Genomic DNA, 115,343 nt, shown 5'->3' with positions numbered 1-115,343 from the left:
TCCGCTGGCCCAATCCGCACCCTGGCCGCTTCCGGCATCAAAGATTTCCGTAAAATGCTGGCACATTGCGAAGCGGTTACGCCAATTCGTCGTACCGTTACCATTGAAGATGTGGGTAACTCTGCAGCATTCCTGTGCTCTGACCTCTCTGCGGGTATCTCCGGCGAAGTGGTTCACGTTGACGGCGGTTTCAACATCGCGGCAATGAACGAGCTGGAAATTAAATAAGCTGTCACTCTCTTCCCGTCAGGGAAGAGAGTTCTCCCTCCCGCCCTGCCCGTCGTTATTCCGTTCTGCTATTTGTTATCACCTAACAATATTTTTCCCCTCATCCACCTTACGCCAGGATATTGATCGCCCTTTTGAGATCAAGGAACGCCCATGGAACAGCGCCGTTTTTCCGGCAAAGGCCACTGGTATCACGAAACCCAGTCCAATCATTCGCAGTCGGATGTGCTGCCTCTGGTGCCCGAAGCCGCTAACGTCGACGACCGTTTTTTGCTTGATTTAGCGCTCCCTGACGCGATTGCGCTCGCCGCTCAGGGCTGGTTGGCCCCGGCCAGAGCCTTATGTCACCAGCTGTTCCCGCTGGATACGCCGGTCAACCGGTTGCGCACCCTTAGCGCCTATGACCGGTTGAGCACGGCGCTGACGGTCGCGCAAGCCTGTGGCGTGCAGCGCCTCTGTAACCACTACGCCGCCCTGCTCGCACCGCTTCCCGGCCCGGACTCTTCCCGCGAAAGTAACCGACGCCTCGCCCAAATCACCCAGTACGCCCGCCAGCTTGCCAGTTCTCCCGACGTTATCGACGATAAGGCCCTGCTGCAGCTCGATGAAGTGGGCCTGACGGTGCATGACATCGTGTTAATCAACCAGATAATCGGCTTTATCGGTTTTCAGGCGCGTACCGTGGCGGTGTTTCAGGCGGCGCTTGGCCATCCCGTGCGGTGGTTGCCCGGGCATCATATCCCGCCCCATACGGTGCCCGCGCGCATCCAGGTATGGGTCTCCCTGTTACCCGCTGTCGAGTTGCGTTATGCCAGTGCCGAACAACGCCGCTCGCTTGCGCGCTGGCAAGCGGAAACGGCGCTCGGACCGCTGGTTCCGGTGCTTTGCCACGAGCCTGCACTGCTCGACAGGTTGGGCGATATCCTGACCACGCTTCCTGACCAGGCCGAGCCGGATTTCCCGGCGCTCACCACGGCGGTAGCGCTGCTGCACAGCTCGCCGGATCGCTTTAGCGCCGCGCATTTAACCGCGTTGGGAGAGAGCGGGTTGCCTCATAGCGTAACGCTGAACCTGCTGATAAGCAGCGCGTTTTATGGCTGGCTAGACCGCCTTCGCATCGCGCTCGGTCAGGAGGAATAACCTTACTCATTACCCAAAGACCGCTTGCTGTAGCAGTGAGATTCGCGTAAAACTGTCAGCCGCTCAATGGCTACGAAAATAGAACATTATGTTTCAGGACAACCCGCTGCTAGCGCAGCTTAAACAGCAACTGCATTCCCAGACGCCGCGTGCAGAAGGGGTCGTAAAAGCCACGGAAAAGGGCTTTGGCTTCCTTGAAGTTGACGGTCAGAAAAGCTACTTCATTCCGCCTCCGCAGATGAAGAAAGTGATGCATGGCGACCGCATTTCAGCCGTCATTCATACTGAAAAGGAACGGGAGTCCGCCGAGCCGGAAGCACTCATCGAACCGTTCCTGACGCGTTTCGTTGGCAAGGTACACAAGAAAGACGATCGTCTTTCCATCGTGCCGGATCACCCTCTGCTCAAAGATGCCATCCCGTGCCGTGCCGAGCGTGGCGTTGAGCATGATTTTAAAGAAGGTGACTGGGCCGTGGCTGAAATGCGCCGTCATCCTCTGAAAGGCGATCGCGGTTTTTACGCGGAGCTGACCCAATTCATCACCTACGGCGACGATCATTTCGTGCCGTGGTGGGTGACGCTGGCGCGCCATAATCTTGAAAAAGAAGCACCAGACGGCGTGGCGACCGACATGCAGGATGAAGGTCTGACGCGTCGCGATCTGACGGCCCTGGATTTTGTCACCATCGACAGCGCCAGCACCGAAGATATGGACGATGCCCTGTTTGCGGAAGAAGCGGCAGACGGCAAACTGCATCTGACCGTCGCCATTGCCGACCCGACCGCGTGGATTGTCGAAGGCAGCAAGCTGGACGAAATGGCGAAAGTGCGCTCATTCACCAACTACCTGCCGGGCTTTAATATCCCTATGCTGCCGCGCGAGCTCTCAGATGACCTCTGTTCGCTGCGCCCGCATGAAGTCCGCCCGGTGCTTGCCTGCCGCATGACGATTGCTGCGGACGGTACCATTGAAGACGATATTGAATTCTTCTCCGCGACCATCGAATCGAAAGCCAAACTCGCCTACGACAACGTCTCCGACTGGCTGGACAACACCGGCAGCTGGACGCCAGACAGCGAGGCCATCGCCACGCAAATCCGCCTGCTGCACCGCGTCTGCCTGAACCGCAGCGAATGGCGTAAAACCCATGCGCTGGTGTTCAAAGACCGTCCGGATTATCGCTTTGTACTCGGCGAGAAAGGCGAAGTGCTGGATATCGTGGCAGAGCCGCGCCGTATTGCGAACCGCATCGTTGAAGAGGCGATGATTTCGGCCAACATCTGTGCCGCCCGCATCCTGCGCGATAAATTAGGCTTTGGTATTTATAACGTGCATACCGGTTTTGATCCGGCGAATACCGACGCGCTGGCGGCGCTGCTGAAGACACATGACGTGCATGTCGATCCTGAAGAAGTCCTGACCCTGCCGGGCTTCTGCAAACTGCGCCGCGAACTCGATGCCCAGCCGTCTGGCTTCCTTGACAGCCGCATTCGCCGCTTCCAGTCGTTTGCTGAAATCAGCACCGAACCGGGTCCGCACTTCGGGCTGGGCCTTGAGGCCTACGCGACCTGGACCTCCCCAATCCGTAAGTACGGCGATATGGTGAACCACCGTCTGCTGAAGGCCATCATCAAAGGGGAATCCATCGCGCGTCCTCAGGATGAAACCACGCTGCAGATGGCCGAGCGCCGCCGCCTGAACCGTATGGCAGAACGCGACGTTGGTGACTGGCTGTATGCCCGTTTCCTGAATGACAAGGCTGGCACCGATACCCGCTTCCCGGCGGAGATCATTGATATCAGCCGCGGTGGTATGCGCGTGCGTCTGGTGGATAACGGAGCCGTCGCCTTCATTCCTGCGCCGTTCCTGCATGCGGTGCGTGACGAACTGGTTTGCAGTCAGGAAAATGGCACCGTGCAGATCAAAGGGGAAACGGTTTACAAAGTTACGGATGTGATCGATGTAAACATCGCGGAAGTCCGTATGGAAACCCGCAGCGTTATCGCGCGCCCTGTCGCCTGATAAGCCGTTAAAATGTCGGCCGTTTCCTTTTCGGGAAGGCCGGCATTTTTTTCGCCCGTCGCACGTCGCAAAATCATCTTTTTTTCTGACTATTTCCCTGCCCATCCGCCAAAACTCGCAAGAATTATCTACAGTAAAAGAGCACCGACATATTCGGTTACGTGAATGTTTATACGTTTTGCACTCTTTTTGCTCAAACCCGTTTTAATATCAGAAAAGTGGAAAAAACAACCACTTCACCTCGGTTGTAACGCTGTTCAACGACGGATTAGTCGACTGCATATGAATAGTTTTTGCGCTAACGTGCAGCTGCGGGAGAAAACATGATGGACGATCTGGAGCAAAACTTGCTGTTTCGTTACATGGGCACGCACAGCCCCTGGTGGAGACTGACGGCTGACAGCAATGCGCTGCATCTGGCGGCCAGCGAAAGCGCCGATATCACGCAGGTGGTTGCGCTCAGTGATGAGCAGGCGGAACGCATCCGCGAGCTGACCGTTATTACCTCCAGCATCTCAATGACGCTCTCGCTGTACGGCGTGGACGTTCCGGTTCACCTTGTGGGCCGTAAAATCAATAAACATGAGTGGGCCGGCACGGCGTCTGCCTGGAACGACACCCCTTCGGTCGCGCGCGATCTCGCGCAGGGTCTCTCTTTTGCTGAGCAGGTTGTCTCGGAGGCCAACTCCGTCATTGTTATTCTCGATCAGCACGGCAATATTCAGCGCTTCAACCGGTTGAGCGAAGAGTACACCGGCCTGAAAGAACAAGAAGTGATTGGCCAGAACGTCTTCAAGCTGTTTATGAGCCGTAGCGAAGCGGCGGCGTCAAAGCGCAATATTTCAGGGTTCTTTCGTAACGGCAGCTCCTATGAAGTGGAGCGGTGGATTAAAACCCGCAAGGGGCAACGGCTGTTTCTCTTCAGGAACAAATTCGTTCACAGCGGTAGCGGGAAAAATGAAATTTTCCTTATCTGTTCCGGCACGGATATTACCGAGGAGCGCCGCGCCCAGGAGCGTCTGCGCGTGCTGGCGAATACCGACACCATCACCGGTTTACCGAACCGCAATGCCATTCATGAACTTATCTCCGATGCCATCAACGCGCGCAGCGATATGCAGGTTGGCATCGTGTACCTCGATCTTGATAACTTCAAAAAGGTAAACGATGCCTATGGCCACATGTTTGGCGATCAGCTGTTACAGGCCGTCGCTCTGGCGATTTTAAGCTGTCTGGATGAAGGCCAAACCCTGGCCCGACTCGGCGGTGATGAATTTATCGTTATGGCCTCTGACACCTCGCAAAGTTCGCTGGAGGCGATGGCATCGCGCATTTTAACGCGCTTACGCCAACCGTTCCGCATCGGCTTAATCGAAGTCTATACCGGCTGTTCTTTAGGGATCGCCCTCGCCCCGCAGCACGGTACCGACCGGGAAAGCGTCATTCGCAACGCCGATACCGCAATGTACACCGCTAAAGAGAGCGGCCGCGGCAAGTTCTGCGTCTTCTCGCCGGAGATGAACCAACGCGTGTTTGAATATCTGTGGCTGGATACCAACCTGCGTAAAGCGCTTGATAATGACCAGTTGCTGATCCATTACCAGCCGAAAATGACCTGGCGCGGCGAAGTCAGAAGCCTGGAAGCGCTGGTACGCTGGCAGTCTCCCGAGCGCGGGCTGATCCCCCCGATGGAGTTTATCTCTTACGCCGAAGAGTCTGGTTTGATCGTGCCGCTTGGCCGCTGGGTGATGCTGGATGTAGTCCGTCAGGTCGCGAAATGGCGCGATAAAGGCATCAACCTGCGCGTGGCGGTCAACGTCTCTGCTCGCCAGCTGGCCGACCAGACGATCTTTAGCGATTTAAAGCAGGCGCTGAGCGACCTTAACTTTGAATACTGTCCCATCGACGTTGAGTTGACCGAAAGCTGTTTGATTGAAAATGAAGAGCTGGCGCTCTCCGTCATCCAGCAGTTTAGTCAGCTCGGCGCACAGATCCATCTGGATGACTTTGGCACCGGGTACTCCTCCCTCTCGCAGCTGGCGCGCTTCCCAATCGATGCCATCAAGCTGGACCAGTCTTTTGTGCGGGATATTCATAAGCAGTCGATCTCTCAGTCGCTGGTCAGAGCGATTGTAGCCGTCGCGCAGGCGTTAAATTTGCAGGTCATCGCGGAAGGGGTGGAAAGTGCGAAAGAAGACGCCTTTCTCACGAAGAATGGCGTCAACGAGCGGCAGGGTTTTCTCTTTGCGAAGCCTATGCCCGCAGCCGCATTCGAGCGATGGCTAAAACGTTATCAGGCGCGACACATGCGTTAGCTGGCTTTACGCAGCCCTGCTGCCTGGTGGCGATTTTGCAGCATCACCAGACGCTCCATGTAGGCGATATCTTTCGGCTCAAGGCAAAATGCCGCGTCGACCCAGTCCTCTGTGATATCCATCAGCTCGCTTCGTGGAAGCTGTAAAACGCGGGTGCGGGCACGAAGCATAGCCCGTACGCCGTTCAGCTTCGGCTGGAGCGTGTCGATGAAGGTGCGAACGGAGACGTAGCTCTGGCCAGGTTCGAAGAGCAGATCGACTAACCCCTGCTGCTCATACCATTCCGCCGTGTGAGACTCGCCCTTATAAATCAGCTCCTCCGCCAGCTTCATGCCTGCGCGACGCGCCACGAGGGAGTACCCCCCCATGCCCGGGAACAGGTTGAACGCAATCTCGGGGAAGCCTAAGCGCGCATCGCGTTGGGCCAGGACGAAATGGTGCGCAAGCGCGGCTTCAAATCCACCGCCCAGGGCGCTCCCTTCTACCATCGCCAGCGATATTGCGCCCGTATCAAACCCCCGTGAGGCGGCGTGAACGCAATCCACGCAGGCGCGGGCGTAGGCACGCAACGCTTCCCGACGCCCGTTCTGCAGGCATTCCACGAAGAACTGCAGATCGCCCCCTGCGTTGTACATATCAGGCACGAGGGAACCGGTCACCCAAAAGTCGACCACAAACCCCGACTGGCGAACCAGCCAGGAGAGATTCATGATCTCTTCAATCAGTGCATGGTTAAAACAGGGGCGTGGCTGCGCCCGCAACATCATCCATACGGTGCGACGCTCCTGCTCATAATAGCCTGCCAGTTGCGTGAAACGTTCAGTATCGGTAAACAGTGTACAGGTAGCCTGGTTGATAACTGTCATAGTCTGAATCCTCATAGAATAAAGCGCCTTGCGCGCAGTTTTAGACTAATCCACGCATTCAAGCCCCTGTATGTAGGCACAGAAATTTATCACTTTCATTTATGTAATTTGGTTAGTGCATTTTTTCCCTTCTCTTTTGAGCCTATTTTCTGCATCATTGAAAATATTAACTTTTCGCTTCCGGGGTGGGATTATGGCTAACATTGATGTGCTGACCGTGGCACAACGTATTGATACTGTGCTGGATATTCTGGTTGCTGGCGATTACCACTCCGCGATCCGTAATCTTGAGATCTTAAAAGCGGAGTTATTAGCACAGAAAGGCACGGAGACCGCATCACAAAACCCTCAACCTAAAGCCCCGTGGGAAGTGTAGCCACGGCGTTTCTGATCCCGTTTCATTTTTGTATTGGATGCTATGAATTCTCGACAACAAATCATTTTGCAGATGGTCATCGATCAGGGACGCGTGAGCGTGGTCGATCTCGCGAAAACCACCGGTGTTTCCGAAGTCACAATCCGTCAGGATCTTAACCTTCTCGAAAAGCAGAGCTATCTGCGTCGTGCCCACGGCTATGCTGTCCCGCTGGACAGTGAGGACGTCGAAACCCGCATGATGAACAATTATGCCCTTAAGCGCGAGCTGGCGGAGTTTGCGGCATCCCTGGTGAACAACGGCGAAACGGTGTTCATTGAAAACGGCAGCAGTAATGCCCTGCTGGCGCGCACGCTCGCTGAGCAGAAAGACGTAACGATTATTACCGTCAGCAGCTACATCGCGCATCTGCTGAAAGAAACGCGCTGTGAAGTGATTCTGTTAGGCGGTATCTACCAGAAAAAAAGCGAGAGTATGGTAGGCCCATTGACCCGCCAGTACGTTCAGCAGGTGCATTTCACCAAGGCCTTTATTGGTATCGATGGCTGGCAGCCTGAAACAGGCTTCACCGGCAGAGACATGATGCGTTCTGACGTGGTGAACGCGGTGCTGGAAAAAGAGTGCGAAGCCATCGTGTTGTCTGACAGCTCTAAATTTGGCGCTGTCCATCCCTACACCATGGGCCCGCTGTCGCGCTTTAGCCGGGTGATCACCGACAAACGTCTTAGCGATGAACATCGCCTTCAGCTGGAACACGCTGGCTTAACGGTCGATATCGTCGACAACGCGCTGTAACGCTCCCCTTGCGTCCGGTTTCCGGGCGCACGCCTTCGCCTCTGAGATTAATCCTGGTATTTCTTTAAGAGTTTTTACCTGTATAAGCTAAAATAAAGACGTAAAATTAATGTTAGCGATATAACAGGAAGTGACTATCACCTGCGTGATCATGTTAACCCCTGCGCGACCAGCTTTCACGGAAAATGGAATTTAAGTATTCAAATTGACTATACTTAAAAAGCACTTCTTTCCGTGAATCGATAATTCAGGAGAAAGTATTATGACCTTAACCAGCAAGAAATTAGCTGCCGCTGTTCTGGCAATCACTGTAGCAATGTCCCTGAGCGCATGCTCTAACTGGTCTAAACGTGACCGTAACACCGCCATTGGCGCCGGTGCTGGTGCTCTGGGTGGTGCGGTATTAACGGATGGTAGCACGCTGGGTACTTTAGGTGGCGCTGCTGTCGGCGGTGTCATTGGTCACCAGGTAGGCAAATAATCACCATAACGGCTTCTACCCGTATAATTATATATTCTGTACATTTCAGGTCTGACTTACGCACCTAAAAAAAGAGCCACGGTTTTCGCCGTGGCTCAATTATTTTAACCCCCCGCCAGTTTGACTTTCATGCCTTTGGCTTCGAGCAATGATTTAATTAAATCGCGTTTATCGCCCTGGATTTCGATAACCCCGTCTTTCACCGCGCCACCACAACCGCATTTCTTTTTTAATTCTGCAGCGAGTTTTGCCAGTTCGGCATCATCGAGATCAATACCTGTCACCAGACATACGCCCTTTCCCTTGCGTCCGCTGGTCTGGCGCTGGATACGCACAATGCCATCCCCCTTCGGGCGCTCGGCTTTCTCGCGTGGCTCATCAATGCGACCCGTGTCAGTGGAATAGACCAGGCGGCTGTTGGAATCGCTCATTACGCCCCCTTTTTTAACGATGCGTTGATGGCTTTCAGCGTCTGCGCCGGATCCGCTGATTGCGTAACCGGGCGACCAATAACCATATAGTCTACGCCTGCGGCCTGCGCCTGTTCAGGCGTCATGATGCGGCGCTGATCCCCTGCCTCACTTCCCGCAGGACGGATACCCGGTGTAACCAGCTTAAATTCACGTCCCAGCTCGGATTTAAAGCACACGGCTTCCTGCGCCGAGCACACGACGCCATCAAGCCCACAGCGTTGCGTCAGGCGCGCAAGGCGTTCCGCGTGCTCAGCAGGTGACAACGTCACACCCAGGTCGCGCAGGTCTGATGCGTCCATACTGGTCAGTACGGTTACGGCAATCAGCAGCGGCGCGTCTTTGCCAAACGGGAGCAGCGCTTCGCGTGCAGCCGTCATCATCCGCGCCCCGCCTGATGCATGGACATTCACCATCCATACGCCCAGTTCAGCGGCAGCGGCTACGGCGTGGGCAGTTGTGTTCGGGATATCGTGGAATTTCAGGTCGAGGAAGATATCGAAGCCGCGCTGTTGCAGGTCTCGCACAATTTGCGGGCCAAACAGCGTAAACATTTCTTTGCCGACTTTCAGGCGACAGTCGTGGGGATCGATACCGTCGACAAAGGCCAGCGCGGCATCACGGTTGTTGTAATCCAGGGCAATTACAACAGGAGAATCAGTAACTACGCGGGAAGTAGAGGAACTAACAGACGTCATGACCAGCCCTTTTCGTCTATGGGCGCCCAGCGGCGCGGGACAGATAAACGGCGAGCATTCTACCTGCCAGCGGCCAAAAATGACAGGAGCGATTTTTACCCTGCCCGAACACAGACCGCACTGCTGCCTGAATGGGTGTAAAAGTCATTAGTATGTTGTAACTAAAATACAGGCTTTTTAAAAATCACTGCCCGTCAAGACCGCGAATCGGTTTGATGGTTGACCAGGCCCGGCAGGAAGGACAATGCCAGTAGAGCGTGTAGGCGGTAAACCCGCATTTTTGACAGCGATAGCGCGGTTTACTGCGCACCTGCTCGCCGACCATGTCACGCAGCACCATCAGGCTCTCTTTCGCGCGCCCTTCTTCTGCGTCATTGAGGTGGTAGTCCATCAGCTTGTGGAAGACGCGCATGGTTGGATGGCGCTGTAACTGACGCGTGATGTACACCTGCGCGGTATCGCTGCCCTCATGCTGCTCGACGATGTCGGAAAGCATCAGCTCCGCCGTCGCCCCGGTATTTTCCTCCACGCAGCGACGCAGGAAGGTCACCCATTCATCCTGCTTGCCCAGCTGCTGGTAGCATGTCTGGAGCATTTCAAGCGTTTCGCTGACGAGTTCTTTATCCTGATCGATCACTCGCAGCAGGCTCTCCACGGCTTTGGCGTAATCGCCGCTCGCCATAAACACGCGGCCCATCATGATGGAGATACGCGCGCTGTTGCGATCCGCTGCCGCGCCTTTCTTCAGCAACGCCATGGCTTTATCCATGTCGTCGTTACCCATCTGCTGGAGCGCAAGCTCGCAATAGAAATGGGCGATTTCCACGCGCTGCTTGTCTTTACCCAGCTTAACCAGACGCTCGGCGGTGTCGATGGCTTTCTGCCAGTCGCTGGTGGCCTGATAAATCTGCAGCAGCTGTTGAAGCGCGCTGATGCGAAAATCGGTTTCGTCCACCAGCTGCATAAACATGTCTTCAGCACGATCGTACAACCCTGCCGCCATGTAGTCCCGGCCTAACTGCTGAACCGCCAGCAAACGCTGGTCATAGGTCAGCGAGGCGCTTTCCATTAAGGTCTGGTGAATACGAATAGCACGGTCTACTTCCCCGCGAGAGCGGAAAAGGTTACCCAGGGTGAGATGCGCTTCTACGGTGCCGGTATCCTCTTTGAGCATGTCGAGGAACAGATCTACCGCTTTGTCCTGTTGATTGCTCAGCAGGAAGTTCACCCCCGCAACGTAGTCGCGGGAGAGTCGGTTTGCTTCATCCTGTTTTGTTTGTTGCGCACTTCTGCGGCCCATATACCAGCCATAGGCTGCGGCTACAGGCAAAAGCAGAAACAACAACTCCAGCATATTCGATTATTCCTTGACGACCGGCACACCCGCGCTTTCCGGAATGTCGGTCATGGGCGCGATTTGATGTTCAAGTCGTTTAATTTTACGTTCAGCGCGCGCCAGAGAAACACGAACTTTGAGCCAGAACAGGCCACACACCAGCCAGCCGATGAAAAAACCTGCGGCGAATAACACGGCCAGCAGGCTTGATACGCGGTACTCGCCCTGCGCCAGCAGATAGTTGAAGGTAACCTGCTGATCGTTTTGTGCACCCAATGTGACTGAAATGACAAAAATCGCCAACACCAGTAAGAAAATGAGTAAATATTTCACATGACTTCCCGTTATGTGGTTCAAGCGAATAAAGTATGTTCAACTCACCGCAATCAGCCTTATAAACTACCATTTTAGTGACGGGCGCGAAACGGAAAAAGTGACGCGCCCATCATGGATTTATGGGCAAAAGGGGTAATATCAAGCTTCAGACCCCGCTTTGCTCCCTTTCGGCGATTTCTTGCTTCTCTTGCGGCGGTGGCGTAAGCGGCCCACAGAAGCGTTGGGCAAGCCAGGTGGCCAACGTCACCAGCAACCACGAGATAAGCGTCGCCACCACCAGATCCCGCGGCCAGTGCATGCCAAGCAGTAATCGACTGCCCATCACACCGGTGGCCCAGACCAGTAAAATCGCAATGGTTACCGTCCGCCGGCGCGGCCACAGCAGCCCAACGCCAAGCAGTGCCCAACTGGCGGCAAACATGGTATGCCCGGAAGGAAACGCAAATCCCGTCTCTTTCTGCCAGTGCTTACGCAAAAATGCGGGGATATCCTTTTGTTCCACCAGCTGCTCTTTCACCAGCGCGGCGCGATCTTTACGCTTTAAAGTGTAGAACTCATCCACCGGAACATGGTGCGTTTTTTCCAGCCACACCACGAAAGGCCGCGGCTCCTGCACACGATCTTTTACCCAGGACTTTACACCCTGCCCAACCAAAATGGCCGCGCCAAGGATCGCAAACAGCATGATTGCCGGGCGCAAACGAAAGCGCAGGCACCAGAGAAACCAGCCAAAAATCAGGATGTGGGTGATGATCCCCCACGGCTGCGTAACCGTCTCCGTGACCCAGTACAGGCTTTTCAGCCAGGCGGTATTATGTCCTGGCTCCCACATCCAGCCGGAGATCCACACGGCCACGGGCATGATCAACAGAATGGCCGCACCTGCTGCCGTACGTCTGGCGATTGAAAGCATTTCGTCTCCTTTTTTCGCTAAGCGTCACAATCATAACTGAATTCCATCCGAAAGGTGGATATGTCGGATCGTGCGTTTAACGTTCGTATAGCATGGCGGCCATTAGGCGAACGCGCTGAGCTTGTGGCAAAATAACCTCATACAGAAAGCCAAACAGGCGTAAGGCACGAAACGTGTCAGCCTACTCTGGAGAATCACATGCAGCTTAAACGTGTGGCAGAAGCCAAACTGCCAACCCCATGGGGCGATTTCCTGATGGTGGGATTTGAAGAACTGGCAACCGGACAGGATCACGTCGCCCTGGTGTTTGGAGACATTTCAGGACAGACACCGGTGCTCTCTCGCGTGCATTCCGAGTGTCTGACCGGCGATGCCCTGTTCAGCCTGCGCTGCGACTGCGGCTTCCAGCTGGAAGCGGCCCTGAGCCACATTGCCGAAGAAGGCCGCGGCGTACTGCTTTATCACCGTCAGGAGGGTCGTAACATCGGCCTGCTGAATAAAATCCGCGCCTACGCGCTGCAGGATCAGGGGTACGATACCGTTGAGGCCAACCATCAGCTCGGCTTTGCCGCTGACGAGCGCGATTTCACCCTCTGCGCGGATATGTTCAAGCTGCTGGGCGTGGACGAAGTGCGTCTGCTGACCAACAACCCGAAAAAAGTCGAAATTCTGACCGAAGCCGGGATCAATATCGTCGAGCGCGTGCCGCTGATCGTCGGCCGCAACCCGAAAAATGCGCACTACCTCGATACCAAAGCGGCCAAAATGGGCCATCTGCTGAGCGAGTAATTCGCGTATGCCCGGCATTTAGCCGGGCATAACCCGTCAGTTCAACATCTTACGGATTACATAGTGCAGGATGCCGTCGTTCTGATAATAGGTCAGCTCCGTGGCGGTATCAATGCGACACCGGCAGTCAAGGATTTCCGTTTTACCGTCGCTGCGCGTTAATTTTACCGGCACGGTTTTCCCTGGCTCCAGGTTTTGCAGGCCGCTGATGTCGATTTTCTCTTCTCCGGTCAGGCCCAGCGTTTTGCGGGTCACACCCTGCGGGAACTCAAGCGGCAGGATCCCCATCCCGATCAGATTCGAACGGTGAATACGTTCAAAGGATTCGGCAATCACCACGCGAACGCCCAGCAGTCGCGGTCCCTTCGCAGCCCAGTCACGACTTGAGCCAGAACCGTACTCTTTCCCGGCAATGACCGCCAGCGGCGTACCTTCCTGCTGATATTTAACGGCAGCATCGTAAATCGACACCACTTCGGTACCCGGCAGATGGCGCGTCATGCCCCCTTCCACGCCGGGCACCATTTCGTTACGAATGCGGATGTTGGCAAATGTACCGCGCATCATCACTTCATGGTTACCACGGCGTGAACCATAGGAGTTAAAGTCGCGACGCTCGACGCCACGCCCCTGCAGATAACGTCCGGCCGGGCTGTCGGCCTTAATGCTGCCCGCCGGGGAGATATGGTCCGTGGTGACCGAATCGCCCAGCATCGCCAGAATGCGGGCGCCGTGGATGTCCTTAAGCGGATCGGGCTGAGCCTGCATCTCATCAAAGAACGGTGAAAGACGAATATAGGTAGAGTCATTCTGCCACGCGTAGGTATCCGAGCCGACGACATTGATCTCCTTCCATTCCGGCGTCCCTTCGAAGACCTCGGCGTACTCTTTCCGGAACATCTCGGTGGAAACCTTTTCCACCGCCCGGGCGATTTCACGCGACGATGGCCAGATGTCTTTGAGATAAACAGGTTCATTCTTGCGATCGTGACCAATCGGGTCGGTCACGAGGTTGATATTCATGTTTCCGGCCAGCGCATAGGCCACGACCAGCGGCGGTGACGCCAGCCAGTTCGTTTTCACCAGCGGATGAATACGCCCCTCAAAGTTTCGGTTACCGGAAAGCACGGCACCAACGGTCAGATCGCCCTGCTTAATCGCCACTTCAATAGGCTCAGGAAGCGGACCGGAGTTGCCGATACAGGTCGTACAACCGTAGCCGACCAGGTTAAATCCAAGTTCATCGAGGTACGGCGTCAGCCTTGCCTGAGCGAGATAATCGGAGACCACCTTCGAGCCGGGTGCCAGAGAGGCTTTTACCCACGGCTGAGGCTTGAGGCCCAGCTCCACCGCTTTTTTCGCCAACAGACCGGCTGCCATCAGAACGCTGGGGTTCGAGGTATTGGTACAGGAGGTGATCGCGGCGATGACCACGGCACCGTCCGGCAGTGAGTATGGGTGGCCATTCATGACGTAATCCACCGCGTGACGATCTTTTTGCGAAGCATTAACTTCCAGTTCGTTGCTGGCGGCAAAGGCTTTTGGCACGTTGTTCAGCGCGACGCGATCCTGAGGACGTTTTGGTCCGGCGAGGCTGGCCTCAACGGTGCCCATATCCAGCTCTAGCGTGCTGGTAAACACGGGTTCATCACCGGGATTGCGCCACATGCCCTGCGCTTTGGTGTAGGCCTCTACCAGTGCGACCTGTTCTTCGCTGCGTCCGCTGAGACGCATATACTCCAGCGTCACGCCATCAATTGGGAAAAAGCCGCAGGTTGCGCCATATTCGGGCGCCATGTTGGCAATGGTTGCACGATCCGCCAGCGGCAATGAATCCAGCCCGTCACCGTAGAACTCGACGAATTTACCCACCACGCCATGCTTACGCAGCATTTGGGTCACGGTCAGCACCAGGTCAGTAGCCGTAATGCCTTCAGAGAGTTTTCCGGTAAGCTTAAAGCCGACAACATCAGGGATCAGCATAGAGACCGGCTGGCCGAGCATTGCGGCTTCCGCTTCTATGCCGCCCACGCCCCAGCCCAGCACGCCCAGACCGTTAATCATGGTGGTATGGGAATCGGTTCCCACCAGCGTATCCGGGTAGGCCAGCCACTCTTTATCCTGAAGCTCGCTCCAGACGGCTTTACCGAGATATTCCAGGTTTACCTGGTGGCAAATACCGGTGCCTGGCGGCACAACGCTAAACCGGCTGAACGCCTGTTGGCCCCATTTCAGGAACACGTAGCGTTCGTGGTTGCGCTCCATCTCAAGGCGCACATTTTCGCCGAAGGCATCATCGTCACCGAAGTGGTCAACGGTCACGGAGTGGTCAATAACAAGGTCTACAGGTGACAGCGGGTTAACTTTTGCCGTATCGCCGCCGAGCCGCTTGACGGCTTCGCGCATGGCGGCCAGATCGACCACGGCAGGCACGCCGGTAAAATCCTGCATCAGCACCCTCGCCGGGCGGTAGGCGATTTCTCTGTCAGCATGAGCATGCTTAAGCCACCCCGCCAGCGCCTGTATATCCTCCTCGGTAACAGAATCACCATCCTGCCAGCGTAAGAGGTTTTCCATCAACACTTTCAACGACTTGGGTAACCGCGAAATGTCCCCAAGGGTCCTAGCTGCCAGCGGTAAGCTATAGTAATTCCAGGTTTTATTTTCTGCCTGTAACGTGTCCTTACTGGCTTCGCGTAGGGTTAACGACATAAGCTCCTCCTTAATTCCAGAGATGTCCTGACAATCATCAGGGCTGTAATTAAAGATAACACAAAGATGTCGTAACGTTTTGATAACAACCCAAATTGATAAATTTAGGAATGGTCCATCAGGTTCGGAAAATGAAAAACCCCGCCGAAGCGAGGTTTTGGATCAGTTGACGGCCAGCCAGAGGAGCTGGCACCAGAACAGAATCGACACGGAGAAAACGCCGATCCATGACCAGTATTTGAGCGTTGTCATGTTATTCATCATAGGGGCACCAGGCTTTATTAATTAAGGTTCCGAGGTTTGCCCTCAGTTCTATATTGCCGATGTGTATTTATTAAAGAGTACAAAAGCGCAGAGACTTTATTCAGTCTATTTGCATTGCTACGCAAAAAGTAAATTATTGTTTTCTGGGTTCGTCTTCTGCGAACACATCAATAAAAGCCTGCTGCTGCGGCGTCAGCCGCCAGGATGCTGGCACACTGGTAGCCGGCGCTTTACGGCCCTTGTGGCTACTGTCACGATGTTGACACATCTGTTTAACCGTTTCTGTACGTACCGTCACTGCCATATTCAACCCCAATATTTCCAGGCAAGAAGAGCAACGACCAGCCAGAACAGGGCTGAGACCAGAAAGACCGCCAGCCAGGCTTTACGCTTAAGCGCGGGATCCCTTTGCGGTTCTTCACTTCCTGCAGGCATTGCTAACCTCATACAATCGATATCGCTTATCATTTTGAGACCAAACAATTGGTACAATTAATCATCGGTTGAGATAAATCCTAAAGAAACTTTAGCTGAAAAGCCAGTGAATTTACGTATCCAGGCATGGGAAATATTCATTCTTTTGACCAGAAATAAATATTTGAAAGGAATTATTTGCGTAGCGGTAAATTACTTTCTACTTTTGTCGCAATTTCGCGACAGTAAAACCCCACAAGTAAAATGGATTAGGGCTTTATATGGTCGCTAAGTGCAGATGATGATAATTCTGATTTAGTTTTAAGAAGATTAATCGGTATCTTTCCGCCGGGGAAAGATACCGGAAGTGATTATTTGGCAGGGAGCTTAATGTCTTTAAACATCTCTTCAATATCTTCATTGGAGCGTAATGCTACGGCGGTATCTACCACGTCACGTGTGAGATGCGGGGCAAAGCGCTGAATGAAATCATACATATAGCTGCGCAGGAAGGTGCTACGACGGAAGCCAATTTTAGTCGTGCTGTGGCTGAAGATGTCATGGGCATCAAGACGAACCAGGTCCGGGTCAGAAACCGGGTCAACCGCCATGCTGGCAATCACCCCAACGCCCAGCCCTAAACGCACGTAGGTCTTAATGACGTCCGCATCCGTTGCGGTGAAGACAATGCGGGGTGTAAGTCCCGCACGGTTAAACGCCGTATCCAGCTCAGAACGGCCGGTAAAGCCGAAGGTATAGGTCACCAGGGGATACTGGGCCAATTCTTCTATAGTCACCGAGCCTTTCCCCGCAAGCGGGTGATCTGGCGTAACGACAATTGAGCGGTTCCAGTGGTAGCAAGGCAGCATCACCAGATCGTCATACAGGTGAAGCGCTTCTGTCGCAATGGCAAAGTCCGCGTTGCCCTTGGAAACGGCTTCAGCAATCTGCGTCGGGGAACCCTGGTGCATATGCAGGGAAACGCGCGGATAACGCTCGATAAACCCTTTAATGACCCCTGGCAGGGCGTAACGCGCCTGGGTGTGCGTCGTGGCTATATAGAGCGAGCCTTTATCCGGCCAGGTATGTTCTCCGGCGACCGATTTAATGGCGTCGACTTTCGAAAGCACTTCCCGGGCAATGCGAATGATCTCCTGCCCCGCAGGCGTGACCTGCGTCAGGTGTTTACCGCTGCGGGCAAAAATCTGAATACCTAATTCGTCCTCCAGCATACGGACCTGCTTACTGATGCCGGGTTGCGAAGTGTAGAGTCCTTCTGCGGTCGAGGAGACGTTGAGGTTATGATTGACGACCTCAACAATATAGCGAAGCTGCTGTAATTTCATGCCAGACCATCCGATTTAGCGCACGGGTCAATCGCTTAAGACGATTTAATAATAAGAAACGAGTTAACTATAACCACTATATCATTTATAGCCTGACTGTATAGTACGGAACAAAAAATAATAACGACGTAATAAAAAGGGCCGGAGAACCGGCCCTTAAACAGGAAAGCTACGCGTTGCGAGGGTTATTTCTTGCCTTCAACCCATTTCCCGTCAACAAAGAAGGCTGACCAGCCGGTCGCTTTGCCCTCTTTCTCCGCAGCAACGTACTGCTGCTTCGTTTTACGACTGAAACGCACAACGGTTTTGTTGCCTTCGGGATCCTGCTGAGGCGCATCGGCCAGATAACGCAGTTTCTCCGGGAGGCGATCGCGGAAGCGATACAGCTCTTCCACCAGCGGCGCACGGGTTTCGCGAGATTTCGGGAAGGTGTTGGCCGCGAGGAACACGCCAGCTGCACCGTCACGCAGCACGAAGTAAGCATCAGACTTCTCACACGGCAGTTCTGGCAGCGGGACCGGATCTTCCTTCGGCGGCGCCACTTCGCCATTGCGCAGAATTTTACGCGTGTTCTTACACTCGTCGTTGGTGCAGGCCATGTACTTGCCGAAGCGCCCCATCTTCAGGTGCATTTCAGAACCACATTTCTCGCATTCAACGATCGGGCCGTCATAGCCTTTAATACGGAACTCACCCTCTTCGATCTCGTAGCCATCGCAGGTCGGGTTATTACCACAGACGTGCAGCTTACGTTTCGGATCGATCAGGTAGCTGTCCATGGCCGTGCCGCATTTCTGGCAGCGGCGTTTCGCACGCAGGGCGTTGGTCTCTGCATCATCACCTTCCAGCACATTGAGAACTTCGTTCTCAGGCACCAGGTTGATGGTGGTTTTGCAGCGCTCTTTTGGCGACAGCGCATAGCCGGAACAGCCGAGGAAGACGCCCGTTGTGGCGGTACGGATCCCCATTTTGCGCCCACAGGTTGGGCAGTCGATGCTGGTCAATACCATCTGGTTTGGCAGCATGCCGCCCTCTTCAGGATCTTTCTCCGCTTTTTCAAGCTGGTTGGTAAAGTCACTGAAGAAGCTATCAAGCACTTTTTTCCATTCTGCCTGATGGCTGGCAACCTGATCGAGGCTGTCTTCCATCTGCGCGGTGAAATCGTAGTTCATCAACTCGCGGAAGTTAGCTTCCAGACGGTCGGTAACAATTTCACCCATTTTCTCGGCATAGAAACGACGGTTTTCAGCACGAACGTAACCACGATCCTGAATTGTCGAGATGATCGACGCATAGGTCGACGGGCGACCGATACCGCGTTTTTCAAGCTCTTTCACCAGCGAAGCTTCGCTGAAACGTGCCGGTGGCTTGGTGAAGTGCTGAGCCGGAACCAGATCCACCAGCGACAGTTCATCACCCTTATTCACCGCAGGCAACGTTTTGTCTTCGTCGCCTTTACGCAACGCAGGCATCACCTTAGTCCAGCCGTCGAAGCGCAGAATACGCCCACGAGCTTTGAGACGGAAATCACCTGCGCCGACCGTCAGGGTCGTGGAATCATACTTCGCAGGCGTCATCTGGCAGGCCACAAACTGGCGCCAGATCAGCTGATACAGTTTTTGTGCATCCGCTTCCATGTCTTTCAGCGACTCGGCTAATACAGAGACATCGGAAGGACGAATCGCTTCGTGCGCTTCCTGCGAGTTCTCTTTGCTGGTGTACTGATTGGCATTTTCCGGCAGATATTTCTTGCCGAAATTGTCGCTGATATAACCGCGAACCATGTTTACCGCGTCCTGGCTCAGGTTGGTTGAGTCAGTACGCATATAAGTGATATAGCCCGCTTCATACAAGCGCTGCGCCATCATCATGGTTTTTTTCACGCCGTAACCCAGACGCGTGCTTGCCGCCTGTTGCAGCGTGGAGGTAATAAACGGTGCGCCAGGCTTGCTGCTGGTCGGTTTGTCTTCGCGATCCAGAACCTGATAACGCGCCTTCTCCAGCAGCGCCACCGCCGCCATGGTCTGGTCACGGTTAACGGGACGGAACGGCTTGTCGTTCTGGTGGCTCACCTGCAATGGCAGCGCATCGCCGCCTGGCGTGGTGACATTGGCATCGACTTCCCAGAACTCTTCCGGTACGAACGCTTTGATTTCACGCTCACGCTCAACCACGAGACGGACCGCAACCGACTGCACTCGACCGGCAGACAGGCCGCGGGCAATTTTTTTCCACAGCAGTGGCGAGACCATATAGCCCACTACGCGGTCCATAAAGCGGCGCGCCTGCTGAGCGTTTACACGGTCGATATTCAGTTCACCCGGCTTTTCAAATGCCTGGCGAATCGCATTCTTGGTAATTTCGTTAAACACCACACGGCTGTAGCGTTTGTCGTCCCCCCCGATCACTTCCCGCAGGTGCCATGCAATGGCCTCCCCTTCGCGGTCAAGGTCGGTTGCGAGATAGATGTGGTCTGCTTTTTCAGCAAGCTGCTTCAGCTCGTTAACGACTTTTTCTTTGCCGGGCAGCACTTCATATTGTGCATCCCAGTTATGCCACGGGTTAACACCCATGCGGTTGACAAGCGCGCTACGTTCATCCTTTTTAGGCTTTTTAGCCCCTTTGGTGGAGGTAGAGTCTGCGCTCTTTTTGCTGGCTGAGCCACTGGTCGGCAAATCGCGGATATGACCAACGCTGGACTTAACCACGTAGTCATTACCCAGATACTTATTGATCGTTTTGGCTTTTGCCGGGGACTCAACGATGACGAGAGCTTTACCCATATTCACCTTTACCTAATTTAATTCTTCCAGGAATACGCCGCACGTTGATATCCCTTCCGCTGACGACGAGCCAATGATATTGCGACTGCGCCAGGGGATATCAACCCCTTAGTCTTACCGAACGTCAGAAAGGCGACATCCAGGCCATTGAGTTTTCGGGTATTTTTCTCACATCAAGGACAATTCGTGACGAATTCCCGGTTGAATGTCAAGCAATTCTGTTGCCAGAATGACGAAAGCGCACACTGTACCTGATAAAATTCGTTACGCAACTTTATTAGCATGCAATAACAGATTGCGCCAGCCGGGGCCGGTGTGCTTACCCCCTCAGATAACAGGGAAAATTTGCCCCTGACGCCCCCTCGGCGTAAACTACTGCCACTGTTTTAAGGAGTAGAATATGCAGAATACGACCCAACCTATCGACCGAGCCTCTCTGCTTATCGAAGCAAACCGGCTTATTCGCGAACATGAAGATACTCTGGCGGGCATTGAAGCGACGGGCGTGGAGCAACGGAACGGCGTGTTAGTCTTTAGCGGCGAATACTTCCTTGATGAACAGGGGTTACCTACGCCGAAGAGCACGGCGGTATTTAACATGTTTAAATACCTGGCGCACACGCTCTCAGAGCGCTATCACCTGGTCGACTAAAGTAAAACGCGAGGCAAAGGCCTCGCGTTTTTGTTTACAGCAGCGGTTTCTGTCCGCGCTGCAGCCAGCGTAACAGCAGGCGATCGGCGCTTTCCGCTGCGCTGTTGGTGAAGCGGTCAAGCAGACGCTTACGCTGGGTAAAGCGCACGCCTACCAGCTCGTGCCCCTCCATCAGGTTCAGCAGCAGGTCGTCACTGGTCCCCACGTCATCCACCAGCCCCTTCTCCTGTGCCTGAATGCCGTACCAGTGCTCGCCCGTCGCGACACTATCAATATCAAGCGTTGGACGCATGCGGTGCACAAAGTCTTTAAACAGGTGGTGCGTTTCGTTGAGATCTTCGCGGAATTTCTGACGCCCTTCTTCCGTGTTTTCACCCAACAGCGTCAGGGTACGCTTGTACTGGCCTGCGGTATGCAGCTCAATGTCGATCTCTTTGTTTTTCAGGAAGCGGTTAAAGTTAGGAATTTGCGCCACGACGCCGATGGACCCAATGATGGAGAACGGCGCAGCAACAATTTTATCCGCCACGCAGGCCATCATATAGCCCCCGCTCGCCGCAACCTTGTCGACGGCCACAGTCAGCGGGATCTGTTTTTCGCGCAGACGCTGTAGCTGGGAGGCCGCCAGACCATAGCCATGAACCACACCACCAGGGCTCTCCAGACGTACGACTACCTGATCCTGCGGTTTCGCGACGGCCAGAACGGCTGTTACCTCTTCGCGCAGGGAAGAGACTTCATGGGCATCCATACTGCCTTTAAAATCCAGCACGTAAACCCGCGGTTTGCCTGCATCCTGAGGGAGGTTCAATTTTGCTTTGGCTTTTGCCGCTTTTGCCTCCTGCTTGTGCTTTTTCTTCTGCGCCTTGTGCCACAACTTCTGTTGATGGCTATCGAGCAGGGACAACGACATGTCTTCCTGCATCTCTTTATATTGCTCACTCAGGCGGGTAATGCGTAACTCACCACGCTGACGCTTGCGCTGCGTCAGGTTGACAATCAAAACGGCTATCACCGCAATAGCAATCACCACCGTTGCGATTTTTGCCAAAAACAGCCCATATTGAGAAAGTAATTCCACGCGTTCCACCTTGATTTGACCACGATTCTTCCACGCCAGTGTACATCAGCGCGGCGCGGGCGTCTCGCCTGTGACAAGACCTCTGCGAGTCGCCTTCAGGAATTCCCGCGTTTCTCTTTAAATAGTTGCAAATTGTTAATTTCTCAGCATTCTGTCCTGTAGACTGATTGAATTCTCATGCTATTTCGGGCATAAAGCCGAAAAGTCATATAAAGAAGGCGCGTTTAACGCTCTGTGCGCCCGAGGAGTCACCGTGCACTATCAACCGCAAAAAAATCTGCTGCAGAACCGAATTATTCTTGTCACCGGTGCCAGCGACGGGATCGGCCGCGAGGCCGCACTCACCTATTCAGAATACGGCGCAAGCGTCATCCTCGTGGGCCGTAACGAGGAGAAACTTAAAGCCGTGGCGCAGGAAATTGAACGTGCTGGCGGCACGTCCACGCCCTGGTATACGCTCGATCTGCTGACCTGTACGCCGGCAACGTGTAAGGAACTTGCCCAGCGTATTTCCGCCCATTACCCGCGCCTGGACGGCGTATTGCACAACGCGGGGCTGCTGGGTGAAGTCCGTCCGATGGACGAGCAGGACCCCGACATCTGGCAGCAGGTGATGCAGGTCAACGTCAACGGCACCTTCTTCCTGACTCAGGCACTGCTTCCTTTATTACTGAATTCGGATTCCGGCTCGCTGGTCTTTACCTCCTCCAGTGTGGGCCGTGAAGGGCGGGCAAACTGGGGTGCCTATGCGGCGTCGAAATTCGCGACCGAAGGTATGATGCAGGTGCTGGCTGAGGAGTATCAAAACCGCCATCTGCGCGTAAACTGTATTAACCCTGGCGGTACGCGTACCAAAATGCGCGCCAGCGCCTTCCCGACGGAAGATCCGCACAAGCTCAAAACCCCGGCGGATATCATGCCGCTGTACCTTTGGCTGATGGGCGACGACAGCCGTCGCAAAACGGGCATGACCTTTGATGCCCAGCCGGGTCGTAAACCGGGAATTTCACAATGAGTGACGAACGTCATCAGCAGCGCCAGCAGCGTCTTAAAGACCAGGTCGATGCCCGGGTGGCAGCGGCCCAGGAAGAGCGCGGTATCATTATTGTGTTTACCGGCAACGGCAAAGGTAAAACCACCGCCGCTTTTGGCACCGTCACCCGTGCCGTCGGGCACGGGCATAAAGTGGGTGTCATTCAGTTTATCAAAGGCGAATGGCCCAACGGCGAGCGTAATTTACTGGAGCCTCACGGCGTGGAGTTTCAGGTTATGGCAACCGGCTTCACCTGGGATACCCAAAACCGGGAAACGGACACCGCTGCCTGCCTTGCCGTTTGGGAGCATGCCAAACGGATGCTGGCTGACCCGACGCTGAACATGGTGGTGCTGGATGAGATCACCTATATGGTGGCTTATGACTATCTGTCGCTGGAAAGCGTGCTGGACGCATTGAAGAATCGCCCTGCGCACCAGACGGTGATCGTCACGGGGCGTGGCTGTCATCGGGATATTCTGGACCTGGCGGATACGGTCAGCGAGTTGCGGCCGGTTAAGCACGCCTTTGATGCAGGCATCAAAGCGCAAATTGGCATTGATTACTAAGAAAAAAGCCCGGTTGCGTTAACCGGGCTTTTCGTTTTAACCGTTGTTGTTACGGCTGCCAGAGCGGCGATTGCTGCTCACCTGGCTGTGACGTTTCACCGCACGACGGATCTGGTTCGCCTTCATGCGACGGCGATCTTTCTCCACGGCCACTTTAGAGGAGGTTTCCGGGGTGAGTTCAACCAGTTCACGCAGGTAGTTGGTTTGCGCCAGGTCCAGCTCGGTATACCCGCCGCGCGGCAGGCCTTTCGGCAGCAGGATATCGCCGTAGCGTACGCGGATCAGACGGCTCACCTGCACGCCCACCGCTTCCCACAGACGACGAACCTCGCGGTTACGGCCTTCGGTCAGGGTAACGTTATACCACTGGTTGATCCCTTCGCCACCGGTAAACTTGATGGTTTTGAACGCCGCAGGACCGTCTTCAAGCTGTACGCCACGCGACAGATCGCGCAGTTTGTTCTCATCAACCTGGCCGAAAACGCGCACGGCGTATTCGCGTTCCACTTCACGGCTTGGGTGCATCAGACGGTTTGCCAGCTCACCATCGGTGGTGAACAGCAGCAGACCGCAGGTGTTCACGTCCAGACGGCCTACGGCAATCCAGCGAGCGCCACGCAGTTTAGGCAAACGGTCGAAGACCGTTGGTCGCCCTTCCGGGTCATTACGGGTACACAGCTCGCCCTCTGGCTTGTAGTAAGCCAGCACGCGACAAATTTGTTCAGCGGACTCTTTAACCGAGATAAGATGACCGTCAATACGGATCTTCAACCCCGGCACGATTTCAACGCGGTCACCCAGCGTGGCGATTTTACCGTCCACACTCACGCGGCCCGCTTCAATAATGGCTTCAATTTCACGGCGTGAGCCGTGGCCGGCGCGCGCCAGCACTTTCTGTAACTTCTCGCTCATTGAGCTTCCTCAGGTGTCGCCTTCACAGGCGTCTGGTGTACTTTCAAAAACAACGAGTTAGCACCAATAACAACTTAACTCACTGATATATAACTATTTCATGGTACACAGCATGGCAAACAATATGTCACACACGCTGTCACACACAATGATTCGTGGGCGCACATACTACACTAACTTTAGACTAAATGATTCAACAAGTTTTTTGCATCTGGCTCCAGGTACTGACCGCCAAATACAAGCGAAAGTGATCATGGGTCAGATCCACCTGCACAACCCATTCGTTCAAAATGGGGAAAAGGACATTGAGGAGTTCAAAAGGAAGATTCTGGGTTACGAAACACAGTTTTGCTTAAGCCTAATGCTTATTGCGTATGTGGTTATTGTTTGTAAAATGACCGCTGTAATTATTTCTATCATAAGCAAACGGACTTATGCAGCAATATGCTAATGGGATCATGCCTGAATTTCGAGAATCCTCCTCACAGCCACCCTACGACGAAGATTTCTTTGCGGGCTGTGACAGCAAGACACGCGAAGTGTTTGAAGATTTTAACAAGCAAGTTAGTCGCCCAGTAACTTATATTTTTCGATTCGCTGTAGTGGGATGCGTAACCCGCAACGGCGGAGTGATCCGCAATGCTTCAGGAGGCTGTACGGCTGGAGGGTACAGGATTGCACGAGTGGGAGATAAAGTTGTCAAAGTTGTCTACGCTGAGAGCAGTGAAGCCACTATTATTTCCAGTACAGGTGGAGCGCGTATTATGCAGGGCGCATCTGCGGCACTGGTTGTAAGTACGGTTGACAATGGAGACGAAATAATCTCAACACCACAATCCGACAGCAGACTGGTTTTCCATGAAGGTGACACATTCTCGAAAGGATTCTTCACGATGCCAGGGAGTAAGCGCTAATGGCAGACAATGGTTACTTTCTGTTCAGGGGTGATAAGACGGTATGCGGCGGTCGGATTATTGAAGGATGGAGTGATCACCAGTTTTTCGGTAAAGACATGGCCTGTGAAGGCCATCAAGTGACCTGTGGTAAACATCCCGGTCGTTACCGTATCTGTGGCGGTCTTGTTACCGACGTTATACATGGTAAAAGGATTGCCGGAACGCTGCACAGCTATAGCTCCTGCCCATGCAAATCGAAATTCGTTCCATCAAACTGGGAGGATAATTACGAGCTTGGTGGTGAACCAACAGTAACGCACACCGAGCTATCTCACCTCGTCGAGATGCCTATACTTCCAGGGTCTATTGAGTCAGCACCGGAACAACACGCCCAGTTATCGCAGAAGCAAAACAGCTTTGCTGACTTCTGCAAGCCAGAAGATAACCCTTTATTGAATGGCGTTTACATCTGGACTGAAACCAAAAACGCAGGTCACGCTTTCGTTTCTGTGCATGAGAATAACCATGTCTACCTTTATACATACGGGCGCTATGGTAGAACCAATCCTTGGGGGTTTACGGGTGATGGCATTCTTAACTTCCTGCAAGATGAAGACGCAAGGGTGTACTATCGTTCTGAGCTGTATGAAATGAGTGCTCGCGTCTTCCGCATAGATGATGCCGATCCAGAGCTAACAAGAGAGTTCTTCGAAGACCGATGGAACAGCAGTAAACCATCGCTCCAAACGTCAAACATGAAAGCAACCACGAGGAGAAGAGGCCGCGCCATTGATAGGTATGATGTGACTGGCAGAAACTGCACCACGCATTCAGTCGAAGGGATCAAGTTTGCAGGCTCAAGAGTATTCGAACATGGTTATACATCGACGACGACACAGCTAACTATCGATGCCGAGGAGGATTTTACCATTCCTGTATCACTGCAAAGATTTCTCATCGGGAAAGGTGGAGACATGTCCTCAATGCTTGTAGTTGAGATGACAAGCGCATTTAAAGAGCATTACCCTAATTCAGACAATTTGCAGCCATTCCAGGAAACTCCCGGTGGGAAATTTCAGCATATCGTTGCAGATGGTGCGGCTATTGGAGATTCATTGTCTCCATATTCAGGCGGCACTGTTGACGGTGTATTAGGAGGTTCTTATGGCGATGACAACTAAAACTAAAACTCTTTTCCGATGGGGCGGAATCTGCATTGTATCGCTTTGCTACTTTATTGGGTTGGCGCTAGCGACATTCTCATTTTCTGCTTTCAGCGAGAATGAAAGTATGCAATTTTCTAACCCTATACCGTTGAATGAATACCATGCTTCGATTGATTCTATCCTTCAAGCTACAGGTATAGTTTTCGATGCAGCAATTTACGGATTTGCGATTTGTGTCCCTCTGATCCTGCTCATTTTCAAGAAGGTGAGATGACTGACAAAGGCTGGAGAAATCCAGCCTCCGCTCTTTCCTTAATTTCAGGCATTAAAAACCTTATTTACAAGAAAGGTTTAACGTCACCTACGCCCTCACGAATCACTTCCGGCGCATCTTCGGTAAGATCTATCACTGTTGTCGGCTGCTGGCCGAGGTAGCCGCCATGAATGATCAGCTCTACCACCTTCTCCAGGCGATCTTTGATCTCTTCCGGATCTGACTCGGTAAATTCGCTGCCGGGCAGCATCAGCGACGTTGAGAGCATTGGCTCGCCCAGGGTTTCCAGCAGCGCCTGCGCAATCGGGTTAGAGGGTACGCGCATCCCAATGGTTTTGCGTTTTTCCTGCAACAGACGGCGCGGCACCTCTTTAGTCCCTTTCAGGATGAAGGTGTAATTGCCGGGCGTGTTGTTTTTGATCAGGCGAAACGCCACGTTGTCGACGTAGGCATAGGTCGACAGTTCAGACAGATCCCGACACATCAGGGTAAAGTTATGCCCGTCCGGGAGCTGGCGAATGCGGCAGATGCGCTCCATTGCGCCTTTGTCTTCAATTTTGCAGCCCAGCGCGTAGCCCGAATCGGTCGGGTAGACGATCACGCCGCCCTTACGAACAATCTCCACGGCCTGATTAATCAGACGCGCCTGCGGGTTATCCGGATGAATATAGAAAAACTGACTCATACTTCCCTCTCTTCAATATGCTGTGGCTGTTCCCAGAGCGTCCAGACAGGCTCTACGCCTGCAGGAAGCCAGAGCTTACGCCCCAGTTCAATCCACGCGCAGGGTTGATGAAAATCAGAGCCCTGTGAGCCAAGAAGGCCAAACTGTTGTGCATAGGTCGCGAGCTGGGATCGCTCATTGGGCGCCTGCTGGCACTGGGCAACTTCCATCGCCTCACCGCCGTTTTCGGCAAAGTGTGCCAGCAGTCTTTTCAGCCATTTAGCAGAAAGATTATACCGCCCGGGATGGGCCAGCACCGCCTTACCGCCAGAATGATGAATGACATCAATAGCTTGTTTTATTGTACACCACTGTGGCGGAACGTATCCTGTTTTCCCACGCGCCAGATATTTTTTAAAGACGTCGGCCATCGTCGTGGCCTTGCCCGCCTCAACCAGAAAACGGGCAAAATGACCGCGCGTCACCGCCCCGCCCTTCGCCAGTTTTTGCGCGCCTTCCAGCGCCCCGGGGATATGTGCCTTTTCCAGCCGCTCGCCAATCATCTCGGCACGCTGGTTGCGGCGGACTTTTTGTTCTTGCAAAAACGCGCGCATTGCCGGATGGTCTATATCGATGTTCAGGCCAACGATATGAATTTCATGGTTTTCCCAGAGGGTCGAAATTTCGACGCCGGCAATCAGGTTGAGCGCTAATCCGCTACGGGCAATTTCGGCGCGCGCCGCCGGGATCGCATCGGTGGTATCGTGATCGGTTATCGCCAGGGTGCCGACCCGCATTTCTGCGGCGCGATGGACCAACGCCTCGGGCGTCAGCAAGCCATCAGAGGCCTGTGTATGACTGTGTAAATCGTAAATTATGGCGTATGTGGTATCGCTCAAAGCACTTCCCGTTACAGGTTACAAACCTTCTAAAACCCTATGATAACGGCCTTGCGAGAAATTATGAAATCAAGGGTTGACAATACGCCATTGAACTAGTTAACTAGTACGCAAGTTCACACGAGAAAGGTATCTGAAAATGACAGCACATTTCGCTTTGCACGGTTGGTGGCGCACTTCCTGATTATCGGGCGGTGTCACGCGTCTGCGACAAGCAAACAGATACCCGGCCCGCTCCCAAGCGGGCTTTTTTTTGAACAAAATATGATGAGAACACAACCATGCAAACAGCCAAACCCAACCTCGAACTGCTGACCTGCGAGGCGGCCTATCGCCATAATCCGACCGCGCTGTTTCACCAGGTGTGCGGCGCGCGCCCGGCCACCCTGCTGCTGGAATCGGCGGATATCGACAGCAAAGACGATCTGAAAAGCCTGCTGCTGGTCGACAGCGCGCTGCGCATTACTGCATTAGGTGACGTCGTCACTATTAAGGCCTTATCAGAAAATGGCGCGTCGCTGCTGCCCCTGCTGGACGCGGCTCTGCCGTCAGGCATCGACAACGAACGCCATCCGGAAATGCGCATTCTGCGCTTCCCGCCGGTCAGCCAGCTGCTGGACGAAGATGCACGCCTTTGCTCCCTGTCTGTATTTGATGCTTTCCGCCTGCTGCAGAATCTGGTCTCGGTGCCGGAAGACGAGCGTGAAGCCATGTTCTTCGGTGGACTGTTTGCCTACGATCTGGTCGCCGGTTTCGAAACGCTGCCGGAAACCGAGCAAGGCAACCGTTGCCCGGACTACTGCTTCTATCTGGCCGAAACCTTGTTGGTGATCGACCATCAGAAAAAATACACCCGTATACAGGCCAGCCTGTTTACGCCTTCTGCCGCAGAGAGAAACCGCCTTGAGCACCGCATCGCTCAGTTGCAACAGCAGATGACACAAGAGCCACCTGCACTGCCGGTGCAGCGCGTGGAAAAAATGGCCTGTGACGTAAACCAGACCGACGATCAATACGGTGCGGTGGTTCGTCAGATGCAGAAAGCGATCCGCGCCGGGGAAATTTTTCAGGTGGTGCCGTCTCGCCGCTTCTCACTGCCCTGCCCGTCGCCGCTGGCGGCCTATGACGTGCTGAAAAAGAGCAACCCAAGTCCGTACATGTTCTTTATGCAGGATAACGATTTCACGCTGTTCGGCGCGTCGCCGGAAAGCTCCCTGAAGTACGATGCCACCAGCCGCCAGATTGAGATCTACCCGATTGCCGGCACGCGCCCGCGTGGACGCCGTGCTGATGGCACGCTCGATCGCGATCTCGACAGCCGTATCGAGCTGGAGATGCGCACCGATCACAAAGAGCTGTCCGAGCACCTGATGCTCGTAGACCTGGCGCGCAACGATCTGGCACGTATCTGCACCCCCGGCAGCCGCTACGTGGCAGACCTGACCAAAGTTGACCGCTACTCGTTTGTGATGCACCTCGTCTCCCGCGTGGTTGGCGAACTACGTAGCGACCTCGACGTGCTGCACGCCTACCGTGCCTGCATGAACATGGGCACCCTGAGCGGCGCGCCGAAAGTCCGTGCAATGCAGTTGATCGCCGAAGCCGAAGGCCGTCGACGCGGCAGCTACGGCGGCGCGGTGGGGTATTTCACCGCGCACGGTGACCTGGACACCTGCATCGTGATCCGCTCCGCGTATGTCGAGGACGGGATCGCCACCGTTCAGGCGGGCGCAGGGATTGTTCTTGATTCTGTTCCGCAGTCTGAGGCTGACGAAACGCGCAGTAAGGCCCGCGCGGTACTGCGCGCCATTGCGACCGCCCATCATGCACAGGAGATTTTCTGATGGCTGACATTCTGCTGCTCGATAATATCGACTCCTTTACCTACAACCTGGCAGATCAGCTGCGTGCAAACGGTCATAACGTTGTTATCTACCGTAACCATGTTCCGGCGCAAACGCTGATTGACCGTCTGGGTACCATGCAAAACCCGGTGCTGATGCTCTCTCCGGGGCCCGGCGCACCGAGCGAAGCGGGCTGCATGCCTGAACTGCTGACCCGGATGCGCGGCAAGCTGCCGATCGTCGGCATCTGCCTGGGTCATCAGGCGATTGTGGAAGCGTACGGCGGTTACGTCGGCCAGGCGGGTGAAATTCTGCACGGTAAAGCATCCAGCATTGAACACGACGGCCAGGCCATGTTTGCCGGGCTGCCAAATCCGCTGCCGGTGGCGCGCTATCACTCGCTGGTAGGCAGCAATATCCCGGCCGGTTTGACCATCAACGCCTCGTTTGAAGGTATGGTGATGGCCGTGCGTCACGATGCGGACCGCGTATGCGGACTGCAGTTCCACCCGGAATCGATTCTGACCTCTAACGGCGCGCGCCTGCTTGAGCAAACGCTGAACTGGGCGCTGCAGAAGCTGGAGCAGACCAACACGCTGCAGCCGATCCTTGAAAAACTGTACCAGGCGCAAACCCTGAGCCAGCAGGAGAGCCACCAGCTCTTCTCCGCGGTGGTGCGTGGCGAGCTGAAACCTGAGCAACTGGCGGCCGCGCTGGTCAGCATGAAGGTGCGCGGCGAAAGCCCGCAGGAGATTGCCGGTGCGGCAACGGCCCTGCTGGAAAACGCCGCCCCGTTCCCGCGTCCCGACTATCAGTTTGCCGATATCGTCGGTACCGGCGGTGACGGCAGCAACAGCATTAATATATCCACCGCCAGCGCCTTCGTGGCGGCTGCCTGTGGTTTGAAAGTGGCAAAACATGGCAACCGCAGCGTGTCCAGCCGGTCCGGTTCATCCGACCTGCTGGCGGCATTTGGGATTAACCTCGACATGCAGGCCGAACGCTCGCGTGAAGCGCTGGACGACCTCGGCGTTTGCTTCCTGTTCGCGCCGAAATACCACACCGGTTTCCGCCACGCGATGCCGGTTCGTCAGCAGCTTAAAACGCGCACGCTGTTTAACGTTTTAGGCCCGTTGATCAACCCGGCCCATCCGCCGCTGGCGCTGATTGGCGTTTACAGCCCTGAGCTGGTATTGCCAATTGCCGAGACGCTGCGCGTGCTGGGTTATCAGCGTGCCGCTGTCGTTCATAGCGGTGGTATGGATGAGGTTTCGTTACACGCGCCAACGCTTGTCGCTGAACTGCGCAACGGTGAAATTCTGAGCTATCAGCTCGACGCGGCTGACTTCGGTTTAACGCCGTATCATCAGGAGGCGCTGGCAGGCGGCACGCCGGAAGAAAACCGTGACATTCTCACGCGCTTATTACAAGGTAAAGGTGAAGTCGCTCATGAGGCCGCCGTTGCTGCCAACGTCGCCATGCTGATGCGTTTGCACGGTGAGGAAGATCTGAAGGCCAACGCGCAAAAAGTTCTGGACGTACTGCGCTCCGGTGCAGCTTACGATCGCGTTACCGCACTTGCGGCAAGAGGGTAAAGAATGCAGACCGTTTTAGCGAAAATCGTCGCCGATAAGGCCATCTGGGTTGAAGCACGCAAGGCGCAGCAACCGCTCGCCAGCTTTCAGAATGACGTCGTACCCAGCACGCGCCGCTTTTATGATGCCCTGCAGGGCGCGCGCACCGCGTTTATTCTGGAGTGCAAAAAGGCGTCTCCGTCCAAAGGCGTCATCCGTGACGATTTCGACCCGGCGCGCATTGCCGGAATTTACAAACACCATGCGTCCGCCATCTCGGTGCTGACGGATGAGAAATATTTTCAGGGCAGCTTTGATTTCCTGCCCATCGTCAGCGGCATTGCGCCGCAGCCGATCCTCTGCAAAGACTTTATTATCGATCCGTATCAGATCTGGCTCGCGCGTTTCTACCAGGCCGACGCCTGCCTGCTGATGCTCTCGGTACTTGATGACGAGCAGTACCGCCAGCTCTCTGCGGTGGCCCACAGTCTGAACATGGGCGTGCTGACCGAAGTGAGCAACGAAGAGGAGCTGGAGCGCGCCATCGCCCTTGAGGCAAAAGTGGTTGGCATTAACAACCGCGACCTGCGCGACCTGTCAATCGACCTTAACCGTACGCGCCAGCTTGCACCACGCCTGGGGGCGGGCGTGACGGTCATCAGCGAATCCGGCATCAACAGCTACGCCCAGGTGCGTGAACTGAGCCACTTTGCCAACGGTTTCTTGATCGGCTCCGCGATGATGGAACATGACGATCTCAACGCGGCGGTCCGCCGCGTGTTGCTGGGTGAAAACAAAGTGTGTGGATTAACGCGCGAGCAGGATGCCAAGGCCGCGTATGAAGCGGGCGCTATTTATGGCGGGCTGATTTTCGTGGACTCATCGCCCCGGGTGGTGAGTGAAGACCAGGCCCGTAACGTTATTGCGGCGGCCCCGCTCAGCTACGTGGGCGTGTTCCGCAATGCCGATATTGCCGACGTAGCAGCAAAAGCCGAGGCGTTATCCCTGAGTGCGGTACAGCTGCACGGCAATGAAGATCAGGCGTATATCGATGCGCTGCGCGCCGCGCTGGCGCCTCGGGTGCAAATCTGGAAAGCGCAAAGCGTGGGCGATACGTTACCGGCGCGTAATCTGAATCATGTCGATAAATACGTGCTCGACAACGGCCAGGGCGGCTCGGGCCAGCGCTTTGACTGGTCCTTGCTGAAAGACGAAGCGCTGGACAATGTCCTGCTCGCGGGCGGTCTCAGCCCGGATAACTGTGTAGAAGCGGCCAAAGCCGGCTGCGCCGGTCTCGATTTCAATTCAGGCGTAGAGTCCCAGCCGGGCATAAAAGATGCCAGCAAGCTGGCCTCGGTATTTAAAACTCTGCGTGCATATTAAGGAATAAACAATGACGACATTACTAAACCCGTATTTTGGTGAGTTCGGTGGTATGTACGTGCCACAGATCCTGATGCCCGCTCTGCGCCAGCTGGAAGAAGCCTTTGTCAGCGCGCAAAAAGACCCGGCGTTCCAGGCCGAGTTTACCGATCTGCTGAAAAACTACGCGGGGCGTCCTACGGCCCTGACAAAATGCCGCAACCTGACCGAAGGCAGCAAAACCACGCTGTATCTCAAGCGTGAAGATTTGCTCCACGGCGGTGCGCATAAAACCAACCAGGTCCTTGGCCAGGCGCTGCTCGCAAAACGCATGGGCAAAACCGAAATCATCGCCGAGACCGGCGCAGGCCAACACGGTGTGGCATCTGCCCTCGCCAGCGCCCTGCTCGGCCTGAAATGCCGTATTTACATGGGCGCGAAAGATGTCGAGCGTCAGTCGCCAAACGTCTTCCGTATGCGCCTGATGGGGGCTGAGGTGATCCCGGTTCACAGCGGATCCGCCACGCTGAAAGATGCCTGTAACGAAGCGCTGCGCGACTGGTCCGGCAGCTACGACACCGCGCACTATATGCTTGGCACCGCCGCAGGTCCGCACCCGTTCCCGACCATCGTGCGCGAATTCCAGCGCATGATTGGGGAAGAAACGAAAGCGCAGATCCTCGAAAAAGAGGGGCGTCTGCCGGATGCGGTTATCGCCTGCGTGGGCGGCGGCTCAAACGCCATCGGGATGTTCGCTGATTTCATCGATGAACCTCGCGTTGGTCTGGTTGGAGTAGAGCCTGCCGGTCACGGAATCGAATCGGGTGAACACGGCGCGCCGCTGAAGCATGGTCGGGTTGGGATCTACTTCGGTATGAAGTCTCCTATGATGCAGACCGATGAAGGCCAGATTGAAGAGTCTTACTCCATCTCCGCCGGACTGGATTTCCCGTCAGTAGGGCCTCAGCACGCTCACCTGAACAGCATTGGGCGCGCTGAATACGTCTCGATTACCGATGACGAAGCGCTGGAGGCGTTCAAGACCCTGTGTCGTAACGAAGGGATCATCCCGGCGCTGGAATCTTCCCACGCCCTGGCGCACGCTCTGAAAATGATCAAAGAGAACCCGGAGAAAGAGCAGCTGCTGGTGGTCAACCTTTCCGGTCGCGGTGACAAAGATATCTTCACCGTTCACGATATTCTGAAAGCACGAGGGGAAATCTGATGGAACGCTATGATAACGCATTTGCACAGCTGAAGGCCCGCCAGGAAGGCGCGTTTGTCCCCTTCGTCACTCTGGGCGACCCGGGACCTGAGCAGTCGCTTAAAATTATCGATGCCCTGATTGAAGGCGGTGCGGATGCGCTGGAGTTGGGCATCCCTTTCTCTGACCCACTGGCGGATGGCCCAACCATTCAGGATGCCACCCTGCGCGCTTTTGCCTCCGGCGTTACCCCAACTCAATGTTTCGAGATGCTGGCGGCAATCCGTCAGAAACACCCGACCATCCCGATTGGCCTGCTGATGTACGCCAACCTGGTCTTTAACCGCGGCATTGATGAGTTTTATGCCGAGTGCGCTCGCGTCGGCGTTGACTCTGTGCTGGTGGCCGATGTGCCGGTTGAAGAGTCTGCACCGTTCCGCCAGGCGGCGATGCGTCACAACGTTGCACCGATTTTCATCTGTCCGCCAAACGCAGATGACGAACTGCTGCGTCAGATTGCTTCTTACGGACGGGGGTATACCTACCTGCTCTCCCGTGCGGGTGTGACTGGCGCTGAAAACAAAGCGGCGCTGCCTCTGCATCATCTGGTGGAGAAACTGGCCGAGTATCACGCGGCTCCGCCGCTGCAGGGCTTTGGTATCTCTTCACCGGATCAGGTTGCAGCGGCAATAGATGCAAAAGCCGCGGGCGCGATTTCCGGCTCTGCGATTGTTAAAATCATCGAGAAAAATCTTGATAAGCCCGACCAGATGCTGGCTGAGCTGAAAACATTTGTTAGCGAAATGAAAGCGGCAACCCGCAAAGCCTGATCCTGCCACCGTCTGGTCACTGGACCAGACGGTTCCTCTTATTCCCTGTGAAACAGGCAATGATATTTTCGGCGTTATGAAAGCGTGGCACCTTCCAGTAGGCCATTTACCAACAGGGTAAAAACCTGAATCGCTTTTGGTAATGCATCCTGCGGATTTTCGCTTGCAGCCACCCACTGCGCGGCATTCAGTGCGGCCCCGTTTAGCAGCCAGGCAGTGGCATCGACATCTACCGGCTTGATTAAGCCGCGTTCAATCAGATCTGAAATGCGCTCCCGCGTGGCATCGAGGCAGTTATTCTGACTCGGCCATTTTGTAGGGTCCCCGAGAAAAGCCGGGCCATCAAGCAGAACGATGCGCCGGACCTCTTCATCAAGCGCCATCCTGATATAGGCGATCCCTTCAGCCAGAAGCTTTTGCTGGTCATCACCGTAATGTGCCGCGGCATCTTTGGCACTTTGCGCCATTTCAGAATCCACCTGGGTAACCACAGCGGCAAGTAACCCTTTTTTGTCCCCAAAATGGTGGTAAAGGGCCCCACGCGTCAGGCCAACGCTGGCGGTCAAATCATCCATTGATGCTGCGGCAAACCCTTTTTCGGCGAAGGCTTTTCGTGCAGCAGCAATCAACTTTATGCGGGTTTCTTCCATCGTTTCGGCGCGGCGTTTGGCAGCCATACGGACTCCTTGCAATAAACGCCGCGCAGGAAGTTTGACATACGCGGCGTATGTGTGATTAATTTTACATACGCCGCGTATATTAAGTCATTTATCTATGCCGCGCATCCGCTGTCGTCCACCCAAATAAAGGATACGTTATGAACCAACCGAAACCCGTTTTCCCTGCAAATCGCCATGCGCTCTATGAAAAGCATGGTTATTCCGCAGCGATCCGCTCTGGTGATTTATTGTTTGTGTCCGGGCAGGTGGGGAGCCGGGAAGATGGCACACCCGAGCCGGATTTTGCCGCGCAGGTAGAACGTGCCTTCGATAATCTCAAGGCCACGCTTAATGCTGCAGGCTGTACGTTCGACGATCTTATTGATGTGACAACCTTTCATACCGATCCAGAGAATCAGTTCCCAACCATTATGCAGGTGAAACAAACCCTTTTCCCGAAGCCCCCCTATCCGAACTGGACAGCGGTGGGCGTGAACTGGCTGGCAGGCTTTGATTTTGAGATAAAGGTTATTGCCCGAATCCCTGAACATCAGGAATAAAGAGATCACACACAGATATCAGGGAGCGATATCTGTGTGTGAAATCGCACGGCTATGTTTGATTTGGCGTGAAACGATAGATGGCTATGAAGGGATTAAATAGCAAAGAAGAATGTACGTAATACCGCACTGATAAGCTAAAACCACTGGTCCCTTTTTCAGGGTTTCCACAATAAACGGCGACCATCATCAGTCGCTCCACCCTTTATAAAATGCTGAAAGATGAGGCTATCACAGGGCAAGTTTGAACTTTATTATAAATTATCAAGTCATATCGATAATTATTATATTTGTTGATGATTTATTGAGCTCAGGTGTGAACTTATAGTCACGGACGTAGACAATAACTTTTTTACACAAGGATGGTTTATATGAAAAGGTTTTTTATGACGGCTGCACTAACGGGTTTATTTGTCAGTAATAATTCGTATGCAGGAGAAAGCTATCTGGTCTATAACCCACAAAATATTGCGGTATTTGAAGTGCGTTTCTTTAATGTTGGCGACGGCCCCTTTATGCCGAACTGGCCGAGCGCGGCTGAATCAACGTGGGATCTTGGCCAGCAACAAAAAGAAAAAATACTCGATGCCATGCGTTACTGGGCTGAAGTCATTACCCCCAGACCAGGGCAACTGCCCGCCATTATCAATGTGGGGACGTTTAATGACGAGAATGCCGCTGGTTCCAGCGATTCAGTTACCAATGGCATTATCAGTCTGACGCGGTTGCAGGGAGCGTTGAACGGCATTGATACCGGAGAGCTGACCTTCGGCTCCCACGCCCAGTTCATCATGGGCAAAATGGATTTTGACAATGTTCCCTATGTGCCTGCGCAATTGCCGCGCACTGGAAAGGTTGATCTGGTCAGCGTCGCTGTTCATGAGTTGGCCCATGGCCTGGGAATATCCAATATGGTTACCGATCTGCACGGAAGTGGCACATTCACGCCCGCTTTCGAAAACAGACCTTTTGGATCCTGGACCAGCCATCTGCGCGATGACCGTGGCAATCCTGCCCGACCAGGGCAAGTCATATTGTGCAATGGATGCAATAACAGATGGGATCCGCAAGGCTTTGATGTCCGGCTCGATAAAGGCTATTTCACCGGCGAGCACGTAAATGAAGTGCTTGCAGGCGCCATGCCTGGCGTGCCGGTGAAAATGTTAGCAGACGACGGTTGGGTCGATGATGATTACATGAGCCATATCGAGCTGAAGAACAGCATGATGAGCCATCAGAACTACCGTAATTACACGACCTTTATGGAAGCGGAACTGGCGTTGTTGCAGGACATGGGATATCAGATTGACCGACGTAACTTTTTCGGTTTTTCGCTGTATGGCAACGGGCAAACTCTTGTTAACCGCAATGGATATTTTCAGCGTAATCAGCAGGCGGATGGCTATCTGGCTGGGCAATATAATACCGCTAATCTGGGGGTTGGCCTGCATGTATATGGCAGTAATAACCATATCTTTCAGCAAGCGGACCTGTTGACATCAGGGGCTGGCGGCGCGGGTATCCGTATAGATGGGCAAAATAACACCCTGAGCATCGAACCCGGAATACGGGTATACGCCGATGGCGTAAATGGCCGTGGGGTGATGTTTGCCTACGGTAAAGAGCACAACCTTATTCAACGCGGCGATGTTCAGGCACTGGGCACCAGTGGCGTCGCTATTAGTTTTGATTTTGGCAATAACCTGCTGGGTAATGAAGTTGACTATCGTGGATCCTGGCTCCATATCGTGGACGGATATTACGATGCATTATTACCCGAGCTGCAGGGAGCCCTGGTGGATAATGCCGACATCAGCGGGCGGGTTGCCGGTAAAGGCGCGGCAATTTATATTTCACCAAATGCGCTGGTCGGTAATATAAATATATTATCGGGTGCCCGGCTGGAAGGCGATATTTATTCGGACTACGCCGAGCAGGACGCCTATGGCCAACAGCGGTTAACACAGCTTACCTTCGGTCGGAAGGCCAATGCGTATGGGCAGGCGACGGAAGCTGCTGATTCTGCTTTCCGCTTTGCTTATCGCGGAAACATTGAAGGTATTAATAATCTGGCACTGGACGCGCGCGGAGGGAAAACCTCGCTAAATGGCGATTTTCAGATCTACAGCATGATTATCGCGCCAGGTGCCACCCTATCCGGCAACGGCAGCTACACCCTTAATGAGGAAGGCCGCTTTGTAAACAACGGGATCCTTGCGCCGGGTAATTCACTTGGGCAAATCACTATCTCAGGTGCTTATCAACAGGGGGATACCGGGCAGCTGGTGTTGGAAGTCGACGGGCGTGGCAGGCATGATACTTTGCGAGTGGACGGCCACGCACAATTTGACGGTCAACTGACGTTTGCGCCGCAACCGGACTGGTACGCGACAAACTGGCGTCTGAATTCGCGAGATTTGCTAAAAACAGACTCTTACAGCGGCAAGTTCAGTGCGGTGAACAGCGTGCTCCGCTCTCCCACGCTAACGCTGCAGACAACGCCTCAGGGAAATAATGGCTGGCAGCTCTCCATGCTACGCGCTTCAAACGCATACAGCCGGTATGCGCAAGACGCCAATGCGCGGCAGGTAGGGCAAGCGCTGGATAAAATTGTGGCAGATGCTAAGTCGGATATACAGCCGCTGTACCGTACTCTGGATTTCTCAGCCGCTGATGGCGGGAGTATCAGCCATGCCCTGCCGCAGCTTTCTGCGGGCGCCTACAGCGCCATGTTCGCAAGTTCCCTTCAACGTGAACAACAGATAGCGCGGATCATTGGCGGGCCTCATCCTGCTGTAATGTCGAAACAACTGGCGGAAGGCGAATGGCGCAGCTTTGCCATCCCCTTTGGCGGCGGCTTCTGGCAACAGCGCCAGGGGGACAGTGTAGGGTACGACGCCAACAGTTATGGCATGGTGTTCGGTGCTGAAAAACAAAACGATCGGAATCACAACTGGATTTATGGCTTTCATGGTGCGGTCAGCGGCCAGTCGGTGACGGTGAAATCACCAGAAACCGCGACCGGGAAAACCACTGCTTTCGATCTGGGTATTCATGCCCGTTACGGCGCTGAAAGGTCCGAAGGGATGTATTTATTCGGCACAGGCCGATTGGGTATTGAAGACAGCTGGATGGATAGAAACATTCATGTAGAAACTTACGGAGCAAACCACCATGCCACCTGGACCGGACTGACAGGCTCTGTTACGGCCGGCGGGGGCTATCGATGGGCGCTGAATGATAATGTGAGCGCCGGACCGGTAACGTCATTAAATTACACCTCATTACATCGACCTGGCGTGAAGGAAAGCGGCAATGACGGCAGCCGGCTGATGCTGGATTCGGAGACCTTCGATTCTCTGAGATCAAGTATCGGGGTGAATGGTAACTGGAATGTACCGCTCGCTTCAGGGGCGTCTATCGCAGCTGATTTGCAGCTTACCTGGGATCATGAACTTCTGGATGGCAATGTAGAGCAACAAGCCTCTTTCGCCAACTATCGCAGCACATCGTTTAGTTCCAGGAATCAGGTGGCTGGCCGTGACACTCTGGGTGTAAAGGCGGGAATGCGCTATAAAATCAACACTGATGTCGAATTGGGCATCGGGGTTGAAAGCGAAATGTTTCGTTCTGGCTATAACGCGATCGCAGGTAATCTTTCAGCTACCTGGCGTTTCTGATGTCTGAGAATGAGAAAATAATACGGCTGATCGTAAATTAATTCACCGTTCCCCCGGCGTTGCCGGGGGATTCCGACAGGTTACATTCACTTTTTTATGGTATCAGAAATGGCTTGTGTCTCCGTGACCATGCTCACCTGAACCTTCAACCCGCTTAAGCTGGATCACCTCACCACGCTGCCAGGCATCAGCGCCTTTAGCAACCGGGTGCGCCACAATATCCTTACGTTCTTGTTTGATAGCCTGCGTGCTGACGTTAAAGCGCCGATCTCTGTCCGCCAGCAGTTTGGGGTCTAACTGCCCTTCCCCGGTAAAGCCCATCATCAGTGTCGGAATGCCGAGCGGCAGCGTTTTATCGCGGTCGGTGTGCCAGGTATGCCAGGTCTTCCCGTAGGTATTCACAATTTTGCTCATCAACGCTTTGTCTGCCACTGCAGGTAAACCCGGGGCAATCAGACTGCCGGATTTCACTTCATATTGATGGCTATGCCACAATTTTTTTTCTTCCGGCGGCAGCGTGTTAAACAAACGCTCACTAATGATGTACTCAACGCCCATTAAACGGGCATCTTTGGTGTTACCGTCGTAGATCACCGCCTGCATCACCTCATCATTCAACACTGTTACATAATGATGGGCTTCCATCTGGCCATTTTTATCACCGCTATAAAAATGGAAACCGTCAAGATAGGCACTCATTGCATCAACGGGCGGACGGGACTGGATAAGCTGAGCACCGGCTTCCAGCGTGCTCATGCCGGCGGAGGTTTTTACACCCGGAACAGGAGTATTTGAAGGGGTATTGTTCGCGCCGCACCCCACTAAAGTCAGGCTCGACAATAATAAAAGCGATAGTGGTTTCATTGGCCCTCCCTGTAATCGTCACTTTACTGAAAGTAGTACATTCGCGCAGACCCGCCAGGAGAATTTTTACTAAACCATCGGGCAAAGTGGCATAGCTTCCGTTTACACACCACGTCCATGCCCCTCTCTCTCCACTTCAGGAACGGCAGCGTCAGGCTTGTTATCGTACTCCATACAAAAAGTGTTCTTAAGAAAGTACTTAAAGAGACGAAGGCAATACCTGGCTGGCCGCTGGTCAAGTGCAAAAAAACAGCTAAGCTTCTCGGTAAGAAATAGAAATGGGCGCCTGTAAATGCAGGCAAAATTCGGCACTAGCCGGTAAATCTTACAATTGGAGCCTCTATTCCCGAGTGGATGGTTATAAACCTTTGCTCTGTTTCAATTACCCAGCATTATTAACATATATATAACTATTTTGTGCGGCATATAAAACCGCAAATTTACCTTATGGGCAAGCAAATCACCCTGATTTTCTTTATTATATGGTTTAATTGTCTATTTTTATTATTATTTTCAGGTTATCTCACAAGTTTCCCACACCTGTCACTGAGACTATTCCTAACACAGTTAGGTGAAGATCCTGGTTAATATAAAGCACTGTTAAGAATTTAATGCCTTGTTATAAATAACCATATGAAAATAAATGCCTTTTTCCTCACCTCAAAAAATCAATATTTTAATTTTGTGTAAATATTGCCCCAGACACAGAATCTCATTTCTACGCCCGCGTTGACACTCATTAGGAAAAAACTTAAATTCACTTCCAAGCAAAATAATTATCAAAAATTAAATTTGCCCATCCAATTCTGGTGGGCAAAAAAGAACCTCATTTGATGGAGAATAATTCAAGCAACCCAATACCCCTGTAGTTTTACAGCCCTGACAAACAAAATGATAACTTCAAGGACTATGAGGTGCGAAACCATATGGAATATAAATACTGCTCCGATAAATACATTTGGTCTGCCCATGACTCCTTCTTCTGTAAAGGACTATACGAACTGATTGCGGATATCGATGAATTAATCTACCTGTCACTGGAGAAAATAAAAAGAGATTTTGTATTCATCAATCTTAATACGGCTTCTTTAACCGAGTTTATCACGCGCGATAGCGAATGGCTGGCTGCGGTAAAGGGGAAGCAGGTCATACTGATTGCGGCCAGAAAGTCAGAAGCTCTGGCGAATTACTGGTATTACAATAGCAATATCAGAGGCATTGTATACGTTGCTTTGTGTCGTGACATTCGTAAAGAGTTGGCCTATGCAATCAATGGCAGGTTTCTTCGCAAAGATATTAAAAAAGATAAAATCACTGACCGGGAAATGAAAATAATTCGTTTAACAGCCCAGGGCATGCAACCCAAATCGATCGCAAGAATAGAAAATTGTAGCGTAAAGACAGTATATACCCATCGGCGTAACGCTGAGGCAAAACTGTATTCCAAAATATATAAGCTGGTTTAATAACCGTCGAATAACGTTTTTAAGATGATTCACCGGGACATCATGTCCTTAATTTAACTCAGGATGAAAAGCGATGAAAAAAAAGGTCTTGGCAATAGCTCTGGTAACGGCGTTTACCGGTATGGGTGTGGCTCAGGCTGCTGACGTAACAGCTCAGGCTGTAGCGACCTGGTCTGCGACTGCCAAAAAGGACACGACCAGCAAGCTTGTGGTGACCCCCCTCGGCAGCCTGGCGTTTCAGTATGCCGAAGGCGTCAAAGGTTTTAACTCACAAAAAGGGCTGTTTGACGTGGCGATTGAGGGTGACTCAACGGCTACCGCCTTTAAGCTGACCTCGCGTCTTATCACCAATACCTTAACACAGTTGGATACCTCCGGCTCCACACTGAGCGTGGGCGTGGATTACAACGGTGCGGCAGTCGAAAAAGCTGCCGATACCGTAATGATCGATACCGCAAACGGTGTACTGGGCGGCAACCTCAGCGCGCTCGCTAACGGCTACAACGCCAGCGGCCGTACCACCGCGCAGGATGGATTCACCTTCTCCATCATCAGTGGCACCACCAACGGTACTACCGCAGTGACCGATTTCAGCACCCTGCCGGAAGGGGTCTGGAGCGGCGACGTCAGCGTACAGTTTGATGCCACCTGGACCAGCTAAACCACTTGATGCACAAGCAGGGGCCCTCCCCTGCTTTTATTCACGGACGGAATTGTTATGAAAAAACGCCTTCTGGCACTCGGGCTGCTGCTCATCGGGGGGGCGCCGGCGCAGGCGCTGGATGTCGGCGATATTTCCTCATTTATGAACAGCGGCAGCAGCACGCTGAGCAAGACGATCAAAAATAGTACCGACAGCGGCCGCCTGATCAATATTCATCTCGAACGACTCTCCTCACCGCTGGATGACGGGAAGGTTATCCCAATGGACAAACCCGATGAGGTGCTGCTCACCCCTGCCAGCCTGCTGTTGCCCGCCCAGGCCAGCGATGTAATTCGTTTCTTCTACAAAGGGCCATCAGATGACAAAGAGCGCTATTACCGCATTGTCTGGTTCGATCAGGCTCTCAGTGACCTCCAGCGGGATAAAGCCAACCGCAGCGCGGTGGCTACCGCCTCTGCACGCATCGGCACCATCCTGGTAGTGGCACCCCGTCAGGTGAACTACCGCTTTCAGTACGCCAACGGCGAGCTTACTAATTCCGGGAATGCAACGCTGCGGATCCTTGCCTATGGCCCCTGCATAAAGGCCGCCGACGGTAAGGAGTGTAAGGAGAATTACTACCTGATGCCGGGTAAATCACGTCGTTTTACGCGTGTGGATACGGCGGATAAAAAAGGACGTGTTGCGCTTTGGCAGGGTGAGCAGTTTGTTCCTGTGAAATAGACAGCTGTGCAGATGGATAACGACGATGCCTCTACGACGGATTTCCCAAGAACTGAAGACGCGGTTTGCCTTCAGCATACTATTTTTGTTCGTTCAGCCTGATGCAAGCGCTGCTGGCATCGGTGCGCAGCAGATTGGCGGCGTGATGATTCCGCAGGCCTTCAGTCAGGCGTTGCAGGACGGCATGAGCGTCCCGCTCTATATTCATCTCGCCGGCAGCCAGGATACGCGGGACGACCAGCGGATCGGCAGTGCCTTTATCTGGCTGGATGGTAACCAACTGCGTATAAGGCAGATCCAGCTGGAAGAGAGAGAAGATAACGCCAGCGTGAGCGAGAAGACCCGGCAGCAGCTGAACAGCCTCGCCGACGTCCCGTTCAGCGAGGCACTCACCATTACCCTGACAGACAATGCACAACTGGATCTTAGCCTGCGCCAGTTGCTGCTGCAGCTGGTGGTCAAACGCGAGGCGCTGGGTACTGTGCTGCGCGCGCGCAGCGATGATATTGGCCAGTCCAGCGTCAACGCCGTTAGCAGCAACCTGACCTATAACCTCGGCGTCTATAACAACCAGATGCGTGATGGAGGAAGCAATACCTCCAGTTACCTGTCGCTGAACAACGTCACCGCCCTTCGGGAGCACCATGTGGCGCTGGATGGCTCGCTGTACGGTATCGGCAGCGGTCAACAAGACAGCGAATTATATAAGGCAATGTATGAACGCGATTTCGCCGGCCACCGTTTTGCGGGCGGGATGCTTGATACCTGGAACCTGCAGTCGCTGGGACCAATGACCGCCATTTCGGCCGGGAAGATTTACGGTCTTTCCTGGGGAAATCAGGCCAGCTCCACCATTTTCGACAGTAGTCAGTCGACTACGCCAGTGATCGCTTTTTTACCCGCAGCGGGAGAAGTGCATCTTATCCGTGACGGGCGACTGCTGAGCGTTCAGAACTTCGCTATGGGTAGCTATGAAGTGGATACCCGCGGACTACCGTACGGTATTTATGATGTGGAAGTGGAAGTGATCGTCAACGGTCGCGTGGTCAGTAAACGCACTCAGCGAGTCAATAAGTTGTTCAGCCGGGGACGCGGCGTGGGTGCGCCACTGGCGTGGCAGGTATGGGGCGGCAGCTTTCATATGGATCGCTGGTCAGAAAACGGGAAAAAGACGCGACCGGCAAAAGAGAGCTGGCTGGCCGGCCTCTCGGCGTCCGGCTCGCTCGACACGTTGAGTTGGGCTGCAACCGGATACGGCTATGACAATCAGGCGGTGGGCGAAACCCGTCTGACACTGCCACTGGGTGAGTCGGTCAACGTTAATCTGCAAAGTATGCTGGCCAGCGATAGCTCATGGAGTGGCGTCGGTAGTATCAGCGCCACGTTGCCTGGGGGCTTCAGTTCGCTTTGGGTCAACCAGGAGAAAACACGCATTGGCGATCAATTACGGCGCAGCGATGCTGACAACCGGGCCATCGGTGGAACCTTAAACCTCAACGCATTATGGTCGAAGCTGGGCACCTTTAGCATCAGCTACAACGATGACCGGCGCTACAACAGCCATTACTACACGGCGGATTATTATCAGACGGTTTACAGTGGCACCTTTGGCTCTCTTGGCCTGCGGGCGGGGATCCAGCGCTTTAACAATGGCAACAGCAGCGCCAATACAGGGAAATATATTGCCCTCGACCTGTCGCTGCCTTTAGGGAACTGGTTCAGTGCCGGGATGACCCATCAGAACGGCTACACCATGGCTAACCTGTCGGCGCGTAAACAGTTTGATGAAGGAACAATTCGCACCATCGGCACCAATCTGTCGCGGGCCATCTCCGGGGATACCGGGGATGACAAGACACTCAGCGGTGGAGCCTATGCCCAGTTTGATGCCCGCTACGCCAGTGGCACGTTGAATGTCAATAGCGCAGCGGACGGCTACGTTAATACCAACCTGACTGCCAGCGGCAGTGTCGGCTGGCAGGGCAAAAACCTCGCCGCCAGCGGACGCACCGACGGCAACGCCGGTGTGATATTCAACACCGGACTGGATGATGACGGGCAGATAAGCGCCAAAGTAAACGGGCGAATTTTCCCACTGAGCGGCAAGCGTAACTATCTGCCCCTCTCTCCCTATGGCAGGTATGAGGTGGAACTGCAGAACAGTAAAAATTCGCTCGACAGCTACGACATCGTCAGCGGACGCAAGAGTCATCTGACGCTCTATCCCGGCAACGTCGCAGTGATTGAACCAGAGGTGAAACAAATGGTTACCGTCTCAGGTCGTATCCGCGCGGAAGACGGCACGGTGATGGCTAATGCACGAATTAACAACCATATCGGCCGGACCCGAACCGATGAAAGCGGCGAATTTGTCATGGACGTGGACAAGGGTTATCCCACTATCGATTTTAGCTATGGCGGCAATAAGACCTGCGAAGTAGCGCTGGATCTCAGCAACGCGCGTGGTGCCGTCTGGGTTGGGGATGTGGTCTGTAGCGGCCTCTCATCATGGGCGGCAGTACAACAGACAGGAGATAAGAATGAAAGTTAACCCACTGATAGCGCTGGCGATCCTCGCGCTACTCTGGCCAGTGACTGTGCTCAGGGCCGCCGTGACCAAAACCACGTGGCCGGATGCACCGGCGCGTGAGTTTGTGTTCGTTGAAAACAACTCCGACGATAACTTTTTCGTCACACCGGGCGGGGTACTGGACCCACGCCTGACCGGTGCCAACCGCTGGACCGGTTTGAAATACACAGGCTCAGGCACCATTTATCAGCAGAGCCTCGGCTATATCGATAACGGCTACAACACCGTGCTTAACGCCAACTGGAAGTTTGATATGTGGCTTGAAAATTCGCCGGTGTCGCACCCCTTGACCGGCCTTCGATGCATCAACTGGTACGCCGGTTGCGATATGGCTACCAGCCTAATCCTGCCGCAAACCACCGATGCCAGCGGATTTTATGGCGCAACAGTGGCCAGCGGGGGCGCAAAGTGGATGCATGGCATGATGTCCGACGCGTTCTATCAGTATCTGCAGCAGATGCCCGTCGGCGGCAGCTTTACGATGACCATCAATGCCTGCCAGACCTCTGCGACCTATGACGCCAGCAGCGGTGCCCGCTGTAAGGATCAGTCCTCCGGCAACTGGTATGTCCGCAACGTCACCCATACCAAAGCCGCAAATCTGCGGTTGATCAATACCAATTCCCTGGCGGAGGTATTTATCAACAGTGATGGTGTACCGACTCTGGGTGAGGGAAATGCCGACTGCCGGACGCAAACCATCGGCAGCTTATCAGGATTAAGCTGCAAAATGGTCAGCTATACCTTGCAGACAAACGGGTTAAGTAACACCTCGATCCGTATTTTCCCGGCAATTGCCAATTCGTCGCTTGCCTCTGCCGTCGGTATATACGATATGCAATTCAGCCTGAATGGCAGTTCGTGGAAGCCAGTAAGCAATACTGCCTATTTCTATAACTTCAACGAGATGAAGAGCGCAGATTCGATCTATGTTTTCTTTTCAAGCAACTTTTTTAAGCAGATGGTTAATCTCGGGATCAGCGATATTAACACCAAGGATCTGTTTAACTTTCGCTTCCAGAACATCACCTCGCCGGAGTCGGGATGGTACGAGTTTTCCACCTCCAATACGCTGATTATCAAGCCCCGTGATTTTAGCATCAGCATTATCTCCGACGAATATACGTCGTCGCCATCACGGGAGGGATTTGTTGGCAGCGACGAACCGGCACTTGATTTCGGCTACATTGTCACCACCAGCGGTAAAACGGCCGCCGATGAAGTACTCATCAAGGTGACCGGACCGTCACAGATGATTGGCGGGCGTTCCTACTGTCTCTTCAGCTCCGATGACGGTACCGCAAAAGTGCCGTTTCCGGCCACGCTCTCATTTATTACCCGCAACGGGACGGAGCAGTCCTACGATGCCGGGTGTGATGACAGCTGGCGGGATATGTCCGAGGCGCTTTGGTTGACTACGCCCTGGACCGATATCTCCGGCGAAGTCGGGCAATTGGATAAAACGACGGTGAAATTTTCGATTCCGATGGATAACACCATTTCACTACGTACGGTGGACGATAATGGCTGGTTTGGCGAAGTCAGCGCTTCAGGAGAAATTCATGTTCAGGCGACGTGGCGTAACATTAATTAAAGCCCTGCTGGCCCTGGGCTTGCTTCTGGCAGCTTCTCAGACACAGGCTATTTCGGTCGGTAACCTCACCTTCTCCCTGCCGGCTGAGATGGATTTCGCCAGCAAACGGGTAGTGAACAACAACAAAAGCGCGCGGCTGTACCGCATTGCTGTTAGCGCCATCGATCGCCCTGGTGGCGGTGAAGTGCGCTCCCGACCGGTGGATGGCGAACTGTTGTTCGCCCCCCGACAGCTCACGTTACAGGCCGGAGAAAGCGAGTATTTCAAATTTTATTATCATGGCCCCCGAGATAACCGCGAACGCTACTACCGGGTTTCATTTCGCGAGATCCCCACCCGCAACCTGACGAGGCAGAGCCCGACAGGCGGTGAGGTCAGCATGGAGCCGGTGGTGGTGATGGATACCATTCTGGTCGTTCGCCCGCGTAAGGTTCAGTTTCAATGGACCTTCGACAAGGTGGCCGGGACGGTGAGCAATACCGGTAACACCTGGTTTAAATTGCTGATCAAACCGGGATGTGATTCGACCGAAGATGAGGGCGACGCGTGGTATCTGCGTCCCGGTGATGTGGTTCGTCAGCCGGCGCTGCGTCTGTCGGGTCATCATTATCTGATCTATAACGACAAATTTATAAAGATCAGCGATACCTGCCCGGCGGAGCCCCGACCAGCGGACTGACCCTTATATCAATTAATAATCAGAATGACACTGGCGTGCTGATTAATGAGCATACACAGGCCGAGTATGGAAAGAGATGACATAAATATAGAATTGGCATCAAGCTATGAGTGTAATGGTGACTATTTCTATGCTTGCAGACTCTGGTTAAGAGCCGCACGCTATACGCAGAATATTGAGAAATTTATCTGGATTCGTAAACGACTGAGACGATGCAAGGCGTTGATGTGCATCTCTGGGTTAATCAGGACACACAGATGTGAGTAATGTATCCAGGCTTATATGAAAATCCGAAATGTGGGTGTGAATTTTATTGAAGAGGGAATATATGCGTACTCGTCCAGCCTCCCGATTGTTAGTCCTTTCACCTGAACATCATGTACTGCTCTTTAGATTCTGCCATAAAGATGATGCTCTAAAGGGAAAAACATACTGGGCTACGCCAGGCGGAGGACTTGAGCACAATGAGTCTTTTGAGCAGGCAGCGCTACGTGAATTATTTGAAGAAACAGGCCTGGCAAGAAGCACTGCGGGGCCACAAATAGCCTCGAGGACCTTCCCGATGATGCTGCCCAGTGGTGAGACCGTTCTTGCTGAAGAACGTTTCTTTATTATAAATGCAGATAAATCAGATATTGACCGTTCAGGTTGGAGTAACAATGAAAGAGAAGTTATACGCGATCACTACTGGTGGAGCTTAGAAGAGCTCAGACAAACCAATGAAATCATCTTCCCACTCGATTTGATAATTAACCTACTTGAAGGCTTCCTCAGCACCTCATTCACCGAACAGGCTTAGAAGTCCGCTCCTGGTACGCAGCGGACAAGCTAACTGGGCTAAACGTCTGCTTTGAGCGAACAACGGACTTTCAAAGAGGATGACTGTAAAATCATTCAGGAAAAAGCTAAAGCTGAAAGGTTTGTTCATTATACGGAAAACGTTCATGCGCGAAGATTTTAATGATTATCTTGCGTTCCTTGCTGTCGCGCAGGAACGGAGTTTTACCAGAGCTGCTGCACGGCTGAATATTTCTCAATCAACGCTGTCTCACATTATCAGACGTCTTGAGGAAAGGCTCGGTATGCGGCTACTGATGCGTACAACGCGCAAAGTGGCACCCACCGATATCGGTGAAAAACTTATGGCCGCGCTTGAACCGCGCCTCAACGCCATAGAAACAGATATCTCTGACCTGCTTCGTTATCGCGACACACCTGCGGGAACGGTAAGGCTCACGGTTTCAGATCACATGCTGCATGAGTACATCTGGCCGGCTCTGGCCCCGATCCTTAAACATTATCCTGATATTCAGGTCGAACTGTCTCAGCAAAACGGCTTTATCGATATTGTTGAGGGGCGCTTTGATGCGGGAGTTCGGTTAGGCGATGATGTGGTCAAGGATATGATAGCTGTCAGGATTGGGGCTGACTGGCGGCCTGCCGTAATTGGATCTCCGGACTACTTTGCCAGAGCCGGTAAACCTTCACACCCTTCAGAACTGGCTGGTCATAACTGCATCAATGTCAGACACTCCGGTGCCGGACAGCTGTACGCATGGGAGTTTGAAAAAGGGGATGAGAAACTGAACATGAAAGTTCAGGGTCAGCTGATATACAGCAGTGTTTATCCGATGCTCACGTCTGTTGAGGGTGGGTATGGACTGGCATATGTTCCGGATAATCTGGCCGAACCCGGGATAAAGCAGGGGAAGTGGGAGAGAGTGCTTGAGGATTGGAGCCCTGTTTTCAAGGGCTATCATCTTTATTATCCCAGCCGGCGACAGATGTCGCCGGCACTGAAAGTTATTATTGATGCCTTACGCATCCCTTCGGCGGGTTAGGCGGCCTGTCTGGCATTCATTTTCCTGTCAGTGAGCGACGCCCGGGCAGGACGGCAATAATGGCAGAGGCTACCAGCAGGGCGGTGGCGAGCATGAAGGTGCTGACCCTGCCCTGGTGATCAAATAATTCGCCGCCAGTGAATGCGCCCATTGTAATGGCGAACTGAATCAGGGCGACCATCAGGGCACCGCCAGCCTCCAGTTCATCCGGAATAATCCGGGTCATCCAGGTATTCCATACGACAGGAATGGGAGTCACAAGTATGCCCCATACCAGAAGCAATGCTCCTGTGGCGGCGGGTATGTGTCCCAGCCCCGTGAGCAGACCTGCGACGATCGCCAGGCCCGCCGGTAAACCGGTGAGAGCTGGCAGCAGATTATCCCTGACAAAAAAACCTGAGATCAGCGTTCCCGTCAGACCTGCGATGCCTACGCCCAGCAGGAACAGGGAAATCATGTTGATGCCCAGTCCAGTGACGCTTTCGAGGAAAGGACGCAGGTAAGTGGACAGCGAGAACTGTCCCATGAAGGCAAGCGTCACGGCAATCATGCCCAGGGCGAATGTCCGGCTGCGTAACAGGGATGCTATCTGTCTTATGCTGGTATCACGTTGCGGCGGCAGTTTCGGTATGACGACCATCTGCCATATCAGGCAGATCACGCCCGCAGGTACCACGGTAAAGAATGCACCCCGCCAGCCGATGAGGCTGCCCAGAAAGCTTCCCAGCGGTGGCGCCACCACGAACGCCTGTGCGGTCCCGCCCTGCAGAATGGCGATAGCTTTAGGGACACTCACGGGACGCACAACCCGTACCAGAATGGCCGTAGAAAGCGACCAGAATCCCCCAATAGATATACCAATCAACGCACGCCCGAACATAAACATGCCGTAGCCGTGAGCAGATGTGACGATGACCCCGGAAATCACCATCACAAGGGTATAGAAAATCACTGCTGTACGCCGGTCGAAGCGGGCAAGCAATGTGTTACCAAACAGGCTCGTAATCACCGCAAACAGCCCGGAAAAGGCAATGGCCTGACCCGCCTGGCCTTCCGTGACCGACAGATCATTTGCAATTGGGGTCAGCAGACTGACCGGCATAAATTCTGATGAAACGAGGACGAAGCACAGCAGAGCCATGCTGATGACTGCACTCCAGGCAGACGTCATTTCGGGCGCACTGAAGCCGCCCGCATTAAGCGGTTTATTCATAGATAATTTCTAAAGATGATGGTGAACAGTTACCACAGGCTCACAGCCTGCAGTCAGATAAAAAAAGCAGGATGACGGCGGAGCAGCGATTTCAATCTGCCCCGCCTGAACAAAGGTTAAAAACGTATCTGCGTCGTGATCAGCGTGAAGGTGACTCTACCTGCCCCTGGGCTATCAGTGCCTGAACGGACTCATGGATCGCTTCCAGGCTGCTGTAACGGGGCTGGTAACCCAGCCTGACGCGGGCTTTCTCAATGGAATGTGAAGAACTTCGCACCACATGCCCTCTGGAGTTTTCAGCAAACTCAGGTTCAAGCCCGGCAAGCCACTCGTCAAAAGGCTGGAACTTCAGGGACGGTTCCCTGCCAAACCAGCGGAAAACGGCTTCAGCGTAACCCCTGAGCGTGATGGCCTGGCCGGATACCGCATTGAAAATTTCACCTACTGAAGCAGAACGGTTTTCAATAGCCTTAATGATAAGCTGTGCGACATCAACAGCATGAACATGATGTACCGTTTCACTTCCGAGATTAGGCAGTGCCAGCGTTTCACCACGGGCAATACGCGAATACACTTCAGGATTCGAATTCCCCTGAGGCGTGGTCGGTACCCATCCTTCGCCGACAATATGTCCCGGACGGAAACAAGTAGCCGGGAAGCCAGACAGCCGCGCTTCACGCATCAGCCAGGCTTCGCTTTCTGCTTTACCCTGTCCGTAAGCATCAATCGGGCTGACAGGATCTGTTTCCAGAGAGGGGACTGACACATAACGACCGTAAACCCAGATTGAACTGCAGAAAATATAATGCTCAATCCTGCCGCGAAGCGCTTCAACAATCTGCTGCGTACTGCCGAGATCAAATGCAATCATGTCGATGACAATATCGGCCTGAAGCTCAGCAATACGTTGACCAAAGGTTCCTTTCTTTTCTTCTTCCAGCCGGTCAATAACAACGTTTTCGATGAGAGACCATGCGTAATGAGGGCGATAAGGCTTTGCTGCGCCCCGGCTGACGTTTACCACCTGGTGACCCAGTTCAACCAGCATTGGCACGAGATAAGAGCCCACGTGGCCACTGCCACCAATGACAACGATACGAGACATAGCTTTCTCCTTAATGTATTTCCGCAACGGCTTCTGAAGCTATCCCCTGCCGGGAATGGCTCAGTCAGAAAGGCATAGCCTGAATGCTTGTATTAACAAGAAAGGTATTGTAGTGCGCACTGTCATGTTTGACTTTAATCGAATTCAGAATGCTTTTATGGCGAAATAGCAATAATCACTAGGAATTGATTTGCAGAAGCATAAATACCAGAACTGTTATTCAGCTTTACCGGAAGAGATCAATGTCCGCTTTTGACACAGGGCTGCTGTTGCAGCCCTCATAAATTAAACTTCAATAGACTCAGATATCTCTAGGGCATCATCCACTTCAATACCGAGATAACGGACGGTACTTTCGAGTTTCTTGTGACCTAAAAGTAGCTGGATCACTCGAAGATTCTTCGTTTTTTTATAGATCAGATATGGCTTGGTTCTTCGCATAGAATGCGTGCTGTACAGAGCCTCGTCGAGACCCAGCTTATCAATCCATCCATGAAAAATACGGTTATATTGCCTTGTTGAGATATGCTGTGAAGAACCGACGCGGGACTGGAACAGATAGTCGCTACTACGTAGATGAGCCATTTTGATCCACGCTGCTACAGACTCTCTTGTTCCTTTAGTCAGTTCAAACTGAACGGGGCTTCCCGTTTTTTGCTGCAGCACTGTCGCTCTGCCCGAAACAGAGTTCCCATAGGCCACATCAGAAACTTTTAGCTTAACCAGATCACAGCCCCGAAGTTTACTGTCCAGAGCCATGTTAAATAGAGCTAAATCGCGTACTTTTCCTTCCAGCTCAAGTCTGATACGGATTCCCCAGATATGAGAGATCTGAAGAGGCCGTTTCTGGCCAATAATACGGCCCTTGTTTCAGGGGGATGTTGTCATGCTCAATCTCCTTTGGGTTAGGAGATGTGATTATGGTTGTCCCATATGAGCGAACAGCGGACGTTGGCCGACCGCTCTTAGCGGCAAACGCCGCCATATTTAAATAAAAAAGGCCCCCCTGTCAGGTGGCCTGTTCAGTGAACCTTTACGTTATAAAAGGTTATTCAGCAAAACACTTCCTTGCATGCTCTTCCACGAACGCCGTGACGGCTTCCGGCGCTTCAAGCGGCGGGAAGTGGTTCACGCCTTTAAGGATTTTCAGCTCCGCGCCGCCGCCCAGCACCTGCTGCAGCGCCGCTGCAAACGGAAGCGGGTTAGGCGCGTCATTTTCACCCTGAAGAATCAGCGCAGGCGCGGTGATTGCATCATACTGATCGGCCATTTCATGGTTCAGGAACGCAGCGGCATTGGCCTGCATCGAGTGCGCCGGCCATTTAGCAGCCTCTGCGCCCACGCTTTCAGTAACCCCAAACGGCTTATAAAACGCCACGGCACCGGAAGGCGTTGATACCGCCTCGCAGACCATATCGACCGTCATACCCGCGTCACGCATCTGCTTCCCATCCACGTAGCAGGCGGTGTACACCAGCCCGGCAACCTGCTGCGGATATTTCACCGCAAACGTGGAAATGATGTTGCAGCCGATGGAGTGAGACACAAGCACGACCGGCCCCTTGATGCCGGCAGCATCAATCACGGCTTTTAAATCTTCAGCGTGGCGGGGAATGCTGTAAGCCTCCGGCTGCAGCGGTTTGGCCGAGCGCCCGTAGCCGCGGCTGTCGTACGCAACCGTGTGGAATTTTGCAGATAGTGCGTCAGTCTGCGCCTGCCAGATATCACTGATACCAAAGTACCCGGCGACAAAAACAACCGGCATGCCCTGGCCCTTTGCGTCAAAATAAATCTCAATGCCGTCATCTGTAGTTGCGTAAGACATTCTTCATTCCTCATTTGTTAACCGTCATGAAAGTATAAAGAGTGTGCGGCGCACTCCGTGAGAGGCAGGAAAGTCATAATTCGATGGTTTCGGGTCAAGTTAAGGGTGCCCGGTAGGTTATGAGGAACGCACGAATAAGGTCTTACGGTATCTGCTGGCGGCTGTGCCGGATATAAGCGCTGCGGCCTGCACGACAAGAAGCGTAAGTTTTCCGGAAATTTATCATTGACCCTATTCCATCGAATGTTGGCCTGGGCGCGGCTCACGCCCGGCCCGCAGCCTTTTTATACTGCCTGCTCAACGCACAGACCGCACGGCTGCGGTTTCTCTGAAGGAGTAATGAATGCAACTGACTCAAATACGTAACGCCACGCTGAAGCTCGACTATGCCGGCGTCCGCTTCCTCATCGATCCGATGCTTTCTGACAAAGAAGCCTGGCCCGGTTTTCCCGGTACCGCGCGTTCGCACCTGCGCAACCCCATGGTCTCGCTGCCGGTCTCTGTTGAAGAGCTGCTGGAGGTGGACGTGATCATCGTGACGCACACGCATCAGGATCACTGGGACGAGGCGGCGCAGCAGTTGATCCCGAAGGACCGGGTGATTTATACGCAGAATGAGAGCGATGCGGCACTGCTGCGCTCGCAGGGCTTCACGGCGGTCAGCGTGCTGGCAGACACCAACGTCATTGCGGGCATCAGCGTTGCAAAAACCGACGGCCAGCACGGCAGCGACGAGGCGTACGCCATCCCCGAGGTAGCCGAGCGCCTGGGCGACGCGTGCGGCCTGGTCTTTTCTGCAGAGGGTGAAAAGACGCTGTACGTGGCCGGTGACACCATCTGGGTCCCGCCGTACGCAGAGAGCCTGGAAAAATACGCGCCTGACGTTGTAGTGCTTAACATGGGCCTGGCGACGGTAGACGGAATTGGTGCCATCATCATGGGTAAACAGGACGCGCTGCGCACGCTTGAGGTGCTGCCTTCGGCCACGGTGGTGGCATCGCACCTGGAGGCCGTTAACCACTGCCTGCTGAGCCGGGACGAACTGCGCGCCTTTGCAGCGGAAAATGGTATTCAGGACCGGGTACTGGTGCCGGAAGACGGCGAGACGCTGAATTTCTGACGCACAAGCGCCAGGGCGGCAGACTACGGTCTGCCGCCCGTCAGTCCGAACAAAGCAGGATAATCATCGCGGTTTACATCAGTAAGGGTACAGAATTATGTCCACGCTGCACGTTGTCGTTATCGCCACGCCGGGCTTCAGCCCGTTTCACTTTTCCGTGCCGTCCATGGTCTTTGACAAGGCGATGCCGGAGCCGGGCCTGTTCAGCGTGGATATCTGCGCCGAACAGCCCGGCGTCGTGGCGTCCGACATCGGTATCTCAATTAATGTGGAGCACGGGCTGGAGCGGCTCGATGTGGCGGATATCATCATTGTGCCGTTCTGGGAGCATCCTGAAACGCGCCCTGATGCGGCGTTACTGGAGGCGCTGCGCAGCGCCTGGCAGCGCGGGGCCGAAGTCGTGGGGCTGTGCCTCGGGGCGTACGTGCTGGCCTACGCAGGCCTGCTGAATAACCGCAGGGCGTCCACGCACTGGGAGTTTGAGCAGGATTTCGCCGCACGTTTTCCGGCGGTGCGGCTTGACAGCAACGCGCTCTATACAAGCGACGATCGCCTGGTGACGTCGGCCGGGACGGCGGCGGGTATCGACTGCTGCCTGAACATCGTGCGGGAACATTACGGAACCGCGCTGGCTAACCGTGTAGCCCGACGGATGGTTATTCCCCCGTACCGGGAAGGCGGGCAGGCTCAGTTTATTGAACATGCGGTGCCGGAGACGACGCGCGATGAACAGATAAACGATCTTATCGACTATCTGCGTCGCAACCTGGACAAGCGACACGATATTGACTCGATTGCGGGCTTCTCAGGCATGAGCCGGCGCACGCTGACACGACACTTCCTAAAGGCAACAGGTATGACCGTGGGGGACTGGCTCAGCGCCCAGCGCCTGCAGCGCAGCCAGGAGCTGCTGGAAACCACCGATCACAGCATTGAAACCGTGTCGTCGCTGGCGGGATATCAGTCACCGGTCTCGTTCCGGCAGAGCTTCAAGGCCCGCTTTAACGTCAGCCCCAGCGAGTGGCGCCGGACCTTCCGTGGCCCCGGTCTGATATAGATCCGGGCCGGCAGCCGGTACTGCTGCGCACCGCTTCCGGCTCATTATCGCTTTATTACTTTCGCATCAGCCTGCTTCGCTGAACCAGGCCGGGGCTGCTGCGCGCAAAATTCAGGACACACACATGAAACGTATGCCAGTGCAGGTGTATATCCTGTCAGGCTCTCAGGCGCTTTTTCAGACCGTTTCGATCATGATGATGGCGGTCGGCGGTCTTGCCGGACAGATGCTCGCTCCCTCGCCGGAGCTGGCCACGCTGCCAATTGCGGCGGCGGGGCTGGGAACGCTTCTGACAATTTTTCCGGCCTCGCTGTGGATGAGTCGCGCCGGACGCCGGGCCGGGTTTCTTACGGGAACGGCGGCGGGGGTTGTTGCCGGCATGTCGGCAACAGCCGGCCTGTACCTGCACTCCTTTATGCTGCTCTGTGCGGCCACGTTTCTCATCGGAATTTATCAGGCCTTTGCGCAGTATTACCGCTTCGCCGCCGTGGAAGTGGCCGGCAGCAGCGCCGGTTCAGCGGCCATTTCACTGGTGCTGGCCGGCGGCGTTGTCGCGGGCGTGGCGGGACCCTGGCTTGCGCGGGCCGGAAGCGCGCTGTTTACGGTACCGTTCATGGGTTCTTTTTTCCTGCTGGGCATGGTGGCACTCGCGGGACTGCTTCTGATGACAGGCCTGACCTTTCCCCCCGGTACGCACAGGGCACGGGATAAAAAGGTCCGCCAGGCCTGGTACCAGATTATAGCGCGGCCGGCTTACCTGACCGCGCTGTTCTCTGCCGCCACCGGCTTCGGCATCATGGTGCTGGCAATGACAGCCACGCCGCTCGCCATGCAGCACCATGGTTATACGCTGCTGCAGAGCACCACGGTGATCCAGTTGCACGTGCTGGGTATGTTTCTGCCGTCCTTTATTACCGGCAGGTTGATAGCGCGGTATGGCGTGCTGAACGTCATGCTGGCCGGCGCGGGGTTTCTGCTGCTGTACGCCGTGCTTTCCGTCTCCGGGCAGGGCTATAGCACGTTCAATGCTGCACTTATCGCGGTCGGTATCGGCTGGAATTTTCTCTACATCGGCGGCACGACCCTGCTGTCCACGGCGATAAGCGAGCCTGAAAAGGGGTTTGGTCAGGCGTTTAACGACATGAGCGTGGCGGTCTGTGTTCTGCTCTGTTCGCTTGCGGCAGGTCGTCTCCTGTGCACCGCCGGATGGGAGCGTATGAACCTGATGCTCATGCCGTGGATAGTCGCCTGTGCCGCGCTGCTTGTCCTGATGAAAACCCTGACTGCAAAGAGACGGTAAAGCGGCGTTACCGGTCGCGCTGGTTATTCCTGTATATACCCAATTAGTAAGGCGGCTTTGTGCCCGCCGGGAGATAGAATGTCTTTACGCTACGCCTTTAACTGGAGCATCTGGATTTCAGCTGCCTGCGCCCTTTACGTGGCAGGCTATATGCTCAGCCCGCTGTATGGCAGCGGCGTTATGGCGGCCTCGTTTATGGCTATGCCGGTTTATTTCACCATGGGCGCGCCGCGCAGCGGCTACTGGCACTATATCTCAAGCGCGCTTGCGGGTGTGGCGTGGGGCTGCCTGTATAACACCGCAACTGCCGTGCTCCATAGGGCAGGCCTTGCCGGGCTCGTTGCCGCAACGTTACAGGTTTTCGTCATAACAACGGTGATCTGCACCATTCACTTCACCTTTTTCGCAAAGGGGCTGATATCAAGCGTCCCGATGATTTTTGCCGCATCTGCCGCCATTGCCGTTTTCGGTGAGGATAAGTGGCTCCCGGTAGCACTACGCTGGGGCGGATTTCTCAGGCCGGTACGGCTTTACTGGACATAGAAGGACGCTGGAAATTCAGACTGCTGTCTGCCAGAAAATAACTGAAGTAATCCGGGCTGAAATCTAGCCCCCTTTTGGATAATAAAGTCTGCTTATGGCACAGAGCAGACCAGGACATCACCAGCGCGGATTAATGATGAAGGTCATAAAAAAGCGAAGAATAGTTGAGGAACGTTTTGCAGAGGTTTTGGAGAAAGGAAAAAAGGTATATATTCCGGGCCGTTGTTTTCACATACACCTTCTGAGTTCAGAGGCAACTTCATGACATGGCAGCAATTCAAGCAGACTTACCTGGTTAAGTTCTGGTCACCCGTTCCGGCAGTTATCGCAGCCGGTATCCTTTCGACTTACTATTTTGGCATTACCGGCACCTTCTGGGCAGTCACCGGCGAGTTTACCCGCTGGGGTGGACAGCTGTTACAGCTGGCCGGGGTGCATGCCGAAGAGTGGGGCTACTTCAAACTGATTCATCTGGACGGCACGCCGCTGACCCGCATCGACGGGATGATGATTATCGGTATGTTCGGCGGCTGCTTTGCGGCAGCGCTGTGGGCAAACAACGTTAAGATCCGCATGCCAAAAAGCCGCATTCGTATTATGCAGGCCGTTGTTGGCGGGATCATTGCCGGGTTTGGTGCACGACTGGCAATGGGCTGTAACCTTGCCGCTTTCTTTACCGGTATTCCTCAGTTTTCTCTGCACGCCTGGTTCTTTGCCGTGGCGACGGCCATTGGCTCGTACTTTGGCGCTAAATTCACCCTGCTCCCGCTGTTTCGCATTCCCGTGAAGATGGTCAAAGTGGGCGCGGCATCGCCGCTGACCCAAAAGCCCGCACAGGCCCGTCGTCGCTTCCGCCTTGGGATGTTGATCTTTTTCGCGATGGTTGCGTGGGCACTTTGCACCGCGTTAAACCAGCCGAAACTGGGGCTGGCTATGCTTTTCGGCGTCGGCTTTGGGCTGCTGATTGAACGCGCTCAGATCTGCTTTACCAGCGCGTTTCGCGATATGTGGATCACCGGGCGCACGATGATGGCAAAAGCGATTATTGCCGGGATGGCGGTGAGCGCCATTGGTATCTTCAGCTATGTGCAGCTTGGCGTTGAGCCAAAAATCATGTGGGCAGGTCCAAACGCCGTGATTGGCGGCCTGCTGTTTGGTTTTGGTATTGTGCTGGCCGGCGGCTGCGAAACGGGCTGGATGTACCGGGCCGTGGAAGGTCAGGTGCATTACTGGTGGGTCGGTCTGGGTAACGTGATTGGCTCAACGATTCTGGCGTATTTCTGGGATGATCTCTCCCCGGTGCTGGCGACCAACTGGGATAAGGTTAATCTGCTCGCGACGTTTGGCCCGCTCGGCGGCCTGTTAGTGACCTACGCCCTGCTGTTAATCGCATTTTTACTCGTCGTGGCGCAGGAAAAACGCTTCTTCCGCCGCAGCCCTGTCAGCACTGAAAGACAGGAGAATATCGCATGAAAGATATCGTGCCTGACTATCGTCTCGATATGGTCGGCGAGCCTTGCCCATATCCGGCCGTCGCCACGCTTGAAGCGCTGCCACAACTTAAAAAAGGTGAGATACTGGAAGTGGTAAGCGATTGCCCTCAGTCGATCAATAATATCCCTCTGGATGCCAAAAACCACGGGTATACCGTTCTGGATATTCAGCAGGATGGTCCGACTATTCGTTATTTAATTCAGAAATAATACCACTGTCTAAAAAGGCCTCAGCGAGGCCTTTATTCAGGTGACGGGCTTAGGCCATCGCCGTCGTTTAAGCTTTGGTAGGCATGAATGTGTGGTGAGTCGTGTCGCGCAAACGGAACAGACTGCACCGTGGGGTTGGTTTGCTGCCGGGTTAAACCTGGTAAAATAAAAGCGGGTACCCGCACAAACCGGACATTCAAATTTTATGTCGGGGATATCCCCTCCAGCCAGTTATGTGGAGTAACCAGACTACATGAATTATTAGATCAACAGGGATATATCGTCCTTTTTTACCAGCCAGCCGCCAATAGCATTCGCTATTCCCTTGAAAACTAAGTCATGTTGATCCATGGCAAAGTTAAGTGGCTTGACTTAAGTAAAATCTTAAGTCTGGTTTGAGTAAGGCTTTAATGGATTAATGTTTTTAAGATCGCTTTTGTTTATTTCTTTATTTGTGTCATGTCACGCTTCGTCTCTCAATTTCTCCTCTACGCTTTTACGGCTCAATTGCCCGGACCGGGGGTTGGTTGAGGTTATCCTTCACGCCTATGGCCATACCCAGGAAAAGTGGCAGGGAAATTTTGAAACCGGCGCTGGTCACAAGCGCTCCGGCGATACCGAAATTATTCCGTTTGCGAACGGTGATATTCTGTTCCATTCCATCTCCAGCGATGCATTCAGCTATTTATATGACGGCGAAACGCGCCTTAAACGCTGCGCTAAGCTGGATGAACGGCCCGTCTATCCCTCATTCTGAAGAGGCTGGCCGCGCCGCGGCCAGCTGAACGCGTCCGTCAGAATCGATAGCCCGCCGAGAACATAAATACCCATGGGTCGAGGCGAGTGCTGATGCTCTGCTGTTCACCCCCGGCCTTGAAACGAACATCGGTATCGATATCCATATACCAGACTGAGGCGTTAATCAGCCAGTCGCGGTTAATCAGATAATCGAGACCCACCTGCCCCGCCACGCCCCAGGAATCCTTCAGGCTGAGATCGGAAAGGCCTGCCGCTTTCCCGGTATCGTTAAATTTCTCATCAAAGAAAGTGGTGTAATTCACGCCTGCCCCGATATACGGGCGCACCTTGCTGCTTGAGTCACCAAAATACCACTGCGCCATCAGCGTAGGCGGCAAATGGTGCACCGTAGCGATATCCCCGGTTGGCCCCGTCCCCACGCGATGGCGGAAAGGCGTGGCCGCCAGTAATTCAACGCCAATGTTATCCGTTGCCATATAGGTGAACGTTAAGCCCAGTTGGGTATTGTTGCTAACGTTAAAGCCTCCCAGACCCAGAACGTTATCCGATCCTTCGGTTGGACGGACCGTTGCTGAACCGGCTCGTATAAAGAATTCGCCTGCTTCGTGCGCGTACGCGCCGCCAGAGAGACTGCTTAAGATAAGGGCTGCCACCGCTAATTTTTTCATATCCGCTCCATCGATGTGGTTTTCATAGCGGTGGTGAATATACTCACAAATGAGTAATAAGTGATCTAACACAGATCACATTAAAACCAATACTTTAACATTCATTGATCTGGGTTAATTTTTAAGGTCAATTCTGGAGGGGCGAATGCGTATCTATATCAAATTTCAAGGATATGCAGGCCAGGTAATTGTCATTAAGCATCGCTAAACGAGAGGATCAGATTCTGGCGTTGAAGACGGGAAAGTTGACTCTTACCGCTGCTTTACAAAGATATGCTTTTCCATACACCCCTTGATGCTGCCACATCGGCGTTATCCGGTGTACAATTGCCGGCTAATTAACACCTGCAATACTCAAGGAGAGTGCATGTCTATCACGGCGAAGTCTGTCTACCGTGACACGGGAAATTTTTTCCGCAATCAGTTCATTACCTTTTTACTGATTGCGTTGTTGTGCGCTTTTATCACGGTGGTGCTGGGTCATGCGTTCTCACCCAGTGATGAACAAATTGCCAGCCTCAGCCAGGGAGATCACCTTGCAGGGAGCGTGGGGCTGTTTGACCTGGTGCAGAACATGACGCCTGAACAGCAGCAAATCCTGCTGCGGGCATCGGCTGCGTCCACCTTCTCGGGCCTGATTGGCAATGCTATCCTCGCAGGTGGTGTGCTGCTGATGATCCAACTGGTTTCAGCCGGACAACGCGTCAGCGCCCTGCGTGCCATCGGTGCCAGCGCCCCTGTTCTGCCGAAACTGTTTATCCTCATTTTTCTGACCACCCTGCTAGTACAGATGGGGATTATGCTGATCGTAGTTCCGGGCGTGCTGCTGGCTATCGTGCTCTCCTTCGCGCCGGTGATGGTGGTCCAGGATAAAATGGGGATCTTCACTGCGATGCGCAGCAGCATCCGACTGGCCTGGTCGAATATGCGCCTGGTCGCACCGGCTGTCATCGGCTGGCTGCTTGCTAAAACGCTGTTACTGCTGTTTGCACCGAACTTTGCCGTGTTAACGCCCAATGTGGGTGCGGTAGTCGCTAATACGCTGAGCAACCTGATTTCAGCCGTGCTGCTGGTCTACCTGTTCCGCCTGTATATGTTAATTCGTCAGTAGTCCTGATGGCCGGGCACATCGCTGTGTCTAGCCCCACTCAGAGGATGGGATTGTAGAATGAAGCAGTTTCTGGATTTTTTACCGCTGGTCGTCTTTTTTGCCTTTTATAAGCTGTACGACATCTATGCTGCGACCACGGCACTGATTATCGCCACAGCCATCGTGCTGATTTACAGCTGGGTTCGCTATCGTAAAGTTGAAAAAATGGCGCTGGTGACGTTTGTCCTGGTTGCGGTCTTTGGCGGGTTAACCCTGTTCTTCCATAATGATGAGTTTATCAAATGGAAGGTGACCGTCATTTATGGCCTGTTCGCCGGTGCATTGCTGATTAGCCAGTGGATCATGAAAAAGCCGCTGATCCAGCGTATGCTGGGTAAAGAGCTGACGCTGCCGCAGCACGTCTGGTCCCGCCTGAATATCGCCTGGGCGGTGTTCTTTATTTTATGTGGCCTCGCCAATATCTATATCGCCTTCTGGCTGCCACAGAATATTTGGGTCAACTTCAAGGTCTTTGGCCTGACGGCGTTAACGCTGATCTTCACCCTGTTAAGCGGGGTGTATATCTATCGTCATATGCCTCAGGACGAGAAGCACTAATAAACATAACCGGAGCGCAAATTACATGCGCTCCGGTCTATTCTCTCCAGCCCGAAATCATAGTAGCATCCCGCCTGAAGTCTTCAGTTACGAGTAAAAACAATGACAAAAAATGACGCCCCTCAGGGCGAACTGGTATTGCGCACGCTGGCAATGCCCGCAGACACCAATGCTAACGGCGATATTTTTGGCGGCTGGCTTATGTCGCAAATGGATATGGGCGGCGCGATCCTGGCAAAAGAGATTGCACACGGGCGGGTTGTAACCGTCCGGGTAGACGGCATGACCTTCCTTCGACCAGTGGCTGTGGGTGACGTTGTCTGCTGTTACGCGCGCTGTGTTAAGCGCGGCAATACGTCTATTTCTATCAATATTGAAGTGTGGGTGAAAAAAGTCTCTTCTGAGCCGATTGGGCAGCGTTATAAAGCAACGGAAGCGCTGTTTATCTACGTGGCGGTAGATAACGCGGGCAAACCCCGGCCACTGCCGCAGGGCTGATATTCCGACAAAAAAAAGCCTCCGGTCCGGAGGCTTTTTCTTTTATTCCATCTGTGCCCCGCCGTTCAGGCGGAACACAATATTCACAATCAACCCACGACCCGGCTTGCCGGCTTCATAACGCCATTTTCTCATGGCTGACTTCACCTCACGCTCGAACATATTAGAAGGCTGTGCAGACAGGACCTCTACGTTCTCGACGCGGCCATCAGAGGTTACGTCAAATTTGACCCGCACACGCCCTTCAATACGCAGGGCCTGAGCACGTGCGGGATATTGCGGTTGGTTACGGCTGAGGGCGCGAGGCCCCGCAGGCGCGGATACCGTTGGTTTTGCCGCAGCAGGCGCGCTATTCATTAGCGGTCGCGACGGCGCAGCGTTTTCGACCGTCTGCGTTGCGCGTGGCTCAACCGGACGCGTTTCACGTTTCGGACGCTCTTCCACCTTCTTCACCGGCTTTGGCTTCGGTTTAGGTTTGGGTTTTGGCTCCGGCTTGTGGATCACCACGGGCGCTTCTTTCGGCGGCTCCGGAACGGGTTCAGGCTCTGGCTCCGGTTCTGGCTCAGCGACGGGCTGTGGCGGTGGCGCAACCTGCGGCGGCTCAAGATCCGCAGGCGATACCATGGTCACAGAAATAGGCTGCGCGGGCGCTGGCATTTCAATAACCTGATGAACCGAGGTATAGAGCAGACCCGCCACGACAGCGCCGTGGATAACCACGGAAAGCAGCGTCGGCCATGGAAAGCGGCGAGGTAAATCTAGGGTCATCGAAGTCATAATCATCAACGTTTAAAAACCGGACCTCGATTTTAAATGCAAATAGCAATCATATTCAACAAGTCACTTTGATGCGGGGCAATTTAAGCGCAAGAAACCCCAAAAAAAGCGCACTCAGATCAGGGTATTAACATTGTTTTTATCTTTACATTGCAGTCAGTTGCCCTTTCACATAACGTAATTGACACTTTTACTGGTTAAGGAGCTACCCCCGTGCTTTATGTGATTTACGCCGAAGATAACGCCGACTCCCTGGAAAAACGCCTCTCTGTACGCCCTGCGCACCTGGCTCGCCTGCAGCTGCTTCAGGATGAAGGCAAATTATTGACCGCAGGCCCAATGCCTGCCGTAGACAGCAACGATCCGGGTGCGGCGGGTTTTTCAGGCTCGACGGTCATTGCTGAATTCGAATCACTGGAAGCCGCGCAGGCCTGGGCTGACGCGGATCCGTACGTCGCGGCGGGCGTGTATGCAAAGGTAACCGTGCGGCCTTACAAGAAAGTATTTTGATATAAGAAAGGCTCCCTAAGGAGCCTTTTTTCGACTGATTTTACTCAGTGCAGTGATGCCAGCCTCGCCGCAAAGCCCACAAACAGCAGCCCTATCAAACCATTTCCCAGCGTCGCCAGTTTCTTTTTGGTTTTCAGGTAGCGCGTGACAAACGCGCCGGAGAAGATCAGGAAGCTCATATACATAAAGCTGATTAGCTCGAGCGTTGTAGCAAGGATCAGGAAAGAGGTACCTGTATTTTCAGCCCGCACATCAATGAACTGTACAAAAAACGAGACGTAGAAAAGAATCGCTTTCGGGTTCGTCAGGCTTAACACCAGCGAGCGCTTCATGATCATGCTGGCGGGTTCTGTACCGCTCTGTTGGCCGTTATTTTGCCGGGTAGCCACTGACCAGAGTATTTTTCCCCCGAGCCACAACAGATAAAATGCGCCCAGATAACGAACAATATTGAATAACACCGGCGTCGTCTGGATAAGCGCAGCGACACCTGCCCAGGCCAGGAACATCAGTACCGCGTCGCCGATAAATACCCCGGTGGCGGCCAGATAACCTTTTTTAACACCGTGGCCAATCCCTGTTTTCAGCACAAACAAGGTATTCGGACCTGGAACCAGAACAATAAAAAATGCGCCGACAACGTACGTCCAAAAATTCAGTACACCAAACTCCGCAAACACCTCTCCCTCCTTTTGCTTAAAATGACGAGAATATCGCTGCAACGACGATATTCCCAAAACGCCCGGCTATTGTACGCCGTTATAGCCGTCAAAATAAGACGCGGCCAGTTCATTGCCAAACAGGATGGCGTCTTTTTCCTCCATCCCGGAGGTCCATGTGTCACTGGCGTTGCCGTTGAACGAGTGATCGGTACTCGCATCTTGTTTAAGCTGGTCGCGGATACTCTGCGCATAGGCAGACGCTTCCTCCTGTGTTCGGCCTGCGGCGCGGTCCGCTTTGCCGCGGGCATACAGTTCACGGAACTGTGGTACGTTCAGTCGGTAATTTTGTGAAACGCTCGAGGTGTAGTTGCCCCCGACAAAACTGGATTTATGCGAGACGAAATAATACGCATGGCGTTCGGGTGACGTTTTTGTATTCGTACACCCGCCGAGCAGCGCAATCCCGAGAAATAACGCGATATGTTTTCCGTTCATTCCATTTTCCTTTTAAACATTCCACTGCGTGGCCCAGGCGTATATATATACTGCCAGCGAAGAGAATGTCGGCAGCTGTAATTCTTCCCTGAGCGCGTCCAGCGCTAAAAGCACAATAAAGACCCACAAATAGGGATTCATTCTCGTAATTTCATAAGATTAGGCGCGCAAAGTATACCGCGGAAGCCTGCTGTCGGGGACTGCAAATAATGATAGATTTTGGCGGCATTGTGGGCACCGTGACGGTGCCCTGTGGGGATCAGATGTCCTGGACCGCGAACAGTAATGCATTACGGTGTCGGCTAAGCCCACATTTCCTGATGGCGTGAATACGCATATTGCGGCGGGATTGTGCTTCCAGCCAACGAGCCTTACGACGACTCACCTGTCGCAACATGCGCCAGCGCCCTACTTCATTTCTACTGCGCTTCATGTCTACAACTCTTTCTTTATAAGAAAGGCCATTATAAACCCAACCTGGCGGCAAACCAGCGCTTTTATCTGCCGTTTTTATTTGCCAGATGAATCCTGATGCGTACACTCATAACAATACGCTTTCAAAAGGATTTTTTAACTATGACAACCTTCTACACCGTGGTGAGTTGGCTGGTCATTCTGGGATACTGGCTGTTAATCGCGGGGGTGACATTACGTATCCTGATGAAGCGCAGAGCTGTACCCTCTGCCATGGCCTGGCTTCTGATTATCTATATTCTGCCGCTGGTGGGCATCATCGCCTATCTCTCTTTTGGCGAACTCCATTTGGGTAAACGGCGTGCAGAGCGCGCCCGCGCGATGTGGCCATCGACAGCAAAGTGGCTTAACGATCTTAAAGCCTGCAAACATATCTTTGCGGAAGAAAATAGCAGCGTCGCGGCATCGCTGTTTCAGCTGTGCGAGCGGCGCCAGGGAATTGGCGGCGTCAAGGGGAACCAGCTGCAGCTGATGACCACCTCCGATGATGTGATGCAGGCGCTGATCCGTGACATTCAGCTTGCACGCCACAACATCGAGATGGTGTTTTACATCTGGCAGCCAGGCGGGATGGCGGACCAGGTTGCCGAGTCGCTGATGGCGGCCGCGCGGCGTGGGATCCACTGCCGCCTTATGCTCGACTCCGCAGGGAGCGTCGCGTTTTTCCGCAGCCCCTGGGCCGGTATGATGCGCAATGCGGGTATCGAAGTGGTGGAGGCGCTCAAGGTTAACCTGCTGCGTGTTTTCCTGCGACGCATGGATCTGCGCCAGCACCGTAAGATGATCCTGATTGATAACTATATTGCCTACACCGGCAGCATGAACATGGTTGACCCCCGCTTCTTCAAACAAGATTCCGGGGTCGGACAATGGATCGACCTGATGGCGCGTATGGAAGGCCCGGTGGCGACGTCGATGGGGATCGTTTATTCCTGTGACTGGGAAATTGAGACGGGCAAACGCATCCTGCCGCCACCGCCAGACGGGAATATCATGCCGTTTGAAGAGGCCAGCGGCCACACCATCCACACCATCGCGTCTGGCCCGGGTTTCCCGGAGGATCTGATCCATCAGGCGCTGCTCACCGCGACCTATTCCGCACGTGAGTATTTGATCATGACGACCCCCTACTTCGTCCCGAGTGACGATCTGCTGCATGCGATCTGTACCGCCGCGCAGCGTGGCGTGGACGTCAGCATTATTATGCCGCGTAAGAATGACTCGCTGCTGGTGGGCTGGGCAAGCCGCGCGTTCTTCAGCGAACTGCTTGCCGCAGGCGTGAAAATCTATCAGTTTGAAGGCGGATTGTTACATACCAAGAGCGTGCTGGTTGATGGCGAACTGAGTCTCGTGGGAACCGTGAACCTCGATATGCGCAGCCTGTGGCTCAACTTTGAGATCACACTGGTGATTGATGACGCCGGTTTTGGCGGCGATCTGGCGGCGGTTCAGGATGATTACATCTCGCGCTCGCGCCTGCTGGACGCCAGGCTGTGGGTGAAACGTCCGTTGTGGCAGCGAATTGCCGAACGACTGTTTTACTTCTTTAGTCCGTTGCTGTAAAACGTGCCCAACGATGTTAAACAGGTAGTCATCATGGAAATGGATCTGAATAATCGCCTGACCGAAGACGAAACGCTCGAGCAGGCCTATGACATTTTTCTCGAACTGGCGGTGGATAATCTCGACCCGGCCGACGTGATCCTCTTTAATCTGCAGTTCGAAGAGCGCGGCGGCGCCGAACTGTTCGACCCGGCCGAAGACTGGGCCGAACATGTCGATTTCGATCTCAATCCAGATTTCTTCGCCGAGGTGGTGATTGGTCTTGCCGATGAAGATGGCGGTGAAATTAACGATATCTTCGCCCGCGTACTGCTCTGTCGCGAGAAAGACCACAAGCTGTGCCATATTTTATGGCGCGAGTGATAAAAAAGGCTGCGATGGCAGCCTTTTTTATTTACTCCGGTAAGTGACTTCCACAGCGGTGACAAAACCGTGCGCTGTGCTCATGACTCCCCTGCTGACAATTCGGGCACTTCCTCTGCTGCTGGCGACTTTGAAATGCGCTGCTCATGTGCGTGGTAATAAGCCCCGTCGGGATCGCAATCACCGAATAGCCAATCAGAATGAGCACCGATGCCACAATGCGCCCCAGCGGCGTGTGCGGGGTAATATCGCCGTAGCCCACGGTGGTGACCGTCACGATGGCCCAGTACACCGACGCATTCAGCGTGGTGAAGCCGTATTTTGGCCCCTCAATTAAATACATCAGCGATCCGAAGACAATCATCACAATCGCGATAAACGAATAAAAGAGAATAAGCTGATGTCGCGCGCTGAGGATCGCCACCCAAAATACCCTCAGCGACGGCATAAACCGCAGTAGTTTTAAAATACGCAGCACGCGAATGGCGCGCATGGCTCGCCAGGCAAACACATAGTTCAGGCTGATTTCCGGCCAAAGCCACATAACGTACAGCGGCAGGATGGTGGCTAAATCAATAAAGCCCCAGAAGCTGAAAACGTATTTTGCCGGATTAGGCCAGCAGGCGACGCGTAAAATAAACTCAAGGGTAAAGACCAGGGTGACGATCAGTTCCAGCCAGACAAAGACGTGCCATTCATCAAAGGTCAGGTGATATTGCGTTCCGGCGCCGGATTCGACAAAGATAATGATCACGCTTATCAGCGCAAATAATCCGCACAGCCCCTCAAAGCGCCGCCCGGACACCGTATGGGGATCGAATAACAGGTGATACAGCCGCTGACGGGCCGACGTGAATAATCGCGACACATTAACCTCGCAAATAATAAGGGCTGACATCATGTCAGCCCTTGCGATTATAACGGGTCTACTTTCAGGCAGGAAACCGCATGTCGGAAACTGCCTTCCAGAACCGGCCTCGTTTTTGCACATTCCGGCCCGGCAATAGGACAGCGCGTACGGAAAACGCAGCCCGATGGCGGGTTAATGGGCGACGGCAGTTCACCCTCCAGAAGCTGGATGGTTTTATTCTTTTCCAGATCGGGATCCGGAACAGGCACCGCGGACATCAGCGCTTTGGTGTACGGGTGCAACGGGTTATGGTACACCTCATCGTACGTGCCTAGCTCAACGGCGTGACCCAGGTACATCACCAGAACGCGGTCGGAGATGTGCTTCACGACCGCCAGGTCATGCGCGATGAAAATCAGCGACAGGCCCATTTCACGCTGCAGCTTTTGCAGCAGGTTCACCACCTGCGCCTGGATAGACACGTCCAGCGCGGAGACAGGCTCATCGCAGATAATCAGCTTCGGCTCGAGGATCAGCGCACGCGCAATGCCGATACGCTGGCACTGGCCGCCGGAGAACTCGTGCGGATAACGGTTGATGAGGTTAGGCAGCAGACCCACCTTCATCATCATCGCCTTGACGCGGTCGCGCGCTTCCTGACGCGACATTTTAGGATGGTAAGTACGCAGCGGCTCGGCGATGATCTCCCCGATGGTCATACGCGGGTTCAGCGATGCCAGCGGATCCTGGAAAATCATCTGGATGTCGCTGCGTACCGCGCGCCATTCATTCGGCTTCATACCCAGCAGATCTTTGCCCAGCCACGCTACTTTGCCGTCGGTCGCTTTCACCAGACCGATAATCGCGCGCGCAAAGGTGGATTTGCCGCAGCCGGACTCACCCACCACGCCCAGCGTTTCCCCTTCGTACAGACGAAGCGTTACGCCATCAACCGCCTTAAGGGTTTTAGAGGGCTGCCAGAACCACTGTTTGCCATCTTTGATATCGAAATGAACCTTGAGGTCGGCGATTTCGAGCAGCACGTTTCTTTTTTCATCTATGGCGTTCATACCAGCTCCTCCAGCGGCTTATAGCAGGCGCGCAGTCGGCCCGGGGCAAACGCTTCCAGCGGCGGCGCGCTGTTACAGATTTCCATCGCGTGCGGGCAGCGCGGCTGGAACGGACAACCTTTCGGTAAACGCAGCAGGTTCGGCGGGTTACCTGGAATGGTCAGCAGAGATTCCCCTTCCGCATCAAGACGCGGAACGGCGTTCAGCAGGCCAATCGAATACGGATGGGCTGGCTGGTAGAACACGTCTCGCGCCTTGCCGTACTCCATAGTACGCCCTGCGTACATCACCAGCACTTTATCGCAGATGCCCGCGACGACGCCCAAGTCGTGGGTGATCATGATAATGGCAGTGTTAAATTCACGCTTAAGCTCATTCAACAGAGTCATGATCTGCGCCTGAACGGTCACGTCCAGCGCGGTGGTAGGTTCATCGGCAATCAGCAGCTTGGGCCTGCACAGCAGCGCCATGGCGATCATTACGCGCTGGCGCATGCCGCCGGAGAACTCGTGCGGGAACATGCGCATACGCTTGCGCGCTTCCGGCATTTTTACCGCATCGAGCATTTTTACGGACTCTTCAAACGCTTCCGCTTTACCCAGCCCTTTATGCAGCATCAGCACTTCCATCAGCTGTTCACCCACGCGCATATACGGGTTCAGGGAGGTCATCGGGTCCTGAAAAATCATTGAGATTTGCTCGGCGCGCAGCGTGTTCAGCTGTTGCTCCGGCAGGTTGAGGATCTCTTTTCCGTTGAAGGTGGCAGATCCCCCGATACGCCCGTTTTGCGCCAGCAGGCCCATCAGCGCAAACGCCGTTTGCGATTTACCTGAACCGGACTCGCCCACAATACCGAGGGTTTCACCGGCCCGCAGGCTGAAGTTCAGATCGTTAACGGCGGTAACATCGCCGTCTGGCGTGTTAAACGTCACGCGGAGATCTTTGACGTCCAGCAGAATGCTTTCCTGCTGTTGCGCCTGCGGCACAGATGCCGTTTCAATAATTGTCATGACGGCGCTCCTTAACGGTCTTTCGGGTCGAGGGCATCACGCAGGCCATCGCCGATAAAGTTGAAACAGAACAGGGTGACAACCAGGAAGCCCGCCGGATACAGCAGCAGCCATGGAGAGACTTCCATTGAGTTTGCCCCATCGCTCAGCAGCGCACCCCAGCTGCTCAGTGGCTCTTGCGTACCCAGCCCCAGGAAGCTCAGGAAAGATTCAAACAGGATCATGCTTGGCACCAGCAGCGAGGCATAGACCACAACGACGCCCAGCACGTTTGGAACGATGTGGCGAACCACGATGTTCCCGGTGGAAACCCCACCCACCTGGGCGGCTTCGATAAACTCTTTTCGCTTCAGGCTAAGCGTTTGCCCACGCACAATACGCGCCATGTCCAGCCAGGAGACCATCCCGATGGCCACGAAGATCAGTAGGATATTTTGACCAAAGAAGGTCACCAGCAGAATAACGAAGAACATGAACGGGAAGGAGTTAAGGATCTCAAGCAGACGCATCATCACGGAATCCACTTTGCCGCCCAGGTAGCCGGAAAGCGAACCGTAAAGCGTGCCCAGGATCACGGCCACCAGCGCGGCGGCGATCCCGACCATCAGCGAAATGCGCCCACCGATAGCCACGCGGACCAGCAGGTCACGCCCTGAGGAGTCGGTACCGAAATAGTGGCCGGATTCCATATCCGGCGCGCTCGACATCATGCCCCAGTCAGTATCGAAATAGCTGAACTGCGACAGCATGGGTGCCAGGGTGACAAACAGCGCAATAATCACCAGCACAATCAGGCTGGCAACCGCTGCACGGTTATGCATAAAACGCCGCCGGGCGTCCTGCCAGAGGCTACGACCTTCGACTTCCAGTTTTTCACTGAAGTTTTCCAGCGCCTCGCTGTTTTTCTTACTCAACATCATGGCGAGCTCCAGTTAGTAACGGATTTTCGGGTCGATAACGGCATACAGCACATCGACAACGGCGTTAAAGAGAATTGTCAGTGCCCCCACAAGGATGGTGAGGCTGAGAACGAGTGAATAGTCACGGTTAAGTGCACCGTTAACAAACAGCTGACCAATACCCGGCAAGCCATAAATGGTTTCTATAACCATTGAACCGGTGATGATCCCCACGAAGGCCGGGCCCATGTACGACAGCACCGGTAACAGCGCAGGTTTAAGCGCATGGCGGAAGATGATGCGGCGCATCGGCAGCCCTTTTGCGCGCGCGGTACGGATGAAGTTTGAGTGCAATACTTCAATCATCGAACCACGGGTGATACGCGCGATGCTGGCGATGTAGGCCAGCGAGAGCGCCACCATCGGCAAAATCATAAATTGTATTGCCCCACCGTTCCAGCCGCCCCCGGGCAGCCATTTCAGCGTGATCGCGAATATCATGACCAATAATGGCGCGACAACGAAGCTGGGTATGACCACCCCGGTCATTGCCACCCCCATCACGGCGTAATCCCATCGGGTATTTTGTTTCAACGCGGCGATAACGCCCGCCGTGACGCCGAGAACCACGGCCAGAATAAATGCCGCCGCGCCTAATTTCGCCGATACCGGGAAGCTGGAGGCCACCAGGTCGTTAACGGAATAGTCTTTATATTTGAATGACGGCCCAAAATCCCCGTGCGCCAGCTGCTTCAGATAATTGAAGTATTGGGTGGTGATAGGATCGTTTAAATGATATTTCGCTTCGATGTTGGCCATGACTTCTGGCGGCAGCGTGCGCTCACCGGTAAAAGGACTGCCCGGGGCCAAACGCATCATAAAGAAGGAAATTGTAATAAGAATAAATAGCGTTGGAATCGCTTCTAAACAGCGACGCAGGATAAATTTCAACATTGCCCGTACCTTCTGGCGTGTGCCTTTATGTGATGATGATTAGACACCGTGGGGCGAGTATACCCGCCCCACTCATTGCCATTAATGCTTGATAATATACAAGTTTTTGACAGAGATATTATCCATCGGGTCTTTACCTGTGTAACCCCCAACCCATGGCTTAACCAGACGGGCGTTCACGTAGTAGTAAACCGGCACAATCGCGGAATCTTTATCCAGCTGCTGCTCCGCTTTTGAATAGAGTTCAGCGCGCTGCGCGTCGTCAGTGGTTTTCAGCGTATCGCCAATCAGCTTGTCAAACGCCGGGCTCTTATAGTGCGCGGTGTTGTTGGAACTGTCGCTCAGCATGGTATTCAGGAAGGACGTCGGTTCGTTATAGTCCGCACACCAGCCTGCGCGCGCAACGTCAAAGGTGCCCTGATGACGCGTGTCGAGGAAGGTCTTCCACTCCTGATTTTCCAGCTTCACGTTTGCGCCCAGGTTCTTCTTCCAGATGGATGCGACGGCGATAGCCAGTTTTTTATGCAGATCCGAGGTGTTGTACAGCAGGCTGAAGGTCAGCGGCTTGTCAGCGGTATACCCGGCTTCGGCCAGCAGTTTTTTCGCTTCGGCGTTACGCTGTTCCTGCGTCATTTTGAACCACTCTGGCTCGGTCAGTTTCGCGCCATCGGTGTACGGAGGGGTATAGCTGTATGCTGGCAGGTCGCCCTGGTTCTTCACTTTGTTAACAATGATATCGCGGTCCAGCGCCAGCTTCAGTGCGGTACGAACGCGCACGTCGGTAAACGGTGCTTTTTGGTTGTTAATTTCATAGTAGTAAGTGCAGAGGTAAGGATCGACATGTACTTCTTTCGGAATTTCTTTTTTCAGCTTCTGGAACAGTTCAATCGGCATGTTGTTATAGGTCATATCGATTTCACCGCTGCGGTAGCGGTTAACGTCCGTCACTTCAGAAGCGATTGGCAGATAGGTCACCTGGTTAATGACGGTCTTCGCGTTATCCCAGTAATTGGTGTTACGCTCTAGCACCAAACGTTCGTTGACCACCCAGTCTTTCAGCTTATAAGCGCCGTTGGTGACGATATTCGCAGGCTGGGTCCATTTCTCACCAAACTTCTCGATGGCCGCTTTTGGAACCGGGGAAACGGACGGGTGAACCAGCAGTTTGTAGAAGTACGGAACAGGCTCGCTCAACGTCACTTCAAATGTGTTTGCATCAATGGCTTTTACGCCGAGGTCAGTCACCGGTTTTTTACCCGTAATGATGTCATCAATATTGGCGATGTGACCATACTGCAGATAGCTCGCATACGGAGAGGCGGTATTAGGATTTGCCAGACGCTGCCAGCTATAAACGAAATCTTCAGCGGTTACTGGTGTACCGTCAGACCATTTTGCATCTTTACGCAGATGGAAGGTCCAGACTTTGAAATCTTTATTTTCCCATTTTTCAGCAACACCCGGAGCCGGGTGGCCGTCAACGTCGGTCACCAGCAGACCTTCAAACAGGTCGCGGTTTACGTTTGACTCAGGAACACCTTCGATTTTGTGCGGATCGAGAGACTGAACTTCAGCGCCGTTATTACGAACCAGCGTTTGCTTCTCAGCCAGTTGAACCCCTGCCGGCACGTCTGCAGCCATTGCAGCGTTGCCCGCGATTAGCGCAGTTAAAATTCCCGCCGCGACCAGACTTTTTTTTGTGATGATGGACATTGTGTTGGTACTCCACTCATTATAATGACCGGCCTTCGCCAGTTGTGTAATCCCCTTCTGGGGCCTGTACAGCGCAGGAGTTTTTTTTGCTGCTGTCAGGTTCTTTTTTTTACTTCTTGCTATCACCGACTTCTTTATTACTGACCGCTCGTGTGGCGGTCTTGCGTCGATTCCGGGTACGCCGCCCTGTCCGCGACGTGCCTGAGATATCTGAGAAGAAAACTATATGAAAATAATTCTCATCTACTTGTTTACAGCTGCAAAATATAAGGCCGGAAAGTACCAAATGGCGTCAGCTCTCGCCAATACATTTTGCAAATTTGTTAAGCAATTCTCTTTTACGGTAGAGACCGTCTTTTAGGGGGCTGCCTTGCCTGAGATCAAACATCAGGGAAACGCCCTGCTATTCAATGCGATACAGAAATATACTTCTGCGAGCGCGTCGCTGCGCTTCGTTCGACTGGTTTTGTACAAAAAATTAACAATTGATTATTATTTAGCACATTCCTCTGGGGGAACGTTGAAATTACTAATATCATTTCGGTTATCTCTCAGCAAGCCCCAGAGTATCATGTGAGAAAAATAACAGATCGATTGCAGGATTTATGTGCAGAGGTGATGAGAGTCAACATCTAACTCATTGAAATGTATAAAGTGGAGATTATTAGTAGAATTTATTATGACGTGTGCGCATTTCAACTTTATTTATATTTTTTACTGATAACGATGTAAAAAAAACGGTGCCACCGGCACCGTTCTTTCATATGAAACTGTTAATGCAACAATCCGGGGAAAATGCTTTTAATGCCGGTGACGATAAACTCAATGCCCAGCGCCATCAGCAAAAGACCCATAATACGCGTTATGACGTTAATGCCCGTCTGACCCAGTAAACGAACCAGCCACGGTGCCATACGGAATACGCCCCAGCAGCAAAGCGCAAACAGGGCTATCGCCACCGAAAACCCAATCAGGTGCATCACGTTGTGGTAGCGCGTACCCCATACGATCGTTGAGCTGATCGCGCCCGGTCCGGCCATCAAAGGCAGCGCCAGCGGCACCACGCCGATGCTTTCGCGGATAGCGGTCTCTGACTTCTCCTGTTTATTCTGCTTATCTTCACCGAGCTTACCGCTGATCATCGACATGGCGATGGTAACGACCAGGATCCCGCCTGCAATTCTGAAGGAATCAATCGAGATACCAAACAACTGCAGAATGGCGTCTCCCAGATAAAGGGAGGTCAGCAAAATAATGGCAACTGACAGGTTTGCAGTGAGGTTAGTCTTATTTCTGGCGGCCGCCGTCTGGTAGCTGGTCATGCTAATGAAGACAGGAATGATCCCCACCGGGTTCACGAGGGCAAACAAACCAATAAAAAACTTAAAATATGTAGGGAAATCAAAGAGCGTTTGAATCACGTGGTGCTCCGCTAATGCGCATAGCCTGGGCTGAAAAGGGATCCTGATAAAACCGCGCTGAAGATACGCTTTTTATACGCATTCTTCATCAGAAATCTGCGGCAAAATAATAGCATTTCATAATGTTAATTATTTGTATTATCTATGATAGCTTCGCTTTCAATAGTTACTTAATTATTTAACAGTAGAATAATGTCGACAAAATACCCCTGCTGAAAGGTATCAGCTTAGGGAAAAATTGACGCAGATCATGATTTTCGTACTCAGAAGTGAGTAATCTTGATTACGCCCCCAGGGATATCACCTATCAAAAAGGGATGATGCTAAGGTAAGGCTCTTTTAGTAAATTAGTGCGTTCAGGCGGTCAGTAACCCTTTGTTTTATTGTGTGTTACGCAAGCATGAACGGCTCTGACTATACTGTGTGACGTATCGAGCGCTGGTTTACTAAAAGAGTTTAAACATTATCAGGAGAGCATTATGGCTGTTACCAATATCGCTGAACTGAACGCCCTCGTCGAGCGCGTGAAAAAAGCCCAGCGTGAATATGCCAATTTCACCCAAGAACAGGTTGATAAAATCTTCCGCGCGGCCGCTCTGGCTGCTGCAGATGCTCGAATCCCTCTCGCTAAAATGGCCGTTGCCGAATCCGGCATGGGTATTGTTGAAGATAAAGTGATCAAAAACCACTTTGCTTCTGAGTATATCTACAACGCCTATAAAGATGAGAAAACCTGCGGCGTGCTGTCTGAAGACGACACCTTCGGTACGATTACCATCGCAGAACCTATCGGCATCATTTGCGGTATCGTTCCAACCACCAACCCAACGTCTACCGCAATCTTCAAATCTCTTATCAGCCTGAAGACCCGTAACGCAATCATCTTCTCCCCGCACCCACGTGCGAAAGACGCCACCAACAAAGCAGCTGACATCGTCCTGCAAGCAGCAATCGCCGCGGGTGCGCCAAAAGATCTTATTGGCTGGATTGACCAACCTTCCGTTGAACTGTCCAACGCGCTGATGCATCACCCGGACATTAACCTGATTCTGGCGACCGGTGGTCCAGGCATGGTTAAAGCGGCATACAGCTCCGGTAAACCGGCTATCGGCGTTGGCGCAGGCAACACCCCTGTTGTTATCGATGAAACCGCAGATATCAAACGTGCTGTGGCTTCCGTACTGATGTCCAAAACCTTCGACAACGGCGTTATCTGTGCTTCTGAACAGTCTGTTGTTGTGGTGGATTCCGTTTATGACGCCGTTCGTGAACGTTTCGCCAGCCATGGCGGCTACATGCTGCAGGGCCAGGAACTGAAAGCGGTTCAGAACATCATTCTGAAAAATGGCGCACTCAACGCTGCTATCGTAGGCCAGCCTGCTTACAAAATCGCTGAACTTGCAGGCTTTACCGTGCCGGCAAACACCAAGATTCTGATCGGTGAAGTCACTGTTGTTGATGAAAGCGAACCGTTTGCACACGAAAAACTGTCTCCTACGCTTGCAATGTACCGCGCGAAAGATTTCGAAGACGCGGTAGAAAAAGCGGAGAAACTGGTTGCGATGGGCGGTATCGGTCACACCTCTTGCCTGTACACCGACCAGGATAACCAGCCAGAACGTGTTGCCCACTTCGGTCAGATGATGAAAACTGCCCGTATTCTGATTAACACCCCTGCTTCTCAGGGTGGTATCGGCGACCTGTATAACTTCAAACTCGCACCTTCCCTGACTCTGGGTTGTGGTTCCTGGGGTGGTAACTCCATCTCTGAAAACGTTGGTCCAAAACACCTGATCAACAAGAAAACCGTTGCTAAGCGAGCTGAAAACATGTTGTGGCATAAACTTCCGAAATCTATCTACTTCCGCCGCGGCTCTCTGCCAATCGCGCTGGATGAAGTGATTACTGATGGCCACAAACGTGCGCTCATCGTGACTGACCGTTTCCTGTTCAACAACGGCTATGCAGACCAGATCACCTCTGTTCTGAAAGCGTCTGGTGTAGAAACTGAAGTCTTCTTTGAAGTTGAAGCTGACCCAACGCTGAGCGTGGTTCGCAAAGGTGCCGAGCTGGCAAACTCCTTCAAACCAGATGTGATTATCGCACTGGGCGGTGGTTCCCCAATGGATGCCGCGAAAATCATGTGGGTGATGTACGAACATCCTGAAACTCACTTCGAAGAACTGGCGCTGCGCTTTATGGACATCCGTAAACGTATCTACAAGTTCCCGAAAATGGGCGTAAAAGCGAAAATGATCGCGGTTACCACCACTTCCGGTACCGGTTCAGAAGTGACGCCGTTTGCTGTGGTCACTGACGATGCAACCGGCCAGAAATACCCACTGGCTGACTACGCGCTTACGCCGGATATGGCTATCGTTGATGCCAACCTGGTCATGGATATGCCGAAGTCACTGTGTGCGTTTGGTGGTCTTGATGCGGTCACTCACGCCCTGGAAGCTTACGTTTCCGTACTGGCATCTGAGTTCTCCGACGGTCAGGCTCTGCAGGCGCTGAAGTTGCTGAAAGAAAACCTGCCAGCATCTTACAACGAAGGCTCTAAAAATCCGGTAGCGCGTGAGCGTGTACACAGTGCTGCGACCATCGCGGGTATCGCGTTTGCGAACGCCTTCCTGGGCGTGTGTCACTCAATGGCGCACAAACTGGGCTCCCAGTTCCACATTCCTCACGGTCTGGCGAACGCCCTGTTGATCAGCAACGTTATCCGCTATAACGCGAACGACAACCCAACCAAGCAGACTGCTTTCAGCCAGTACGACCGTCCGCAAGCGCGTCGTCGCTATGCTGAAATCGCTGACCACCTGGGTCTGTCCGCTCCGGGCGATCGCACCGCGGCGAAGATTGAGAAACTGCTGGCATGGCTGGACAGCATCAAAGCTGAGCTGGGCATTCCTAAATCTATCCGCGAAGCAGGCGTTCAGGAAGCTGACTTCCTCGCTCACGTTGATAAGCTGTCTGAAGATGCCTTCGATGACCAGTGTACCGGTGCTAACCCACGTTACCCACTGATTGCCGAGCTGAAACAGATCCTGCTGGATACCTTCTACGGACGTGAGTACAAAGAAGGCGAAGCTGACACTGCACAAGTTGCAGCGCCGGTAGTAAAAGCTGACAAAAAAGCGAAGAAAAACGCCTGATTGACAGCCTAAGAAAAAACCCGCCAATGGCGGGTTTTTTTATGTCTGATGGTTTTAAACACTAAGCAAGGCTATTTGCGGTTTTCATCCTGAAGCACAGCCAGAGAACCCAGGGCGAGCGCTTCTTTATAATGTTTACGGCACACGGAGACATAGCGCTCATTACCCCCTATCACTACCTGTTCGCCGTCTGCGAAGGGTTTTCCGGACTGGTCGAGACGAAGCACCATGCTGGCTTTACGTCCACAGAAACAGATCGTTTTTAGCTCAACGAGCTTATCTGACCAGGCGAGCAAATATTGGCTGCCGGCAAACAACTCCCCCCGGAAATCGGTACGCAGCCCGTAGCAAAGGACCGGGATATCCAGATTGTCTACAACCTCAGATAACGCATGAACCTGTTCGCGGGTGAGAAACTGACTTTCGTCCACCAGCACGCAGTGTATGGGCTTTTTAGCGTGTTCTGAGCGAATATCTTCCAGCAGGTCGGTCTCGGTGTTGTAGAGCCTGGCAGGCGACGAGAGGCCGATTCTCGAACTGACCTTACCGGCACCAAATCTGTCGTCGATCTCGGCAGTATAAACAACGGTTCGCATGCCCCGTTCCTGATAATTGTAAGAGGACTGCAGTAACGCTGTGGATTTCCCTGCATTCATTGCCGAATAGTAGAAATAAAGCTGTGCCATTGGCCGTTAAACCCTAATCAATGTGTAATATTCCCGATGAGTCATTGTACCATATTTTGCCTTATCATCAGCGTTACACCTCACAGCCCCAGGTGCCTGGAGGAAGGCCAGCCACGGTCGGGTTGCAAAAATAATACGTTAAAACAGAGAGTAAACGCTTTTAGCACCCTCCTTATGAGAGGCCCCAGACCCGGCATAACACTTCTTTTTATACTGGAATGAACGGACATTAACATTCACTATTTATTAACTATTTTTGCCTTATCCTCTCTTTTGCAAAGTAATACAAAAGGCTGATATTTATCCGCCGCAACTATAATTCCTGAGGGAAATGTCACAAAAAAAAGACGCAACGGGCCGTTTTTGCCGCCTGGGTGTGATAACGTATCAGCCAGATACGCTGTGGAATTTAAGTTAGCGTAATTAATAATAGCGGCGAGTATTTAGTATTTTTTGAATTCCTTACATTCCCACCTATTGCACAACTCAATTTATCGCTCTATTATTAGGACAACAAACCACCCCCATTATAAGTTTGAGATTACTACAATGAGCGAAGCACTTAAAATTCTGAACAACATCCGTACTCTTCGTGCGCAGGCAAGAGAATGTACCCTTGAAACGCTTGAAGAAATGCTGGAAAAATTAGAAGTTGTAGTTAACGAACGTCGTGAAGAAGAAAGCGTAGCTGCTGCTGAAATCGAAGAACGTACGCGTAAACTGCAGCAATACCGTGAAATGCTGATTGCTGATGGTATCGATCCAAATGAATTGCTGAACAGCATGGCTGCAGCGAAAACCGGTACCAAAGCTAAACGCGCTGCGCGTCCTGCTAAATACAGCTACATTGATGAAAACGGCGAGTCTAAAACCTGGACCGGCCAGGGTCGTACTCCAGCTGTAATCAAGAAAGCAATGGACGAGCAGGGTAAACAACTGGATGACTTCCTGATCAAGGATTAATCTGGACCCTGTTTCGAAAATCCCGCTATATGCGGGATTTTTTATGCCTGTAATTCCCCGCAAACATCCCCTTACAGACTGTCATATCGCGACAGAGGCTTATTTAAGCTACCTGACAAACCCTTTTCCCGGCAGGGTTGTTTTTGCGGTATAAAAAAACCGGTGGGCATCGCCTCGCCGGTTTTGTTCGCATGAAATTCAGAATATTACTTAATACCCATGCTTTCTTTGAGCCAGCCTTTAAATTCTTCACCCAGCGTATTATGACGAATGCCGTATTCGACAAACGCCTGCATATAACCGAGCTTATTACCGCAGTCATGGCTCTTGCCCTTCATGTGGTAAGCTTCAACCGTTTCTTTCTCGATCAGCATGTCGATGGCGTCAGTCAGCTGGATCTCATCGCCCGCGCCTGGAGGCGTTTTCGCCAGCAGCGGCCAAATCTCTGCACTCAGGACGTAGCGGCCTACTACAGCGAGGTTTGAAGGCGCGATATCCGCTTTAGGCTTCTCTACGACGCCAACCATAGGCACGCTTTCGCCCGGCTCAAGGTTAACGCCTTTGCAGTCAACTACGCCGTAGGCGGTAACGTCTTCAACAGGTTCAACCATGATCTGGCTGCTGCCGGTTTCGTCGAAGCGCTTAATCATCTCTGCCAGGTTATCCTGGGAGAGATCGGATTCGTATTCATCCAGAATAACGTCAGGCAGGATGACGGCAACAGGCTCATTACCCACAACAGGATGCGCGCACAGAACGGCATGACCCAGACCTTTAGCCAGACCCTGACGCACCTGCATAATAGTCACGTGCGGCGGACAAATAGACTGAACCTCGGCCAGCAGCTGGCGTTTAACACGTTTTTCCAGCATCGCTTCGAGTTCAAAACTTGTATCGAAATGGTTTTCGATAGAGTTTTTTGAGGAATGCGTGACCAGCACAATTTCCGTAATTCCTGCAGCAATGCATTCATTGACGACATACTGGATTAATGGCTTATCAACCAAAGGCAGCATCTCTTTAGGGATTGCCTTTGTCGCTGGCAACATCCTGGTCCCCAATCCCGCTACCGGGATAACGGCCTTTCTCACTTTCGAATTTAGGGCAGCCATTGAAATTCTCCTGAACTGTTCAAGTTTTGAACTTTTATGCATTAATTAACGCGTTAAGTATATCAGCCACATCCTGAAGGGCGGGTCTGAAAAGCGCGCGTTACCGATCAATTAGGATTAATACGTATGATTCTGGCAGTGATAGTAGCACTGCCTGCATAACACTGGTAAAGCAATGTGTCGTTTAAAATCCAACTGCTTATTCCGTGGACAACATTAAACGCAGTCGTCCCCCGCTTCCCCAAATTTGGCACTGCCATGAGGAGCAACGGTGGCTAATTTGATTAAGGTAAGCTGTTCCTAATGTGCCTAGCGGGACACCGTTGCTCACCTGTATATGATGCTCACCGGTATTCAAGGTGGCATTTAACCCTGCGGATACCAGGATAAGATTGTTCAAGCCGCTGTGATAATATCCAACCAGAAGCGGGAACTGGCCCGGTAAATTGGCCTGACGGAAAAGTTGATTCACTTGTTTAAGTAAACTGCCCAACTCCGGCAAACGTTGCCCCTGATGGGATAACTGTTCCTGAAGCAGCCCATTAAAAAGCGCACGAAGTAATAACGCGGCTAAAACGCCATTATCCCCTGCGCGTGTAACATCCAGACAATAAAATGCGAGATCGGCATCAGAGAGTGGCGCAATATCCAGCACTAACCCCGGCTGATCGGCCGCAACGAGTTGACGATAATTGACGCGACAATGTGAAATGGATTGCTGCACCGGCGGCTGAAGCTCCTGAAGCAATTTTGCCGCGGCAAGCGGGTTGCTGACTAACGCATCCCAGTCCTGGAATAAACGCTCTTCCTCTTCCACGCGGGAATTGAACATATTGGGATAGAGGCAGGCCAGCACCGTTTCACGCAGCCGGTTAAGATCTTTTACGGGTTTCAGCAAGATATCCTGGACGCCGAGACGCAGCGCTTTAGCGATATCCGCCATGTTTTCGGTCGCTGAAATCACCAGAATGGGGGTTTGGTTGCCCTCATTGCGCAAATGCTCGACCAGCTTAAGGCCATTCATTCGGGGCATTTCGAGATCGCAGATCATCAGATCCGGTGTGGCAGATGCCATTTTCTCAATAGCATCAATGCCGTCTTCGGCGAGTGAAGTGGCTGCTCCTAGTGAAGATAACCAGGAATCCAGCAGCGAGCGGAAAACGGGCTCGTCTTCAACGATTAAAATGTGTTTTCCGGCCAATGGCTGCGTCATGGTTCCTCCCCTGGCTGACAATGACTAATAGTGGCATGGTATCGACACTATCGCCTGTCAGATTTTGCTGAAGTGTGCTTAAAAAGGTTCTCAATGTGCTGTTCGCACAAAAGGTAACAGTTCATCTATTTTCTTTTCGACGGCTAACGAGCCTGCTGCAATAGCGGCTTCTGCCCGATGGAAATCGAGGGTCGAAATTTGTGGGCAATACGGTTGGATCAAGATATCCGGTGGATCGCCGGCCATACGGTTGCGTTTCAGGCGGTTCTCAAGCACCTGTATCGAGGTGGTCATGATCTCCATGGCGGTAGGTGCGGCAACCGAGCGACGCGCGGCGATACGCCCTATTTTACCGCGTAAACGCGCATGCCAGGCGAGCTTCTCACTTTTCGCATCATCGCTGTGAAGATTAACAGGCATAAGGTCGTGCTGCATCAGGTGGGCGTCGTGTTGTAAATCCACGGCGATCACAATATCGGCTCCCATTGCACGGGTAAGCGAGATGGGGACCGGGTTCACCACGCCGCCATCGACCAGCCAATAGCCGTTATGCGGTACGGGTGCCATTAATCCCGGCATACTGCACGAGGCGCGAACGGCGAGATGGAGGTCGCCTTCGGTCAGCCATAGCTCTCGCCCCGTGCTGAGGTTCGTCGCGACGGCACCAAAAGGCATCTTGCAATGGCTAAAGTCGTTGAGGGGCATTATCTGGCGGAACTGATTAAATACGCGTTCGCCGCGCAGCAATCCGCCTCGTTGCCAGGAGAGGTCCATCAGGCGCAGTACATCCCAGTAGCTGAAGGAACGAACCCACCCTTCCAGCTCCGGCAACTTATCGCAGGCACAGGCCGCCCCAACCAGCGAACCAATTGAACATCCTGCAACAATATCGATGTCTATCCCCATCTTTTTTAACGCATTGATGACACCGATATGCGACCAGCCCCGGGCGGCACCTGAGCCCAACGCCAGTCCAATTTTTACCTTTCTCATTAGCCCTGTTTTACTTCCCCTGGATTCCCGACATAGCGTCAACGCAACTGCTCAGTTAACATGGTGCTACCCTAAGCGTTTTACGCCCTTAATTTTTTTCCAGGAAGAGAATCGTGTCTCAACTCTGCCCCTGCGGTAGCGCTCTGGAGTATAGCCTATGTTGCCAGCGATATCTTTCTGGCGAGCAGGTTGCACCAGACCCGTCACACCTAATGCGTTCGCGGTATACTGCTTTTGTGATCAAAGACGCAGACTATCTTATCAGGACCTGGCATCCGTCCTGTCATGCAGCTGAATTTCGCCAGGATATTGAAACGGGCTTTGCTCACACTCAGTGGCTCGGCCTGACCGTTAATGATGCCGCGCCAGGCCGTGATGATAACGAAGGTTACGTCAGCTTTGTGGCGCGTTTTACAGAGCAAGGCAAACCCGGCGCGATCATCGAGCGTTCCCGGTTCTTAAAAGAAAGCGGGCAATGGTATTATATTGACGGAACACGCCCTCAATTCGGTCGTAACGATCCCTGCCCCTGCGGTTCAGGTAAAAAATTTAAAAAGTGTTGCGGGCAGTAACGCCTGACAACCGAGACTTCGCAAATACATAAACAGGATTTCCGGCGATGCAATCACTACAACGTAAAGTTCTGCGCACCATTTGTCCCGACCAGAAAGGGCTAATCGCACGAATTACCAACATTTGCTACAAGCATGAACTGAATATCGTGCAGAACAACGAGTTCGTCGATCACCGTACGGGCCGCTTCTTTATGCGCACTGAGCTTGAAGGTATTTTCAACGATACGACCCTGCTGGCCGATCTTGATAGCGCCCTGCCCGACGGTTCTGTGCGTGAGTTAACGCCTGCGGGTCGCCGCCGCATCGTTATTCTGGTCACTAAAGAGGCCCACTGCCTGGGTGACTTACTGATGAAAGCCAACTATGGCGGACTGGATGTCGAGATCGCCGCCGTCATTGGCAACCACGACACGCTGCGTACGCTGGTTGAGCGTTTTGATATTCCGTTTGAGCTGGTCAGCCATGAAGGTCACACCCGCGAGGAGCACGATAATCTGATGGCACAGGCCATTGATGCGCATAACCCGGATTACGTGGTGCTGGCTAAATACATGCGCGTGCTGACGCCATCCTTCGTGTCGCGCTTCCCGAACAAGATCATCAATATTCACCACTCGTTCCTGCCAGCCTTCATCGGCGCACGTCCGTATCATCAGGCCTATGAGCGTGGCGTGAAGATCATCGGTGCGACCGCGCACTATGTGAACGATAACCTGGATGAAGGCCCAATCATCATGCAGAACGTCATCCATGTGGACCACACCTACACGGCAGAAGATATGATGCGTGCCGGACGCGACGTAGAGAAAAACGTTTTAAGCCGCGCGCTGTATCAGGTGCTGGCGCAGCGCGTGTTTGTCTACGGTAACAGAACGATTATTCTTTAATCCTTCGGAAAATGAATTGATTAGCTTTGCACCTTTACGGATAAAAAGCAGCCAAACAACGGCATTTACCTAAAGGAATGCTTTACAGGGGCGTCTCATTTGATATGATGCGCCCCGCTTCCAACAGGAAGCAGGCCAGTAATAGCATTACCCCGTGGTGGGGTTCCCGAGCGGCCAAAGGGAGCAGACTGTAAATCTGCCGTCATCGACTTCGAAGGTTCGAATCCTTCCCCCACCACCATCTACACGCTGTACCTCAAAATAGTATTACCCCTGGTGGGGTTCCCGAGCGGCCAAAGGGAGCAGACTGTAAATCTGCCGTCATCGACTTCGAAGGTTCGAATCCTTCCCCCACCACCATCACTTCCCTATCGCTACAAACTTTCTTCTGGTTCAGTACTTCATATTCTCCGAAACGGGAAGGATGAGAAGCGTCGACCAAGGTTCGATTCGAGCGAAGCGAGAAAGCGTTGCCGCAGGCAACGACCCGAAGGGCGAGGCGCAACGCGCGGAGTTATCCTTCCCCCACCACCATCACCTTAAAGCCAATCCAGCCTTCGTAGGCCGGGTAAGGCGCAGCCGCCACCCGGCGACAGAAACCTACATCGGCGGCAATCTTCGCGTCACCGGCGAACTCTTCACAATCGACGTATTGCACTGGGCATGTTCTGCCAGACCGTCCAGCAGCGTATCGAGCTGCCCGATAGAGCGCACCACCAGCCTGATCACAAAGCAATCCTCCCCCGTGACCTTATCGCTTTCAATGCACTCAGGCATGGCCTGAATATACTTATCGACCTTGTGCAGTAACCCTGGCAACGGCCGAACGCGCACCAGCGCCTGCAAGGTATATCCCAACGCCGCGAGATCCACGCGCGCGCCATAACCCTGAATCACGCCACGCTCTTCGAGCCGCTTCAGACGCTCAGCCGTGCTGGGCGATGTCAGACCAACCCGACTGCTGAGCACCTTCAACGACATGCGGGCATCTTCAACAAGACAAGCCAGTATTTGCCGATCGATTTCATCAAGAAGGCTTTCCATCATTTTCACCTTATTTATAAAAGCATTTAACCTGATTCGCCTTATTTTCTCTCTGTAAAACATATCAGACTTTTTCGACAATAGAGCCTCATTCAGGAGGTGTGCGATGCAAGATATTCATAAAGGCGTCTGGCAGATGGGTCTGGCGATGCTCATTTCAGGCTCCATCGGGGCGTTTGTGCTGCTTTCAGGCCTGCCGGTGACGGATATCGTTTTCTGGCGCTGCGCAATCGGCGCCGTTACGCTCTTTGCTTTTATTCGGTTCAGCAAAAAGCCATTCAGCGCGCTTACCCGTGCTACTCTGGCGCTGGCGGTGATCGGCGGGGTTGCCCTGGTGGTGAACTGGTTACTGCTTTTCGCGGCCTATTCGCGTATCTCAATCGGCCTGTCGACCGTGGTGTATAACACTCAGCCGTTCATGCTGGTGATGATGGGGATGTTTTCAGGAGAGCGCGTCAGCATGGTGAAATGGGGCTGGCTGCTTCTTGCCTTTGCGGGCGTGGTCATTTTGCTCTCCAGCGAACTCGCCGGTGGCCATAGCGCCGAATGGCTTACGGGTATCGGGCTGGCGTTGGGCGCGGCCTTCTTCTATGCACTCACGGCGATGATTACCCGTAAGCTCTCCTCCCTTACGCCACAACACATTGCCTTCATTCAGGTGCTGGTTGGCGTTGTCATACTTCTGCCGATGGCGCAGATGCCCGCGCTCTCGGGCGAGTTCCCGTGGACCATTTTGCTGACGCTCGGGGTTGTTCATACCGGGATCATGTACCAGTTGCTCTACAGCGCCATTCAGAAACTGCCTACGCCCATTATCGGCTCACTGTCGTTCATCTACCCGGTGGTGGCAATTCTGGTCGATACCGTGGTGTTCGGCCATGCGCTGAACGCGATACAGCTGGCAGGCGGCGCGCTGATCCTGTTTGCGGCGGCAGGTAATAACCTGGGTTGGGGTGTAAAAAAACCCCGCGAGTGCGGGGTTGATAGTCAATGTGCGGATTAGCGACGCGCGCGGACAACCTGGTATTTGCGCGTCAGGTACTCTACCGGCACGCTCCAGATATGGACCAGGCGGGAGAACGGGAACAGCACAAACAGGGTCATCCCCAGCACCAGGTGCATGCGGAAGATAAACGCTACGCCGTCGAGATGCTCAGACGCACCGCCGTGGAAAGTCACCACAGACTGCGCCCAGCCGACCAGCTTCATCATCTCGCTGCCGTCCATGTGCTGCGCAGAGAACGGAATGGTCATCAGGCCCAGCGCGCACTGGATAACCAGCACCGACATCACCAGAATATCGGCTGCGGTTGTCGTCGCACGGATGCGCGGGCTGAAGAGGCGGCGTCTCAGCAGCAGCAAGCCGCCCACCAGGCACATCAGGCCCGCAGCACCGCCACCAAACATCGCCATCTTCTGTTTCACGTCCAGCGGCAGCCAGGATTCATACACCCAGTGTGGCGTCAGCATCCCGAAGGCATGCCCGGCGATCACCCCGAGAATACCGATGTGGAACAGGTTCGAGGCCAGGTTCATCCCCTTGCGATCCAGCATCTGGCTGGAGGCCGCACGCCAGGTGTACTGACCATAGTCATAGCGCAGCCAGCTTCCCACCAGGAACACGGTGCCCGCAATGTACGGGTAAATGTCAAAGAAGAACATATTCAGGAAGTGCATTATTGCCGTCCTCCGTTAGAGATATTCAAATATTGCGGGGCAACTGCTCCGGCGAAACGACGCTGGTGAGCAGAGATTTCTGACTCACCGCAGCTCTGGTCAGCGAAGAATTTCACCTGCTCTTCTTCCCAGACGGCATCCAGCGCCTGTGGGGTGTCATCGCGGGCTTCTTCCGCGATTTTTTCCGCCACTTTTTCCGTGTCGATAGCCGCTTTTGCCAGTTTCACCAGCAGTTCGAACAGAACGGCATAAGCGCTTTCACGCTGTTGCAGACGCGCGTTCAGCAGCGCCAGAATCGGAGCGATATCCTGCAGGCCGCCCAGCGCCTCTTCCTTCGGCAGCTGCGCCAGATACTCCAGATACAGCGGCAGATGATCCGGCAGCTCGCGGCTGTCGAGCTGCAGGCCATGCTGCTCGTACTGCGCCATCAGGTCTACCATCGCCTGACCGCGGTCGCGGGATTCACCGTGTACGTGTTCGAACAGCAGCAGCGACGTTGCGCGGCCACGGTCAAACAACTGGCTGTAGTCTGCCTGCGCATCAAGCAGATCGCGCGCAAGCAGATCGCGCAGGAAAACGCCCAGCTTCTGGGCATCCTCTTTATCCAGGTTTTCAGATGACGCGAGTGCATCAAAGAGTTCCTGTTGATGCTGCGCAAGCGCAGCATCCGGGTACTCGAGCAGACGCGAAACAATGACGAGTTCAATCATTGGTGCGGCTCCGTTTTGCTGGTCACATCCATAGCATCGATGCGGCGGCTGTTGAACAGGTTGAATTTGGTGTCAGACCCGTGGCAACCGTCGCCAAAGGTAAAGCCACATCCGCTTTTTTCCGGGAAGGCTTCGCGAGCCTGCTCACGGTGGCTGCTTGGTACCACGAAACGGTCTTCGTAGTTCGCAATCGCCAGATAGCGGTACATCTCCTGCGCCTGCGCTTCCGTCAGACCCACCTCTTCCAGCGCACGGGTATCCGTTACGCCGTCAACGGTTTCAGCGCGTTTGAAGTGACGCATCGCCAGCATACGTTTCAGCGCCAGCAGGACCGGCTGGGTATCCCCTGCGGTGAGCAGGTTCGCCAGGTACTGAACCGGGATACGCAGGCTTTCCACGTCCGGCAGGATGCCATTGCTGCCCAGTTCACCTGCGTCAGCCGCAGACTGAATCGGAGACAGAGGCGGCACATACCAGACCATCGGCAGCGTGCGGTATTCCGGATGCAGCGGCAGTGCCAGCTTCCAGTCCATCGCCATTTTGTACACCGGAGATTGCTGCGCCGCGTCGATCACGCTCTGCGGTACGCCGTCTTTCAGCGCTTGCTCGATCACTTTCGGATCGTTCGGATCGAGGAACACGTCCAGCTGGCGCTGATACAGATCTTTTTCGTTTTCGGTGCTGGCTGCGGTTTCAATCGCGTCCGCGTCGTACAGCAGCACGCCGAGGTAACGGATACGGCCCACGCAGCTTTCGGAACAGACCGTCGGCATACCGGCTTCAATACGCGGATAGCAGAAGATGCACTTCTCGGACTTACCGCTCTTCCAGTTGAAGTAGATTTTCTTGTACGGGCAGCCGGTGATACACATACGCCAGCCGCGGCACTTGTCCTGGTCAATCAGCACTATGCCGTCTTCTTCACGCTTGTAGATAGCACCGCTCGGACAGGTCGCCACACATGCCGGGTTCAGGCAGTGTTCACACAGACGCGGCAGGTACATCATGAAGGTGTTTTCAAACTGGCCGTACATCGCCTTCTGCATGTTCTCGAAGTTTTTGTCTTTCGACAGCTTCTCGAACTCACCGCCCAGATCGTCTTCCCAGTTCGGGCCTTTCTCGATCTTATCCATGCGCTGCCCGGTGATCAGGGAGCGAGGGCGCGCAATCGGCTGATGTTTACCTTCTGCGGCGTTATGCAGGTTCTGATAGTCAAAATCAAACGGCTCGTAGTAATCGTCGATGCCCGGCAGATGCGGGTTAGCGAAGATTTTTCCCAGAAGCATGGCACGGTTACCCATGCGCGGTTGAATTTTGCCGTTGATTTTGCGGATCCAGCCGCCCTTGTATTTTTCCTGGTCTTCCCAGTTGGTCGGGAAACCGGTGCCTGGCTTGGTTTCAACGTTGTTGAACCAGGCATATTCCGTACCTTCACGGCTGGTCCAGACGTTTTTACAGGTGACTGAGCAGGTATGACAGCCGATGCATTTATCCAGATTCAGCACCATGCCGACTTGTGAACGAATTTTCATTTTACGCTCTCCTGTACCTGGTCATTACCTTCGCCATCTAACCAGTTAATATTCTTCATCTTACGAACCACCACGAACTCATCGCGGTTAGACCCTACCGTGCCGTAGTAGTTAAAGCCGTAGGCCAGCTGCGCATAGCCACCGATCATGTGGGTTGGCTTCGGCGTAATACGGGTGACGGAGTTATGAATACCGCCGCGCTGCTCGGTAATTTCTGAGCCAGGAATGTTCACGATACGTTCCTGCGCGTGGTACATCATGGTCATACCTGCGGGTACACGCTGGCTCACTACCGCACGGGCGGTTAATGAACCGTTGCTGTTAAACACCTCGATCCAGTCGTTATCTTTAATGCCCAGATCTTTGGCATCCGCTTCGCTCATCCACACAATTGGCCCACCACGACCCAGCGTCAGCATCAGCAGGTTGTCGCTGTAGGTGGAGTGGATACCCCATTTCTGGTGCGGCGTCAGGAAGTTCAGCGCTTTCTCAGGGTTACCGTTGGATTTCTCACCCATCACCGCTTTCACCGAACGGGTGTCGATTGGCGGACGGTAAACCAGCAGGCTTTCACCGAAGTCGCGCATCCACTGGTGATCCTGATACAGGGACTGACGTCCGGTCAGTGTGCGCCATGGGATCAGCTCGTGAACGTTGGTGTAACCCGCGTTGTAAGAAACATGCTCATCTTCAAGGCCTGACCAGGTCGGGCTGGAGATGATTTTGCGCGGCTGGGCCTGAATATCGCGGAAGCGGATTTTTTCGTCTTCTTTGTTCAGCGCCAGGTGCTTATGGTCGCGACCGGTGAACTCGCTGAGCGCAGCCCAGGCCTTCACGGCAACCTGACCGTTCGTTTCCGGTGCCAGCGTCAGGATCATCTCTGCGGCATCAATGGCAGTGTTCAGCATGGGCTGGCCTTTGGCCGGGCCGTCTGCTTTGGTGTAATTGAGCTTACGCAGCAGATCCATTTCGCTCTGGGTGTTCCAGGCGATCCCTTTACCGCCGTTACCGATCTTCTCCATCAGCGGGCCGATAGAGGTAAAGCGTTCGTAGGTAGCCGGGTAGTCACGTTCAACCGGAATGATGTGCGGCGCGGTGACGCCCGGGATCAGGTCACACTCGCCTTTTTTCCAGTCCTTCACGTCCAGCGGCTGCGCCAGTTCGGCTGCGGAGTCGTGCTGAATTGGCAGCGTAACCACGTCGGTCTCTTTACCCAGGTGACCCACGCACACTTCAGAGAACTTCTCGGCGATGCCTTTGTAGATTTCCCAGTCGCTTTTCGATTCCCATGCCGGGTCAACGGCGGCAGACAGCGGATGAATAAACGGATGCATATCCGACGTATTCATGTCGTCTTTTTCGTACCAGGTCGCGGTTGGCAGAACGATATCGGAATACAGGCAGGTGCTCGACAGACGGAAGTCCAGCGTCACCACCAGATCCAGTTTGCCGTCCAGACCGTTATCTTTCCATTCAACTTCTTCAGGCTTCACGCCGCCCTGCTTGCCGAGATCCTTGCCCTGGATACCGTGGTCGGTACCGAGCAGGTATTTCAGCATGAACTCGTGACCTTTACCGGAAGAGCCCAGCAGGTTGGAGCGCCAGATAAACAGGTTACGCGGATGGTTTTTACCGTTTTCAGGCTGTTCCGCCGCGAAGCGAATGGAGCCTTCTTTCAGGGATTTGACGGTGTAATCTACCGGCGACATACCCGCTTTTTTCGCCTCTTCTGCGATACGCAGCGGGTTGGTACCCAGCTGTGGCGCAGACGGCAGCCAGCCCATACGCTCGGCGCGCACGTTGAAGTCAATCAGATGGCCGCTGTAGCGGGATTTATCCGCCATTGGCGACAGCAGTTCCTGTGCGGTCACCGTCTCGTAGCGCCACTGGCTGGAGTGGTTATAGAAGTAGGAGGTGCTGTTCATGTGGCGAGCCGGACGCTGCCAGTCAAGCGCAAACGCCAGCGGCTGCCATCCGGTCTGCGGACGCAGTTTTTCCTGACCAACATAGTGTGCCCAACCGCCGCCGCTCTGGCCTACACAGCCACAGAAGATCAGCATGTTGATAAGACCACGATAGTTCATATCGAGGTGGTACCAGTGGTTCAGACCTGCGCCAACGATAATCATTGAACGACCGTGGGTCTTATCCGCATTCTCCGCAAACTCACGGGCGATGCGGGTGATTTGCGCGCGCGGAACGCCGGTGATCTGCTCAGCCCAGGCCGGGGTGTACGCTTTCACGTCGTCATAGCTGGTTGCGCAGTTTTCATCGTTCAGACCGCGTTCCAGACCGTAGTTCGCCATGGTCAGGTCGTATACGGTCGTGACCAGCGCGGTGGAGCCATCCGCCAGCTGCAGGCGTTTCACCGGCAGTTTGTGCATCAGCACGTCCTGCAACGCAACCTTGTTGAAGTGCTCGGTGCCTTCGCCGCCGAAGTACGGGAAGCCAACGTCAGCGATCTCATCCTGGCTACCCAGCATGCTGAGACGCAGCTCGGTTTCTTCGCCGGACGTGCCGTCGCGCTGCTCCAGGTTCCACTTGCCTTTTTCGCCCCAGCGGAAGCCGATAGAGCCGTTTGGCGCAACCAGCTCGCCATTGCTATTGCAGGCAACGGTTTTCCACTCAGGGTTATTTTCCTGACCGAGAGCATCCACCAGATCGGCGGCGCGCAGCATGCGGCCCGCGGCATAGTAGCCATCACGCTCTTCGAGCATGACCAGCATCGGGAAATCGGTGTAGCGACGCACGTAGTCGGTGAAGTACTGGCTCGGTTTATCGAGGTGGAACTCACGCAGCATGACGTGGCCCATCGCCAGCGCCATCGCGGCATCGGTACCCTGCTTCGGTGCCAGCCACAGGTCGCACAGCTTGGCGATTTCAGCGTAGTCCGGGGTGATGGCAACGGTTTTGGTGCCTTTGTAACGCACTTCGGTAAAGAAGTGGGCATCCGGGGTACGGGTCTGCGGTACGTTTGACCCCCACGCGAGGATGTAGCTGGAGTTGTACCAGTCTGCGGATTCAGGAACGTCAGTCTGCTCACCCCAGGTCTGCGGAGACGCTGGCGGTAAATCGCAGTACCAGTCGTAGAAGCTCAGACAGGTACCGCCAATCAGGGAGAGATAGCGCGCGCCGGACGCGTAAGAGACCATCGACATCGCCGGGATCGGCGAGAAGCCTGCCACGCGGTCCGGGCCGTAGGTCTTAACGGTATAGACGTTAGAGGCGGCAATCAGCTCGTTGACTTCTTTCCAGGAGGAACGCACGAAGCCGCCGCGACCACGCGCCTGCTTAAAGCTTTTCGCTTTATCTGCGTCTTCAATAATGGACGCCCACGCCGCAACGGGATCGCTGTGCTGAACCTTCGCCTCACGCCACATTTTCATCAGGCGTTTACGCATCAGCGGGTATTTCAGGCGGTTAGCGCTGTAGAGGTACCAGGAGTAGCTGGCACCACGTGGACAGCCGCGCGGTTCATGGTTCGGCAGGTCAGGACGCGTGCGTGGATAATCGGTTTGCTGAACTTCCCAGGTCACCAGACCATTTTTGACGAAAATCTTCCAGCTACATGAACCTGTGCAGTTTACGCCGTGGGTAGAACGCACGACTTTGTCATGCTGCCAGCGCTGACGGTAACCGTCTTCCCAGTCCCGGTTAGTCTCCAGAACCTGGCCGTGCCCATCGGCAAAAGTTTCACCCTTCTGTTTGAAGTAGCGAAACCGGTCCAAAAATTTGCTCATCGGGTATCTCCTGTGTGGAGCCTGTGGCTCTCTAAATCGACATTGCTGATTTGCAGCGAAGGTAACGCTCTGATAGATGACAAGAATTGATAACGATCAAGGCAGGCGGGGTCTTCCGGGGGTGGTATTAGACCAACTACCACCAAAGCGGTAGGATTTTTTGTTTTTTATGTAACTGATTATTAAGATAAAAATACTTTTATCCTCTGCTTCCCCTGGCATTTTTTAACATCTTAGGTATTAGGGGGTAGACACTCCTGCAAAGTGATGGCGATCGCGGTATTACCCTGGGCATATCTATGAGACCTGGTAAGTATGTTGTAACTAATGACTGGTCAAAAAAAACGCGGCACGCTGGCCGCGTTAACGGATAATCAAACTTACTTATTTTTCTTAGTATTACGGCCGTATACCAGCCACGTGATAGCCACGCAGGCGATATAGAACACGAGGAATACTTTCATTGCGCCCGCTGGCGACCCGGTCAGATCCAGAGAGATACCGAACGCCTTCGGAATAAAGAAGCCACCAATCGCGCCAATCGCAGAGATAAAGCCCAGCGCGGCGGCGGTGTCGGTTGCGGCTTCACGCATGGCCTGCTCTTCGCTTCCGCCCTGCGCTTTCACACGATCCATCGTCAGCTTACGGAAGATAACGGAGATCATCTGGAAGGTGGACGCACTGCCCAGCCCGGCCGTCAGGAACAGCACCATGAACACGCCGAAGAAGGCAGTAAAGTTCCCGCCCTGACCATCAGTTGGCAGCGTCAGGAACAGCAGCGCACAGAAGACCGCCATCACCACAAAGTTCACCAGCGTCACGCGCGTCCCGCCCAGACGGTCGGAAATCATCCCGCCGACAGAACGTGCCAGGGCACCAACGAACGGACCGAAGAAGGCGAACTGCAGGATCTGAATATCCGGGAACTGGGTCTTGGACAGCATCGCAAAGCCCGCGGAGAAACCGATGAATGAACCGAAGGTTGCCAGATACAGCAGCGCCATCACCCACAGGTGGCCGCGCTTCAGCACCGGCAGCTGCTCGCTCAGCGATGCTTTAGACGCGGACAGGTCGTTCATAAAGAACCAGGCCGCCAGGGTGAAGATCACCAGGAACGGTACCCAGACCCAGGCCGCGTTCTGTAGGAACAGCGATGAGCCGTCCGGCTGCGTTACGCCACCGCCGCCGAAGGCCGCGAAGATGGAAACGGAGATCGCCAGCGGCGCGATCAGCTGCATGACGCTCACGCCCATGTTGCCCAGACCGCCGTTAATACCCAGCGCGCCGCCCTGCTTCGCTTTCGGGAAGAAGAAGCTGATGTTTGCCATACTGGAAGCAAAGTTTGCGCCAGCAAAGCCGCACAGCAGAGAGATGATCACGAAGACGCTAAACGGCGTGGACGTATCCTGCACCGCAAAGCCGAGCCAGACGCAGGGAACGATCATGATGCCGGTGCTGAATGCCGTCCAGCGACGACCGCCAAAAACAGGAACCATAAAGGCGTAAGGCACACGCAGCAACGCGCCGGAGAGCGACGGCAGCGCGGTTAACATAAACAGCTGATCGGTGGTAAACGTAAAGCCGACTTTCGGCAGGTTAACCGCCACAGCACTGAACAACATCCATACGCAAAATGCTAACAGCAGACACGGAACGGAAATCCACAGATTTCGGCTTGCAATACGATGGCCGCGCTGTTGCCAGAACGCCGGATCCTCCGGACGCCATTCAGTAATGACGGCACCGGTTTCCCTTTCGGGAGCGGATGAGTGACTCATAGACACCTCTGATTCTCGAATGATGCTGCAAACATTAGGGTTTTAGGGCGGCGGTAAGTTGATATAAATCAAAGGAAAAGTGGGTGGATTTGCGGCGAAAAAAAAGTCATTACCCTTAGTGAGTAGAGGTTTTCGGCAAAAAAGGTGTGGTTTTTCACGGTAATGACGTTTTACGTTCATCCCCTCCTCCCTGCCCTTACTCCGTTGGCAATTTAGGGGTAATCCTTTATTGGTATGGGTATACTCCAGGGTATGGAACAGAATAGCGCCATTCCTGCAGTCAGGTCACGTCAGGAGCCCGGCAAGCCTATGTTAAAAAGATGTTTATCCCCGCTGACGCTGGTCAACCAGCTTGCGCTTATCGTTTTGCTGTCTACCGCCATTGGCGTGACCGGCATGGCTATCTCTGGCTGGCTGGTACAGGGGGTACAGGGTAATGCGCATGCCATCAACGAGGCAGGCTCGCTACGCATGCAGAGTTACCGTCTGCTGGCCTCGGTGCCGCTGACGCCTGCGCACCAGACGCTGCTCGACGACATGGAGCGCACGGCCTTTAGCCCTGAACTGGAAAAAGCCGCGATCCGCGACGGGCAAGAGCCGCAGTTGAAATCCTTACAACACTACTGGCACTCCCAGCTGGAGCCAGGGTTAAAGCGGGCAAAAAGCCCCGAAACCGTGGCCCAGGACGTGGCCGGTTTTGTCTCGCGCATTGATAAGCTAGTCTCCTCTTTTGATCAAACGACCGAACTGCGTATTGACCGGGTGGTCATGGTCCACCGGGCGATGGCGGCATTTATGGGCCTGCTGCTGATCTTCACCATCGTCTGGCTGCGCGCGCGCCTGCTGAATCCCTGGAAACAGCTGCTGGCGATGGCCCGGGCGGTTGCCGAGCGCGATTTTTCCCAGCGCGCCCACATCAGTGGCCGTAACGAAATGGCGATGCTGGGACAGGCCCTCAACACCATGTCCGAGGAGCTGTCCGAGAGTTACGCCGTGCTGGAGCAGCGCGTGCAGGAAAAAACAGCCGGGCTTGAGCAGAAAAACGAAATCCTCTCGTTTCTGTGGCAGGCAAACCGTCGCCTGCATATGCAGGTTCCGCTGTGCGAGCGGCTCTCCCCGGTGCTTAACGGCCTGCAAAACCTGACGATGCTCCACGACCTCGAACTGCGCGTTTACGACGTGGAAGACGAAGAAAACCATCAGGAGTTCACCTGCCAGTCCGATCTCTCCTGCGATGAGAAAGGGTGTCACCTCTGCCCGCGCGGTCTGCCGCCGCTCTCCACCAGCGGGACCACGCTGAAGTGGCGTCTGACCGACAGCCATACGCAATACGGGATCTTACTGGCTACGCTGCCGGCAGGCCGACATCTCAGCCACGATCAGCAGCAGCTGGTTGATACGCTGGTGGAACAGCTGACGGCCACCCTGGCACTTGACCGGCATCAGGAGAAACAGCAGCAGCTGATCGTAATGGAGGAACGTGCCACCATCGCCCGCGAGTTGCACGACTCTATCGCCCAGTCTCTCTCCTGCATGAAAATGCAGGTAAGCTGTCTGCAGATGCAGGACACCGGTATGCCCGAGAGCAACAAACAGCTGCTGAGCCAGATCCGCAACGAGCTGAACACCTCCTGGGTGCAGTTGCGAGAACTGCTTACCACGTTCCGCCTGCAACTTACCGAGCCTGGCCTGCGCCCCGCGCTGGAGTCCAGCTGCCAGGAATTTAGCGCCCGACTGGGGTTCCCGGTGAAGCTGGATTACCAGCTGCCGCCGCGGTTTGTGCCATCCCATCAGGCCATCCATTTACTGCAAATCGCCCGTGAAGCGCTGAGCAACGTGCTCAAACATGCTAACGCGACGGCGGTCACCGTCACCGTCACCGTCAGCCCGCATGATAATCAAGTCAGGCTCACGGTTCAGGATAACGGCTGCGGCGTGCCGGAAAATGCCGAGAGAACTAACCACTATGGTTTAATCATCATGCGAGACCGCGCGCAAAGCCTGCGCGGTGATTGCCAGGTTCGCCGGGGAGAGTCTGGTGGTACCGAAGTAGTGGTCACTTTTATACCCGAAAAGTCCCTTATCACTTCTCAAGGAGAAAACCATGACTAATCAGGAACCGGCCTCTATCCTGTTGATCGACGATCATCCGATGCTGCGTACCGGCGTGAAACAGCTCGTCAGCATGGCACCGGATATTACCGTCGTCGGCGAAGCCAGCAACGGCGAACAGGGTATTGAGCTTGCCGAATCGCTCGATCCTGATTTGATCCTGCTCGATCTTAATATGCCAGGCATGAACGGTCTGGAGACGCTCGACAAGCTGCGTGAAAAATCGCTTTCAGGCCGCGTGGTGGTGTTCAGCGTGTCGAACCATGAAGAAGACGTGGTCACGGCGCTGAAGCGCGGCGCGGACGGTTATCTGCTGAAAGATATGGAACCAGAAGATCTGCTCAAGGCGCTGCAGCAGGCCGCCGCCGGTGAAATGGTTCTGAGCGAAGCGTTAACCCCGGTGCTGGCCGCCAGCTTACGCGCGAACCGCGCCACCTCTGACCGCGACGTCAGCCAGCTTACCCCGCGCGAGCGCGACATCCTCAAGCTGATTGCCCAGGGGCTGCCGAACAAGATGATCGCTCGTCGCCTCGACATCACCGAAAGCACGGTTAAAGTGCATGTGAAGCACATGCTGAAAAAAATGAAGTTAAAATCCCGCGTTGAAGCCGCCGTGTGGGTTCATCAGGAGCGTATTTTTTAATTTCAGTCATCCGGCAGCAGCTTCCACCGCGGGTCGTCGTCAGGCATGACCACAAGCGGCTGCACCACCGTTAGCGTGATCTCATTGGAAGAGACGCGCTGCCCGTCTTTATCTTCCGCCACTACCGACAGCCGCCAGCGGTTGGTCGCCCCTTCGCGCGCGTCCCATGCCGGGATAATAATGCTCCAGCCGTCGCTGCTGGTACTGTTGGCCGGCGACGTCAGGCTCAGCGCCTGCGTATCTCCCTGCCAGTGAAGCTGACGAATACCGTGCGTGCTGCGGATCTGCAGCTTGAGCATCACCGTTTCGCCACCTTTTAAATCCCACGGCGGCGTCGCCAGGTAGACCGACAGCGTTTTGCGCTGGCGGAACTCCATTACCGGCAGGCTGTTTCGTTCGGCGGGATCATAGCGGCTGCCCCGAAGCGATCGCGTTGCCGCCACTTCTCCGGCAGACAGCTGCTTCGCCAGCGGTACGCCAAACCGATAGTTGAGCTTCAGCCCAAGGTTGTTCTGGCTGACCCCGCTCTCCCCCTGCTTGTGGGCGGCAGAGATTGTCACCAGCGGCACGGGGGTGTAGTCCAGTCCCAGATTGACCGCCATCGGATTGTGATAGCCGGTTCCGCTGTTAAAGAGATCCACGCTGTCGCCAAAATACTGCTCGAAGCTGACGCTGGTATTCAGATGATGGAACCACGGCAGCCAGGCTTTAGCCGTGACGTCGTACCCGCGGGCCATACGCTGCTCCTGCACGTCTGAATCGTCTCGCCAGCCGGCAAACGGCTGATAATAGTTGGCGGAAAGCCGCAGGTTTTGCCCCCAGGCCTCTGCCCCCAGCCCGGCGCGCTGAAGATTTTCGTCCAGCAGGTTGTCATAAAAGGTGTTGTAGCCCAGCAGCCAGTTTCCGGCGACCCAGCGCTGGCCGACCCCGGCGTTGCTTACCAGCCCGTCGGTTTGCTGCGTCAGGCCAAGCTGACTCCAGTTCAGATAGCGGTTGTTATCGTTCCAGGGGATAAACCAGCTCCCGCTGCTGCCATTGAAGGTTCCGTTATCGTCCACCCGCACATTGACGCTGGCGTTGCCCCAGGGCGAAAGCCAGGATTCAATCTGCTCATTCACCTCGCCGCTCACCGCATCACGCACCTTGCCAAACGCAAACTGCCGGGCCTGCTCGCCCGTCGTCAAGCCGTTATCGGTCATGCTGGCCTCGCCAAACGCCTTTGCCATTTCGGCGAGGTGCTTTTCGCCTTCTGAGGTGGGTTTGGCAAGTCCGAGGTCCGGCAGCGAATCTCCGTTGTTATCAAACGGATTTTGCGCCTGCTGGACAAAGGAATTCGGCGCACCGTAAACGGCTCCGGCCGACAGGAGAGGAAGGAAAAACAGCGAACGAATGCGGGGCGATACAACCATCAACGTCGTGATAAGCGCCTGTTTGAGTAAGAAGACGGTTATAGCTTAACGTCCCGGGCGAAGAAATACAGCCTGAACGCGAATTTCAGGAATAACCTGAAACGCCCACCGCCTTTACGCCTTCACCCCAAAGAAGCCTTTCAGCTCCGGCACGCAGGATCCGCAGTTGGTCCCACAGCGCAGCTTTACCCCCAGCGCCGCAGCGGAATCGCAGCCACCGGCAATCGCCTCGCGAATGGTGTTTTCGCCGACGTTAAAACAGCTACAGATGATGCGCCCCGGATCCAGGCGTGCGCCGGGCGGCTGGCCGTGGAGCAACGCATGACGTTCCGCCAGCTGAACGGGGGCGGCGCGGAACGCCTCTTCGATAAACCCGTGCGCCAGTTCCGGCAAACCGGAGCTTTCCCAGAAGCCGAGCATCAGCGCCCCGTCGTGCCAGGCCAGTACGCTCCCCCGCTCACCGGCACGGGCAATTTGTACCTGCCAGCCCTGCGCGGTGCTGTAATCAATAGCCCACGCCAGCAGCGGCTTATCTCCCGCGACCGTCAGCCGTGTCGCCTTGCGCCACCCGTGTACGAAAGGTGGCAGCGCGGGCATTTCGCGGGCATACAACTCGCCCTGCCAGGCGGGCTGCCAGGGCGCGATCCGCACGGCGGTTTGCTTGCTCTCCGGCTGGCCGGATAACGGGTCGCAACGCCCGGCAACCAGGGCGTTCACCTTGCCCTGCCGGGCAAACTGGTTGTTCCAGTGCATCGGGGCAAACAGTTCCCCTTCGCGCGGGTGGGTAGTGATGCACACTCTGGCGACCATCACGCCGCGCGGCGAGCTGATCCGCGCCAACCCGCCGTCGTGCAGGGCAAAACGCAACGCGTCGGTCGGACACACCTCAACCTGCGGCTCGGCAATGTGCTGCATCAGCCTGGGAACGTAGCCCGTGCGGGTCATGGTATGCCACTGATCGCGGATGCGTCCGGTGTTCAGCACCAGCGGATAGAGCACATCCGGCGTTGCGCCGTGCGGCTGAGGCTCTACCGGTACGATGTCCCGGCGCGGGAACGCCCCTGTCGGCCACTGGTACGGTTCCAGGTCATCCCACGCCTCGCGCGTCAGGGCGGCAAGCGCGTGCAGGTTTAGCGCCCGCTCGCCGTTGTTCTCAAAGGCGGTCAGCGCGGCATGCTCGCAAAAAATCTCATGGGGATGTTCCCAGCCAAACGCCGCGCTGTAGCCGAGGGCCGTGGCCACCTGCGCGATAATCCACCAGTCCGCTTTCGCCTCGCCGGGTGCGGGCAGAAAGGAACGCTGGCGCGAGATGCGACGCTCCGAGTTGGTCACCGTTCCGTTTTTCTCTCCCCATCCCAGCGCCGGGAAGCGAATGTGGGCCAACCGGCTGGTATCTGTCTCCTGCATGACCTCAGAGACGATCACCAGCGGGCAGGCTGCCAGCGCCTGACACACGGCGTGGCTGTCCGGCATCGACACCGCAGGGTTGGTGCCCATGATCCACACCGCTTTCACCTCCCCTCGCGCGATGGCGTCGAATAACTCCACCGCCATCAGCCCCGGCGTTTGCGCCAGCCTTTCCGTTCCCCAGAAGCGGGCGACCCGCGCGAGATCGTCCGGCTCGAAATGCATATGTGCCGCGAGCTGATTCGCCAGCCCGCCGACTTCCCGGCCCCCCATGGCATTTGGCTGACCGGTCAGAGAAAACGGGCCGCAGCCCTGCCGGGCGAATTTACCGCTGGCGAGATGCACGTTAATGATGGCGTTACATTTATCACTGCCGCTGGCCGACTGGTTGATCCCCATGGTGTAAAGCGTGATGGCGCGGGGTGCGGTGATAAACATGTCGTAAAACTGGTTAATCGCTGCGGCTGAAAGATCGCAAAATTCCGCTACCCGCTCAGCCGGCCAGTCAGCGGTTCCCTGGATGCGATTGAGCAGGCCGACGAACAGCCCGGCGTCGCTGCCGGGTCTGAGCGCCAGATGCAGGTCGGCAATATCGCAGGTGGCGGTTTTACGCGGGTCGATCACCACCACCTTCATCGCCGGATGACTCTGGCGCGCCTGCACCAGCCGCTGATACAGCACCGGATGCGTCCAGGCTGCGTTCGACCCGACCAGCACCACCAGATCGCTGTTTTCGATGTCCTCGTAGCTGCACGGCACCACGTCTTCGCCAAACGCCCGCTTGTAGCCCACGACGGCGGAGGACATACACAGCCGGGAGTTGGTATCGATATTGGCCGCGCCGATAAACCCCTTCATCAGCTTGTTGGCCGCGTAGTAATCCTCGGTGAGCAACTGGCCGGAGGCGTAAAAGGCCACCGCCTGAGGGCCATAGCGGTCGATAATGTCCCGCAGCCGCTCGCTCGCGGTGTGCACCGCCTGCGGCCAGTCAGCCTCCTGACCGTCGACGACGGGCCGCAATAAGCGCCCCTGCAGGCCGGTGGTTTCCCCTAACGCCGAGCCTTTCACGCAGAGCCTGCCATAGTTGGCAGGATGGCGCTCGTCGCCGCGCACGGTAACCTTCTCACCTTCCGTTCGGGCGATCACCCCGCAGCCCACCCCGCAGTAGGGGCACGTGGTCCGGGTCTCGTTCATGATGCCTCCGCGCGCATAACCAGCTCTTCGTTGCCCACCCACACTTTGCCATTCTCAATTTTTACCGGCCACGCGCGCACGGCAGGCTCGCCGCTGTCAAACTGACGCCCGTCGCGCAGGCGAATACGCAGCTTATACAGGGGCGAGATCACCACGGGTTCGCCGCCCGCATCGCCCAGAATACCGCGCGAGAGCACGTTGGCGCGGCTGCCTGGCTCGCGGTCATCAAGGGCATAAACCGACTGACCAAAGCGGAACAGCGCGATCGATTTCCGCCCCAGGCGCGCGCCGATCCCCGCCTGCTCGGGAATATCCTCCAGTCCGCAGATCGCCTGCCAGCGTTTGTTTTCATCCGTGGGCTGACTGTTCACTTCGGTGCGGAACAGCGCCAGGCGGTTTGGATCGCTGAGCGTGGTTTGCCATTCGCACTGGTAGGTGTCCACCACCCGGGCCATCTCCTGCTCCAGTTCGTGCGCAATACCCAGGCTGTCATCAAGAATGACCTGGCGCAGATAGTCGAGGCCGCCCTCAAGATTGTCCATCCAGGTGCTGGTGCGCTGCAGGCGATCCGCCGTGCGGATATAGAACATCAGGAAGCGGTCGACGGTGCGGATCAGCGTCTCTTCATCCAGGTCGCTGGCGAAGAGATCCGCGTGGCGCGGTTTCATCCCGCCGTTGCCGCAAAGGTAGAGATTCCAGCCTTTGTCCGTGGCGATCACCCCGACATCTTTGCTCTGCGCCTCGGCGCACTCGCGGGTACAGCCGGAAACCGCCATTTTTATCTTATGCGGTGCCCGCAGGCCTTTGTAGCGGTGCTCCAGTTTTACCGCGAGACCCGTGGAGTCCTGCACGCCGTAGCGACACCAGGTGGACCCCACGCAGGATTTCACCGTGCGCAGCGACTTACCGTAGGCGTGCCCGGTCTCAAACCCGGCCTCCACCAGCGCCTGCCAGATCGCCGGCAGCTGGTCGAGCGTCGCGCCAAACAGGTCGATACGCTGCCCGCCGGTGATCTTACTGTACAGGCTGTAGCGCTTCGCAATCTGGCCGATGGCAATCAGCCCGTCGGCAGAGACCTCCCCGGCAGGCATACGCGGCACGATGGAGTAGGTACCGTCTTTCTGGATGTTGGCAAAGTAGCGGTCGTTGGTGTCCTGCAGCGGCAGATGTGCCGGTTTAAGCAGATACTCGTTCCAGCACGAGGCCAGCACCGAGCCAACCAGCGGTTTGCAAATTTCACACCCGTGCCCGTGACCATAGCGACCAATCAGCTGTTCGAAGGTGCGTATATGATTCACGCGAACGAGGTGGTAGATCTCCTGACGCGAGTACGGGAAGTGTTCGCAGATATCCTTTTTCACCTCTACGCCCTGCCCGGCAAGCTGGAACTCCATCACCTGTTTAACCAGGGCACTACAGCCGCCGCAGCCCGTAGCCGCTTTGGTGCACTGTTTAATGGCTCCCATATCCATCGCCCCGTCGCTTACGGCCCGGCAGATATCGCCTTTGCTGACGTTATGGCAGGAACAGATCTGCGCGTTTTCCGGCAGCGCCGCGACGCCCAGCGCTTTTGGCGCACTGCCGGACAACGCAGGCAGAATCAGCGTTTCCGGCTCTTTCGGCAGGCTAATCCCGTTGAGCATCATCTGCACCAGGGTGGCATATTCACTGGCATCGCCCACCAGCACGCCTCCGAGCAGGGTTTTCCCGTCGTGGCTGACCACAATTTTTTTATAGACTTGCTGCGGGCCGTGGGTCCACTGGTAGCTTAACGCCCCCGGCGTACGGCCATGGGCATCGCCAAACGAGGCCACGTCCACGCCGAGCAGCTTCAGTTTGGTGCTCATGTCGGCACCCGTAAACTGTGTTTCTTCTCCTGCCAGCGCCGCCGCCGCGACGCGCGCCATCTGGTATCCTGGTGCCACCAGGCCGAAGATTTTACCTTCCCACAGCGCGCACTCCCCGACGGCGAACACGTCAGGATCGGATGTCCGGCACTGGTCATTAATGCCAATCCCTCCGCGCTCGCCTGTCGTCAGGCCGCTGGTGCGCGCCAGCGCATCCTGCGGGCGGATCCCGGCGGAAAAGACCACGATATCCGTTTCAAGCGTGCCACCGTCGGCGAAACGCAGAACCAGACCATCATCGGTGCGCGCAATCTCAGTGGTGGCTTTCCCGGTGTGGACCCCTACGCCGAGCGCCTCAATTTTCTTACGCAGCATTGCCGCGCCGTCGTTATCGAGCTGCACCGCCATCAGATTGGGCGCGAACTCCACCACGTCGGTCTTAAGCCCAAGCTGCCTGAGGGCGTTGGCGGCCTCCAGCCCCAGCAGGCCGCCGCCGATCACCACACCACGACGCGCATGCTTAGCCCGTGCGGCAATGCTATCGAGGTCGTCGAGGGTGCGGTAGACAAAGCAGCCCGGCAGATCGTTGCCCGGCACCGGCGGAACGAACGGATACGAGCCGGTGGCGAGCACCAGTTTGTCCCAGTGGGTTTCGTGCCCGCTGGCGGTTCGCACTACGCGTGCGTCGCGATCGATAGCCACCACCTGCTGCGACAGGCGCAGCTCAATGCCGTTATCGGCAAAGAAATCGCCTTCGACCAGCGAGAGGGAGTCGGCGCTGCGCCCGCCAAAATACTCTGACAGGTGGACGCGGTCGTAAGCGGCATGGCGCTCTTCGCCAAGGACCACAATCTGATAAGCCGTGTGCACGTTACGGTTAACGCACTCTTCAAGGAAATGATGGCCGACCATACCGTGTCCAACCACCACCAGCGTAGGTTTTGTCATAGCGTTGTGTCCTGCAACCTGCGGTTGCGTCGTCGTGAATTGATCGAACAGCCAGTCCACGCGTGCGGGAGCAGCCGTAGCCAGTAAATCGGTAAATGTCGCCGCGCTGCGGCAGTCCCCCATCAGCAGCACCCCTGCCAGCGCGCCGCGATGGATCAGTAAACGCCGGTAGTGCCGGGTCAGCGGGTCCCACGTGCTCCAGACCACATCGTCAGGCTGCATGGCCGCGCGTCCGGCGGTGAACAACTCCACGCCGGTAACCTTGAGACGCATGCCGCCGTCGGTCAGCGCAAAGGGTGACGCCACCTCTCCGGCAAGCCGGGCGGCGAGGATATCCGCCTGGGCAAGACAGGGGGCGACCAGGCCAAACGTCTGCCCGTCAATTTCGCAGCATTCGCCTATGGCGCTCACCTGCGGGACGGAGGTTTGCATCTGATGGTTAACCACAATGCCCCGGGCGCAGCGCAGACCGCTGGCCTTTGCCAGGGCGACGTCGGGCTGAACGCCGGTAGCGAGAACAACGCGAGCGGCATCAAGTCGCCGCTGGTTAAGCAACGTGACCGAGTCGGTCGCCACGGCTACGATCCCGGTTGAGAGTTCGCAGCGAACGCCGCGCGCCGCCAGCGCCTCTTCCAGCAACAGCCCTGCCTGCTGGTCAAGCTGCTGATCCATCAGCCACGGCCCGCGATGCACCAGCGTGACGTTGTCACCGGTTCGCGCCAGCGCGGCAGCCGCCTCGACGCCCAGCACGCCGCCGCCCAACACCACCGAAGGACCGTCCGTGGCGAGAATCGCGCGGGTATCCTCTAGGGTGCGAAACGTGAAGACGTGCGGTGCCTCAAGCCCGGGTATCGGCGGAACAATGGGCTGTGATCCGGTGGCAAAGACCAGTTCATCCCAACGCAGGGTCTGGTGCCGGGTGTGCACTTCCCGCCGCACCCTGTCCACTGCAATTGCCTTTTCCCCTCTGAGGACGGTGACGCCGCGCTGGCGATACCAGTCATCGTCCTGCAGGCGAAGGGTCGCCGCCTGTTTTTCCCCGCCAAGCACCGGCGAAAGCTGGATGCGGTTGTAGGCGTGTTCAGGCTCGTCGCCAATGACCGTGATGGCAAAGCGACCGGGCGCGCGCTCGGTCAGGGAGGCAATCAGCCGCGTTGCTGCCATTCCATTACCGATAATCACCAGTCGCATCGTGGCCTCCTCGTTACGCCGCCTTAGGCTGTTTTTCATAGAGGAAATGCAGGATCTGCTGGCGCATGTGGTGATAGCGGCTGTCGTCAGCCAGCTGCACCCGGTTTCGCGGACGCGGCAGGTCAACCTGGAGGATCTCCCCGACGGTGGCCGCCGGGCCGTTGGTCATCATCAGCACACGGTCAGAGAGCAGCACCGCCTCGTCGACATCATGGGTGATAAGCACGATGGTGGTGTTCAGCGCCTGCTGAATTTTCATCACCGAGTCCTGAAGGTGCGCGCGGGTCAGGGCATCCAGCGCGCCGAAAGGCTCATCCATCAGCAACACTTTGGGCTTCATCGCCAGCGCGCGGGCGATGCCGACGCGCTGTTTCATCCCACCGGAGATCTCCGACGGACGCTTGTGCAGCGCATGGCCCATCTGCACGCGATCGAGATTGTGTTCGATCCACTCCCTGCGCTCGGCCTTACTCATGGTGCGGCGAAACACCTGGTCCACCGCCAGCGCCACGTTGTCGAAGCAGGTGAGCCACGGCAGCAGCGAATGGTTCTGAAACACCACCGCCCGCTCTGGCCCCGGCCCGGCGATTTCACGGTTATCGCAGATAATCCCGCCCTCCGTCGGCAATGCGATCCCGGCGATAAGGTTCAGCAGCGTGGATTTACCGCACCCGGAGTGACCAATCAGGCTGACGGTTTCCCCTTCATGGATATCAAACGAGACGTTTTGCAGCGCCAGAAACTCACCGCTGGCGGTGGAAAAACGCTGGCTCACGGCCTGCACCTGAATTAACGGTTTCATAGTCACTCCTTATTTTTCCTGCCAGCTAAAACGGCGGGCGATCAGCATCAGCCCCTGCTCCAGCATCAGCCCGACCACACCAATGATGACGATGGCGATGAGAATGTTTTCAACGTTGAGGTTGTTCCACTCGTTCCAGATCCAGAAGCCGATCCCGACGCCACCGGTCAGCATTTCGGCGGCGACGATCACCAGCCAGGCGATCCCTATCGACAGACGCACCCCGGTCAGTACCGCAGGCAATACCGCCGGGAAAAGAATGCGGCGCAGGATGGTCCATTCGGAAAGCTGCAGCACGCGGGCAACGTTAAGGTAATCCTGCGGGATCCGGCGCACCCCTTCGGCGGTGTTGATCACCATCGGCCAGATGGAGCAGATGAAAATGGTCCAGCTGGAGGCCGGCTCCGCTTTCTGGAACAGCAGCAGGCCGATGGGCAGCCAGGCCAGCGGGCTGACGGGGCGCAGCAGCGCAATCAGCGGGTTGAACATGCGCGAGAAAAAGGTGAAGCGGCCAATCAGAAAGCCCAGCGGAATACCGGCTATCGCCGCCAGGCCAAAGCCCACCGCCACGCGCTGGAGCGAGGCCAGCACGTTCCAGCCGATGCCCATATCATTCGGTCCGTCGCGGTAGAAGGGATCGGCAAACAGGGTTAACGCTGAATCCAGGGTGCTGAGCGGCGTCGGAAAGCCTTTACTGTTAATGGCGGCGAGCTGCCAGAGCACCACCATCAGCCCGAGACCGAGAAAAGCCGGGATAATACGTTGCAGGAGGTCATTCATCCGGCGCGTAAACCCCGGTCCACGGCGGCGAACCGGCACCGGTGGCAGCGCGATCACCTCAGCGCTGACCGGCGTCTCTTGTGGCTGTGTATTTTGCAGATGCGACATAATCAGGCCCCTTTACGGTGAATAGCGAAGCGGTTGGCGTAACCGTCCGGATCGGTGCCGTTCCAGACGGTACCGTCCATCAGCGTGCTGCTGCGAAGCGGTGATGACGGCGTGGAGATGCCGCCGACGGCGGTTGCCGCGTCCTGCCAGACCGCGGTCTGGTTGATGCGTTGCGCGATGGCGTTATAGTCCGGGGCGGTCTTTAGCAAGCCCCAGCGGCGGAACTGGGTTAAGAACCAGGTACCGTCGGAGAGATACGGGTAGCTGACGGCCCCGTCATTGAAGAAGCGAATCGGGTGGTCATCCTGCCAGCGCTGCCCCAGACCGTTGTCGTACTCGCCCAGCATTCGCCCGGTGAGATACTGCTCTTTGCAGTTAAGCCATGCCCGACGGGAGAGGATCTGCGCGGTTTCGCGTTTGTTTTCCGGCGAGGCGTCTATCCAGCGGGCGGCTTCCAGCACCGCGCTCACCAGCGCCCGTGCGGTATGCGGGTTCTTCTCCACCCAGGCGCGGCGGGTGCCGAGGATTTTTTCCGGGTGATCGGCCCAGATGGACTGGGAGGTGGCGGCGGTAAACCCGATGCGGTCATTAATGGCGCGCGCGTTCCACGGCTCACCGACGCAAAAACCGACCATGTTGCCAATGCGCATGTTCATCACCATTTGCGGGGGCGGCACGACTACGGTACGCACATCGTCAAACGGATTGATCCCGGCGCTTGCCAGCCAGTAGTACAGCCACATGGCGTGGGTGCCCGTCGGGAAGGTGTGGGCAAAGGTGTAAGTGCCGGGAGGCTGCTGAGCGACCCGCTTTTTCAGCCCGTCGAGATCGCGCACGCCCTTCTCTGCCAGATCGCTTGAGAGCGTGATCGCCTGGCCGTTCTGGTTAAGGGTCATCAGGTTTGCCATCTCCTGCGGCTTGCCGGCGATGCCCAGCTCAAGCCCATACAGCAGACCGTAAAGAATGTGTGCGGCATCCAGTTCACCGGCAACCAGTTTGTCGCGTACAGCCGCCCAGCTCGCCTCTTTGGTCGGCACGATGGTGATGCCGTACTTTTTATCAAACCCTTTCAGCGCCGCGATAACCACCGGCGCGCAGTCGGTGAGCGGGATAAACCCGATCCGCACCGTCTGCTGCTCCGGCCTGTCCGACCCCGCCGCCCACGCGGCCTGCATGATGCCGGGTAACAGCATTGCGCCGCTCGCCAGCATGCTGGCCTGCAAAAACCGCCGTCTCGACAAATCCGCCATAACCACTCCCGAAAAAAAGCCAAAAAAAAGCGCCCGTCGGTGCCGGAGCACCGCTGGACGCCTTTATCCTGAAAACGCATGCGCCGCCGTTGGCGCACCGTCAATCTTTGTTAATCTGATAATGCAAAGGGGATGCCAGGTTTTAAGCTGTTGTTTTCAGGGCTTCCCCGCCCGTAGCCCTCTCACGGCGCACCTCAATCAGGCATGACATGCCCGCTGATTGTGCAACTACGCCTTCGGCGCGGGCTGCCAGAGGTTCTTCACGGTGAGCAGCGCATGGGCGATATCCACCATGCGCTGATTTTTGTCCATCGCCATTTTGCGCAGCGTTGTCCACGCCTGCTCTTCGCTCATAGCGTGATGCGTCATCAGGATGCTTTTGGCTTTGTCGATGGTCTTGCGCTCCTCCAGCGTTTCGCGCAGGGAGGCCAACTGACGGGAAAGACTGTCGATCTCACGTGCCTGCTCGCGCACCAGCGGCAGCAGAGGTTTATCCGGGAAATGGGTAAACGCCTCGTTGTCCTCGCAGACCCGCAGCGTGCGTTCATTCGCCCCGTGAATACGTTCATCCACCATCGCCATGAGATCGGCGATGGCTAACTCCTCCAGCGTGCGAAGGTGTTCCAGGCGTGCCGTCTGCAACGCAAACCACCTCAGGGCGGTGTTTCCCTTGTCCGCCGCCGGCTGACGGGTACAGGCCACGCGCCTGAGCTGCTCTGTTTCGAGGTCCGGCATACAGTTAAGCGCAAACGTCTCCTGCACGTCGGCCCGGCTGTAAGACAAAAAAACCTCGAAGCAGGCCTGCTGCCCGTCGATACGGTCCACCAGCCGCTGGCGGGTTTCATCATCAAAAAAGCCCTGCGTGAAGCCCGTTGCGCCCAGCGCACGCTCCTGCCCTACCCACTCTTTGCCCTGCATCAGGCTATAAAGTGCGACAAACCGGCCCGCGATTTGCGGATCGTCAATGCTGTCATTGAGCTGAGGAATGATACTGAGCAGATGGCGAAGTATCCGGCTGTAGCGTTCCATCGCCTGCGGGGCCGTCACGTTTTGCCGTTCGACGTCGTCACGCAGCGCCGGAAGCGACGCCAGCGCGTGAAGCGCACCGGCAATGCGTTCGCACACCGCGCTGCCGGGCATCGGCGTTTGCAGGTTAAGCTGACGGTTGAACGCCGTCAGATTTTCATCGACCAGCGCCTTGCTGGCCCGACATTCCGGGCCGTAGAGCTGCCCCCGGGAGCAGAGCCAGACGTTTGACGCCCCGCGCTCGCACTGTAGCATATGCACCAGTCGGCTGATGCCGTTGACCAGCGCCCCCAGAACCGCCAGGGTATTAAGCTGCTCGCGGCGCATCACCGTGGCACGATGAAGCCATTCATTTGCGCCCGATAAACTGTCAGCCTTTATCGTCATACTCGCTCTCCGGTTCCCTATTCCCCGTAGAGCTAAGCAATATTCATGCCTTTTAACCGAACAGGAGTTTCCATGCAGAAGATTACGATTGTCGCCAACGGAGCGGCCTACGGCAGTGAATCCCTTTTTAACAGCCTGCGCCTGGCAATCGCCCTGTGCGAGAAAGAGCATCGCCCTGAACTGCGCCTCTTTTTGATGTCGGATGCGGTCACCGCCGGGCTGAAGGGGCAAAAACCTGCCGAGGGGTACAACATTCAGCAGATGCTCGAGATCCTGACGGCGCAAAACGTGCCGGTTAAGCTGTGTAAAACCTGCACCGACGGGCGCGGCATCACCGGGCTGCCGCTGATTGACGGGGTGGAAATTGGCACGCTTGCTGAGCTGGCAGACTGGACTCTGTCCGCCGATAAAGTATTAACTTTTTAATAATAAACCCGGTTTAATATTATTTTCTAATGGACGCGGTTTCAGCATCAAGTTTGCCTGCCACATTGCCGATAGGCATGGAAACAACACAGCAGGTATTTCACTTATGTTCAGATCCATTCGCGCTCGCATTATCGCCGCGACGACGGGTTGTCTCGTCGTCGCCCTTCTTCTCAACACCATCATCAACTTTCAGGTCACGCGTCAGGATAACCAGCAGTCGCAGCGGGATATCCTCGCCAGCACCAGCGCCAGCCATAATATGGCCATTGCGGAGTGGGTAAAGGGTAAAATGACCGTGATCGCTTCCGCGCAGAGCGTGGCGCTGAGCGACGATCCGGTTCCGACCTTTAAGCAACTCGCGCAGGCGGGTGGATTTACAAACGTCTACGTTGGCTATGCCAGCAAAACGGCAAAGTTCTCGGATCCTGCGGGGGTTCCGGCGGATTACGACCCGACCATCCGCCCGTGGTATCAGCAGGTGGTCAGCGCCGACGCGCCTGTGGTTACCGCCCCGTACGTCGACGCCGGCACCGGTAAGCTGGTGGTGACGTTTGCCGTCCCGGTGAAAGAGAATGGCGTGCTGAAAGCGGTTGTTGCCGGTGATGTAGCCATGGACAGCGTGGTGGCGAACGTGCGCGGTATTCATCCTACGCCTGAGAGCAGCGGGCTTTTGGTCGACAGCGATGGCACCGTGATTGCCGCCAACGACGCGGCGCTCACGCTCAAACCGCTCGGTGAATCCGTTAAAGGGATTGATTTTGCCGCCCTGAAAAACGGTGCGCCCGTCGACGGCACGTTTAACGGCATAGCGAAAACCTTTGTGGCGACGGCCATTCCCGGCACGCACTGGATGCTGATTGTAGCGCTGGACAACAATGATGCTACTTCCGGCATGCGCGCGCTGCTGAAGGCCTCTGCGCTGTCGCTGGTGATCCTGGTCTTGCTGAGCGGCGCGGTGGTTCACATTGCCATTGCCCGTCTGCTGAAAAGGCTGTCGGATATCCGCGACGCGATGCACAGCATCGCCAACGGTACCAACGACCTGTCGCAGCGTCTGCCGGACAACGGCGACGATGAGGTAGCGCAAATCGCCCAGGCGTTTAACGCCTTCAGCGACAAACTCTCGGTGGTGATGGTGCAGCTGCGCGATGCCAGCGCATCCGTAAAAAATGCGGCGAAGGAGATTGCCGCAGGCAACCAGGATCTTTCGGGGCGCACCGAGCAGGCTGCCTCCAGCCTGCGTGAGACGGCCAGCGCCGTAGAGCAGATCACCGCGTCGGTGACCCAGTCCAATGCGTCAGCGGCGCAAGCCAACGATCAGGCGAGCAAGGCCTCCGCCGCCGCCTCACGCGGGGGCGAGGTGGTTTCTCAGGCCATCAGTACCATGCAGTCGATTGAGGTGGCGTCGGCAAAAATTGGCGATATCACCAGCGTGATTGACGGTATTGCCTTCCAGACCAACATTCTGGCGCTGAATGCCTCGGTCGAAGCGGCGCGCGCCGGCGAGCAAGGACGTGGGTTTGCCGTGGTGGCCGGGGAAGTGCGTAACCTTGCCAGCCGCAGTGCGCAGGCGGCGAAAGAGATCAAATCGCTTATCGACTCCACCACCGACAGCGTGGCAACCGGATCGCGCTATGTGCATCTGGCGGGTGACAGCATGAATGAGATCCGGGCCAGCATCGGCAGCGTCTCGGGCATCATGCGCGAAATATCCATCGCCACCAGTGAGCAGATGAAAGGTATTCACGAGATAAACCACGCGGTGACGCATCTGGATCGGATGGTGCAGCAGAACGCGGAACTGGTGGTCGAGTCGGCCGCTGCGGCCAGCGCCCTGCAGAGCCAGGCGGGCGATCTGGCGGAAACGGCCGGGCATTTCCGCATTTAATCGTTCTGGCGCGCGAAGGCGTTAACGCGCGCCCGCCGGGGTCAGGCACAGCCCCGGCGCATTTCCTCCCAGCAGCGCTTTTACCTTCACCACCAGCTCATTCAGGCAGTCATCCTTCATGCCAAGGCGGGTCAGCTCCTGATCGAGGGAGAAAAGGTACTGCGCGTTAGTGCCCAGCGGGCCGCTGGCGGCCGCGATCAGCGGAGCAATCACCTGCGTGCGGGTATCGGCTTCATACAGTGGATGGCGTGGGTCCATGATAAACACCAGCGCGTTGACGGTGCGGCCGTCGTCGAGTTCCAGCTTGCACCAGCTGGGCATGTAGCACCCGGTGATCATCTCGCGCTTCCAGAGCAGCGTCAGCTCCTCCTGCAGCGTGGCATCCGGCAGGCGGTAGGCCACGCCCGTGGTGCGCCCGCCCTCTTTCAGTGCAAGCATGCGCCCTGGCTGACAGGCACTGCCGCGACCCGCGGTCAGGCGCAGGCAAAACGCGCGATGCCATCCGGGGAGCGTGCCCGTCGCCGATTCGACAAATTCGAGGGCCGGGTTCCACATCAGCGAACCATAGCCAAAGATCCATACCGGGCCATCATCAGGACGGCAGGAAAGCGTGGCAGCGAGCGACGCCGCACGTTGTTCAGCCGACCAGAGAAGCGATTCCTCAATAGCACCAAATGCCGTCTTACAATCCGCTTTCATCAAGAAATCACGCGTTAACACTTTATACCTCCGCCACTGCATGCTTCCTTGCGACCGCTGTAATTCGCCTTCCCGACATTATCTACTGGTCATTTTACCAGCAGGGGATTAACGATAAGCAATTCGCGGGCCAGTTGCAATACAACGGAAGTTCAACCGCCTTAAAAGTCAAAACCGGGCCAGGTAAGGGTTTCGCGGCTATTTCTTTTTATGCCATTTATCATCGTCTCCTTTCTCGTAATCATTTTTCACTGCCGCCCAGGCGACTTTATGAGCGGTCTCTTCCCGGCTGGCATCATCCCGGCGGTCGTCTTTATCTTTATACTGATC

At 54.8% G+C, this 115,343-nt stretch carries 105 protein-coding genes, 2 tRNA genes, 1 other RNA gene, 1 pseudogene and 1 other annotated feature (2 of these 110 running past the window's edge); of the genes and pseudogenes, 56 read left to right on the top strand and 53 right to left on the bottom strand.

Features of this window, described 5'->3' with window-relative positions; translation table 11 throughout:
- The 4 genes from fabI to pdeR all read left to right on the top strand — a co-directional run.
- Window positions 1-228, top strand: the final stretch of a protein-coding gene (fabI, locus tag ACWKX3_RS04220) for an enoyl-ACP reductase FabI (RefSeq protein ID WP_042319917.1). 561 nt of this gene lie to the left of the window's left edge; only the last 228 of its 789 coding nucleotides appear in the window; the start codon falls outside the window, past its left edge; it ends in the stop codon at window positions 226-228.
- Between the two features lie 153 nt (window positions 229-381).
- Complete coding sequence (locus ACWKX3_RS04215; protein ID WP_454541322.1) at window positions 382-1,368, top strand: CMD domain-containing protein; 987 nt, start codon at window positions 382-384, stop codon at window positions 1,366-1,368.
- Window positions 1,369-1,456: 88 nt separating this feature from the next.
- Window positions 1,457-3,391, top strand: coding sequence for an exoribonuclease II (locus ACWKX3_RS04210; protein WP_088208372.1), 1,935 nt, complete (start codon window positions 1,457-1,459; stop codon window positions 3,389-3,391).
- A 323-nt stretch (window positions 3,392-3,714) separates the two neighbouring features.
- Window positions 3,715-5,706 (top strand): cyclic di-GMP phosphodiesterase, encoded by a 1,992-nt coding sequence (gene pdeR, locus ACWKX3_RS04205; protein ID WP_454541321.1) that lies wholly within the window; start codon window positions 3,715-3,717, stop codon window positions 5,704-5,706.
- Here pdeR and ACWKX3_RS04200 read toward each other — a convergent pair.
- Window positions 5,703-6,572: a crotonase/enoyl-CoA hydratase family protein gene (locus tag ACWKX3_RS04200; RefSeq protein ID WP_042319921.1), complete on the bottom strand. Its 870-nt coding sequence runs from the start codon at window positions 6,570-6,572 to the stop codon at window positions 5,703-5,705. The genes pdeR and ACWKX3_RS04200 overlap by 4 nt on opposite strands.
- Before the next feature lie 193 nt (window positions 6,573-6,765).
- On the opposite strand from ACWKX3_RS04200, the gene ACWKX3_RS04195 reads away from it, so the two are divergent.
- The 3 genes from ACWKX3_RS04195 to osmB all read left to right on the top strand — a co-directional run bounded on the left by ACWKX3_RS04195 (window position 6,766) and on the right by osmB (window position 8,224).
- Window positions 6,766-6,948, top strand: a complete 183-nt coding sequence (locus ACWKX3_RS04195) for a YciZ family protein (protein WP_042319923.1) — start codon at window positions 6,766-6,768, stop codon at window positions 6,946-6,948.
- 42 nt (window positions 6,949-6,990) lie between these two features.
- Window positions 6,991-7,743 carry a DNA-binding transcriptional regulator YciT gene (gene yciT / locus ACWKX3_RS04190; RefSeq protein ID WP_006175658.1) on the top strand — a complete coding sequence of 251 codons (753 nt, stop codon included), beginning with the start codon at window positions 6,991-6,993 and terminating at the stop codon, window positions 7,741-7,743.
- 262 nt (window positions 7,744-8,005) lie between these two features.
- Window positions 8,006-8,224: an osmotically-inducible lipoprotein OsmB gene (osmB, locus tag ACWKX3_RS04185; protein ID WP_006175660.1), complete on the top strand. Its 219-nt coding sequence runs from the start codon at window positions 8,006-8,008 to the stop codon at window positions 8,222-8,224.
- Window positions 8,225-8,328: 104 nt separating this feature from the next.
- Here osmB and yciH read toward each other — a convergent pair whose 3' ends face one another.
- The 5 genes from yciH to pgpB all read right to left on the bottom strand — a co-directional run bounded on the left by yciH (window position 8,329) and on the right by pgpB (window position 11,977).
- Window positions 8,329-8,655, bottom strand: a complete 327-nt coding sequence (yciH, locus tag ACWKX3_RS04180; protein ID WP_006175661.1) for a stress response translation initiation inhibitor YciH — start codon at window positions 8,653-8,655, stop codon at window positions 8,329-8,331.
- Window positions 8,655-9,392, bottom strand: a complete 738-nt coding sequence (gene pyrF / locus ACWKX3_RS04175) for an orotidine-5'-phosphate decarboxylase (protein ID WP_454541320.1) — start codon at window positions 9,390-9,392, stop codon at window positions 8,655-8,657. Before pyrF ends, yciH begins: the two co-directional genes overlap by 1 nt.
- Window positions 9,393-9,576: 184 nt before the next feature.
- The gene (gene lapB, locus ACWKX3_RS04170) at window positions 9,577-10,746 is read right to left on the bottom strand and encodes a lipopolysaccharide assembly protein LapB (RefSeq protein WP_058608673.1); all 1,170 of its coding nucleotides are present in this window, start codon (window positions 10,744-10,746) and stop codon (window positions 9,577-9,579) included.
- A 6-nt stretch (window positions 10,747-10,752) separates the two neighbouring features.
- Window positions 10,753-11,061 (bottom strand): LapA family protein, encoded by a 309-nt coding sequence (locus ACWKX3_RS04165; protein WP_006175670.1) that lies wholly within the window; start codon window positions 11,059-11,061, stop codon window positions 10,753-10,755.
- A gap of 148 nt (window positions 11,062-11,209) precedes the next feature.
- Window positions 11,210-11,977: a phosphatidylglycerophosphatase B gene (gene pgpB, locus ACWKX3_RS04160; RefSeq protein WP_454541319.1), complete on the bottom strand. Its 768-nt coding sequence runs from the start codon at window positions 11,975-11,977 to the stop codon at window positions 11,210-11,212.
- A 198-nt stretch (window positions 11,978-12,175) separates the two neighbouring features.
- On the opposite strand from pgpB, the gene ribA reads away from it, so the two are divergent.
- The gene (gene ribA / locus ACWKX3_RS04155) at window positions 12,176-12,766 is read left to right on the top strand and encodes a GTP cyclohydrolase II (RefSeq protein WP_003856813.1); all 591 of its coding nucleotides are present in this window, start codon (window positions 12,176-12,178) and stop codon (window positions 12,764-12,766) included.
- Between the two features lie 36 nt (window positions 12,767-12,802).
- Here ribA and acnA read toward each other — a convergent pair whose 3' ends face one another.
- The 5 genes from acnA to topA all read right to left on the bottom strand — a co-directional run bounded on the left by acnA (window position 12,803) and on the right by topA (window position 20,285).
- Complete coding sequence (acnA, locus tag ACWKX3_RS04150) at window positions 12,803-15,478, bottom strand: aconitate hydratase AcnA (protein ID WP_006175676.1); 2,676 nt, start codon at window positions 15,476-15,478, stop codon at window positions 12,803-12,805.
- Window positions 15,479-15,640: 162 nt separating this feature from the next.
- Complete coding sequence (gene ymiC / locus ACWKX3_RS04145) at window positions 15,641-15,739, bottom strand: small membrane protein YmiC (RefSeq protein WP_042320567.1); 99 nt, start codon at window positions 15,737-15,739, stop codon at window positions 15,641-15,643.
- Window positions 15,740-16,048: 309 nt separating this feature from the next.
- Window positions 16,049-16,189 carry a YmiA family putative membrane protein gene (locus ACWKX3_RS04140; RefSeq protein WP_216647795.1) on the bottom strand — a complete coding sequence of 47 codons (141 nt, stop codon included), beginning with the start codon at window positions 16,187-16,189 and terminating at the stop codon, window positions 16,049-16,051.
- A 338-nt stretch (window positions 16,190-16,527) separates the two neighbouring features.
- A complete protein-coding gene (gene cysB, locus ACWKX3_RS04135) occupies window positions 16,528-17,502 on the bottom strand; it encodes an HTH-type transcriptional regulator CysB (protein ID WP_006175683.1) in 975 nt (324 codons plus the stop codon).
- Between the two features lie 185 nt (window positions 17,503-17,687).
- Window positions 17,688-20,285, bottom strand: coding sequence for a type I DNA topoisomerase (topA, locus tag ACWKX3_RS04130; protein WP_058608669.1), 2,598 nt, complete (start codon window positions 20,283-20,285; stop codon window positions 17,688-17,690).
- A 400-nt stretch (window positions 20,286-20,685) separates the two neighbouring features.
- On the opposite strand from topA, the gene ACWKX3_RS04125 reads away from it, so the two are divergent.
- Entirely contained in the window at window positions 20,686-20,937 is a 252-nt protein-coding gene (locus ACWKX3_RS04125; protein ID WP_006175686.1) for a YciN family protein, read from the top strand.
- A 34-nt stretch (window positions 20,938-20,971) separates the two neighbouring features.
- Here ACWKX3_RS04125 and sohB read toward each other — a convergent pair whose 3' ends face one another.
- Entirely contained in the window at window positions 20,972-22,018 is a 1,047-nt protein-coding gene (sohB, locus tag ACWKX3_RS04120; RefSeq protein WP_137273298.1) for a protease SohB, read from the bottom strand.
- Window positions 22,019-22,271: 253 nt separating this feature from the next.
- Here sohB and ACWKX3_RS04115 point away from each other — a divergent pair, with 253 nt between their 5' ends.
- Both ACWKX3_RS04115 and cobO read left to right on the top strand, forming a co-directional pair.
- Window positions 22,272-23,033, top strand: a complete 762-nt coding sequence (locus ACWKX3_RS04115; RefSeq protein ID WP_058608667.1) for a YciK family oxidoreductase — start codon at window positions 22,272-22,274, stop codon at window positions 23,031-23,033.
- Complete coding sequence (gene cobO / locus ACWKX3_RS04110; protein ID WP_058608666.1) at window positions 23,030-23,620, top strand: cob(I)yrinic acid a,c-diamide adenosyltransferase; 591 nt, start codon at window positions 23,030-23,032, stop codon at window positions 23,618-23,620. Before ACWKX3_RS04115 ends, cobO begins: the two co-directional genes overlap by 4 nt.
- Before the next feature lie 36 nt (window positions 23,621-23,656).
- Here cobO and rluB read toward each other — a convergent pair whose 3' ends face one another.
- The gene (gene rluB / locus ACWKX3_RS04105) at window positions 23,657-24,532 is read right to left on the bottom strand and encodes a 23S rRNA pseudouridine(2605) synthase RluB (protein WP_006175690.1); all 876 of its coding nucleotides are present in this window, start codon (window positions 24,530-24,532) and stop codon (window positions 23,657-23,659) included.
- 434 nt (window positions 24,533-24,966) lie between these two features.
- On the opposite strand from rluB, the gene ACWKX3_RS04100 reads away from it, so the two are divergent.
- From ACWKX3_RS04100 to ACWKX3_RS04090, 3 genes are read left to right on the top strand one after another with little or no spacing between them, the layout of a single operon-like run.
- Complete coding sequence (locus tag ACWKX3_RS04100) at window positions 24,967-25,446, top strand: PAAR domain-containing protein (protein WP_454541318.1); 480 nt, start codon at window positions 24,967-24,969, stop codon at window positions 25,444-25,446.
- Window positions 25,446-26,609, top strand: coding sequence for a PAAR domain-containing protein (locus ACWKX3_RS04095; RefSeq protein ID WP_454541317.1), 1,164 nt, complete (start codon window positions 25,446-25,448; stop codon window positions 26,607-26,609). Before ACWKX3_RS04100 ends, ACWKX3_RS04095 begins: the two co-directional genes overlap by 1 nt.
- Window positions 26,593-26,868, top strand: a complete 276-nt coding sequence (locus tag ACWKX3_RS04090) for a hypothetical protein (RefSeq protein ID WP_454541316.1) — start codon at window positions 26,593-26,595, stop codon at window positions 26,866-26,868. The genes ACWKX3_RS04095 and ACWKX3_RS04090 overlap by 17 nt, the downstream gene beginning before the upstream one ends.
- Before the next feature lie 64 nt (window positions 26,869-26,932).
- Here ACWKX3_RS04090 and ACWKX3_RS04085 read toward each other — a convergent pair whose 3' ends face one another.
- Window positions 26,933-27,553, bottom strand: a complete 621-nt coding sequence (locus tag ACWKX3_RS04085) for an L-threonylcarbamoyladenylate synthase (protein ID WP_006175691.1) — start codon at window positions 27,551-27,553, stop codon at window positions 26,933-26,935.
- Window positions 27,550-28,431 (bottom strand): RNase RNM, encoded by an 882-nt coding sequence (rnm, locus tag ACWKX3_RS04080; RefSeq protein ID WP_236348316.1) that lies wholly within the window; start codon window positions 28,429-28,431, stop codon window positions 27,550-27,552. The genes ACWKX3_RS04085 and rnm overlap by 4 nt, the downstream gene beginning before the upstream one ends.
- Before the next feature lie 139 nt (window positions 28,432-28,570).
- Between rnm and trpL the strand changes: the two genes are divergently transcribed.
- The 6 genes from trpL to trpA all read left to right on the top strand — a co-directional run bounded on the left by trpL (window position 28,571) and on the right by trpA (window position 35,245).
- Window positions 28,571-28,615 carry a trp operon leader peptide gene (trpL, locus tag ACWKX3_RS04075; protein WP_071524153.1) on the top strand — a complete coding sequence of 15 codons (45 nt, stop codon included), beginning with the start codon at window positions 28,571-28,573 and terminating at the stop codon, window positions 28,613-28,615.
- Window positions 28,592-28,686: a sequence feature (Trp leader region), on the top strand. It overlaps the preceding gene by 24 nt.
- A gap of 26 nt (window positions 28,687-28,712) precedes the next feature.
- Window positions 28,713-30,275: an anthranilate synthase component 1 gene (locus tag ACWKX3_RS04070; RefSeq protein WP_454541315.1), complete on the top strand. Its 1,563-nt coding sequence runs from the start codon at window positions 28,713-28,715 to the stop codon at window positions 30,273-30,275.
- Complete coding sequence (gene trpD / locus ACWKX3_RS04065; protein WP_006175694.1) at window positions 30,275-31,870, top strand: bifunctional anthranilate synthase glutamate amidotransferase component TrpG/anthranilate phosphoribosyltransferase TrpD; 1,596 nt, start codon at window positions 30,275-30,277, stop codon at window positions 31,868-31,870. Before ACWKX3_RS04070 ends, trpD begins: the two co-directional genes overlap by 1 nt.
- Window positions 31,871-31,873: 3 nt before the next feature.
- Window positions 31,874-33,232 carry a bifunctional indole-3-glycerol-phosphate synthase TrpC/phosphoribosylanthranilate isomerase TrpF gene (trpCF, locus tag ACWKX3_RS04060; RefSeq protein ID WP_220710244.1) on the top strand — a complete coding sequence of 453 codons (1,359 nt, stop codon included), beginning with the start codon at window positions 31,874-31,876 and terminating at the stop codon, window positions 33,230-33,232.
- A gap of 10 nt (window positions 33,233-33,242) precedes the next feature.
- The gene (gene trpB, locus ACWKX3_RS04055; protein ID WP_220710245.1) at window positions 33,243-34,436 is read left to right on the top strand and encodes a tryptophan synthase subunit beta; all 1,194 of its coding nucleotides are present in this window, start codon (window positions 33,243-33,245) and stop codon (window positions 34,434-34,436) included.
- Entirely contained in the window at window positions 34,436-35,245 is an 810-nt protein-coding gene (trpA, locus tag ACWKX3_RS04050) for a tryptophan synthase subunit alpha (RefSeq protein ID WP_058608661.1), read from the top strand. The genes trpB and trpA overlap by 1 nt, the downstream gene beginning before the upstream one ends.
- Before the next feature lie 74 nt (window positions 35,246-35,319).
- Here trpA and ACWKX3_RS04045 read toward each other — a convergent pair whose 3' ends face one another.
- Window positions 35,320-35,922: a TetR/AcrR family transcriptional regulator gene (locus tag ACWKX3_RS04045; protein WP_058608660.1), complete on the bottom strand. Its 603-nt coding sequence runs from the start codon at window positions 35,920-35,922 to the stop codon at window positions 35,320-35,322.
- 140 nt (window positions 35,923-36,062) lie between these two features.
- On the opposite strand from ACWKX3_RS04045, the gene ACWKX3_RS04040 reads away from it, so the two are divergent.
- Both ACWKX3_RS04040 and ACWKX3_RS04035 read left to right on the top strand, forming a co-directional pair.
- On the top strand, window positions 36,063-36,464 hold the full coding sequence (locus tag ACWKX3_RS04040; protein WP_058608659.1) for a RidA family protein: 402 nt from the start codon (window positions 36,063-36,065) through the stop codon (window positions 36,462-36,464).
- Window positions 36,465-36,835: 371 nt separating this feature from the next.
- Complete coding sequence (locus ACWKX3_RS04035) at window positions 36,836-40,144, top strand: autotransporter outer membrane beta-barrel domain-containing protein (RefSeq protein ID WP_454541314.1); 3,309 nt, start codon at window positions 36,836-36,838, stop codon at window positions 40,142-40,144.
- A gap of 102 nt (window positions 40,145-40,246) precedes the next feature.
- On the opposite strand, the gene ACWKX3_RS04030 is transcribed toward ACWKX3_RS04035, so the two are convergent.
- Complete coding sequence (locus ACWKX3_RS04030; protein ID WP_058608657.1) at window positions 40,247-41,008, bottom strand: OBAP family protein; 762 nt, start codon at window positions 41,006-41,008, stop codon at window positions 40,247-40,249.
- 926 nt (window positions 41,009-41,934) lie between these two features.
- On the opposite strand from ACWKX3_RS04030, the gene ecpR reads away from it, so the two are divergent.
- The 8 genes from ecpR (at window position 41,935) to ACWKX3_RS03990 (ending at window position 50,565) form a co-directional block, all read left to right on the top strand.
- A complete protein-coding gene (ecpR, locus tag ACWKX3_RS04025) occupies window positions 41,935-42,474 on the top strand; it encodes an ECP biosynthesis operon DNA-binding transcriptional regulator EcpR (protein ID WP_006175711.1) in 540 nt (179 codons plus the stop codon).
- Window positions 42,475-42,547: 73 nt separating this feature from the next.
- Window positions 42,548-43,135, top strand: a complete 588-nt coding sequence (gene ecpA / locus ACWKX3_RS04020; RefSeq protein WP_006175714.1) for a common pilus major fimbrillin subunit EcpA — start codon at window positions 42,548-42,550, stop codon at window positions 43,133-43,135.
- Between the two features lie 57 nt (window positions 43,136-43,192).
- Window positions 43,193-43,861, top strand: a complete 669-nt coding sequence (locus ACWKX3_RS04015; RefSeq protein WP_058608656.1) for an EcpB family pilus assembly chaperone — start codon at window positions 43,193-43,195, stop codon at window positions 43,859-43,861.
- 25 nt (window positions 43,862-43,886) lie between these two features.
- A complete protein-coding gene (locus ACWKX3_RS04010; protein ID WP_454541313.1) occupies window positions 43,887-46,412 on the top strand; it encodes a CS1-pili formation C-terminal domain-containing protein in 2,526 nt (841 codons plus the stop codon).
- Window positions 46,402-48,045, top strand: a complete 1,644-nt coding sequence (gene ecpD / locus ACWKX3_RS04005) for a fimbrial adhesin EcpD (RefSeq protein WP_454541312.1) — start codon at window positions 46,402-46,404, stop codon at window positions 48,043-48,045. Before ACWKX3_RS04010 ends, ecpD begins: the two co-directional genes overlap by 11 nt.
- On the top strand, window positions 48,014-48,724 hold the full coding sequence (locus ACWKX3_RS04000) for a fimbrial biogenesis chaperone (protein WP_101737592.1): 711 nt from the start codon (window positions 48,014-48,016) through the stop codon (window positions 48,722-48,724). Before ecpD ends, ACWKX3_RS04000 begins: the two co-directional genes overlap by 32 nt.
- A 328-nt stretch (window positions 48,725-49,052) precedes the next feature.
- The gene (locus ACWKX3_RS03995) at window positions 49,053-49,523 is read left to right on the top strand and encodes an NUDIX hydrolase (protein WP_454541311.1); all 471 of its coding nucleotides are present in this window, start codon (window positions 49,053-49,055) and stop codon (window positions 49,521-49,523) included.
- A 145-nt stretch (window positions 49,524-49,668) separates the two neighbouring features.
- Complete coding sequence (locus tag ACWKX3_RS03990) at window positions 49,669-50,565, top strand: LysR family transcriptional regulator (RefSeq protein ID WP_058608821.1); 897 nt, start codon at window positions 49,669-49,671, stop codon at window positions 50,563-50,565.
- Between the two features lie 16 nt (window positions 50,566-50,581).
- Here the strand turns inward: ACWKX3_RS03990 and ACWKX3_RS03985 are convergent, their stop codons facing one another.
- From ACWKX3_RS03985 to ACWKX3_RS03970, 4 genes are all read right to left on the bottom strand, one after another.
- On the bottom strand, window positions 50,582-51,778 hold the full coding sequence (locus tag ACWKX3_RS03985) for an MFS transporter (protein ID WP_454541310.1): 1,197 nt from the start codon (window positions 51,776-51,778) through the stop codon (window positions 50,582-50,584).
- 139 nt (window positions 51,779-51,917) lie between these two features.
- On the bottom strand, window positions 51,918-52,883 hold the full coding sequence (locus ACWKX3_RS03980) for an NAD-dependent epimerase/dehydratase family protein (RefSeq protein WP_454541309.1): 966 nt from the start codon (window positions 52,881-52,883) through the stop codon (window positions 51,918-51,920).
- Window positions 52,884-53,168: 285 nt separating this feature from the next.
- The gene (locus tag ACWKX3_RS03975; RefSeq protein WP_454541681.1) at window positions 53,169-53,741 is read right to left on the bottom strand and encodes a site-specific integrase; all 573 of its coding nucleotides are present in this window, start codon (window positions 53,739-53,741) and stop codon (window positions 53,169-53,171) included.
- Window positions 53,742-53,931: 190 nt separating this feature from the next.
- A complete protein-coding gene (locus ACWKX3_RS03970) occupies window positions 53,932-54,708 on the bottom strand; it encodes an alpha/beta fold hydrolase (protein WP_101737582.1) in 777 nt (258 codons plus the stop codon).
- A 343-nt stretch (window positions 54,709-55,051) separates the two neighbouring features.
- On the opposite strand from ACWKX3_RS03970, the gene ACWKX3_RS03965 reads away from it, so the two are divergent.
- The 7 genes from ACWKX3_RS03965 to ACWKX3_RS03935 all read left to right on the top strand — a co-directional run bounded on the left by ACWKX3_RS03965 (window position 55,052) and on the right by ACWKX3_RS03935 (window position 61,188).
- Window positions 55,052-55,828, top strand: coding sequence for an MBL fold metallo-hydrolase (locus ACWKX3_RS03965; protein ID WP_101737581.1), 777 nt, complete (start codon window positions 55,052-55,054; stop codon window positions 55,826-55,828).
- A gap of 97 nt (window positions 55,829-55,925) precedes the next feature.
- A complete protein-coding gene (locus tag ACWKX3_RS03960; protein WP_454541308.1) occupies window positions 55,926-56,885 on the top strand; it encodes a GlxA family transcriptional regulator in 960 nt (319 codons plus the stop codon).
- 124 nt (window positions 56,886-57,009) lie between these two features.
- Window positions 57,010-58,185, top strand: coding sequence for an MFS transporter (locus ACWKX3_RS03955; RefSeq protein ID WP_454541307.1), 1,176 nt, complete (start codon window positions 57,010-57,012; stop codon window positions 58,183-58,185).
- 78 nt (window positions 58,186-58,263) lie between these two features.
- Window positions 58,264-58,728 (top strand): hypothetical protein, encoded by a 465-nt coding sequence (locus tag ACWKX3_RS03950; protein WP_454541306.1) that lies wholly within the window; start codon window positions 58,264-58,266, stop codon window positions 58,726-58,728.
- A 261-nt stretch (window positions 58,729-58,989) separates the two neighbouring features.
- Window positions 58,990-60,201, top strand: coding sequence for a selenium metabolism membrane protein YedE/FdhT (gene yedE, locus ACWKX3_RS03945; protein ID WP_454541305.1), 1,212 nt, complete (start codon window positions 58,990-58,992; stop codon window positions 60,199-60,201).
- Window positions 60,198-60,431, top strand: a complete 234-nt coding sequence (yedF, locus tag ACWKX3_RS03940; RefSeq protein WP_006175744.1) for a sulfurtransferase-like selenium metabolism protein YedF — start codon at window positions 60,198-60,200, stop codon at window positions 60,429-60,431. Before yedE ends, yedF begins: the two co-directional genes overlap by 4 nt.
- Before the next feature lie 523 nt (window positions 60,432-60,954).
- Window positions 60,955-61,188, top strand: coding sequence for a hypothetical protein (locus ACWKX3_RS03935; protein WP_237658011.1), 234 nt, complete (start codon window positions 60,955-60,957; stop codon window positions 61,186-61,188).
- Between the two features lie 37 nt (window positions 61,189-61,225).
- On the opposite strand, the gene ompW is transcribed toward ACWKX3_RS03935, so the two are convergent.
- Window positions 61,226-61,858: an outer membrane protein OmpW gene (gene ompW / locus ACWKX3_RS03930; RefSeq protein WP_006175755.1), complete on the bottom strand. Its 633-nt coding sequence runs from the start codon at window positions 61,856-61,858 to the stop codon at window positions 61,226-61,228.
- A 252-nt stretch (window positions 61,859-62,110) separates the two neighbouring features.
- Here ompW and ACWKX3_RS03925 point away from each other — a divergent pair.
- From ACWKX3_RS03925 to yciA, 4 genes and pseudogenes are all read left to right on the top strand, one after another.
- Window positions 62,111-62,200, top strand: a pseudogene (locus tag ACWKX3_RS03925) (YkgJ family cysteine cluster protein); the annotation flags it as partial.
- A gap of 25 nt (window positions 62,201-62,225) precedes the next feature.
- Window positions 62,226-62,969, top strand: a complete 744-nt coding sequence (locus ACWKX3_RS03920; protein WP_006175756.1) for a YciC family protein — start codon at window positions 62,226-62,228, stop codon at window positions 62,967-62,969.
- 57 nt (window positions 62,970-63,026) lie between these two features.
- The gene (locus ACWKX3_RS03915) at window positions 63,027-63,566 is read left to right on the top strand and encodes a septation protein A (protein ID WP_006175757.1); all 540 of its coding nucleotides are present in this window, start codon (window positions 63,027-63,029) and stop codon (window positions 63,564-63,566) included.
- Window positions 63,567-63,668: 102 nt separating this feature from the next.
- Window positions 63,669-64,064, top strand: coding sequence for an acyl-CoA thioester hydrolase YciA (yciA, locus tag ACWKX3_RS03910; RefSeq protein WP_400405124.1), 396 nt, complete (start codon window positions 63,669-63,671; stop codon window positions 64,062-64,064).
- 42 nt (window positions 64,065-64,106) lie between these two features.
- Here the strand turns inward: yciA and tonB are convergent, their stop codons facing one another.
- Window positions 64,107-64,832, bottom strand: a complete 726-nt coding sequence (gene tonB / locus ACWKX3_RS03905) for a TonB system transport protein TonB (RefSeq protein ID WP_058610418.1) — start codon at window positions 64,830-64,832, stop codon at window positions 64,107-64,109.
- Between the two features lie 222 nt (window positions 64,833-65,054).
- Between tonB and ACWKX3_RS03900 the strand changes: the two genes are divergently transcribed.
- On the top strand, window positions 65,055-65,351 hold the full coding sequence (locus ACWKX3_RS03900) for a YciI family protein (RefSeq protein ID WP_058610417.1): 297 nt from the start codon (window positions 65,055-65,057) through the stop codon (window positions 65,349-65,351).
- A gap of 44 nt (window positions 65,352-65,395) precedes the next feature.
- Here ACWKX3_RS03900 and leuE read toward each other — a convergent pair whose 3' ends face one another.
- The 4 genes from leuE to ACWKX3_RS03880 form a co-directional block, all read right to left on the bottom strand.
- Window positions 65,396-66,031 carry a leucine efflux protein LeuE gene (gene leuE, locus ACWKX3_RS03895; protein WP_454541304.1) on the bottom strand — a complete coding sequence of 212 codons (636 nt, stop codon included), beginning with the start codon at window positions 66,029-66,031 and terminating at the stop codon, window positions 65,396-65,398.
- A gap of 66 nt (window positions 66,032-66,097) precedes the next feature.
- Entirely contained in the window at window positions 66,098-66,508 is a 411-nt protein-coding gene (locus ACWKX3_RS03890) for an Exc2 family lipoprotein (protein WP_454541303.1), read from the bottom strand.
- A 12-nt stretch (window positions 66,509-66,520) separates the two neighbouring features.
- Window positions 66,521-66,649: a KPN_01571 family protein gene (locus ACWKX3_RS03885; protein WP_454541302.1), complete on the bottom strand. Its 129-nt coding sequence runs from the start codon at window positions 66,647-66,649 to the stop codon at window positions 66,521-66,523.
- A 118-nt stretch (window positions 66,650-66,767) separates the two neighbouring features.
- Window positions 66,768-66,941, bottom strand: a complete 174-nt coding sequence (locus ACWKX3_RS03880) for a YciY family protein (RefSeq protein WP_088208314.1) — start codon at window positions 66,939-66,941, stop codon at window positions 66,768-66,770.
- A 143-nt stretch (window positions 66,942-67,084) separates the two neighbouring features.
- On the opposite strand from ACWKX3_RS03880, the gene cls reads away from it, so the two are divergent.
- Complete coding sequence (gene cls, locus ACWKX3_RS03875; protein ID WP_042319969.1) at window positions 67,085-68,545, top strand: cardiolipin synthase; 1,461 nt, start codon at window positions 67,085-67,087, stop codon at window positions 68,543-68,545.
- Between the two features lie 33 nt (window positions 68,546-68,578).
- Complete coding sequence (locus ACWKX3_RS03870; RefSeq protein ID WP_003856748.1) at window positions 68,579-68,908, top strand: HI1450 family dsDNA-mimic protein; 330 nt, start codon at window positions 68,579-68,581, stop codon at window positions 68,906-68,908.
- 31 nt (window positions 68,909-68,939) lie between these two features.
- On the opposite strand, the gene ACWKX3_RS03865 is transcribed toward ACWKX3_RS03870, so the two are convergent.
- The 7 genes from ACWKX3_RS03865 to ACWKX3_RS03835 form a co-directional block, all read right to left on the bottom strand.
- Window positions 68,940-69,809, bottom strand: a complete 870-nt coding sequence (locus ACWKX3_RS03865; RefSeq protein WP_202560769.1) for an ion transporter — start codon at window positions 69,807-69,809, stop codon at window positions 68,940-68,942.
- Between the two features lie 14 nt (window positions 69,810-69,823).
- Window positions 69,824-70,828, bottom strand: coding sequence for a murein tripeptide/oligopeptide ABC transporter ATP-binding protein OppF (gene oppF, locus ACWKX3_RS03860; RefSeq protein ID WP_454541301.1), 1,005 nt, complete (start codon window positions 70,826-70,828; stop codon window positions 69,824-69,826).
- Window positions 70,825-71,838, bottom strand: a complete 1,014-nt coding sequence (oppD, locus tag ACWKX3_RS03855; protein ID WP_101737517.1) for an ABC transporter ATP-binding protein — start codon at window positions 71,836-71,838, stop codon at window positions 70,825-70,827. The genes oppF and oppD overlap by 4 nt, the downstream gene beginning before the upstream one ends.
- An 11-nt stretch (window positions 71,839-71,849) precedes the next feature.
- Window positions 71,850-72,758 carry an oligopeptide ABC transporter permease OppC gene (gene oppC, locus ACWKX3_RS03850; protein WP_006175828.1) on the bottom strand — a complete coding sequence of 303 codons (909 nt, stop codon included), beginning with the start codon at window positions 72,756-72,758 and terminating at the stop codon, window positions 71,850-71,852.
- Window positions 72,759-72,770: 12 nt separating this feature from the next.
- Complete coding sequence (oppB, locus tag ACWKX3_RS03845) at window positions 72,771-73,691, bottom strand: oligopeptide ABC transporter permease OppB (protein ID WP_006175829.1); 921 nt, start codon at window positions 73,689-73,691, stop codon at window positions 72,771-72,773.
- A gap of 81 nt (window positions 73,692-73,772) precedes the next feature.
- Window positions 73,773-75,404 carry an oligopeptide ABC transporter substrate-binding protein OppA gene (oppA, locus tag ACWKX3_RS03840; RefSeq protein WP_006175831.1) on the bottom strand — a complete coding sequence of 544 codons (1,632 nt, stop codon included), beginning with the start codon at window positions 75,402-75,404 and terminating at the stop codon, window positions 73,773-73,775.
- Window positions 75,405-76,177: 773 nt separating this feature from the next.
- Window positions 76,178-76,825: a YchE family NAAT transporter gene (locus ACWKX3_RS03835; RefSeq protein ID WP_006175836.1), complete on the bottom strand. Its 648-nt coding sequence runs from the start codon at window positions 76,823-76,825 to the stop codon at window positions 76,178-76,180.
- A 479-nt stretch (window positions 76,826-77,304) separates the two neighbouring features.
- Here ACWKX3_RS03835 and adhE point away from each other — a divergent pair, with 479 nt between their 5' ends.
- The gene (gene adhE / locus ACWKX3_RS03830) at window positions 77,305-79,983 is read left to right on the top strand and encodes a bifunctional acetaldehyde-CoA/alcohol dehydrogenase (protein WP_006175838.1); all 2,679 of its coding nucleotides are present in this window, start codon (window positions 77,305-77,307) and stop codon (window positions 79,981-79,983) included.
- Between the two features lie 71 nt (window positions 79,984-80,054).
- Here the strand turns inward: adhE and tdk are convergent, their stop codons facing one another.
- Window positions 80,055-80,669 (bottom strand): thymidine kinase, encoded by a 615-nt coding sequence (tdk, locus tag ACWKX3_RS03825; protein ID WP_454541300.1) that lies wholly within the window; start codon window positions 80,667-80,669, stop codon window positions 80,055-80,057.
- A 549-nt stretch (window positions 80,670-81,218) separates the two neighbouring features.
- Between tdk and hns the strand changes: the two genes are divergently transcribed.
- Window positions 81,219-81,632, top strand: a complete 414-nt coding sequence (hns, locus tag ACWKX3_RS03820) for a histone-like nucleoid-structuring protein H-NS (RefSeq protein ID WP_006175843.1) — start codon at window positions 81,219-81,221, stop codon at window positions 81,630-81,632.
- Between the two features lie 206 nt (window positions 81,633-81,838).
- On the opposite strand, the gene galU is transcribed toward hns, so the two are convergent.
- The 3 genes from galU to rssA form a co-directional block, all read right to left on the bottom strand.
- Window positions 81,839-82,744, bottom strand: coding sequence for a UTP--glucose-1-phosphate uridylyltransferase GalU (gene galU, locus ACWKX3_RS03815; protein WP_006175845.1), 906 nt, complete (start codon window positions 82,742-82,744; stop codon window positions 81,839-81,841).
- Between the two features lie 199 nt (window positions 82,745-82,943).
- On the bottom strand, window positions 82,944-83,957 hold the full coding sequence (gene rssB / locus ACWKX3_RS03810; RefSeq protein ID WP_006175846.1) for a two-component system response regulator RssB: 1,014 nt from the start codon (window positions 83,955-83,957) through the stop codon (window positions 82,944-82,946).
- A gap of 90 nt (window positions 83,958-84,047) precedes the next feature.
- A complete protein-coding gene (gene rssA, locus ACWKX3_RS03805) occupies window positions 84,048-84,950 on the bottom strand; it encodes a patatin-like phospholipase RssA (protein ID WP_058610384.1) in 903 nt (300 codons plus the stop codon).
- 113 nt (window positions 84,951-85,063) lie between these two features.
- On the opposite strand from rssA, the gene ACWKX3_RS03800 reads away from it, so the two are divergent.
- From ACWKX3_RS03800 to ACWKX3_RS03780, 5 genes are all read left to right on the top strand, one after another.
- Window positions 85,064-85,522 carry a YchJ family protein gene (locus ACWKX3_RS03800; protein WP_042319973.1) on the top strand — a complete coding sequence of 153 codons (459 nt, stop codon included), beginning with the start codon at window positions 85,064-85,066 and terminating at the stop codon, window positions 85,520-85,522.
- A gap of 47 nt (window positions 85,523-85,569) precedes the next feature.
- On the top strand, window positions 85,570-86,412 hold the full coding sequence (gene purU / locus ACWKX3_RS03795) for a formyltetrahydrofolate deformylase (RefSeq protein ID WP_454541299.1): 843 nt from the start codon (window positions 85,570-85,572) through the stop codon (window positions 86,410-86,412).
- Between the two features lie 156 nt (window positions 86,413-86,568).
- Window positions 86,569-86,653 (top strand) — tRNA-Tyr (locus tag ACWKX3_RS03790).
- A 34-nt stretch (window positions 86,654-86,687) separates the two neighbouring features.
- Window positions 86,688-86,772 (top strand) — tRNA-Tyr (locus ACWKX3_RS03785).
- Window positions 86,773-86,815: 43 nt separating this feature from the next.
- A non-coding RNA gene (locus tag ACWKX3_RS03780) (RtT sRNA) lies at window positions 86,816-86,946 on the top strand.
- 66 nt (window positions 86,947-87,012) lie between these two features.
- Here the strand turns inward: ACWKX3_RS03780 and ACWKX3_RS03775 are convergent.
- Window positions 87,013-87,456 carry an Lrp/AsnC family transcriptional regulator gene (locus ACWKX3_RS03775; RefSeq protein ID WP_058610256.1) on the bottom strand — a complete coding sequence of 148 codons (444 nt, stop codon included), beginning with the start codon at window positions 87,454-87,456 and terminating at the stop codon, window positions 87,013-87,015.
- Window positions 87,457-87,562: 106 nt separating this feature from the next.
- Between ACWKX3_RS03775 and ACWKX3_RS03770 the strand changes: the two genes are divergently transcribed.
- Complete coding sequence (locus tag ACWKX3_RS03770) at window positions 87,563-88,459, top strand: DMT family transporter (protein ID WP_220710256.1); 897 nt, start codon at window positions 87,563-87,565, stop codon at window positions 88,457-88,459.
- Here ACWKX3_RS03770 and narI read toward each other — a convergent pair.
- The 5 genes from narI to ACWKX3_RS03745 form a co-directional block, all read right to left on the bottom strand.
- Entirely contained in the window at window positions 88,456-89,133 is a 678-nt protein-coding gene (gene narI / locus ACWKX3_RS03765; RefSeq protein WP_220710257.1) for a respiratory nitrate reductase subunit gamma, read from the bottom strand. The two genes, ACWKX3_RS03770 and narI, sit on opposite strands and share 4 nt — an antisense overlap.
- Window positions 89,133-89,843 carry a nitrate reductase molybdenum cofactor assembly chaperone gene (gene narJ / locus ACWKX3_RS03760; protein WP_088208308.1) on the bottom strand — a complete coding sequence of 237 codons (711 nt, stop codon included), beginning with the start codon at window positions 89,841-89,843 and terminating at the stop codon, window positions 89,133-89,135. Before narJ ends, narI begins: the two co-directional genes overlap by 1 nt.
- A complete protein-coding gene (gene narH / locus ACWKX3_RS03755) occupies window positions 89,840-91,375 on the bottom strand; it encodes a nitrate reductase subunit beta (RefSeq protein WP_058610246.1) in 1,536 nt (511 codons plus the stop codon). The genes narJ and narH overlap by 4 nt, the downstream gene beginning before the upstream one ends.
- Window positions 91,372-95,115 carry a nitrate reductase subunit alpha gene (locus ACWKX3_RS03750; protein ID WP_006175862.1) on the bottom strand — a complete coding sequence of 1,248 codons (3,744 nt, stop codon included), beginning with the start codon at window positions 95,113-95,115 and terminating at the stop codon, window positions 91,372-91,374. Before ACWKX3_RS03750 ends, narH begins: the two co-directional genes overlap by 4 nt.
- Before the next feature lie 380 nt (window positions 95,116-95,495).
- A complete protein-coding gene (locus tag ACWKX3_RS03745) occupies window positions 95,496-96,893 on the bottom strand; it encodes a NarK family nitrate/nitrite MFS transporter (RefSeq protein WP_042319977.1) in 1,398 nt (465 codons plus the stop codon).
- Window positions 96,894-97,202: 309 nt separating this feature from the next.
- Here ACWKX3_RS03745 and narX point away from each other — a divergent pair, with 309 nt between their 5' ends.
- On the top strand, window positions 97,203-99,005 hold the full coding sequence (narX, locus tag ACWKX3_RS03740) for a nitrate/nitrite two-component system sensor histidine kinase NarX (protein WP_454541298.1): 1,803 nt from the start codon (window positions 97,203-97,205) through the stop codon (window positions 99,003-99,005).
- The gene (gene narL / locus ACWKX3_RS03735; protein WP_003856701.1) at window positions 98,998-99,648 is read left to right on the top strand and encodes a two-component system response regulator NarL; all 651 of its coding nucleotides are present in this window, start codon (window positions 98,998-99,000) and stop codon (window positions 99,646-99,648) included. Before narX ends, narL begins: the two co-directional genes overlap by 8 nt.
- Window positions 99,649-99,650: 2 nt before the next feature.
- Here the strand turns inward: narL and ACWKX3_RS03730 are convergent, their stop codons facing one another.
- The 7 genes from ACWKX3_RS03730 to nasR all read right to left on the bottom strand — a co-directional run bounded on the left by ACWKX3_RS03730 (window position 99,651) and on the right by nasR (window position 111,997).
- Window positions 99,651-101,057 (bottom strand): YchO/YchP family invasin, encoded by a 1,407-nt coding sequence (locus ACWKX3_RS03730; RefSeq protein WP_446187613.1) that lies wholly within the window; start codon window positions 101,055-101,057, stop codon window positions 99,651-99,653.
- A gap of 114 nt (window positions 101,058-101,171) precedes the next feature.
- Window positions 101,172-103,658 carry a molybdopterin-dependent oxidoreductase gene (locus tag ACWKX3_RS03725; protein ID WP_454541297.1) on the bottom strand — a complete coding sequence of 829 codons (2,487 nt, stop codon included), beginning with the start codon at window positions 103,656-103,658 and terminating at the stop codon, window positions 101,172-101,174.
- On the bottom strand, window positions 103,655-107,644 hold the full coding sequence (gene nirB / locus ACWKX3_RS03720; RefSeq protein ID WP_404600074.1) for a nitrite reductase large subunit NirB: 3,990 nt from the start codon (window positions 107,642-107,644) through the stop codon (window positions 103,655-103,657). The genes ACWKX3_RS03725 and nirB overlap by 4 nt, the downstream gene beginning before the upstream one ends.
- Before the next feature lie 13 nt (window positions 107,645-107,657).
- Entirely contained in the window at window positions 107,658-108,446 is a 789-nt protein-coding gene (locus ACWKX3_RS03715; RefSeq protein ID WP_006175874.1) for an ABC transporter ATP-binding protein, read from the bottom strand.
- Window positions 108,447-108,455: 9 nt separating this feature from the next.
- Window positions 108,456-109,334, bottom strand: coding sequence for a nitrate ABC transporter permease (gene ntrB / locus ACWKX3_RS03710; RefSeq protein ID WP_042319982.1), 879 nt, complete (start codon window positions 109,332-109,334; stop codon window positions 108,456-108,458).
- 2 nt (window positions 109,335-109,336) lie between these two features.
- Window positions 109,337-110,584: a CmpA/NrtA family ABC transporter substrate-binding protein gene (locus ACWKX3_RS03705; RefSeq protein WP_101738578.1), complete on the bottom strand. Its 1,248-nt coding sequence runs from the start codon at window positions 110,582-110,584 to the stop codon at window positions 109,337-109,339.
- Window positions 110,585-110,812: 228 nt separating this feature from the next.
- The gene (gene nasR / locus ACWKX3_RS03700; protein WP_137273327.1) at window positions 110,813-111,997 is read right to left on the bottom strand and encodes a nitrate regulatory protein NasR; all 1,185 of its coding nucleotides are present in this window, start codon (window positions 111,995-111,997) and stop codon (window positions 110,813-110,815) included.
- A 72-nt stretch (window positions 111,998-112,069) separates the two neighbouring features.
- Here nasR and ACWKX3_RS03695 point away from each other — a divergent pair, with 72 nt between their 5' ends.
- Entirely contained in the window at window positions 112,070-112,423 is a 354-nt protein-coding gene (locus ACWKX3_RS03695) for a DsrE/DsrF/TusD sulfur relay family protein (protein WP_313826782.1), read from the top strand.
- Window positions 112,424-112,529: 106 nt separating this feature from the next.
- Entirely contained in the window at window positions 112,530-114,314 is a 1,785-nt protein-coding gene (locus ACWKX3_RS03690) for a methyl-accepting chemotaxis protein (RefSeq protein WP_454541296.1), read from the top strand.
- Window positions 114,315-114,335: 21 nt separating this feature from the next.
- Here ACWKX3_RS03690 and ACWKX3_RS03685 read toward each other — a convergent pair whose 3' ends face one another.
- Window positions 114,336-115,034, bottom strand: a complete 699-nt coding sequence (locus tag ACWKX3_RS03685; protein WP_454541295.1) for a gamma-glutamylcyclotransferase — start codon at window positions 115,032-115,034, stop codon at window positions 114,336-114,338.
- 177 nt (window positions 115,035-115,211) lie between these two features.
- Window positions 115,212-115,343: the 3' portion of a putative cation transport regulator ChaB gene (gene chaB, locus ACWKX3_RS03680; protein ID WP_006175884.1), read on the bottom strand. The gene runs 99 nt beyond the window's last position; only the last 132 of its 231 coding nucleotides appear in the window; its start codon lies beyond the right edge, outside the window; it ends in the stop codon at window positions 115,212-115,214.

The sequence above is a fragment of the Enterobacter sp. UPMP2052 genome (assembly GCF_053709675.1).
This window is presented reverse-complemented; position numbering and strand designations above follow the sequence as displayed.

Bases quoted from the DNA above. Each gene is read 5' to 3' on its own strand.
- ACWKX3_RS04215 (WP_454541322.1), top strand. From the start codon at position 382: ATGGAACAGCGCCGTTTTTCCGGCAAAGGCCACTGGTATCACGAAACC.
- ACWKX3_RS04210 (WP_088208372.1), top strand. From the start codon at position 1,457: ATGTTTCAGGACAACCCGCTGCTAGCGCAGCTTAAACAGCAACTGCAT.
- pdeR (WP_454541321.1), top strand. From the start codon at position 3,715: ATGATGGACGATCTGGAGCAAAACTTGCTGTTTCGTTACATGGGCACG.
- ACWKX3_RS04200 (WP_042319921.1), bottom strand. From the start codon at position 6,572: ATGACAGTTATCAACCAGGCTACCTGTACACTGTTTACCGATACTGAA.
- ACWKX3_RS04195 (WP_042319923.1), top strand. From the start codon at position 6,766: ATGGCTAACATTGATGTGCTGACCGTGGCACAACGTATTGATACTGTG.
- yciT (WP_006175658.1), top strand. From the start codon at position 6,991: ATGAATTCTCGACAACAAATCATTTTGCAGATGGTCATCGATCAGGGA.
- osmB (WP_006175660.1), top strand. From the start codon at position 8,006: ATGACCTTAACCAGCAAGAAATTAGCTGCCGCTGTTCTGGCAATCACT.
- yciH (WP_006175661.1), bottom strand. From the start codon at position 8,655: ATGAGCGATTCCAACAGCCGCCTGGTCTATTCCACTGACACGGGTCGC.
- pyrF (WP_454541320.1), bottom strand. From the start codon at position 9,392: ATGACGTCTGTTAGTTCCTCTACTTCCCGCGTAGTTACTGATTCTCCT.
- lapB (WP_058608673.1), bottom strand. From the start codon at position 10,746: ATGCTGGAGTTGTTGTTTCTGCTTTTGCCTGTAGCCGCAGCCTATGGC.
- pgpB (WP_454541319.1), bottom strand. From the start codon at position 11,977: ATGCTTTCAATCGCCAGACGTACGGCAGCAGGTGCGGCCATTCTGTTG.
- ribA (WP_003856813.1), top strand. From the start codon at position 12,176: ATGCAGCTTAAACGTGTGGCAGAAGCCAAACTGCCAACCCCATGGGGC.
- acnA (WP_006175676.1), bottom strand. From the start codon at position 15,478: ATGTCGTTAACCCTACGCGAAGCCAGTAAGGACACGTTACAGGCAGAA.
- ymiC (WP_042320567.1), bottom strand. From the start codon at position 15,739: ATGAATAACATGACAACGCTCAAATACTGGTCATGGATCGGCGTTTTC.
- ACWKX3_RS04140 (WP_216647795.1), bottom strand. From the start codon at position 16,189: ATGAGGTTAGCAATGCCTGCAGGAAGTGAAGAACCGCAAAGGGATCCC.
- cysB (WP_006175683.1), bottom strand. From the start codon at position 17,502: ATGAAATTACAGCAGCTTCGCTATATTGTTGAGGTCGTCAATCATAAC.
- topA (WP_058608669.1), bottom strand. From the start codon at position 20,285: ATGGGTAAAGCTCTCGTCATCGTTGAGTCCCCGGCAAAAGCCAAAACG.
- ACWKX3_RS04125 (WP_006175686.1), top strand. From the start codon at position 20,686: ATGCAGAATACGACCCAACCTATCGACCGAGCCTCTCTGCTTATCGAA.
- cobO (WP_058608666.1), top strand. From the start codon at position 23,030: ATGAGTGACGAACGTCATCAGCAGCGCCAGCAGCGTCTTAAAGACCAG.
- rluB (WP_006175690.1), bottom strand. From the start codon at position 24,532: ATGAGCGAGAAGTTACAGAAAGTGCTGGCGCGCGCCGGCCACGGCTCA.
- ACWKX3_RS04100 (WP_454541318.1), top strand. From the start codon at position 24,967: ATGCAGCAATATGCTAATGGGATCATGCCTGAATTTCGAGAATCCTCC.
- ACWKX3_RS04095 (WP_454541317.1), top strand. From the start codon at position 25,446: ATGGCAGACAATGGTTACTTTCTGTTCAGGGGTGATAAGACGGTATGC.
- ACWKX3_RS04090 (WP_454541316.1), top strand. From the start codon at position 26,593: ATGGCGATGACAACTAAAACTAAAACTCTTTTCCGATGGGGCGGAATC.
- ACWKX3_RS04085 (WP_006175691.1), bottom strand. From the start codon at position 27,553: ATGAGTCAGTTTTTCTATATTCATCCGGATAACCCGCAGGCGCGTCTG.
- ACWKX3_RS04070 (WP_454541315.1), top strand. From the start codon at position 28,713: ATGCAAACAGCCAAACCCAACCTCGAACTGCTGACCTGCGAGGCGGCC.
- trpD (WP_006175694.1), top strand. From the start codon at position 30,275: ATGGCTGACATTCTGCTGCTCGATAATATCGACTCCTTTACCTACAAC.
- trpCF (WP_220710244.1), top strand. From the start codon at position 31,874: ATGCAGACCGTTTTAGCGAAAATCGTCGCCGATAAGGCCATCTGGGTT.
- trpB (WP_220710245.1), top strand. From the start codon at position 33,243: ATGACGACATTACTAAACCCGTATTTTGGTGAGTTCGGTGGTATGTAC.
- trpA (WP_058608661.1), top strand. From the start codon at position 34,436: ATGGAACGCTATGATAACGCATTTGCACAGCTGAAGGCCCGCCAGGAA.
- ACWKX3_RS04045 (WP_058608660.1), bottom strand. From the start codon at position 35,922: ATGGCTGCCAAACGCCGCGCCGAAACGATGGAAGAAACCCGCATAAAG.
- ACWKX3_RS04040 (WP_058608659.1), top strand. From the start codon at position 36,063: ATGAACCAACCGAAACCCGTTTTCCCTGCAAATCGCCATGCGCTCTAT.
- ACWKX3_RS04035 (WP_454541314.1), top strand. From the start codon at position 36,836: ATGAAAAGGTTTTTTATGACGGCTGCACTAACGGGTTTATTTGTCAGT.
- ACWKX3_RS04030 (WP_058608657.1), bottom strand. From the start codon at position 41,008: ATGAAACCACTATCGCTTTTATTATTGTCGAGCCTGACTTTAGTGGGG.
- ecpR (WP_006175711.1), top strand. From the start codon at position 41,935: ATGGAATATAAATACTGCTCCGATAAATACATTTGGTCTGCCCATGAC.
- ecpA (WP_006175714.1), top strand. From the start codon at position 42,548: ATGAAAAAAAAGGTCTTGGCAATAGCTCTGGTAACGGCGTTTACCGGT.
- ACWKX3_RS04015 (WP_058608656.1), top strand. From the start codon at position 43,193: ATGAAAAAACGCCTTCTGGCACTCGGGCTGCTGCTCATCGGGGGGGCG.
- ACWKX3_RS04010 (WP_454541313.1), top strand. From the start codon at position 43,887: ATGCCTCTACGACGGATTTCCCAAGAACTGAAGACGCGGTTTGCCTTC.
- ecpD (WP_454541312.1), top strand. From the start codon at position 46,402: ATGAAAGTTAACCCACTGATAGCGCTGGCGATCCTCGCGCTACTCTGG.
- ACWKX3_RS04000 (WP_101737592.1), top strand. From the start codon at position 48,014: ATGTTCAGGCGACGTGGCGTAACATTAATTAAAGCCCTGCTGGCCCTG.
- ACWKX3_RS03995 (WP_454541311.1), top strand. From the start codon at position 49,053: ATGCGTACTCGTCCAGCCTCCCGATTGTTAGTCCTTTCACCTGAACAT.
- ACWKX3_RS03990 (WP_058608821.1), top strand. From the start codon at position 49,669: ATGCGCGAAGATTTTAATGATTATCTTGCGTTCCTTGCTGTCGCGCAG.
- ACWKX3_RS03985 (WP_454541310.1), bottom strand. From the start codon at position 51,778: ATGAATAAACCGCTTAATGCGGGCGGCTTCAGTGCGCCCGAAATGACG.
- ACWKX3_RS03980 (WP_454541309.1), bottom strand. From the start codon at position 52,883: ATGTCTCGTATCGTTGTCATTGGTGGCAGTGGCCACGTGGGCTCTTAT.
- ACWKX3_RS03970 (WP_101737582.1), bottom strand. From the start codon at position 54,708: ATGTCTTACGCAACTACAGATGACGGCATTGAGATTTATTTTGACGCA.
- ACWKX3_RS03965 (WP_101737581.1), top strand. From the start codon at position 55,052: ATGCAACTGACTCAAATACGTAACGCCACGCTGAAGCTCGACTATGCC.
- ACWKX3_RS03960 (WP_454541308.1), top strand. From the start codon at position 55,926: ATGTCCACGCTGCACGTTGTCGTTATCGCCACGCCGGGCTTCAGCCCG.
- ACWKX3_RS03955 (WP_454541307.1), top strand. From the start codon at position 57,010: ATGAAACGTATGCCAGTGCAGGTGTATATCCTGTCAGGCTCTCAGGCG.
- ACWKX3_RS03950 (WP_454541306.1), top strand. From the start codon at position 58,264: ATGTCTTTACGCTACGCCTTTAACTGGAGCATCTGGATTTCAGCTGCC.
- yedE (WP_454541305.1), top strand. From the start codon at position 58,990: ATGACATGGCAGCAATTCAAGCAGACTTACCTGGTTAAGTTCTGGTCA.
- yedF (WP_006175744.1), top strand. From the start codon at position 60,198: ATGAAAGATATCGTGCCTGACTATCGTCTCGATATGGTCGGCGAGCCT.
- ompW (WP_006175755.1), bottom strand. From the start codon at position 61,858: ATGAAAAAATTAGCGGTGGCAGCCCTTATCTTAAGCAGTCTCTCTGGC.
- ACWKX3_RS03920 (WP_006175756.1), top strand. From the start codon at position 62,226: ATGTCTATCACGGCGAAGTCTGTCTACCGTGACACGGGAAATTTTTTC.
- ACWKX3_RS03915 (WP_006175757.1), top strand. From the start codon at position 63,027: ATGAAGCAGTTTCTGGATTTTTTACCGCTGGTCGTCTTTTTTGCCTTT.
- yciA (WP_400405124.1), top strand. From the start codon at position 63,669: ATGACAAAAAATGACGCCCCTCAGGGCGAACTGGTATTGCGCACGCTG.
- tonB (WP_058610418.1), bottom strand. From the start codon at position 64,832: ATGACCCTAGATTTACCTCGCCGCTTTCCATGGCCGACGCTGCTTTCC.
- ACWKX3_RS03890 (WP_454541303.1), bottom strand. From the start codon at position 66,508: ATGAACGGAAAACATATCGCGTTATTTCTCGGGATTGCGCTGCTCGGC.
- ACWKX3_RS03885 (WP_454541302.1), bottom strand. From the start codon at position 66,649: ATGAATCCCTATTTGTGGGTCTTTATTGTGCTTTTAGCGCTGGACGCG.
- ACWKX3_RS03880 (WP_088208314.1), bottom strand. From the start codon at position 66,941: ATGAAGCGCAGTAGAAATGAAGTAGGGCGCTGGCGCATGTTGCGACAG.
- cls (WP_042319969.1), top strand. From the start codon at position 67,085: ATGACAACCTTCTACACCGTGGTGAGTTGGCTGGTCATTCTGGGATAC.
- ACWKX3_RS03870 (WP_003856748.1), top strand. From the start codon at position 68,579: ATGGAAATGGATCTGAATAATCGCCTGACCGAAGACGAAACGCTCGAG.
- ACWKX3_RS03865 (WP_202560769.1), bottom strand. From the start codon at position 69,809: ATGATGTCAGCCCTTATTATTTGCGAGGTTAATGTGTCGCGATTATTC.
- oppF (WP_454541301.1), bottom strand. From the start codon at position 70,828: ATGAACGCCATAGATGAAAAAAGAAACGTGCTGCTCGAAATCGCCGAC.
- oppD (WP_101737517.1), bottom strand. From the start codon at position 71,838: ATGACAATTATTGAAACGGCATCTGTGCCGCAGGCGCAACAGCAGGAA.
- oppC (WP_006175828.1), bottom strand. From the start codon at position 72,758: ATGATGTTGAGTAAGAAAAACAGCGAGGCGCTGGAAAACTTCAGTGAA.
- oppB (WP_006175829.1), bottom strand. From the start codon at position 73,691: ATGTTGAAATTTATCCTGCGTCGCTGTTTAGAAGCGATTCCAACGCTA.
- oppA (WP_006175831.1), bottom strand. From the start codon at position 75,404: ATGTCCATCATCACAAAAAAAAGTCTGGTCGCGGCGGGAATTTTAACT.
- adhE (WP_006175838.1), top strand. From the start codon at position 77,305: ATGGCTGTTACCAATATCGCTGAACTGAACGCCCTCGTCGAGCGCGTG.
- tdk (WP_454541300.1), bottom strand. From the start codon at position 80,669: ATGGCACAGCTTTATTTCTACTATTCGGCAATGAATGCAGGGAAATCC.
- hns (WP_006175843.1), top strand. From the start codon at position 81,219: ATGAGCGAAGCACTTAAAATTCTGAACAACATCCGTACTCTTCGTGCG.
- galU (WP_006175845.1), bottom strand. From the start codon at position 82,744: ATGGCTGCCCTAAATTCGAAAGTGAGAAAGGCCGTTATCCCGGTAGCG.
- rssB (WP_006175846.1), bottom strand. From the start codon at position 83,957: ATGACGCAGCCATTGGCCGGAAAACACATTTTAATCGTTGAAGACGAG.
- rssA (WP_058610384.1), bottom strand. From the start codon at position 84,950: ATGAGAAAGGTAAAAATTGGACTGGCGTTGGGCTCAGGTGCCGCCCGG.
- purU (WP_454541299.1), top strand. From the start codon at position 85,570: ATGCAATCACTACAACGTAAAGTTCTGCGCACCATTTGTCCCGACCAG.
- ACWKX3_RS03775 (WP_058610256.1), bottom strand. From the start codon at position 87,456: ATGGAAAGCCTTCTTGATGAAATCGATCGGCAAATACTGGCTTGTCTT.
- ACWKX3_RS03770 (WP_220710256.1), top strand. From the start codon at position 87,563: ATGCAAGATATTCATAAAGGCGTCTGGCAGATGGGTCTGGCGATGCTC.
- narI (WP_220710257.1), bottom strand. From the start codon at position 89,133: ATGCACTTCCTGAATATGTTCTTCTTTGACATTTACCCGTACATTGCG.
- narJ (WP_088208308.1), bottom strand. From the start codon at position 89,843: ATGATTGAACTCGTCATTGTTTCGCGTCTGCTCGAGTACCCGGATGCT.
- narH (WP_058610246.1), bottom strand. From the start codon at position 91,375: ATGAAAATTCGTTCACAAGTCGGCATGGTGCTGAATCTGGATAAATGC.
- ACWKX3_RS03750 (WP_006175862.1), bottom strand. From the start codon at position 95,115: ATGAGCAAATTTTTGGACCGGTTTCGCTACTTCAAACAGAAGGGTGAA.
- ACWKX3_RS03745 (WP_042319977.1), bottom strand. From the start codon at position 96,893: ATGAGTCACTCATCCGCTCCCGAAAGGGAAACCGGTGCCGTCATTACT.
- narX (WP_454541298.1), top strand. From the start codon at position 97,203: ATGTTAAAAAGATGTTTATCCCCGCTGACGCTGGTCAACCAGCTTGCG.
- narL (WP_003856701.1), top strand. From the start codon at position 98,998: ATGACTAATCAGGAACCGGCCTCTATCCTGTTGATCGACGATCATCCG.
- ACWKX3_RS03730 (WP_446187613.1), bottom strand. From the start codon at position 101,057: ATGGTTGTATCGCCCCGCATTCGTTCGCTGTTTTTCCTTCCTCTCCTG.
- ACWKX3_RS03725 (WP_454541297.1), bottom strand. From the start codon at position 103,658: ATGAACGAGACCCGGACCACGTGCCCCTACTGCGGGGTGGGCTGCGGG.
- nirB (WP_404600074.1), bottom strand. From the start codon at position 107,644: ATGCGACTGGTGATTATCGGTAATGGAATGGCAGCAACGCGGCTGATT.
- ACWKX3_RS03715 (WP_006175874.1), bottom strand. From the start codon at position 108,446: ATGAAACCGTTAATTCAGGTGCAGGCCGTGAGCCAGCGTTTTTCCACC.
- ntrB (WP_042319982.1), bottom strand. From the start codon at position 109,334: ATGTCGCATCTGCAAAATACACAGCCACAAGAGACGCCGGTCAGCGCT.
- ACWKX3_RS03705 (WP_101738578.1), bottom strand. From the start codon at position 110,584: ATGGCGGATTTGTCGAGACGGCGGTTTTTGCAGGCCAGCATGCTGGCG.
- nasR (WP_137273327.1), bottom strand. From the start codon at position 111,997: ATGACGATAAAGGCTGACAGTTTATCGGGCGCAAATGAATGGCTTCAT.
- ACWKX3_RS03695 (WP_313826782.1), top strand. From the start codon at position 112,070: ATGCAGAAGATTACGATTGTCGCCAACGGAGCGGCCTACGGCAGTGAA.
- ACWKX3_RS03690 (WP_454541296.1), top strand. From the start codon at position 112,530: ATGTTCAGATCCATTCGCGCTCGCATTATCGCCGCGACGACGGGTTGT.